Source organism: Nocardia sp. NPDC055002 (assembly GCF_053608825.1).
Genome location: NZ_JBSGWE010000001.1, coordinates 1 through 114360, shown reverse-complemented (window position 1 = coordinate 114360; position 114360 = coordinate 1). Strand labels below are relative to the sequence as shown.

General features: G+C 64.6%; 111 protein-coding genes, 1 tRNA gene, 1 pseudogene and 1 riboswitch (1 of these 114 only partly in view). Of the genes and pseudogenes, 62 read left to right on the top strand and 51 right to left on the bottom strand.

Annotated features, from left to right (window positions below):
• On the top strand, positions 1 to 2094 hold the 3' portion of the coding sequence (gene katG / locus ACWF99_RS00565; RefSeq protein ID WP_452533751.1) for a catalase/peroxidase HPI. It extends 138 nt beyond the left edge of the window; the window shows 2094 of its 2232 coding nt (coding positions 139-2232); its start codon lies off the left edge, out of view; its stop codon occupies positions 2092 to 2094.
• 84 nt (positions 2095 to 2178) lie between these two features.
• Here the strand turns inward: katG and ACWF99_RS00560 are convergent, their stop codons facing one another.
• Complete coding sequence (locus ACWF99_RS00560) at positions 2179 to 2364, bottom strand: CsbD family protein (RefSeq protein WP_452533749.1); 186 nt, start codon at positions 2362 to 2364, stop codon at positions 2179 to 2181.
• 63 nt (positions 2365 to 2427) lie between these two features.
• On the opposite strand from ACWF99_RS00560, the gene ACWF99_RS00555 reads away from it, so the two are divergent.
• The 10 genes from ACWF99_RS00555 to ACWF99_RS00510 all read left to right on the top strand — a co-directional run bounded on the left by ACWF99_RS00555 (position 2428) and on the right by ACWF99_RS00510 (position 7369).
• Positions 2428 to 2994 carry an RNA polymerase sigma factor gene (locus tag ACWF99_RS00555; RefSeq protein WP_378628550.1) on the top strand — a complete coding sequence of 189 codons (567 nt, stop codon included), beginning with the start codon at positions 2428 to 2430 and terminating at the stop codon, positions 2992 to 2994.
• Entirely contained in the window at positions 2985 to 3560 is a 576-nt protein-coding gene (locus ACWF99_RS00550) for an Asp23/Gls24 family envelope stress response protein (protein ID WP_378628549.1), read from the top strand. Before ACWF99_RS00555 ends, ACWF99_RS00550 begins: the two co-directional genes overlap by 10 nt.
• The gene (locus ACWF99_RS00545; protein WP_378628547.1) at positions 3557 to 3934 is read left to right on the top strand and encodes an Asp23/Gls24 family envelope stress response protein; all 378 of its coding nucleotides are present in this window, start codon (positions 3557 to 3559) and stop codon (positions 3932 to 3934) included. Before ACWF99_RS00550 ends, ACWF99_RS00545 begins: the two co-directional genes overlap by 4 nt.
• The gene (locus ACWF99_RS00540; RefSeq protein WP_378628545.1) at positions 3931 to 4266 is read left to right on the top strand and encodes a hypothetical protein; all 336 of its coding nucleotides are present in this window, start codon (positions 3931 to 3933) and stop codon (positions 4264 to 4266) included. Before ACWF99_RS00545 ends, ACWF99_RS00540 begins: the two co-directional genes overlap by 4 nt.
• A gap of 74 nt (positions 4267 to 4340) precedes the next feature.
• Positions 4341 to 4814, top strand: a complete 474-nt coding sequence (locus ACWF99_RS00535) for an Asp23/Gls24 family envelope stress response protein (protein WP_378628544.1) — start codon at positions 4341 to 4343, stop codon at positions 4812 to 4814.
• 1 nt (position 4815) lies between these two features.
• Positions 4816 to 5004: a hypothetical protein gene (locus ACWF99_RS00530; RefSeq protein ID WP_358114335.1), complete on the top strand. Its 189-nt coding sequence runs from the start codon at positions 4816 to 4818 to the stop codon at positions 5002 to 5004.
• Positions 5001 to 5315, top strand: a complete 315-nt coding sequence (locus ACWF99_RS00525) for an Asp23/Gls24 family envelope stress response protein (RefSeq protein ID WP_378628541.1) — start codon at positions 5001 to 5003, stop codon at positions 5313 to 5315. Before ACWF99_RS00530 ends, ACWF99_RS00525 begins: the two co-directional genes overlap by 4 nt.
• Positions 5312 to 5848, top strand: coding sequence for a DUF6286 domain-containing protein (locus tag ACWF99_RS00520; RefSeq protein ID WP_378628539.1), 537 nt, complete (start codon positions 5312 to 5314; stop codon positions 5846 to 5848). Before ACWF99_RS00525 ends, ACWF99_RS00520 begins: the two co-directional genes overlap by 4 nt.
• Positions 5845 to 6420, top strand: a complete 576-nt coding sequence (locus ACWF99_RS00515) for an alkaline shock response membrane anchor protein AmaP (protein ID WP_452533745.1) — start codon at positions 5845 to 5847, stop codon at positions 6418 to 6420. Before ACWF99_RS00520 ends, ACWF99_RS00515 begins: the two co-directional genes overlap by 4 nt.
• A gap of 463 nt (positions 6421 to 6883) precedes the next feature.
• On the top strand, positions 6884 to 7369 hold the full coding sequence (locus tag ACWF99_RS00510) for a hypothetical protein (RefSeq protein ID WP_452533744.1): 486 nt from the start codon (positions 6884 to 6886) through the stop codon (positions 7367 to 7369).
• Between the two features lie 46 nt (positions 7370 to 7415).
• On the opposite strand, the gene ACWF99_RS00505 is transcribed toward ACWF99_RS00510, so the two are convergent.
• The 7 genes from ACWF99_RS00505 to ACWF99_RS00475 all read right to left on the bottom strand — a co-directional run bounded on the left by ACWF99_RS00505 (position 7416) and on the right by ACWF99_RS00475 (position 11501).
• Complete coding sequence (locus tag ACWF99_RS00505; protein WP_378653219.1) at positions 7416 to 7568, bottom strand: hypothetical protein; 153 nt, start codon at positions 7566 to 7568, stop codon at positions 7416 to 7418.
• A 108-nt stretch (positions 7569 to 7676) separates the two neighbouring features.
• Complete coding sequence (locus ACWF99_RS00500) at positions 7677 to 7865, bottom strand: hypothetical protein (protein ID WP_452533743.1); 189 nt, start codon at positions 7863 to 7865, stop codon at positions 7677 to 7679.
• A gap of 127 nt (positions 7866 to 7992) precedes the next feature.
• Positions 7993 to 8529: a hypothetical protein gene (locus tag ACWF99_RS00495; protein WP_452533741.1), complete on the bottom strand. Its 537-nt coding sequence runs from the start codon at positions 8527 to 8529 to the stop codon at positions 7993 to 7995.
• Between the two features lie 135 nt (positions 8530 to 8664).
• A complete protein-coding gene (locus tag ACWF99_RS00490) occupies positions 8665 to 8991 on the bottom strand; it encodes a hypothetical protein (RefSeq protein ID WP_452533739.1) in 327 nt (108 codons plus the stop codon).
• Positions 8992 to 9536: 545 nt separating this feature from the next.
• Positions 9537 to 10496: a non-homologous end-joining DNA ligase gene (gene ligD, locus ACWF99_RS00485; protein ID WP_452533737.1), complete on the bottom strand. Its 960-nt coding sequence runs from the start codon at positions 10494 to 10496 to the stop codon at positions 9537 to 9539.
• A gap of 166 nt (positions 10497 to 10662) precedes the next feature.
• Complete coding sequence (locus tag ACWF99_RS00480) at positions 10663 to 10815, bottom strand: hypothetical protein (protein ID WP_378628523.1); 153 nt, start codon at positions 10813 to 10815, stop codon at positions 10663 to 10665.
• Positions 10816 to 11075: 260 nt separating this feature from the next.
• Positions 11076 to 11501 carry an Hsp20/alpha crystallin family protein gene (locus ACWF99_RS00475; RefSeq protein ID WP_452533736.1) on the bottom strand — a complete coding sequence of 142 codons (426 nt, stop codon included), beginning with the start codon at positions 11499 to 11501 and terminating at the stop codon, positions 11076 to 11078.
• Positions 11502 to 11659: 158 nt separating this feature from the next.
• Between ACWF99_RS00475 and ACWF99_RS00470 the strand changes: the two genes are divergently transcribed.
• On the top strand, positions 11660 to 11968 hold the full coding sequence (locus ACWF99_RS00470) for a MerR family transcriptional regulator (protein ID WP_378628518.1): 309 nt from the start codon (positions 11660 to 11662) through the stop codon (positions 11966 to 11968).
• 32 nt (positions 11969 to 12000) lie between these two features.
• Here ACWF99_RS00470 and ACWF99_RS00465 read toward each other — a convergent pair whose 3' ends face one another.
• Both ACWF99_RS00465 and ACWF99_RS00460 read right to left on the bottom strand, forming a co-directional pair.
• Positions 12001 to 12288 (bottom strand): DUF1905 domain-containing protein, encoded by a 288-nt coding sequence (locus ACWF99_RS00465; RefSeq protein WP_378653232.1) that lies wholly within the window; start codon positions 12286 to 12288, stop codon positions 12001 to 12003.
• 25 nt (positions 12289 to 12313) lie between these two features.
• Entirely contained in the window at positions 12314 to 12694 is a 381-nt protein-coding gene (locus tag ACWF99_RS00460; protein WP_378628513.1) for a DUF1761 family protein, read from the bottom strand.
• Between the two features lie 76 nt (positions 12695 to 12770).
• Here ACWF99_RS00460 and ACWF99_RS00455 point away from each other — a divergent pair, with 76 nt between their 5' ends.
• Positions 12771 to 13418, top strand: coding sequence for a TetR/AcrR family transcriptional regulator (locus tag ACWF99_RS00455; protein ID WP_452533734.1), 648 nt, complete (start codon positions 12771 to 12773; stop codon positions 13416 to 13418).
• Positions 13419 to 13431: 13 nt separating this feature from the next.
• Here the strand turns inward: ACWF99_RS00455 and ACWF99_RS00450 are convergent, their stop codons facing one another.
• Together ACWF99_RS00450 and gndA are read right to left on the bottom strand one after the other, a co-directional pair.
• Positions 13432 to 14640, bottom strand: coding sequence for an alpha/beta fold hydrolase (locus tag ACWF99_RS00450; protein ID WP_452533732.1), 1209 nt, complete (start codon positions 14638 to 14640; stop codon positions 13432 to 13434).
• 320 nt (positions 14641 to 14960) lie between these two features.
• On the bottom strand, positions 14961 to 16406 hold the full coding sequence (gene gndA, locus ACWF99_RS00445; RefSeq protein WP_452533731.1) for an NADP-dependent phosphogluconate dehydrogenase: 1446 nt from the start codon (positions 16404 to 16406) through the stop codon (positions 14961 to 14963).
• A 165-nt stretch (positions 16407 to 16571) separates the two neighbouring features.
• Positions 16572 to 16668, top strand: a riboswitch (TPP riboswitch).
• Between gndA and ACWF99_RS00440 the strand changes: the two genes are divergently transcribed.
• The 4 genes from ACWF99_RS00440 (at position 16659) to ACWF99_RS00425 (ending at position 20034) form a co-directional block, all read left to right on the top strand.
• Positions 16659 to 17366, top strand: coding sequence for a TenA family protein (locus ACWF99_RS00440; protein WP_452533729.1), 708 nt, complete (start codon positions 16659 to 16661; stop codon positions 17364 to 17366). (Overlaps the previous riboswitch by 10 nt.)
• Positions 17363 to 18385 (top strand): ABC transporter substrate-binding protein, encoded by a 1023-nt coding sequence (locus ACWF99_RS00435; RefSeq protein WP_452533727.1) that lies wholly within the window; start codon positions 17363 to 17365, stop codon positions 18383 to 18385. Before ACWF99_RS00440 ends, ACWF99_RS00435 begins: the two co-directional genes overlap by 4 nt.
• Positions 18363 to 19202, top strand: coding sequence for an ABC transporter permease (locus tag ACWF99_RS00430; RefSeq protein WP_378628501.1), 840 nt, complete (start codon positions 18363 to 18365; stop codon positions 19200 to 19202). The genes ACWF99_RS00435 and ACWF99_RS00430 overlap by 23 nt, the downstream gene beginning before the upstream one ends.
• Positions 19195 to 20034, top strand: a complete 840-nt coding sequence (locus ACWF99_RS00425; RefSeq protein ID WP_452533725.1) for an ABC transporter ATP-binding protein — start codon at positions 19195 to 19197, stop codon at positions 20032 to 20034. The genes ACWF99_RS00430 and ACWF99_RS00425 overlap by 8 nt, the downstream gene beginning before the upstream one ends.
• Here the strand turns inward: ACWF99_RS00425 and ACWF99_RS00420 are convergent.
• Both ACWF99_RS00420 and ACWF99_RS00415 read right to left on the bottom strand, forming a co-directional pair.
• Positions 19981 to 20640: a DUF3159 domain-containing protein gene (locus ACWF99_RS00420; protein WP_452533724.1), complete on the bottom strand. Its 660-nt coding sequence runs from the start codon at positions 20638 to 20640 to the stop codon at positions 19981 to 19983. The genes ACWF99_RS00425 and ACWF99_RS00420 overlap by 54 nt on opposite strands.
• 165 nt (positions 20641 to 20805) lie before the next feature.
• Complete coding sequence (locus tag ACWF99_RS00415) at positions 20806 to 21381, bottom strand: hypothetical protein (protein WP_378653250.1); 576 nt, start codon at positions 21379 to 21381, stop codon at positions 20806 to 20808.
• A gap of 92 nt (positions 21382 to 21473) precedes the next feature.
• On the opposite strand from ACWF99_RS00415, the gene ACWF99_RS00410 reads away from it, so the two are divergent.
• Both ACWF99_RS00410 and ACWF99_RS00405 read left to right on the top strand, forming a co-directional pair.
• Positions 21474 to 21656 (top strand): hypothetical protein, encoded by a 183-nt coding sequence (locus tag ACWF99_RS00410; protein WP_452533722.1) that lies wholly within the window; start codon positions 21474 to 21476, stop codon positions 21654 to 21656.
• Positions 21657 to 21669: 13 nt separating this feature from the next.
• Positions 21670 to 22503, top strand: a complete 834-nt coding sequence (locus ACWF99_RS00405) for an alpha/beta fold hydrolase (protein WP_378628489.1) — start codon at positions 21670 to 21672, stop codon at positions 22501 to 22503.
• A 33-nt stretch (positions 22504 to 22536) separates the two neighbouring features.
• Here the strand turns inward: ACWF99_RS00405 and ACWF99_RS00400 are convergent, their stop codons facing one another.
• The 4 genes from ACWF99_RS00400 to ACWF99_RS00385 form a co-directional block, all read right to left on the bottom strand.
• Positions 22537 to 22767: a hypothetical protein gene (locus ACWF99_RS00400; RefSeq protein WP_452533721.1), complete on the bottom strand. Its 231-nt coding sequence runs from the start codon at positions 22765 to 22767 to the stop codon at positions 22537 to 22539.
• Between the two features lie 28 nt (positions 22768 to 22795).
• Complete coding sequence (locus ACWF99_RS00395) at positions 22796 to 24385, bottom strand: alpha/beta hydrolase (protein ID WP_452533720.1); 1590 nt, start codon at positions 24383 to 24385, stop codon at positions 22796 to 22798.
• Between the two features lie 375 nt (positions 24386 to 24760).
• Complete coding sequence (locus ACWF99_RS00390) at positions 24761 to 25561, bottom strand: MmyB family transcriptional regulator (protein WP_452533718.1); 801 nt, start codon at positions 25559 to 25561, stop codon at positions 24761 to 24763.
• A gap of 124 nt (positions 25562 to 25685) precedes the next feature.
• Positions 25686 to 26354 (bottom strand): TetR/AcrR family transcriptional regulator, encoded by a 669-nt coding sequence (locus ACWF99_RS00385; protein WP_378653262.1) that lies wholly within the window; start codon positions 26352 to 26354, stop codon positions 25686 to 25688.
• A gap of 63 nt (positions 26355 to 26417) precedes the next feature.
• Between ACWF99_RS00385 and ACWF99_RS00380 the strand changes: the two genes are divergently transcribed.
• Together ACWF99_RS00380 and ACWF99_RS00375 are read left to right on the top strand one after the other, a co-directional pair.
• Complete coding sequence (locus tag ACWF99_RS00380; RefSeq protein WP_378628476.1) at positions 26418 to 26720, top strand: hypothetical protein; 303 nt, start codon at positions 26418 to 26420, stop codon at positions 26718 to 26720.
• A gap of 118 nt (positions 26721 to 26838) precedes the next feature.
• Entirely contained in the window at positions 26839 to 27189 is a 351-nt protein-coding gene (locus ACWF99_RS00375; RefSeq protein WP_378653267.1) for a histone-like nucleoid-structuring protein Lsr2, read from the top strand.
• Positions 27190 to 27278: 89 nt separating this feature from the next.
• Here ACWF99_RS00375 and ACWF99_RS00370 read toward each other — a convergent pair whose 3' ends face one another.
• Together ACWF99_RS00370 and ACWF99_RS00365 are read right to left on the bottom strand one after the other, a co-directional pair.
• Positions 27279 to 27920, bottom strand: coding sequence for a hypothetical protein (locus tag ACWF99_RS00370; protein WP_452533716.1), 642 nt, complete (start codon positions 27918 to 27920; stop codon positions 27279 to 27281).
• A gap of 89 nt (positions 27921 to 28009) precedes the next feature.
• The gene (locus ACWF99_RS00365; protein WP_452533714.1) at positions 28010 to 28993 is read right to left on the bottom strand and encodes a helix-turn-helix transcriptional regulator; all 984 of its coding nucleotides are present in this window, start codon (positions 28991 to 28993) and stop codon (positions 28010 to 28012) included.
• A 132-nt stretch (positions 28994 to 29125) separates the two neighbouring features.
• Between ACWF99_RS00365 and ACWF99_RS00360 the strand changes: the two genes are divergently transcribed.
• Entirely contained in the window at positions 29126 to 29569 is a 444-nt protein-coding gene (locus tag ACWF99_RS00360) for a VOC family protein (protein WP_452535285.1), read from the top strand.
• On the opposite strand, the gene ACWF99_RS00355 is transcribed toward ACWF99_RS00360, so the two are convergent.
• Positions 29526 to 30002: a winged helix-turn-helix transcriptional regulator gene (locus ACWF99_RS00355; RefSeq protein ID WP_452533713.1), complete on the bottom strand. Its 477-nt coding sequence runs from the start codon at positions 30000 to 30002 to the stop codon at positions 29526 to 29528. The genes ACWF99_RS00360 and ACWF99_RS00355 overlap by 44 nt on opposite strands.
• A gap of 64 nt (positions 30003 to 30066) precedes the next feature.
• Between ACWF99_RS00355 and ACWF99_RS00350 the strand changes: the two genes are divergently transcribed.
• The 4 genes from ACWF99_RS00350 to ACWF99_RS00335 all read left to right on the top strand — a co-directional run bounded on the left by ACWF99_RS00350 (position 30067) and on the right by ACWF99_RS00335 (position 42824).
• Positions 30067 to 30441 carry a VOC family protein gene (locus ACWF99_RS00350; protein ID WP_378628463.1) on the top strand — a complete coding sequence of 125 codons (375 nt, stop codon included), beginning with the start codon at positions 30067 to 30069 and terminating at the stop codon, positions 30439 to 30441.
• 258 nt (positions 30442 to 30699) lie between these two features.
• Positions 30700 to 32826 (top strand): MMPL family transporter, encoded by a 2127-nt coding sequence (locus ACWF99_RS00345; RefSeq protein WP_452533711.1) that lies wholly within the window; start codon positions 30700 to 30702, stop codon positions 32824 to 32826.
• A gap of 309 nt (positions 32827 to 33135) precedes the next feature.
• On the top strand, positions 33136 to 40299 hold the full coding sequence (locus tag ACWF99_RS00340) for an amino acid adenylation domain-containing protein (protein ID WP_452533709.1): 7164 nt from the start codon (positions 33136 to 33138) through the stop codon (positions 40297 to 40299).
• A gap of 35 nt (positions 40300 to 40334) precedes the next feature.
• The gene (locus ACWF99_RS00335) at positions 40335 to 42824 is read left to right on the top strand and encodes an FAD-dependent monooxygenase (RefSeq protein ID WP_452533707.1); all 2490 of its coding nucleotides are present in this window, start codon (positions 40335 to 40337) and stop codon (positions 42822 to 42824) included.
• A gap of 87 nt (positions 42825 to 42911) precedes the next feature.
• Here the strand turns inward: ACWF99_RS00335 and ACWF99_RS00330 are convergent, their stop codons facing one another.
• Both ACWF99_RS00330 and ACWF99_RS00325 read right to left on the bottom strand, forming a co-directional pair.
• Positions 42912 to 43769, bottom strand: a complete 858-nt coding sequence (locus ACWF99_RS00330) for an alpha/beta fold hydrolase (protein ID WP_378628453.1) — start codon at positions 43767 to 43769, stop codon at positions 42912 to 42914.
• Between the two features lie 47 nt (positions 43770 to 43816).
• Positions 43817 to 45286 carry a long-chain-fatty-acid--CoA ligase gene (locus ACWF99_RS00325; protein ID WP_452533705.1) on the bottom strand — a complete coding sequence of 490 codons (1470 nt, stop codon included), beginning with the start codon at positions 45284 to 45286 and terminating at the stop codon, positions 43817 to 43819.
• Positions 45287 to 45426: 140 nt separating this feature from the next.
• Here ACWF99_RS00325 and ACWF99_RS00320 point away from each other — a divergent pair, with 140 nt between their 5' ends.
• The gene (locus ACWF99_RS00320; protein ID WP_378653292.1) at positions 45427 to 46632 is read left to right on the top strand and encodes a PucR family transcriptional regulator; all 1206 of its coding nucleotides are present in this window, start codon (positions 45427 to 45429) and stop codon (positions 46630 to 46632) included.
• 93 nt (positions 46633 to 46725) lie between these two features.
• On the opposite strand, the gene ACWF99_RS00315 is transcribed toward ACWF99_RS00320, so the two are convergent.
• Positions 46726 to 47295 (bottom strand): TetR/AcrR family transcriptional regulator, encoded by a 570-nt coding sequence (locus ACWF99_RS00315; RefSeq protein WP_452533703.1) that lies wholly within the window; start codon positions 47293 to 47295, stop codon positions 46726 to 46728.
• A gap of 103 nt (positions 47296 to 47398) precedes the next feature.
• Here ACWF99_RS00315 and ACWF99_RS00310 point away from each other — a divergent pair, with 103 nt between their 5' ends.
• Positions 47399 to 48379 carry a zinc-dependent alcohol dehydrogenase family protein gene (locus tag ACWF99_RS00310; RefSeq protein WP_452533701.1) on the top strand — a complete coding sequence of 327 codons (981 nt, stop codon included), beginning with the start codon at positions 47399 to 47401 and terminating at the stop codon, positions 48377 to 48379.
• Between the two features lie 81 nt (positions 48380 to 48460).
• On the opposite strand, the gene ACWF99_RS00305 is transcribed toward ACWF99_RS00310, so the two are convergent.
• The 3 genes from ACWF99_RS00305 to ACWF99_RS00295 all read right to left on the bottom strand — a co-directional run bounded on the left by ACWF99_RS00305 (position 48461) and on the right by ACWF99_RS00295 (position 50533).
• Positions 48461 to 49255 (bottom strand): SAM-dependent methyltransferase, encoded by a 795-nt coding sequence (locus tag ACWF99_RS00305; RefSeq protein WP_452533700.1) that lies wholly within the window; start codon positions 49253 to 49255, stop codon positions 48461 to 48463.
• A 676-nt stretch (positions 49256 to 49931) separates the two neighbouring features.
• Positions 49932 to 50306, bottom strand: a complete 375-nt coding sequence (locus ACWF99_RS00300; protein ID WP_452533698.1) for a DNA-directed RNA polymerase subunit beta — start codon at positions 50304 to 50306, stop codon at positions 49932 to 49934.
• A complete protein-coding gene (locus ACWF99_RS00295; protein ID WP_452533697.1) occupies positions 50303 to 50533 on the bottom strand; it encodes a hypothetical protein in 231 nt (76 codons plus the stop codon). Before ACWF99_RS00295 ends, ACWF99_RS00300 begins: the two co-directional genes overlap by 4 nt.
• A 612-nt stretch (positions 50534 to 51145) precedes the next feature.
• On the opposite strand from ACWF99_RS00295, the gene ACWF99_RS00290 reads away from it, so the two are divergent.
• Positions 51146 to 52168 (top strand): hypothetical protein, encoded by a 1023-nt coding sequence (locus ACWF99_RS00290; protein WP_378628436.1) that lies wholly within the window; start codon positions 51146 to 51148, stop codon positions 52166 to 52168.
• A 23-nt stretch (positions 52169 to 52191) separates the two neighbouring features.
• The gene (locus ACWF99_RS00285; protein WP_452533695.1) at positions 52192 to 53115 is read left to right on the top strand and encodes an inositol monophosphatase family protein; all 924 of its coding nucleotides are present in this window, start codon (positions 52192 to 52194) and stop codon (positions 53113 to 53115) included.
• Positions 53116 to 53238: 123 nt separating this feature from the next.
• On the opposite strand, the gene ACWF99_RS00280 is transcribed toward ACWF99_RS00285, so the two are convergent.
• Both ACWF99_RS00280 and ACWF99_RS00275 read right to left on the bottom strand, forming a co-directional pair.
• Positions 53239 to 53574, bottom strand: a complete 336-nt coding sequence (locus ACWF99_RS00280) for a YnfA family protein (protein ID WP_378628433.1) — start codon at positions 53572 to 53574, stop codon at positions 53239 to 53241.
• Positions 53575 to 53718: 144 nt separating this feature from the next.
• Entirely contained in the window at positions 53719 to 54558 is an 840-nt protein-coding gene (locus tag ACWF99_RS00275) for a S8 family serine peptidase (RefSeq protein ID WP_452533693.1), read from the bottom strand.
• A gap of 200 nt (positions 54559 to 54758) precedes the next feature.
• Between ACWF99_RS00275 and ACWF99_RS00270 the strand changes: the two genes are divergently transcribed.
• Complete coding sequence (locus ACWF99_RS00270; RefSeq protein ID WP_378653316.1) at positions 54759 to 55853, top strand: hypothetical protein; 1095 nt, start codon at positions 54759 to 54761, stop codon at positions 55851 to 55853.
• Positions 55854 to 55860: 7 nt separating this feature from the next.
• Here the strand turns inward: ACWF99_RS00270 and ACWF99_RS00265 are convergent, their stop codons facing one another.
• The 5 genes from ACWF99_RS00265 to ACWF99_RS00245 form a co-directional block, all read right to left on the bottom strand.
• Positions 55861 to 56232, bottom strand: coding sequence for a hypothetical protein (locus ACWF99_RS00265; protein WP_452533691.1), 372 nt, complete (start codon positions 56230 to 56232; stop codon positions 55861 to 55863).
• A 414-nt stretch (positions 56233 to 56646) separates the two neighbouring features.
• Positions 56647 to 57579: an SDR family oxidoreductase gene (locus ACWF99_RS00260; RefSeq protein WP_452533689.1), complete on the bottom strand. Its 933-nt coding sequence runs from the start codon at positions 57577 to 57579 to the stop codon at positions 56647 to 56649.
• Positions 57580 to 57631: 52 nt separating this feature from the next.
• Positions 57632 to 58255: an NADPH-dependent F420 reductase gene (locus tag ACWF99_RS00255; protein ID WP_452533687.1), complete on the bottom strand. Its 624-nt coding sequence runs from the start codon at positions 58253 to 58255 to the stop codon at positions 57632 to 57634.
• A 52-nt stretch (positions 58256 to 58307) separates the two neighbouring features.
• Positions 58308 to 58931 carry an NADPH-dependent F420 reductase gene (locus tag ACWF99_RS00250; RefSeq protein ID WP_452533686.1) on the bottom strand — a complete coding sequence of 208 codons (624 nt, stop codon included), beginning with the start codon at positions 58929 to 58931 and terminating at the stop codon, positions 58308 to 58310.
• A 112-nt stretch (positions 58932 to 59043) separates the two neighbouring features.
• Positions 59044 to 59778 carry an SDR family NAD(P)-dependent oxidoreductase gene (locus ACWF99_RS00245; protein WP_378653328.1) on the bottom strand — a complete coding sequence of 245 codons (735 nt, stop codon included), beginning with the start codon at positions 59776 to 59778 and terminating at the stop codon, positions 59044 to 59046.
• Between the two features lie 226 nt (positions 59779 to 60004).
• Here ACWF99_RS00245 and ACWF99_RS00240 point away from each other — a divergent pair, with 226 nt between their 5' ends.
• The 3 genes from ACWF99_RS00240 to ACWF99_RS00230 all read left to right on the top strand — a co-directional run bounded on the left by ACWF99_RS00240 (position 60005) and on the right by ACWF99_RS00230 (position 61602).
• Complete coding sequence (locus ACWF99_RS00240) at positions 60005 to 60916, top strand: LysR family transcriptional regulator (protein ID WP_452533684.1); 912 nt, start codon at positions 60005 to 60007, stop codon at positions 60914 to 60916.
• 66 nt (positions 60917 to 60982) lie between these two features.
• Positions 60983 to 61123: a hypothetical protein gene (locus ACWF99_RS00235; protein ID WP_452533682.1), complete on the top strand. Its 141-nt coding sequence runs from the start codon at positions 60983 to 60985 to the stop codon at positions 61121 to 61123.
• 86 nt (positions 61124 to 61209) lie between these two features.
• Positions 61210 to 61602: a hypothetical protein gene (locus tag ACWF99_RS00230; protein ID WP_378628419.1), complete on the top strand. Its 393-nt coding sequence runs from the start codon at positions 61210 to 61212 to the stop codon at positions 61600 to 61602.
• 99 nt (positions 61603 to 61701) lie between these two features.
• Here the strand turns inward: ACWF99_RS00230 and ACWF99_RS00225 are convergent, their stop codons facing one another.
• Entirely contained in the window at positions 61702 to 62673 is a 972-nt protein-coding gene (locus ACWF99_RS00225) for a DUF6670 family protein (RefSeq protein ID WP_452533680.1), read from the bottom strand.
• Positions 62674 to 63197: 524 nt separating this feature from the next.
• Here ACWF99_RS00225 and ACWF99_RS00220 point away from each other — a divergent pair.
• Positions 63198 to 63285, top strand: a tRNA-Leu gene (locus ACWF99_RS00220).
• Here the strand turns inward: ACWF99_RS00220 and ACWF99_RS00215 are convergent.
• Positions 63264 to 65003, bottom strand: coding sequence for a recombinase family protein (locus tag ACWF99_RS00215; RefSeq protein WP_452533679.1), 1740 nt, complete (start codon positions 65001 to 65003; stop codon positions 63264 to 63266). The genes ACWF99_RS00220 and ACWF99_RS00215 overlap by 22 nt on opposite strands.
• 982 nt (positions 65004 to 65985) lie before the next feature.
• Here ACWF99_RS00215 and ACWF99_RS00210 point away from each other — a divergent pair.
• The 5 genes from ACWF99_RS00210 (at position 65986) to ACWF99_RS00190 (ending at position 70691) form a co-directional block, all read left to right on the top strand.
• Positions 65986 to 66417: a hypothetical protein gene (locus tag ACWF99_RS00210; protein WP_452533677.1), complete on the top strand. Its 432-nt coding sequence runs from the start codon at positions 65986 to 65988 to the stop codon at positions 66415 to 66417.
• Entirely contained in the window at positions 66414 to 67484 is a 1071-nt protein-coding gene (locus tag ACWF99_RS00205) for a tyrosine-type recombinase/integrase (protein ID WP_452533675.1), read from the top strand. The genes ACWF99_RS00210 and ACWF99_RS00205 overlap by 4 nt, the downstream gene beginning before the upstream one ends.
• 354 nt (positions 67485 to 67838) lie before the next feature.
• Positions 67839 to 68345, top strand: a complete 507-nt coding sequence (locus tag ACWF99_RS00200) for a DUF4365 domain-containing protein (protein WP_452533674.1) — start codon at positions 67839 to 67841, stop codon at positions 68343 to 68345.
• A complete protein-coding gene (locus tag ACWF99_RS00195) occupies positions 68345 to 69490 on the top strand; it encodes a hypothetical protein (RefSeq protein WP_452533672.1) in 1146 nt (381 codons plus the stop codon). The genes ACWF99_RS00200 and ACWF99_RS00195 overlap by 1 nt, the downstream gene beginning before the upstream one ends.
• 109 nt (positions 69491 to 69599) lie before the next feature.
• Complete coding sequence (locus ACWF99_RS00190) at positions 69600 to 70691, top strand: hypothetical protein (RefSeq protein ID WP_452533670.1); 1092 nt, start codon at positions 69600 to 69602, stop codon at positions 70689 to 70691.
• A 318-nt stretch (positions 70692 to 71009) separates the two neighbouring features.
• Here ACWF99_RS00190 and ACWF99_RS00185 read toward each other — a convergent pair whose 3' ends face one another.
• The 6 genes from ACWF99_RS00185 to ACWF99_RS00160 all read right to left on the bottom strand — a co-directional run bounded on the left by ACWF99_RS00185 (position 71010) and on the right by ACWF99_RS00160 (position 74033).
• The gene (locus ACWF99_RS00185) at positions 71010 to 71540 is read right to left on the bottom strand and encodes a class IV adenylate cyclase (protein ID WP_452533669.1); all 531 of its coding nucleotides are present in this window, start codon (positions 71538 to 71540) and stop codon (positions 71010 to 71012) included.
• 33 nt (positions 71541 to 71573) lie between these two features.
• Complete coding sequence (locus ACWF99_RS00180; RefSeq protein WP_452533667.1) at positions 71574 to 72656, bottom strand: radical SAM protein; 1083 nt, start codon at positions 72654 to 72656, stop codon at positions 71574 to 71576.
• A gap of 60 nt (positions 72657 to 72716) precedes the next feature.
• Complete coding sequence (locus tag ACWF99_RS00175; RefSeq protein ID WP_452533665.1) at positions 72717 to 72926, bottom strand: hypothetical protein; 210 nt, start codon at positions 72924 to 72926, stop codon at positions 72717 to 72719.
• Positions 72927 to 72962: 36 nt separating this feature from the next.
• Positions 72963 to 73214, bottom strand: a complete 252-nt coding sequence (locus tag ACWF99_RS00170) for a hypothetical protein (RefSeq protein ID WP_452533663.1) — start codon at positions 73212 to 73214, stop codon at positions 72963 to 72965.
• Positions 73178 to 73654 carry a DNA-directed RNA polymerase subunit beta gene (locus tag ACWF99_RS00165; protein WP_452533661.1) on the bottom strand — a complete coding sequence of 159 codons (477 nt, stop codon included), beginning with the start codon at positions 73652 to 73654 and terminating at the stop codon, positions 73178 to 73180. Before ACWF99_RS00165 ends, ACWF99_RS00170 begins: the two co-directional genes overlap by 37 nt.
• A gap of 151 nt (positions 73655 to 73805) precedes the next feature.
• The gene (locus ACWF99_RS00160) at positions 73806 to 74033 is read right to left on the bottom strand and encodes a hypothetical protein (RefSeq protein WP_452533660.1); all 228 of its coding nucleotides are present in this window, start codon (positions 74031 to 74033) and stop codon (positions 73806 to 73808) included.
• A 246-nt stretch (positions 74034 to 74279) separates the two neighbouring features.
• Between ACWF99_RS00160 and ACWF99_RS00155 the strand changes: the two genes are divergently transcribed.
• Together ACWF99_RS00155 and ACWF99_RS00150 are read left to right on the top strand one after the other, a co-directional pair.
• On the top strand, positions 74280 to 75503 hold the full coding sequence (locus ACWF99_RS00155) for a hypothetical protein (RefSeq protein ID WP_452533658.1): 1224 nt from the start codon (positions 74280 to 74282) through the stop codon (positions 75501 to 75503).
• Between the two features lie 23 nt (positions 75504 to 75526).
• Positions 75527 to 76453, top strand: a complete 927-nt coding sequence (locus ACWF99_RS00150) for an inositol monophosphatase family protein (protein ID WP_452533656.1) — start codon at positions 75527 to 75529, stop codon at positions 76451 to 76453.
• A 60-nt stretch (positions 76454 to 76513) separates the two neighbouring features.
• Here the strand turns inward: ACWF99_RS00150 and ACWF99_RS00145 are convergent, their stop codons facing one another.
• Entirely contained in the window at positions 76514 to 76849 is a 336-nt protein-coding gene (locus tag ACWF99_RS00145; RefSeq protein WP_452533655.1) for a YnfA family protein, read from the bottom strand.
• A gap of 94 nt (positions 76850 to 76943) precedes the next feature.
• The gene (mobF, locus tag ACWF99_RS00140; protein WP_452533654.1) at positions 76944 to 81098 is read right to left on the bottom strand and encodes a MobF family relaxase; all 4155 of its coding nucleotides are present in this window, start codon (positions 81096 to 81098) and stop codon (positions 76944 to 76946) included.
• Between the two features lie 571 nt (positions 81099 to 81669).
• Between mobF and ACWF99_RS00135 the strand changes: the two genes are divergently transcribed.
• Positions 81670 to 82737, top strand: a complete 1068-nt coding sequence (locus tag ACWF99_RS00135; protein ID WP_452533652.1) for a tyrosine-type recombinase/integrase — start codon at positions 81670 to 81672, stop codon at positions 82735 to 82737.
• A 15-nt stretch (positions 82738 to 82752) separates the two neighbouring features.
• On the opposite strand, the pseudogene ACWF99_RS00130 reads toward ACWF99_RS00135, so the two are convergent.
• Positions 82753 to 82997: pseudogene (locus ACWF99_RS00130) on the bottom strand (low molecular weight phosphatase family protein); the annotation flags it as partial.
• Between the two features lie 138 nt (positions 82998 to 83135).
• Positions 83136 to 85286, bottom strand: a complete 2151-nt coding sequence (locus ACWF99_RS00125) for a hypothetical protein (RefSeq protein ID WP_452533651.1) — start codon at positions 85284 to 85286, stop codon at positions 83136 to 83138.
• A 571-nt stretch (positions 85287 to 85857) separates the two neighbouring features.
• Between ACWF99_RS00125 and ACWF99_RS00120 the strand changes: the two genes are divergently transcribed.
• The 4 genes from ACWF99_RS00120 to ACWF99_RS00105 all read left to right on the top strand — a co-directional run bounded on the left by ACWF99_RS00120 (position 85858) and on the right by ACWF99_RS00105 (position 91162).
• Positions 85858 to 86067 carry a hypothetical protein gene (locus ACWF99_RS00120; protein ID WP_452533649.1) on the top strand — a complete coding sequence of 70 codons (210 nt, stop codon included), beginning with the start codon at positions 85858 to 85860 and terminating at the stop codon, positions 86065 to 86067.
• 53 nt (positions 86068 to 86120) lie between these two features.
• Complete coding sequence (locus ACWF99_RS00115; RefSeq protein ID WP_452533647.1) at positions 86121 to 86666, top strand: hypothetical protein; 546 nt, start codon at positions 86121 to 86123, stop codon at positions 86664 to 86666.
• A 127-nt stretch (positions 86667 to 86793) separates the two neighbouring features.
• Positions 86794 to 87720: a hypothetical protein gene (locus ACWF99_RS00110; protein ID WP_452533645.1), complete on the top strand. Its 927-nt coding sequence runs from the start codon at positions 86794 to 86796 to the stop codon at positions 87718 to 87720.
• A gap of 2080 nt (positions 87721 to 89800) precedes the next feature.
• Positions 89801 to 91162, top strand: coding sequence for an MFS transporter (locus ACWF99_RS00105; RefSeq protein WP_452533643.1), 1362 nt, complete (start codon positions 89801 to 89803; stop codon positions 91160 to 91162).
• Here ACWF99_RS00105 and ACWF99_RS00100 read toward each other — a convergent pair.
• Positions 91132 to 92442: an MFS transporter gene (locus ACWF99_RS00100; RefSeq protein WP_452533641.1), complete on the bottom strand. Its 1311-nt coding sequence runs from the start codon at positions 92440 to 92442 to the stop codon at positions 91132 to 91134. The genes ACWF99_RS00105 and ACWF99_RS00100 overlap by 31 nt on opposite strands.
• A gap of 110 nt (positions 92443 to 92552) precedes the next feature.
• Here ACWF99_RS00100 and ACWF99_RS00095 point away from each other — a divergent pair, with 110 nt between their 5' ends.
• A complete protein-coding gene (locus ACWF99_RS00095) occupies positions 92553 to 93527 on the top strand; it encodes a LysR family transcriptional regulator (protein WP_452533639.1) in 975 nt (324 codons plus the stop codon).
• 694 nt (positions 93528 to 94221) lie between these two features.
• Here the strand turns inward: ACWF99_RS00095 and ACWF99_RS00090 are convergent.
• Both ACWF99_RS00090 and ACWF99_RS00085 read right to left on the bottom strand, forming a co-directional pair.
• The gene (locus tag ACWF99_RS00090; protein WP_452533638.1) at positions 94222 to 95109 is read right to left on the bottom strand and encodes a fumarylacetoacetate hydrolase family protein; all 888 of its coding nucleotides are present in this window, start codon (positions 95107 to 95109) and stop codon (positions 94222 to 94224) included.
• Between the two features lie 17 nt (positions 95110 to 95126).
• Positions 95127 to 96191: a DUF3068 domain-containing protein gene (locus ACWF99_RS00085; protein ID WP_452533637.1), complete on the bottom strand. Its 1065-nt coding sequence runs from the start codon at positions 96189 to 96191 to the stop codon at positions 95127 to 95129.
• A 488-nt stretch (positions 96192 to 96679) separates the two neighbouring features.
• Between ACWF99_RS00085 and ACWF99_RS00080 the strand changes: the two genes are divergently transcribed.
• The 3 genes from ACWF99_RS00080 to ACWF99_RS00070 are packed head-to-tail and all read left to right on the top strand — an operon-like array spanning position 96680 to position 99896.
• Positions 96680 to 97441 (top strand): alpha/beta fold hydrolase, encoded by a 762-nt coding sequence (locus ACWF99_RS00080; protein ID WP_452533635.1) that lies wholly within the window; start codon positions 96680 to 96682, stop codon positions 97439 to 97441.
• Positions 97438 to 98343 (top strand): alpha/beta fold hydrolase, encoded by a 906-nt coding sequence (locus tag ACWF99_RS00075; protein ID WP_452533633.1) that lies wholly within the window; start codon positions 97438 to 97440, stop codon positions 98341 to 98343. The genes ACWF99_RS00080 and ACWF99_RS00075 overlap by 4 nt, the downstream gene beginning before the upstream one ends.
• The gene (locus ACWF99_RS00070) at positions 98340 to 99896 is read left to right on the top strand and encodes an FAD-dependent monooxygenase (RefSeq protein ID WP_452533631.1); all 1557 of its coding nucleotides are present in this window, start codon (positions 98340 to 98342) and stop codon (positions 99894 to 99896) included. The genes ACWF99_RS00075 and ACWF99_RS00070 overlap by 4 nt, the downstream gene beginning before the upstream one ends.
• Positions 99897 to 100731: 835 nt before the next feature.
• On the opposite strand, the gene ACWF99_RS00065 is transcribed toward ACWF99_RS00070, so the two are convergent.
• Positions 100732 to 102150 (bottom strand): sensor histidine kinase, encoded by a 1419-nt coding sequence (locus ACWF99_RS00065; protein WP_452533629.1) that lies wholly within the window; start codon positions 102148 to 102150, stop codon positions 100732 to 100734.
• A 62-nt stretch (positions 102151 to 102212) separates the two neighbouring features.
• Entirely contained in the window at positions 102213 to 103157 is a 945-nt protein-coding gene (locus ACWF99_RS00060) for a response regulator transcription factor (protein WP_452533627.1), read from the bottom strand.
• Between the two features lie 104 nt (positions 103158 to 103261).
• Here ACWF99_RS00060 and ACWF99_RS00055 point away from each other — a divergent pair, with 104 nt between their 5' ends.
• From ACWF99_RS00055 to ACWF99_RS00005, 11 genes are all read left to right on the top strand, one after another.
• The gene (locus ACWF99_RS00055; RefSeq protein ID WP_452533626.1) at positions 103262 to 103744 is read left to right on the top strand and encodes an MspA family porin; all 483 of its coding nucleotides are present in this window, start codon (positions 103262 to 103264) and stop codon (positions 103742 to 103744) included.
• Positions 103741 to 104433, top strand: coding sequence for an MspA family porin (locus ACWF99_RS00050; RefSeq protein WP_452533624.1), 693 nt, complete (start codon positions 103741 to 103743; stop codon positions 104431 to 104433). The genes ACWF99_RS00055 and ACWF99_RS00050 overlap by 4 nt, the downstream gene beginning before the upstream one ends.
• A 145-nt stretch (positions 104434 to 104578) precedes the next feature.
• Positions 104579 to 105427: a VTC domain-containing protein gene (locus tag ACWF99_RS00045; protein WP_452535284.1), complete on the top strand. Its 849-nt coding sequence runs from the start codon at positions 104579 to 104581 to the stop codon at positions 105425 to 105427.
• Positions 105424 to 106101: a DUF4956 domain-containing protein gene (locus ACWF99_RS00040; RefSeq protein ID WP_452533622.1), complete on the top strand. Its 678-nt coding sequence runs from the start codon at positions 105424 to 105426 to the stop codon at positions 106099 to 106101. Before ACWF99_RS00045 ends, ACWF99_RS00040 begins: the two co-directional genes overlap by 4 nt.
• On the top strand, positions 106101 to 107681 hold the full coding sequence (locus ACWF99_RS00035) for a CotH kinase family protein (protein ID WP_452533621.1): 1581 nt from the start codon (positions 106101 to 106103) through the stop codon (positions 107679 to 107681). The genes ACWF99_RS00040 and ACWF99_RS00035 overlap by 1 nt, the downstream gene beginning before the upstream one ends.
• Before the next feature lie 3 nt (positions 107682 to 107684).
• A complete protein-coding gene (locus ACWF99_RS00030) occupies positions 107685 to 108962 on the top strand; it encodes an MFS transporter (protein WP_452533619.1) in 1278 nt (425 codons plus the stop codon).
• Positions 108963 to 109044: 82 nt separating this feature from the next.
• A complete protein-coding gene (locus tag ACWF99_RS00025) occupies positions 109045 to 109314 on the top strand; it encodes a hypothetical protein (RefSeq protein ID WP_452533617.1) in 270 nt (89 codons plus the stop codon).
• Positions 109315 to 109469: 155 nt separating this feature from the next.
• On the top strand, positions 109470 to 111404 hold the full coding sequence (locus ACWF99_RS00020) for an alpha/beta fold hydrolase (RefSeq protein ID WP_452533616.1): 1935 nt from the start codon (positions 109470 to 109472) through the stop codon (positions 111402 to 111404).
• A gap of 15 nt (positions 111405 to 111419) precedes the next feature.
• Complete coding sequence (locus ACWF99_RS00015; protein ID WP_452533615.1) at positions 111420 to 112106, top strand: VOC family protein; 687 nt, start codon at positions 111420 to 111422, stop codon at positions 112104 to 112106.
• A 33-nt stretch (positions 112107 to 112139) separates the two neighbouring features.
• Entirely contained in the window at positions 112140 to 113306 is a 1167-nt protein-coding gene (locus tag ACWF99_RS00010) for an alpha/beta fold hydrolase (protein ID WP_452533613.1), read from the top strand.
• A 5-nt stretch (positions 113307 to 113311) separates the two neighbouring features.
• Positions 113312 to 114226 carry an alpha/beta hydrolase gene (locus ACWF99_RS00005; RefSeq protein WP_452533612.1) on the top strand — a complete coding sequence of 305 codons (915 nt, stop codon included), beginning with the start codon at positions 113312 to 113314 and terminating at the stop codon, positions 114224 to 114226.
• The last annotated feature ends 134 nt before the right edge of the window (positions 114227 to 114360 follow it).

Here is a 114360-nt window from a genome sequence, read left to right as displayed (position 1 = left end):
ATCGACGTCTCGGTTCTGCACGCCCACTCGTCCAAGTCCAACCCGCTGGGCGAGGACTTCGACTACGCCGCAGCATTCGCCGAGCTCGACGTCGACGCCCTCAAAGCCGATATCGCCGCGGTCCTGACCGACTCCCAGGACTGGTGGCCCGCCGACTACGGCAACTACGGTGGCCTGTTCATCCGCATGAGCTGGCACGCGGCCGGCACCTACCGCATCGCCGACGGACGCGGCGGCGGCGGTCAGGGCGCCCAGCGTTTCGCCCCGCTCAACAGCTGGCCCGACAACGCCAACCTCGACAAGGCTCGTCGGCTGCTGTGGCCGGTCAAGCAGAAGTACGGCGACAGCATCTCCTGGGCCGACCTGCTCGTTTTCACCGGCAACGTCGCGCTCGAGTCCATGGGTTTCCAGACGTTCGGCTTCGGCTTCGGCCGACCCGATATCTGGGAGCCCGAGGAAGTGTTCTGGGGCCCGGAGGACACCTGGCTCGGCGACGAACGCTACAGCGGCGACCGTGAACTGTCGGGCCCGCTGGGCGCGGTCCAGATGGGCCTGATCTACGTGAACCCGGAAGGGCCCAACGGCAGGCCCGATCCGGTGGCCGCGGCACGCGATATCCGCGAGACCTTCGCTCGGATGGCGATGAACGATGAGGAGACCGCCGCCCTGATCGTCGGTGGTCACAGCTTCGGCAAAACCCACGGTGCGGGCGATCCGAGTCTGGTGGGCGCCGAGCCCGAGGCCGCGCCGCTCGAGCAGCAGGGTCTGGGCTGGAAGAGCACGCACGGCACGGGCAAGGGCAAAGACGCCATCACCAGCGGCCTGGAGGTCGTGTGGACGGCCACCCCGACCCAGTGGAGCAACGGATTCTTACAGAACCTCTACGGGTTCGACTGGGAACTCACCAAGAGCCCCGCCGGGGCCTGGCAGTGGAAGCCGAAAGACGGTGCGGGCGAAGGCCTTATCCCTGATCCGTTCGGTGGGCCCGCGCGCACCCCGACGATGCTGACCACCGATCTGGCCCTGCGCGAAGACCCGATCTACGGGGAGATCACCCGGCGGTGGCTCGAGCACCCCGAGGAGCTGTCCGAGGCGTTCGCGAAGGCCTGGTACAAACTCCTGCACCGCGATATGGGTCCGCTCAGCCGCTATCTCGGCCCGTGGGTGCCCGAGGCGCAGCTGTGGCAGGACCCGGTTCCCGCTGTCGACCACGCACTCATCGACGAACAGGACATCGCCGCGCTGAAGAACACGGTGCTCGCGTCCGGTCTGTCGGTCGCGCAACTGGTCAAGACGGCGTGGGCCTCGGCCGCGAGTTTCCGCAGCACCGACAAGCGCGGCGGCGCGAACGGCGCCCGGATCCGGCTCGAACCACAGCGCGACTGGGACGTCAACGAACCCGCCGAGCTGGCGAAGGTGTTGCCGGTTCTCGAGCAGATCCAGCGAGATTTCAACGCCGCTGCCACCGGTGGCAAGGCGGTGTCGCTGGCCGACCTGATCATCCTGGGCGGTTCGGCGGCGATCGAGAAGGCAGCCGGCGACGCCGGTCATCAGATCACCGTGCCGTTCTCGCCGGGGCGCACCGACGCCACGCAGGAGAACACCGATGTCGACACCTTCGATGTGCTCGAGCCGCGGGCAGACGGGTTCCGCAACTACGTGCGTCCCGGCGAGAAGGCTCCGCTCGAGCGTCTGCTCCTGGACCGCGCCTACATGCTCGACGTGACAGCGCCGCAGCTGACGGTGCTGATCGGCGGCCTGCGCGCGCTCGGCGCCAACTACGGGGGCAGCGCACACGGCGTCTTCACCGACCGGCCGGGCGTGCTGTCGAACGACTTCTTCGTGAATCTGCTCGATCAGAGCACGGAGTGGAAGCCCTCGGAGTCGGCGGAGAACGTCTATGACGTTGTCGACCGGCGGACCGGCGAGAAGCGATGGACGGCCACCGCCAACGATCTCGTCTTCGGCTCGCACTCGGTGCTTCGCGCGGTGGCCGAGGTGTATGCGCAGAACACAGCGGGAGCGAAGTTCGTGAACGATTTCGTCGACGCCTGGGTCAAGGTGGTCGACAACGATCGGTTCGATCTGCGCTGACCTGTCGACCCGCCGACGATCGCACGTCGGCGTCCACGATCGAGCCGACCGGGTGTCCCGGTCGGCTCGATTCGTATCGAGCGCCTACTTGCCGAATTTCTGCTTCACCACGTCTACGGCATCGCCGACGGTCGACTTCACCTCGTGGACCGCACGCTTGACGCCCGCCTCGAGCTGGTCGGCCTTGCCCTCGGCACGCAGCTCCTCGTCGCCGACCGCGCGACACCCCGAAAGCGGCACGGGACCGAGAACGAGACGACGATCACCCATAATTCGCCGTGACGATGTCCTGCGCGTCGGTGTCCATCACAGGAACAGCGGAGGAGGTGCCGTGTGACTACGACGTCACCCGCGACCGAGGCGGAGCTGGATGACGCGACCCTGGCAGGTCGGGCGCGTGACGGCGATGTCCGCGCATACGAGCAGCTGGTGCTGCGCTACCAAGGACCGATGTTTCGCCTCGCCGCCAAGATGCTCGCCGATCGCGCCGAGGCCGAGGACGTCACCCAGGAGGTTTTCCTCAAAGCCTGGCGAACGATCGCTCGGCTACAGGACGACGGCGCCTTCGCGGGATGGCTGTATCGGATGACGACCAACCGGTGTCTCAACGTCATCCGGGCCCGTCGCCCCGCCGCCGAGGTCGACCCCGAAACGACGGCCTCGACTCATCCTGACACCCGCCCCGACCACGCGACCGAGGTGAGCAGTCAGATGGCAGCGCTGACCGACGCGCTGCAACTGCTCACGCCCGAACAGCGGGCCTGCTGGCTGTTGCGTGAAGTGCACGGCCGCTCCTATGACGAAATCGCCGAGATCGTCGGCGCCAACAGCACAGCGGTGCGCGGGCGGATCGCCCGAGCCCGAGCCCAACTGGCAGAGGTGATGAAGCCATGGCGGTGACCCCCAGCACCGACAACGACTACCTGCTCCCGTGCGGACGCGGGCTCGAACAGGTGTGGGAGCGGCTCGACGACGGTGATATCGACCGGCACGAGTCGTCGTGCCCACACTGCGCCGCGGCCAGGGAAAGCCTGCTGACGTTGCGGACCGCCACCCGAGAACTCATCGAAGAACCCGACCCGCCGCCGCCGGATCTGTTCGGGCGCATCATGTCCGCCGTGCGCGCCGACGTGCGCCGCGGACGAACCCTCACCCTCGACACTCCGCACCCTGGTGCGGTCCTGGTGAGCGAACAGGCTGTCGCGGTGGTGTTGCGGTTCGCCGCCGACACCGTAGACGGAGTGCGGGCGCGCGGTTGCCGCGTGCAGAGCACCGACATCGACGAGGACGGCGACCAAGTGATCGCGGTGAGCATGACCCTCGCCGTCCGCCACGGCGGGCCGAGCATCGACGAACTGGTCTCGGTGGTGCGCGCGCGAGTGCGCGCCGCGGCGACCGCCCGCGTCGGCGTCGCGCTGAGCGCACTCGACATCACCGTGGTCGACATCTATGAGGAGAACCGGTGACCGGCACCCTGCCCGAGACCGAGCTGGTCGTCGGCGACGCCGTGATCGCCGGTGTCGCCGCCCGGGCGGCGCTGCTGGTGCCGGGCGTGGCGCGGCTCGAGCCCGGGGTGCTCGGCTTGGTCGGGCACCTGGCACGCACCGGCCGCCACCTGTGGATGGGCCAGGAACCGATCCCGTCCGCCGGTGTCCGGATCCGGCGCTCCGGTGGGCTTCTCGGCATCCAGGTCGACCTGGCTCTGACCGCGTCCGGGCAGGTCGGCGACGTGGGCCGGGCGGTGCAGCGAGCAGTCACCCGGGCGGTTGCCGAACACACCGGTGCCGACGTCGACGAGGTGACGGTCTGTGTCCTCGATATCGAACCGGGGCGATCGTGATCAGTGAGTCCGCGTTGATCGACCGGATCGTGGCGGCGATCGACTCCGTTGCCGGGGTGTACCCCGCGGTCCCGATGGTTTTGCAGAACAGCCGGTGGTTGCCGTGGAACGCGGGCAGTGCCGCCGTCGACCTCGATGACACTGTGGTTCAGATCCGGGTCGTCGCCGCGACTCTGCCGCTGCGGCCGCTGCTGCACGAGTTGGACGCCGCGATTCGGCCGTTGCTCGACCAGACCCCGTGGGCCGCTGCGCGATTGCGGGTCCATGTCGTCGATCTGCATACCGACGTGTTCATTTCCGAGAGCGACCCAGATCACGATCCTGGCCCGTGACGAAACGGGGGCCAGGTGTGTCCTACCAGTGTTAGTTCGACAAATGTTGCAGCACAACACAAGCGGGAGTAGCCATGACCAGCACGAGCACCGACACCAGCAAAACCGTCGAGAAGGCGGCCGAGTCGTCCAACCGTAACGGCGCCCTGGTGACCGATCAGGGCACGACCAGCATCGCCGACACTGTGGTCCAGAAGATCGCGGGACTGGCTGCGCGCGAGGTGCGCGGCGTCTATGACCTCGGTGGTGGCACCGCCCGCGCGATCGGCGCGCTGCGCGATCGCATTCCGGGTGCGTCCTCCAGCATCGGCCAGGGTGTGTCGGTCGAGGTGGGCGAGAAGCAGGCCGCCGTCGATCTGGAACTCGTCGTCGACTACGGGGTGGCCATCGCTGAATTGGCGCGCGCGGTACGCCGCAACGTGATCACCGCCATCGAGCAGATGACCGGACTCGAGGTCGTCGAGGTCAACATCAACGTCAACGACGTCTACATCGAGGACGACGCCGATCAGCAGCCGCAGCAGCCGACTCGCGACCGGGTGCAGTGATATGAACGCCACCATGATCTGCCTCGTCATGGGGCTGTCCCTCGGCTTCGCCGCCGCCTTCGGCGGGCTCGGCGCATTCGCGGTCGTGCTGATCTTCGGTGGCCTCGGCCTGCTGATCGGGCGCTGGCTCGACGGTGAGGTCGATCTGTCCGGCCTGCTGCGCTCTGCGCAGGATCGGAGCCGGCGGTGACCGACACCGCCGAGTTGCCCGGCACGACGACGATCGACGAGCGGGTCGTGCGGCGCATCGCCGCACGAGCCGCGACCGAGGTGGACGGAGTGCAGTCGCAGGTGCAGGTGAGCGCCCAGGTGATCGGTACCGGCGCCACTTTGCACGTCCGGTTGCCCATCCGCTACCCACTGCCGATCTCCCGCGTCACCGAGCAGTGTCGCGCGCATCTGATCGCCCGGACCGAGGAGCTGACCGGCATGACAGTGCCGCGAGTCGACATCGAGGTCTCGGCCATGGTGCCGGCACCGCCCGAGAGGAGAGTTCGATGACACGCCGCCCCCGCCGGGTCGTACCGGCCGTCATCGTCGCGCTCCTGCTCGCCGGCGCCGCCGTGCTCGTCGCGGTATCGCTGATCCAGCGGCTGACCGGCACACGGGAGTGGGTGTCCTATGACAGTGTCGCCGCCCGGCTCCACGACACATCGTGGGGCAGCGTGTGGGTGCTCAGCGCGGGCATCGTCGTCGTGGTGCTCGGGCTGGCGCTGCTGGCCGCGGCGGCGTTGCCGGGCAAGCCGGTACTGCTCGCGTTGGAACCCGGTGACGGTGTCGACGCCGGCATCGCGCGCCGTAGTCTGCGGGACGCGCTCGCCGACGCCGCGGACGGTGTCGACGGTCTCGACAAGGCTCGGGTCCGATTGCGCCGCAGCAAGATCCATGTCACCGGGCACACCCACCACACCGTGGAGCGGACGGCACAGGAAGTCGGCCAAGCCGTCGCGACACGGTTGGATCGCATCAAGCCCGCCCATGTCCCCCGCCTGCGCACCAGTCTGCGCACGCTCGGTCACGGAGGTGAGCGATGACCAGCGCCAACCGGCCCGCCCGCCTGAATCGGGGTCTGCTCGGACTACTCGGCATCGTGCTCGTCGCGGCGGGCGGACTGCTGATCACCGCGCATTTCGGGGCCTTCGGGCAGGGCTCACGTGAGGCGGCGGTGGTACCCGGTACCGAGGAACCGCCGCGCCTGGTCCTCTACCTCGTGATCGCCGGCGCCGTGGTGCTCGTGCTGGCCGCCTTGCGCTGGCTGGCCGCCCAGTTCACGCGACTACCCAAGAGTGCTGTGTGGCAGGTCGGGGCGGCGGACGACCTGGGACGCACACAGCTGGTGTCGAGCACAGCCGCCGAACCGGTGGCCGTCGATGTCGAGACCTATGCCGGAGTCCGCTCGGCCACCGCCCGACTCTCCGGCAATGCGCTCGCACCCGAACTGCACCTGCTGGTCACCACCGACCCCACGGCAGATCTGACCGCATTGCGGCGCCGGATCCTCGAGCACGCTGTCGCACGGCTGCGCACGGCATTGGACCTCAGCGCCATTCCCGTAACGGTCGAATTCCGGATCGCCGATCGCGGGCGTGCGGTACGCGCGCGATAACGCCCGTCAGCTGTCGAGACCCGCATCCAGCGGGTGCGCGAAGGCGTGCGGTTGGCCCGGAGTACCCGCCCCCTCGGCCGCGCGCGTCGTAGGTGAGGCGGCTCCGGAGAACCCCCTTCAGCGAAATGCCTTGTGCAGCCGGGAGTTACCGCCCGGCCGCCGAATCTGCCGCAGATTCGCTGGTCGGGGCACGTTATTAAATGTTTCTTGAGAGAGTGCACCGGCTGCGACGACCACGTCTGCCGCCTGATAGCTTGACGGATACGAATATCGGATTCTGCAAAGACCCTCGCGGCGCCGGTGCGGGACCGTGCGCAGGATCAGAACCTTGCTTGTCCGCTGGGTCGACCCGTTCACGCGGATGTGTGCTTGATCAGGAGTTTGCTTTGTCCGGTGCTAGAAATCTGAATTCCGCAATTTCGCAGCAGCGTCAACTCGGGGCAGGCCTGTCCGGTGAGCGCAGGTGAGCGCACCGGATTCGTGGTACCCGGCGCCGGCTCAGCACGGTCCGTTCCTTTCGCCGCAGGAATTGCTCGCCGCGATCAACGGGGGCGCCGATTGTGATCAGCCGCTCGCCCGCTGGGCTCGCACCCTCGGGTCGTTGTATCGGGACTGGCTGGCCGAACCGTCCGCCGTATGGGTCGGTCGCCAGATCGCGGAGGTCGCGCACACCATCGATGTGTGGATCACCGCGCAGCTTCCGCGGCCACGCCCCGGCGCTCCGCGTGGAATCGACACGGTGGGCGGGGTGATCGGCCGAGTCGCCGAAGCCGCCACCTATGCCCACTGGGCGCTCCACAACGCCGAGGACGCCCAGCGACATCGAGCCTGGCACCATCTGGCCGAGATGCGCGAGGGCTACGAGGACCTGGTGCGGGCGGTCCTGGACGGTTCGGTCAACCTGCCGAAGTCGTGGCCCACTATCAGCTGGCCGGCCGCGGCGACATAGAAATCCGCTCGGTCTCCCCGTTTCGAAGCGACGCGCCAGGGTCGGATCAGTCCGGCGGTTCCTGCGCGTGCTCGGTCTCGGCGATTTCCGGTGCACGTTCGCGGGTAGCCATCCCACCGTTCTTGCCCTGATCGGTGGGGCCGGGCCGGCCGCCTTCAGGTTCGGTGTCTTCGTCGTCGTGGTCTTTCGGTCGGGACATGCCTTGCTCCTTCGACTGCGGTTCGCTGTACTCACTTCCGCGCAACGCCGACCAGGGCGTTACCCGATGTCGCGGTGACGGCGGGAACTCAGCTCACTGTCGAGCGAATCACTCGGGTGCGCCGGGTCCCTGTTCGACTGCGTCCGCCGCGTCGACCGAATTTCCTGATTCTTTGTCGGCGCCGATGCCGGGCGCCGACCCCGCCGCTTGCGGCGCCGAACCGGGGACGACGTCGTGCCGTGGCTCGTCCGTGCCCGCATCTCGCGAGGCGTCGGAGGTATCGCCGGATGCTGTCATTGCCCTTCCTTCCTCATCGGGGCGTCGTCGCTTCGAACTACCCCGAAGCCATACGGGCAAACCGGCGCGGTCGGCACCGAAGAGCGGTGAGCCCGACGATGATGGTGAACCCACAGAACCCGCGTGCCTAGATCGCCGTTGGAGCACCCGTGGCGACGACGGTCGCCACCCCTGGCGCGAATCCACCTCCGGCCGGCGACAACGGCCAATCCGTGGCGAGACGAAACCTTGCGCCGATCATCGCGACCGCATTCAGCACCGCGTCTACGCCGTCCCAACCTCTCGCGATCGCGCAGGTTTCGCCGTCGACCCGAAACAGACACAGCATGCCGTCCCCGCCGACAGCCGGGACAGGTCGGCAGATGGCAATCGTGTGCCGGTCGCCGGCATGGGTGATCGTCTGCGTCGCCACAACATCGGCGCCGTCCACTGCATCGGGGCGATCACCAGCGGGTGGTACCGGAAAGCCGAGATTCGCCGGGACGACAAACCGCGCCGACGCGCCGCGATTCGCCTGCGCCAGCAAGTCACCGATCTCGAGTAAAGCCCGGTAGAGCGCCGCCAGCGAATCGGGGCCTTCGGTGGTGCGCCGCGTGTCCGCCAGCCGATAGGCGCACTCCACCTTTCCGCCAACCGGTCGCGGCCGACCGACCTCGATGGCCACGATCTGGCCGCCTTCGGTGACGCGCCGGGACAAGATCGGTACTTCGACGGTCTTTCTCACAACGCCTCCCACTCATGGCATCCACGCGGGCTGCCGCGGATTTTCCTAGCGCAGTAGTACTGAGGCGGATATGACTCAGCCGCGCAGAGATCGGTGCTCGAACCGACGCCAGATCCGGGTGGGCTGCAGCCACATGCGAAGCCCCCACGAGCCCAACAGAGCCGAAAGGAACATGTGCAGGCAAAAGGCGATGACGACGAGCTCTGCCCCGTAGTCGCGGGTCCACTCCCCCATTGCCGAGGACGCGATGCATCCCGCCGCCACGAGCACGAACGACACAATGACGGCCAGCGGCGCCAACGGCGCCAACTCGTCGCCGCGTTCCTCCGAGATGGCGCGCGGACCGTCGCGATGCTCCTGTAGCGCGAACCGATTATCGAAGTGAGCTCTGGTGTAGACCATGAATCCTCCCACCCGGCTACCCCAGCCGGACCATTTCTCTTATGCGCCCGTTCATTCCCCCTATAACGACGATGAGCTCACCCGAGATTTGCGGTCGCCGCAATCGGTGCCGCGATCTCGATGACCCATAGAGTGCCAGATGGTGGAAGTCGATGGAAGCAGAAACCGAAATTCCCTCGCCTCGCGAATGGCCGTTATTTATCGGTGACAATTGGCCGTTCTCCCTGATACGAGGTCACACGCGGCAAGCAGGCGCTTCACGGATCGGGCAGGCAAGAATTTCACCGGCGTAGTTTATGCAATCGTGACAAATGTCGGCACGACACGACTTCGAGCAGCTTGTCATGCTATTTGCTTCCCGATGGAATCCCGAGTCCGAATCACACTCGGCACTCCCAGCATGAATTGCCATTCACTTGCGTTGCCACTTGCACACCGGCACACCTCGAACGCAATCCACCGACCCGAGGCAGTGATAGCGGCCAGGCATCGACATCCGCGCCGACCCCGAGAGAACAGCACCGAACAAATGCGTGCACGGACAGTCAATTGCGCCCGGTCGGGGTTTCGACCTCGTCGACATCCTTGTCGAAACGTAGACCTCGCCAACTCGGATGCCGCAACCGGCCGTCGCCGGTCCATTCCGTGAACGCCACTTCCCCGACCAGTTTCGGCTGCACCCACGAGACCCCGTCCGGGGTACGGCCGATGCCCGATATCGGCGGATCGGTGCGGTGCAGCGGTGCGAGCTGTTCGAAGAGGTCGGCGAGCATCGCGGTCGTGAATCCGGTGCCCACACTGCCGGCGTATTCCAGGCTGCCGCGATCATCGGGCACGGCGACCAGCAAGGATCCGATCTGCCCGGCACGGCGACCGGCGCCCTTCTTCCAGCCGATCAGCACGACCTCTTGGTGAGTGACATTCTTGACCTTTGTCCAGGCGGGGCTGCGCTGCCCGGGCAGGTACCAGCTGTTGCGACGCTTACAGATGATGCCTTCCAGCCCGAGTTCCCGCGAGACCGCCAGGGCGTCGGCGGCGGGACCGGGGAGCAAGTGCGGGACCCGCCAATGCGAGCGGGTCAACCTGAGATGTTCGAGGAGCTCGCGTCGCTGGGCATAGGGCAATTCGATCAGCGACCGGTCGCCGATGTGGAGAAGGTCGAAGATCATGTAAGTCGCCGGAGTCGATTGCGCGAGGGCGCGGATAGTGGCTGGATTGCGCTGATGCATCCGCGGCGCCAATGCCTGGAACGAGGATCGGCCCGCGTGTTCGATCACGATCTCGCCGTCGACCACGAACCCGGGCTCGGCCGGGGCGAGCCCGGACAGCTCGGGCCAGGCGACGGTGATGTCGTTGCCGTTGCGCGACTCGAGCCGCAATTCGTCGTCGATATAGGCAATGGCCCGGACGCCGTCGTATTTCACTTCGTATGCCCAGCGGTCATCGTCGGCAGGTAGATGGCCCGCCGTGGCCAGCATCGCGGCATAGTGCGGCAATCGGGTCATACAGGCCTCGCCATCACCTGATCAATCCCCTGGACACCGTCAGCAAACATTCAGCATAGCTCTGGTGCGTTACGCGCCGATGTCACGACGACCAGCTCGACCACCGTGCGGCCGTCCCGAATCCACTGCCATTGGGGGCAGCGACAGGAGGGCCGCTCGGAGCGGGTCAGCGATCAGGTCGCGGCAGGTGCAGCGGTGATACACCGTCCATGATCTCGGTCCACCACGGCTCGAGCGGGCTGGGCTCGGGCCACCGGATCGTGGTCGGATCGGTCGGTTCGGCTTGTTCTTGTCGTTCGATGGCGTAGTCGATCGGCATCGGTGATCCAGTCGGTGCGCTCAGGGTGGCCGGGTCCGTGACCCGGCCACCGGATTGCAGGGAGGTCGAATTCAGCTCATTCGAAAGGGCTTCGGGGATCGTTCGATACGGATCACCTCACTTTCGGGACAGCACCGGTGACGAACCGGCAAAACGGCTGCTACGAGGTTGCGTGCGCGGCGGAGGGCTGCGCTGAGTGGGCGCGACCGAACCAGCCGCCCCGGTGATCGAGGCAGTCATCGCCGACCTCTTTCACGGGCTCAGGCGTTGATCGCCTGGCGTTCGCGGTCGTGGTCGCGGGCGATCTCGATCTTGCGGGGTTTGGCCTTCTCCGCGACCGGGATCGACAGGCGCAGAACTCCGTCGCGGTAGTCGGCGCGGATCTGGTCGGTGTCGAGGCTTTCGCCGAGGAACAGCTGTCGGCTGAACACTCCGCGCGGACGCTCCGCGGCGATCATCGACCGATTCACGTCGAGGCCGGGCCGGGACGCGCGCACGGTCACCACATTGCGCTCGACGTCCAGATCCAGCGAGTCCGGGTCGATTCCGGGCAGATCGAGCTCGACGACGAACTCGTCCCCGTCGCGCCAGGCATCCATCGGCATCGCCGCCGGTTGCGCTGCTGTGCCGAACATCTGCTGGGTCCACCGGTCCAGATCACGGAAGGGATCGGTGCGCATCAACATGGTCGCCACCTCCAACTCACTCCATTCTCACTAGGATGATGATCAGATAACCTATGTCATCTGGCATAGATATTTTCTAGCACTCTACCCAGGTGAGTGCAAGTACTGGAGACAGGTAATCTGAGAATGAATGACACCGAATCGAGGTGAGGACACAGATGATCTCCCGGCACGGCTCAGGGCCGCCACCAGCACAGGCGGTGTATGCGATCTCGGTTGCCGCGGAGTTGGCCGGCATCGGGGTCCAGACCCTGCGCCTGTACGAGCAGCACGGCTTGCTCATTCCCGCACGCAGTGCCGGTGGCACCCGTCGTTACAGCGGTGACGATCTGACGCGCCTGCACCGGATTACCACCCTCACCGGCGAGGGGGTCAATCTGACCGCGGTGGCTCGCATCCTCGAACTCGAAGACACTGTCGCGCGCCTGCGCGCGGAACGCGATCGACTACGCGCCAAGCCGAAGTAGACGCCCCTGAGCAGGGCAACTCGCCACGTCCGTCAGCTCAATCGTTCAGTCAGCTCGACGGTGACTTCGTCACCATCGGTCTTTCCGATGCGGCGGCGGATCTCGGCGGCGACAGGAAGCTTGTGGGTACCGTCGCCGAGTGCCATGAACGACGATGTGAACGGGACACCGTCCACCGTTCCCTTCACCTTGACCAGCCCCCGGGTGCCGAAGATCCGCGCGGAGTCGGGCAGTTGCACGCACGTCCACGTGTCACCCTCCCTGACCTTTCCGAGGACAGCGGTGAACGTGATGTCGATCGGTCCCGGTGCGGTGTTCATGAGAGCTCCTGTCGAGGTTCGGGATTCAGACGAACATGCCGAGCACGACACCGCTGACGACCAGCTTGAGAACCCAGTCGGTCATATGCACCAGGGCGGTCGGTATCGGCACGTTCTCGTGGACGACGGCACCGGCGAGGATGGTCACCGGGAGTACCGCCACGATCGCACCTACCGCCGCCCCGGCGGCGATGCCATGCCGATCGCCGGCGACGAGCAGTGTCGCCAGCACCGCCGCGGCCAGCAGCCCACGCAGCACCACGAACAGCATCTGGACCGGCATGCCGATTCCGGGACGCGGGGTACTCGTCCTCGACACCAGCGCGGCGATCGGCGGTGTCGCGTACAGCAGTGCGCTGATGACGAACGAGACGACCGCCGCAACGACGACACCTGCAACTATCATGGCCAGCTCCTTGAGTACGATGCAGTACTCAATTTAGGAGGATGAATAAGTACTGTCAAGTACTAATATGGGGAGCATGACCTCTTCTGCTCGACGCCGCGGCCGACCACCCGGGAAGTCCGGCGCCGAATTACTCACCGTCGCCCGCGAGGTGTTTCTCGAGCGCGGGTTCGCGGGGTCGACGATGGACGAGATCGCCGCACGCGCCGGGATCTCCAAAACATCGCTGTATCGCGAACATCCGTCGAAAGAGGGCCTGTTCGCCGCGGTCGTGGAGCACTGGACCGCCGCCGGGCGTGATGCGATGCGCCCCGCCCTGTCCGAACTCGAGACCGCCGAGGATGTGCGCGAGGGCCTACTCGTCTGGGCACGAACCCTGCTGGCCGGCGTCCTCTCGCCGACCGTGGTGGAGATGCGCCGGCTGGTCACCGCCGAGGCGGCCCGTCTGCCCGAGGTCGGAGCAACGTATCTGCACCAGAGCTGGGTCCGCAATATCGGCGCTCTCGCCACCACACTGCAGGTGCTCGACGCACGCGACATGCTCGCGATCCCCGACCCCCAGACCGCTGCCGAACAGCTCACCTGGCTGGTCGTGGGCGCACCGCTGAACGCCCGAATACTCGATGCCACAGCAGCATCGGCGAACACGCCCGACGCAGCGATAGATCTTTTCCTGGACGCTTACCGACCAGCCCTGACCGCATCCGAACCCGGCGGTCCGTGATGCGGCCACACGTTCAGGCGAGCGCCTCGTCCGCGAGTGCTCGTGCCGCCTCGTCGGGCGCGTAATTCGCCAGCGCGAGGACAAGGCTTCGGATCCCGGTCCGCGCGGATGGCGGCAAGTGCGCGTGGCGTGCGACATCGAGCTCGTTGGCGATCGTCAGCACCGCGAAATCATGCAGTTCAGCACCCTGGACCAGCGTGCAAGTGCCGGTGAAGCGGTCGATCACCGACAGCGGCTCTCGCCCGAGGTCGCGGTATGTCCGTTCGCGGTCGCACTTGCCGTAGAGATAGACCAGATCCTCGGCGTCGTGCCCGATCACGTTCGCGAGCCGCGGCCGATCGGTCGTCGGCAGGAGCTCGACAGCGAATCCGTCCGTGCCATAGGACGCGTGGCAGATCGCGGCCAGACGGGTTCGCGGCGTGGCGTTCCATTCGACCACGAGGGCATGGACCCGGCGCAGGTGAGCGTGCAGAGTTCCTCCGGGGTGTTCGATCTCTTCGGCACCGAGAACCCGCTGTAGGTCGAATGCGCTCTGAACAGCGTGGGCGGTAGCGAGCCAGGTGCCGGCGTGCTCCGAGACGATGCGCGCGAGCTCGTCGGGAGCCTCCCGGGCGACGAGATGTCCGGCATCCGGCACACAGGTAACCGTGACACGACGATCGGCGAGAAACCGATCCACTTCGGCGTCGGTGAGCGGCGACCGTCCGCCGCGCACGAGCAGCATCGGGACCGCGGATCCGACGGCCGTCGCATGCAGCGCAGGCCCCGCCGCGAGGCTGTCTTCCACCAGTTCCGTGCGTTGATCGCGAAGACCTATTTCACCGAGCCAGGCGCGTACCCGATCCGGATCGGAATTCGGCACCACATCGACAAGGATCAGACCGGCCACACGACGCGCAATATCCGGTTCGCCGAGGGCGGCGACGGCAGCGAGCCCGCCGACGGAGGCGCCCACCACAACGAGCGGTGCCGGCTCGCGCCGCACCATTTCGGCCACGTCATCGGCAACCGCCCGGAGGACTCTCGCCTCGCCGGTGCTGTCGCCGTGTCCTCGCAGATCGAAGGCGACCGTCCGGAATCCGGCCGCGGCGATCTGCGACGCGACCGGAGCCCACACGCCGCGATGCTCGCCTCCCGCGTGGAGCAGGAGCACCGTCGGGCCCGCGCCGATCACGGTGCCGCGCAAGGTGACATCTCCCAGGCTGATGCTCACGTCGGTCATGAGCGGACCGATCGCCGGCAACCGAGGCCACCGCTGTCCGTGAGCACACCGTTCGGTCGCGGATCGTCCTTGCGCACAGCAGGATCGGTCGTATTCATGACGCTCCTCGGCGAACTTCGGGAACGACGTGGTTCCGTCGCAGACTGCGGAATTCGGGTCGACACCCGCCCCGCGTCCTGCGTCCCGATCCGGGACGTATCAGTGATGCGGGGCGGGTTGCCGCCCTGGTTCCACGACCATCATCAGCGACAAACCATCAGCGGGTCAATCCTCGGTTTCCCTTGGCCGACCCCGAGATTCACCACACCGGCAGCCAGAGCTCAGTCCGCGACGACCTCGCTGCGGTCACCGCTCCACAGAGTGTGGAACTTGCCGTCGGCGTCGATGCGCTCGTAGGTGTGTGCGCCGAAGAAGTCACGCTGGCCCTGGGTCAGCGCGGCGGGCAGGCGCTCTGCGCGCAGTGCGTCGTAGTACGACAGCGAGGACGCGAACGCCGGGACCGGGATACCGAGCAGGGTGGCGGTGGACACCACGCGCCGCCAGCTGTCGATCGCGGTCTCGATGGCCTCGCGGAAGTACGGCGCGAGGATCAGGCTCGGCAGGGCGGGGTCCTGCTCGTAGGCTTCCTTGATCCGGTTCAGGAACCGGGCCCGGATGATGCAGCCGCCGCGCCAGATCGTCGCCAGATCGCCGGGGTGCAGATCCCAGCCGTACTCGGCGCTGCCCGCGGCGATCTGGTCGAAGCCCTGTGCGTAGGCGACGACCTTGGACGCGTACAGCGCCTGCCGGATGTCCTCGGTGAACTGCTCGACATCGGTGGGCTTGTCGGCGAGCGTGCCCGAGGCGAGACCCACCGCGGCTTTGCGCTGGGCACGCGAACCCGACAGCGCCCTGGCGAAGACCGCCTCCGCGATGCCGGTCACCGGCACACCGAGATCGAGCGCGGACTTGACCGTCCAGCGGCCGGTGCCCTTCTGCTCGGCGGCGTCGACGATCACGTCGACCAGCGGCTTGCCGGTCTTCGCGTCGACCTGCGCGAGCACCTGCGCGGTGATCTCGACCAGGTAGCTCTCCAGGTCCCCGGAATTCCACTGTGTGAACACGTCCGCGATCTGCCCGGCGCCGAAACCGAGCGCGTCACGGAACAGGTTGTAAGCCTCACCGATCAGCTGCATATCGGCGTATTCGATGCCGTTGTGCACCATCTTGACGAAGTGTCCGGAACCGTCGGGGCCGATGTGGGTACAGCACGGCGTGCCGTCGACCTGCGCCGCGATCGACTCGAGCAGCGGGCCGAGCGATTCGTAGGATTCCTTGGGCCCGCCCGGCATGATCGCGGGACCGTTGAGCGCGCCTTCCTCACCACCCGAGATGCCTGCCCCGACGAAGTTGAGGCCACGTTCGGCCATGGCGGCCTCGCGGCGAATCGTGTCGGTGTAGAGGGCGTTGCCGCCGTCGATGATGATGTCGCCCGGCTCCATCACGGCAGCCAGCTCCTCGATGACGGTGTCGGTGGCCTCGCCCGCCTTGACCATGATCAGCACCCGTCGCGGCTTCTCGAGCGCCGCGACGAACTCCTCCACGGTCTCGGTGCGGACGAAGTCGCCGTCACCGCCGTGTTCGGCGAGCAGCGCGTCGGTCTTGGCCACGGAGCGGTTGTGCAGCGCGACGGTGTAGCCGTGCTTGGCGAAGTTGCGGGCGATGTTGCTGCCCATCACTGCCAGGCCGGTGACACCGATGTGCGCACGCGCGGTAGAGGTCGACATTGATCAGCTCTCTTCGTTCGGCGATTCGATGGGTGCGGAAGACGAACTCCTTTGCAGGCAAGTTACTGGGTGCCGGTTCGCCGCCGAACACCTACCACCGTGACCGGGGCTACACGGCGAACCGGGCCCGGCCCGCGTGTCGGCGGTCGCTGCTAGTGTCGGTCGAGTTCTGACACGGGGTGTCTCGCGACCGCGAGGCTGAGAACAGACCCGCTGAACCTGTTCAGGTAATGCTGACGAAGGGATGTCACGGTGTTGCACGCCCACACCACAAATACCGGCCTGTTCACCGATCACCTCTGGGACCGCACCAAGGTCCTGCGGAGCGCGATCGATGAGCTGGAATTCCTGCGGCACCTCGGCGAGGGCACCTTGCCGCTCGAGGTGTTCCGGACCTACATCGAACAGGATTCGCTGTATCTGACCGGGTACTCGAAGGCGCTGGCGATTCTCGCCGCCAAGTCGCCGAACCCGCAGACCGCGGCTTTCTGGGCGACCTCGTCCGCGAACGCCGCCGCTGTCGAGTCGGCCATGCACGACCAGATGCTCACCGGCGGAGCCCTGCCCCCGCGGCAGGGCGAGCCGGAGCATTCCCAGACCTGCCTGGCCTATGTCTCCTACTTGATCGCGGCCGCGGCGACCGAGTCCTACGCGGTCGCGGCGGCGGCCGCGCTGCCCTGTTTCTGGATCTATGCCGACGTGGGACGCGGCCTGGCCGAGAGTGCCGCGAAGGTGATCGCCGCCGACGCCGCCCACCCGTACGCGCAGTGGGTCACCACCTACGGCGCGGAAGAGTTCCAGCAGGCCGCGGCCACGGCGCGATCGCTGGTCGACGCCGCTGCCGAGTCGGCGACCGAGCGTGAGCGGGCGGCGATGGAGAAGGCATTCATCCTCGCCGTGCGCTATGAGCTGATGTTCTGGGACACCGCCCTGCACCCGCAGCCCTGGCCTGCCGCATGAGCGGGCGGCTGCGCCGCGCACTCGCGGTCATGGCAACCACCGTCGCGACCCTGTCGCTGGTCACCGCCTGCGGTTCGGGGGGCGGCTCCGATCAGACCATCCGCTTCGCGCTGGACTGGACGCCCAACACCAATCACTCCGGACTGTACGTCGCATTGCAGCGCGGCTACTTCGCCGACGCCGGCCTGGATGTGCAGGTGCTGCCCTACAACAACACCTCGGTCGACACGGTGGTCGATGCCGGGAACGCCGAATTCGGGATCAGTACCCACAATTCGTCGACGTTCGCCCGCGCCTCGGGTGCGCGCATCCAGTCGGTGCTCGCGCCCCTGCAGCACTGGGCGACCGGGATCGGTGTGCGCGCCGACCGTGCCGACCTCGCGAGCCCGAAGAATCTGGACGGCAAGACCTACGCCGGTTTCGGTGACCCGGGTGAGAAGGAGTCACTCGCGCAGGTCATCCGCAACGACGGCGGCACCGGCGAATTCACCTCCGTCATGCTGGGATCGTCGGCGTACGAGGCCGTCTACTCCGGGAAAGCGGACTTCACCGTCTCGTATCTGGCGTGGGAGGGCATCGAGGCCGAACACTACGGCACTCCGATGAAGTACTTCCGCTACACCGATTTCGGATTCCCCGACTCCTACGCCATCGTGATCGACGCCAACGAAGGCTGGCTCGCCCAGAACCCCGACCGCGCGAAGAAGTTCGTCCAGGCCCTGCAACGCGGCTACCAGTTCGCCGCGGACAACCCGGACGCCGCCGCCCAGGACCTCATCGACGCCAACCCGGGCGCGTTCAACGACGAGAAGCTGGTCTTCGACAGTCAGCGAATGCTGGCCGACCAGTTCATGAAGGACCCGAACGGCCGAGTCGGTACCCAGACCGTGGAGCAGTGGTCAGCGAATTCCCGATTCCTGTATCGCAGCGGCCTGCTCAACGGGCCCGACGGTAAACCACTGACCACCGAGCCCGACTGGTCGACGTATTTCACCGATGACTACCTTGCCAACCCGTGACCGGTCCGTAGACGCGCAAGCCCTGTCCAGCGACCGGGCCGGTCGCTGGACAGGGATCCGGTGGGCGGTGCCATCGATCGTCACGGTGGCGGTCCTCGTGGCCGTGTGGCAGATCTATGTCATCACCAGCGGTGTGCGTCCGCAGGTGCTGCCCTCGCCGGTGCGTGTGGTCGAGCAGGGCTGGGCGCATCGCGACGAGATCGCTACCCACGCGGCCGCCACCTTGCAGGTGACGCTGATCGGTTTCGCGGTCTCGCTGAGCGCGGCATGGATACTGGCGGTGGTCGTCGACTTCTCGCCCTGGCTGCGACGCGCGCTGGTGCCGTTGTTCGTGGCGTCGCAGACCGTGCCGATCGTCGCGATCGCACCGTTGATGATCATCTGGTTCGGGTTCGGTCTCCTGCCGAAGATCCTGGTGGTCGCACTGGTCACCTTCTTCCCGATGGCCATCGGCCTGATCGAAGGGTTCGCCGCGGCAGACCGTGACGCGGGCGCGCTGCTACGCAGTATGGGCGCGTCCCGCGTGCAGGAGTTCCGGTATGTGCGGCTGCCCTCCGCGCTGCCGCGATTCTTCACCTCGTTGCGGATCGCGATCACCTACGCGGTCGTCGGTGCGGTGTTCGCCGAATATGTCGGCGCCAGTGTCGGTCTCGGCATCTACATGAGCCTGCAGAAGAATTCGTTCCGCACCGATCTGGTACTGGCGGCGGTCTTGGTGACCGCGTTGCTGAGTATCGCGCTCTACCTGACGACGTTCGCGGTCGAGCGCCTGGTCGCGCCGTGGGCGCGCGCGGAGAACAGGAGCCGGCGTGACTGACGCAGCAGGCGACCGGATCGTCGTCGACCAAATCACCAAGTCGTTCCCCCAGCCCGGTCGTGGCAGCCCTGGTCTCGAGGTGTTGGGCGGGGTGTCGTTCACGGTCCGATCGGGCGAGTTCGTCACGGTCATCGGCCCCAGCGGCTGCGGCAAGAGCACGGTGTTCAACATGCTGGCCGGACTCGAATCCCCCGACTCCGGCAACGTCGGCTTCCGTGCGGCCGACGGCGAGGACACCGCGTCGCACTGCGCCTACATGCCGCAGAAAGACCTGCTGTTCCCGTGGCGAACCATCCTCGACAACACCATCCTCGGTTTGCGCGTGCAGGGTGTCCCGAAATCAGAGGCCAGGCGCCGCGCTCGCGAACTGTTCCCGGTATTCGGCCTGTCCGGTTTCGAGGATGCCCGCCCGTCCCAGCTGTCGGGCGGGATGCGGCAGCGGGCCGCACTGCTGCGCACCGTCGTCCAGGAGCGCGAGTTGCTGTTGCTCGACGAACCCTTCGGCGCACTCGACTCACTGACTCGCACCGAGATGCAGGCGTGGTTGCAAGAGGTCTGGCAGCGCTACCGGTGGATGGTCCTGATGATCACCCACGATGTCCGTGAGGCGGTGTACCTGTCGGACCGGGTGATCGTGCTGTCGGCGCGTCCGGCCACCGTGCGCCGCGAACTGCGTATCGATCTGCCGCGCCCGCGCGGGTTGTCCATGATCACCGCCCCTGAATTCGTCGCACTGGAGGAAGAACTTCTCGCGATCCTGCACGAGGAGTCGCGGCGCTCACTCGAGCAGTCGCTGGGTCGAGCGACGAAACGCCCAGACGACGACCACTAACGCCAGCGCCAGCAGCGGGGTTCCCATGACGATCTTGGCGGTGGCCAGCCAACCGGCGGCATCGATGTCGTAGAGCCAGTCCTGGACGAAGTAGCGTGCCGTGAACACCGCGGCGAGGGCGAGGGTGGCGATATCGTGCCCGCGCAGTGACGGGCGGTCCTGCCGCCAGGCGAACTCGTTTCCGTGCAGCATGTTCCACAGCACCCCGGTCAGTGGTCGGCGTGCCAGCAGCGAGACGAGTGCGACAACGGCGCCGGCCAGACTGGCCCAGATGCCGACCAGGAAGAATCCGCCTGCCGACCCGGTCCACGCGGCGACACCACCGGCGACGACGACTCCGACGAGCCCGCCGCTCGCCGGGACGGCCGGCTCACCGCGGACGATCCGACATCCCATGAGCGCCACCGCGACGGTGACGGCGGACCCGATGGCAATCGGTAGTGCCACCAGCGCATTCGCCACGACGAACGCGATGATCGGTATCGCCGTGTAGATCATTCCTGTGGTGCCGCCGAGTTGGTCGACCAGCCGCTGCGTAGGGTCGGCCGTCGATACCCGCGAGGCGGCGGACTCGTCGACGTCGCGGTGGGATTCGGGCTGAATCATCGTGCTCTCCAAGCGGTTGCGCGAAAAGGTGTGTGCTAGGCACAGCTCCAACGTTCGTCGCCGCGAACGTCGGAAACCAGTGCGCGCCACCACCTTTTCCGATGACACCCTCATGGATGCGACATGACATCTGTCACGACAGCCGGCCCGGGATCGCCCGCGTGCTCAGCGCATGGGTTCCATCAGGCTCAGCAACCCGAGATCCTCGGCGAGCGCGCCGTCCTGGCCGAGCGCGGCGAAGTCGGCCTCGACCTCCGACAGGGCGAGCTTGCCCGCACGCACCGCGCGGTAGCGCACATACGACCAGAGGAAGACGTCGAGGTTGTCGAAGCGGGTCCCGCCCTCGAGGACCTCTTCCTCGTGAAACCACACCGCGACCTGACCGGTGGTGAGCACGACGTAGAGGTTGCCGCCGCCGTCTGCCCCGAGGGAGAACACGTCCTCGTCGGTCAGTTCGGTCGTGTAGTCCGCATCGAGAATCCCGCAGCCGTTGCCGGCGAAGTCGAAAGCGTAGGACCAGTCGAAGATGTCGAGGAACTGCGGCAGCCGACCGGAACGAACCCGGCGGTCGAAGGCCGCGAGTGCGGCAGCGCCGACCGGAGGCAGACGTTCGAGAAACGGTTCCACCGAACGAGTTCCGGCGGAGACGACGACAGGTTCGCCGTCACCGAACCAGTGGGCGAGATCGGCATCGAGGCCACGATCGGTATAGCCGACGAGGTCGGCGAGGGTGAGCGTCACGCCGAAATTGTAGAAAACGACATCCGACAGGCGCGATCGCATGTCGCGGTCCGGATGTCGGGTCACTCAGTGTATTTTCGGGACTCGAGCAAGTGGCCCGCCGACTCGTCATCGACGTCGCGCCGCTGCATCTGAGTGCGGCCCGGTTCGGTCTCACCGAACCGGTGAAATACACGATGGGCGCCCGCGATGCCGCCAGGGTCATCCGGGTGCTGCACCCGCGCATCACGGTGCCGGTGAACTACGAAGGCTGGACCCCATTTCAGCGAAAGTAAGGGTGAACTGATCATGTCCTTGTCGACCAACGTTCCGAATCCGCGCCGACGCCGGATGCTGAGCGTCGTGGCAGCCACGATTGTCGCGCTCGGCCCGTTCGTCCCCGCACTCGCGACCGCCGATCCCGGCGAACCCACCCTGGTTCTGGTGCACGGCGCCTTCGCCGACGCCACCAGCTGGGATGGAGTCGCCGCCGAGCTGCGCGGACGCGGCTATCGTGTTGTCACAGTGGACAACCCGCTGCGCGGGCCCCGCAACGACGCGCAGGCGCTGCAGGGCGTGCTCGACTCCATCGACGGCCCGGTTGTGCTCGTCGGGCACTCCTACGGCGGGTCGGTCATCACCAACACCCACGACTCCAAGGTCAAAGCCAACGTCTATATCGCGGCATTCGCCCCGGCACAGGGTGAGTTCGTGCTGGGGCTGATCGACCCGATCCGGTTCCCCGGCAGCCGACTGTTCCCACCCGCACTGCAGGTACGGGTCGTGGACGACGCCACCGGGATCGCGGGCAAGAATGTCGACGGCTACATCGAGGAACCGTACTTCCGCGATATCTTCGCCCAGGACGTCAGCGCCGAGACCGCCGCGAACATGTACGCCCATCAGCACTCGGCGGCATTGAACGCCAATCTGGAACCCTCCGGCGCACCCTCGTGGGCGAGCACACCCAACTGGTACCTGATCTCGGGTGAGGACCGTGTCATCCCCGCAGCCGCGCAACGATTCATGGCTGGGCGTGCCGGTGCCACCACTCGCGAGATCAGCTCCTCGCATGCCTCGTTGGTCTCCCAGCCGATCGCCGTCGCCGACACCATCGCAGACGCCGCGGACTCGGTTCGATAGCCGAGTCCGCGGCACCGGCGACCAGCCGGACACTTATTTGCGGGCGCGCCGGGTGGTGAGAACTCCAGCGATCCAGCCGACGACGAACATCGCCAGCAGGATCAGCCACATCGGGGAACTGACCGTGATCAAGAGGATCTCGACAGAGACCTTTCCTCTGTTCTCCAACACGAACACGACGGCGAAGATGCTCAACCCGATGGCGACCCATTGGGTTGGTGACACGCGACTCAGCAGGGACCGCTTACCGGCGGCGTCGTTCATCGGAGTCCTCCTTTCGACGGGGTGGCGTTCACTCGGCGCCACGCAGGATCTCTCGTAAACGCTCGGTGTCGGCGACGGTCCAGTCGGCCGGTGACAGGATCGCGGCCCAGGCATCGGCGATGTCGGCCTGGAAGGTGTGGCCGTGCCCGTCCGGCACATCGACCGCGACTGCCATGTCCGCCGACACCTGCAGAAACGTCACCACCGGGATCCAGCGGGTGCTAGGCAGGACATCGCGACCGCGTTCCTCGGTGAGCCAGTCAGGTTTCTGGAACAGCAGTCGCGGGGTCCACCAGGTGATCGGGTCCGAGGCGTGCTGGAGATAGACGACCTTGGGTGCGATCCACACGGCGTCGGGGCGGGCGAGATCCGGTGTGTCAGCGACGAATCGCACAGTGTGCCCGTCCCGGTAGATCGGCAGCCACTGCGGGGAACCCGGGTCTCGTCGTGCGGTGGCATCGCGCCACACCGGATTGGTGGCGGTGGGACCGACGAACAGGACGCCGTCGGTACGGGCCGCCATGTCCTGGATGCCGGAGAACGCCGCCTCACCACCGAAGGACCCGAGGCTCTCCCCGAAAACCACCAGCTTCGGCCGGCGATCGACCGGTAAGAGGTCCCACTCGGTGTGCACCGCCTCGAACAGCGCTTGACCGGCCTGTCGAGCGCGTTCCTGGTCGACGACAAAGGAGAGCCAACTCGGCAGGTAGGAGTACTGCATACTCACCAACGCACTGTCACCGTTGGCCAGATACTCCAACGCCGAGGCAGTCGACTCGTTGATCCACCCTGTTCCGGTGGTGGTCGCGACCCCGAGGACCGCTCGTTCGAATCCACCTGCCCGACGCAACTCGGCAACCGCGAGATCTGCTTCGGCTCTGATGGTCTCCGCGGAATCGAGGCCGGTGTAGACGCGAATCGGCTCGCGCGCGGGCTTTCCGCTGAATGCGGCCAGTTCACTCGCGGCGGGACCGTTGGACACGAAGATTCGCCCCTGCCTGCCCAGCGAGTCCCAGCTCACCAGCGAGCCGGGACCACCGGAACGCTCCGCGAGAACGGGCTCCTCGGTATCGGGCGAGCTCTCGTCGTTCACGGCCTTGAACGTCTGGTTGAGCATCGACATCGCCACGTCCGCGACCACGCCGTTGACCGCGGCGACAGCCACCGCGGCCACCACCACACCGCCGAGCACCGCCGCGACGCGCGGCGGCATCACCCGTGCCAAGAGCCCACCGACCCATCGCGACAGCGACCAGCACAGCCGCGCTATCGCGATCAATACCCCGAACACGACTGCGGCGATCACCACGATGATCGGATAGGCGTGCCAGGCAAGTCCGCTCACCCCCATGAGCGAACGCAGATCGCTTTGCCAGTCGGCATACCAGGCCAGCACCGCGACCGATCCGAGGCAGGCCACGAGGCCCAACCCCCACCGCGCCACCGATGGCGCGGGCCCACGCTGTCGTTGCAACATCCACCGCATCAGGGCGGCGACCGCGATGCCGAGTCCGTATCCGAAGGCAGCGGCGGCACCGGTGACGATTCCCTGGAACAACGGACCTCTGGGCAGCAGGGACGGCGTCAGCGACAACCACACCAATACCAACGCTCCCACGGCTCCACCGAAATAGAATCTCCGACCGGTCGGCATCACGGCATCGGATCTGGAATTCATTTGTTCCCCTGTGATTCGACCAACGATCCACCGGCGCACAGAATTCACTGCCGAGCCCGGCGCAGCTCTGTCGCGCAATCAGTCCGACACGAGGACTGGTCCGGGATTCGTTCAGTGGTGTGAACTATACGACCCGGTGATGCCACGACGCGGAATTCGGGCAATCGACACCGATATGTGAGCTGAACACAGGTCACACGTGGTAGCCCCGTCCGGTACAACCACTCGACAGTGCACAATCCTGAGAATGCGCCGCGCGTCGAGGTCGACTACCGGAGCATCGGGCCGCGACGATGGTCGCCGAAGATCGGTCCTCTACACGATCGATACCCGCGCCATCGGAAGGTCGCGGCGAATCCCCACAAAGGCGCGCAACCAGCCCGGATAATCCACGACGTCGACATCGAACACCTGCACAGTGAGACTGACCGGTCGTCCCGCCCCTGATTGGCGGAGTCGGATCGGCGGCAGCTCCGAAGTGAACGTCACTTCTCCGGCGTTCCATATCGAACAGAACTCCGGGTACGCACCGAGCTCGTCGAGAAGCTGCTCTGGCCAGTCGGCGTGGCCGAAGGTCCCTATTCGGCCGCGTAATCCGCTCACCGTCGCCTGTGCGACAGTGTCCCAGTCGACGAAGACCTGCCGGGCGATCTCGTTCCCGAACAACCAATGCAGCCCGTTCTCGCCGACGCGCAGCCCGGGCAATATCGACTGCGCGGCGTTGTTGAGCGCCAGGATATTGCCGCGGGCGTCGAAATATCCGGCCACTCCGCCGCGCTGCGCATCGAGTATGCGAAGCGCGTCGTCGCTGATTCGGGCGCGCAGTTGCTCGACCGTGGGGGTCGACGTGATCGGCAGCCCTGCCAGGTCGAACAGGTGCCGTCGCTCGGTCATCGTCAACGCCCGGGCTCGACCCAGGCAGTCGACCAAGGATTCGACGACCGCACGCGCTGGATGATCCCGGTCGCCCCACTCCAGGTGGGTGACATAGCTGGCGCTGACTCCTGCCGAGACGGCCAGTCGCTCGCGTGACATTCGGCGATCGTCACGCAACCACCGCAAAAAGCTGCCGAATGTCGGCAGCGTCAGCAGTTCCGGATCGTGCGACCTGGTCATTTGGTTCACGGCACTCACTCCCGTTCGAGCCTTGCCTACGCCCTGCACGATAGCGACCACAGCACGCTACCGGCCCGGAACACGCAGGTTCGGACCGGTGACAAGGGTGCTTTCCTTTGCCGCACTACCGCGCGTTATGCCGATCACGCAGGAGCAGCCGGATCCAGGCGTCGGCCAGCCAGTCACGGAAACGCTCTGCCGTCCAATGGCGTTCGCCTACGAGCAGTACCCAGTATTCGGTGGCGTTCATACTCCAGATCACGTCGGCGACCTCGTCGTCGGACAGATCGTCGCGCAGCTGCCCCGTACTGCGCAGGTCTGCTGCGAACTCACGCATATTGACGGCGCGGCGCTCGCTGATCTCAGCCCATATGCGCGCGCACGACGCGTCGGTCGTCGCTGCCTCGCGCAGCGCCAGGAAGATCGGCGCGAGGCGTTGCTGAATGGCGACCAGCGCGTCGGCATAGATCGCGATCTTGTCCTCGGCTGCGTTCGCCTCTCGGATCGCACGAACGTACTCGCGCTGCCGAGCCGGAATCGCATGATCGGTCCCGGAGAGCGCTGTCTCGACCAGTTCTCGGAGCAGTACCGGCTTACGTCCGATCGATGCGTAGACCGTGTCGACGGAGACGCCTGCGTGCGTGGCGATCTCGGCCACCGTGGTGGCGGCATAGCCCCGCTCCACGAACAGCGCTCGCGCCGCCGCGAGGATCGCGTGACGCGTATCCGCGGCCTGCGCGGCGCGCCGAGGGGCGTGGTATCGACGCTTGTCTGCCTTGACGTTCTCGTTCATCGGCGCCTATTCTACCAATATTCATCCGATACTGATTCGGGTGAATTCAGAAGGGATCCGGCCATGGTCTACGCCTACATTCAAGATGTCCCTATCGGTGAGGAGCTCTACAACCGGATCATCGAAGGACTGGGTCCGGAACCACTCGACGGCTCGCTGCTACACCTGTGCGTGCGTCGCGACGACGGCGGACTGCGCTATATCGACGTGTGGGAGTCCGAGGCGCATTGCGCTCGCGCCTTCGACGAACGCATCCACCCCGCGGTCGATGCCGCTTTCGCGGGCGTCCGTCCCGGCGAGCCGACGATTCGACACCTCGATATCGTCCACGCGACAGGCTCGCTGCTGGTCGCGAAGGACACGTGACCATCGACTCTGCGCTTTGCGCCCTTCTGCTGCCTGTGCGCTGGCACTAGGCGCGCTCGACCCGCATTCGGCTACTACGATCCGTGGACACCTCCGCACCCGAATGAGAAGGATTCCCATGGCGCGCAAAATCATTGTCAGCCTTATCGACGACTTCGACGGCACATCCGAAGCCGACGAGACCGTCACTTTCGGAATCGACGGAGTCGCCTACGAAATCGACCTGTCCGAGACCAACGCCACCAAACTGCGCGAAACGTTCGACCAGTGGCTTCCCTACGCCCGCCGAATCGGCCGCACCAAGACTTCCACCGGTCGACTCTCCGCGAAAACCCCTGCCAGCACACCGATTCGACGCAACGATCTCACCGCGATTCGTGCATGGGCCGGCAGCAACGGCCACACGGTATCGACTCGCGGACGGATCTCCGCAGACGTTATCGCCGCATATGACGCAGCGTCTGCATAAAGCAAGACTGTTTGTCGTGCTGGGCGTTCGCCGGCTGCGACGGGTGACCCGGGCATAGTCGAACGTCCGGGTCCAACACCGTTTCCCGCTCAGATCTCGGCGAGCACCGCAGCATCCACATACCGTGGATCACGAGCGATCGCGGCGAAACTCGACTCACCCTCGCCGCCAACCGATTCCTCCACCCCGGCCAACCGGACGAGTAGATCGAAGTAGCTCGCCTCAGCCGGCCGCAACTCCGCGATCGTCGCCGTGAGATCGAAATCGGCGGCGAACCGCGCCCGGTCGGGACCCACCAACAGCGTCGCCAGCCACCCACCCGAATCCGCCGCGAACATCGACCCGCTGGTTTCGGCCCAGAACAACACCGCGCTCGGTGTGACCTCGGAGCTCGAGCGCCCCGCCGCGGCGAGCATCACCAGCGCGGTATAGATGTTCGACTCGCAGAATCCGAAGTGCATCAAATACGCCTCGAGCGCTCCCGCCCGATACCTCAGCACGTAGGTCAGCCCACCGGTGTCCTCCCCGAAGCAGTCGGCGAAGTACTCCCGAGGCGTTATCCCCTCCTCGGCCTGCCGCCAATCCGGTGTCTTGCCGTCCCAGAACCGCCCGTCATACATCGCGCCGTGATTCTCGATAGTCTCCGGCCCCGGCGCCGGTGTCTTCAACCACTGCTCGAATGCCTGTCGCTCCATGGGAATTCGAGCAGCAACGACAAACGTGTCCGACACAACCGGCTCCTCATCGATCTCGATCGCACCCACCATCGCGGGCCCACGCGCCATCCTAAGATCTCGCACCCGCTACTTCGGCGGCGTGATCACGCCGAGGGCGCCCGCGCAGCCCGGGCTGCGCGACGGGACAGCGCCGCGAACGCATCGCGTAGCGCTGGGGGGCCGACGACCTCGATGTCGGTGTCGAAACGCGCCAGTGCCGCGGCGAGCGCCGCCCATGACCACGAACCGATCGACAGCCTCGTGCGCCCATCGCCCAGCGCCTCCACGATTGCGTCACCGGCGAACGGGGCGACCCGGGTGGCGGGAAGATCGAGGACTACCTCGCCGTTGCACGGCCAGACATCGGCACTCTCAGAGCCTTTGAACCGCGCGGCGAGAAACGCGACGACATCTCCACCTGGCAATTCCCGAGCTGCGAAGCGCGGGCCGTTCGGGATGCGCAAACTCATTCGATCGACGCGAAAGCTTCGCCAGTCCTCGCGCTCGGGATCCCAGCCGATCAGATACCAACGCCCGTTTCGAACCACGAGATGATGGGGTTGGACGCGGCGCGGCGCGCCCGATTCGGCCCCGTTCGCAGACCGCGGATAGTCGAAGCGAACCTCCTCCGCGGATCGAATCGCGGTGCTCAGTTCCACCAGAACCCGGGTGTCGACTTGGACTTCGGCACCGCTCGCGGCGGGCTCGAGCGAGTCGACTCGCGCCCGCAACCGCGCCGGTAGGGCTTGTCGCACAGTGGCGAGGGCTCGCGCGGCGCCTTCTTCGATGCCCGCCCCGGTCCCTGCCGCGATGCGCAACGCCACGGCGAGCGCGACAGCTTGCTCGTCGTCGAACAACAGCGGCGGTAGTTCACTGCCTGCCTCCAGCCGGTAACCGCCCTCGGGGCCCTTGATCGCCTGGATGGGATAGCCGAGCTCGCGCAGGCGATCGACGTCGCGGCGCACCGTGCGTCCGCTGACGTCGAGCCGCTCGGCCAGTAGACCTCCTGGCCAGTCCCTGCGGACCTGCAGCAAAGACAGCAGCGAGAGCAGGCGGCGGGAAGTCGCCGTCGAAGACGATGTCGGCATGGTTCCAGATTGCCAGCAGTAGAGGACATTCCCTGTCCGCTACCGGTGACAGGGTGGAATTCGTCGCCCCCCGGCGGCACACACCACGCGAAGGGACACTGATCAGACACGACGGTCAACACTGTTGCCCACCTGAACTTCCACGGCCAGGCCCGTGCGGCCCTGGAGTTCTACCAGTCGGTTTTCGAGGGCCGGCTGACCCTCGCCACCTACGCCGACTTCGGCATGCCGACCGAACTGCCCGACGCCGCCAAGGTCGTCTTCGGTGAAATCGTTGCCGACAACGGGTTCCGAGTCATGGCCTATGACGTGCCCGGCCAGGACTCCCCTGCCGCAGCGGCCGCGCCCACCACCCGCCGCGAGAACGGCACGACCATCACCGAGGAGCGGTTCTTCCTTTCGGTGCGCGGCGAGACCGTCGAGGAGGTCGGCGCGCTGTGGGAACGCCTCGCCGAGGGCGCGACGGTGATCGAGGCATTCGGCCCCGCTCAGTGGGCGCCCGCTTTCGGGATGCTCAGTGATCGCTTCGGTGTCACCTGGATTCTCGACGTGGCGGCCGAGTACGTCCCGGCGTGAGCCGTGGTTCGGGGTGCGACCCGGTCCAGTCGTACCCCGAGTCCGCGGACGAGACCGTGGTGCACAGTGATAGGTCCGCGGTGGGATGCGCGGCGAGCAGTGATTCCAGGTGCGTGCGCGACCAGCCACACAGTTCGTGCACGGTCGTGAGCAGGTCGATCCCGGCCGCGGTGAGCGAATAGTCGACGCGGAGGCTGGCGGAGTGGTGGTCGTAGCGGGCGACGATTCCGTCGGCTTCCAACCCACGCAGGGTCTGGGTGAGCATCTTGTAGCTGATGCCTTCGACCGACCGATGCAGCTCGGCGAAACGTCGCTCGCGAGTTCCGATCGCTTCGATGACCGTCAATGCCCACTTCGTCGACAGCGTCGCGAAGATTCGGCGAGCGACAGCGGCCGCCTGCGCTTGCCGCACGGATTCACTGACGACAGCCATGTAGAGCCTCTCACCTCGAAGTGCGTACTTACCCACGACAAACATCGACCGTACCGTCGTGGCGGTGAAGATCCTCAAGACCTACGCCCGACTCTTTGTCACCGACCTCGAGCAAGCGCTTCCCGTCTACGAAAAGCTCGTCGGAACCGCGGCGGATCTGCGCTTCCGCTTCGAACAAGCCGATATCGCGGCGGTCGGGGACTTCCTTGTCATTGCCGGGCCGCACGACGCGGTCAGCGCATACCGCGACACCATCGGACCGGTGATCGTGGACGACCTCGACGCGGCGAGGCAGTTCGTCACCGACATCGGCGGCGAAATCACCAGCGGTCCGATTGTTTCGGCGACAGGTCGGGTGGTGTACGCGCGCCACCCGGACGGCACGAACGTCGAATACGTGCAGTGGGCAGCCGACATCCGCTCGCACGTGCTCGACTGACAGCGGCGGACCGGTCGACTCCAGCGCAGAATCCTGTCGCCGCGACAAGTTCTGCGGCGGAAATTCTCCGGAGGATGCAGTGACAGTGGCTGTTCGCCGCATCGATACTTGCTTCGACCCGGGTCGCGGGATGGCACCGGCGCCGCCCCCTCCATGCCCGAGCCGCGGCGGTGGTGATGGCCGTCGCGATGAAGACGGCGCCGGAGTGCACGTGCGGTGCCCGCGATGAGATGAGGGACGGTGCGAGTACTCGCGCGGATGGCTGTTGGTCGACCGAAGACCGTGATCGCGGTGATCGCGGTGTTACTCGTTCTCGCAGGTGCGGGTGGCGCTTCGCTGCAGCAGCGATTGTCCGGCGGCGGGTTCTGGAACGCGGATGCCGAATCCGCGCGCGCCGCTCGGGTCTTGGCGGACAAGTACACCACCGGGACACCGAATGTCATTGTGCTGGTCGATGTTCCGACCGCAGCAGGAAACGTCGACACACCCGCGGTCGCCGCCACCGGTCTACGGCTGACCACCGAGCTCGCCGCGGTGTCCGGTGTGCGTTCGGTGAGCTCGTACTGGTCCACCGGATCAGCGGAATTCCTCCGCACTCCCGATCGCGGCAAGGCGCTGGTCGCCGTGGATATTCCCGGTGACGAGATCGTGGTGGACACCGTGGTGTCCCGGCTGATCGACAGCTACCGGGATCGAGACTACGGCGAGCTCCACCTGCGGTTGGGTGGCGCCGCGGTGAGCTATCACGATGTCACCGAACAACTGTCGCATGACATGAAAGTCAGTGAAGCGGTGACGATTCCGATCCTGCTGGTGCTGTTGGTGCTGATCTTCGGCAGTCTGGTCGCCGCGGGGCTGCCGCTGGTACTCGGCGTGGTGTCGATCATCGGCACGTTCGGAATCCTCCGCCTGCTCACCGAGGTCACCCAGGTTTCCAGCTATGCGCTGAATCTGACCACGGTGCTCGGACTCGGTCTCGGCATCGACTACAGCCTGTTCCTCGTCAGCCGATTCAGAGAAGAACGCCACGGCGGCCGCGACGTACCGACCGCGGTGCGGGTGACCGTGCTGACCGCCGGGCGCACAGTGCTGTTCTCCGCCGCCACGATCGTCATCGCGATGCTGGCGATGCTGCTGTTCCCGATGCCGTTCCTGCGTTCCCTGGCCGCGGCCTGCCTGTCGGTGACGCTCTTGGCCGCGCTCGCCACCGTGACGTTGCTGCCTGCTCTGCTCATGTTGTTCGGGCACCGCATCGACTCACTCGACCTGCGTCGCGGCATCCGCCGGCTGCGCGGGCGAGCCGCCCGCGCACCCATGCTGCCCGAGAACGGCTTCTGGTATCGCACCGCGCGGCGAGTCACCGCGCGCCCCTGGGTGTTCGGTGGTGCGGCGTTGCTGGTGGTGGTCTTGCTCGGCGTCCCGTTCGCGGGGCTGCGATTGGGTCTGACCGACGATCGAGCATTGCCGGTGACGGTGGAGAGCCGTCAGGTCGGTGACGTGCTCCGCGCCGAATTCCCGGCGACCTCGGCGGGACGGTTCGATGTGGTCGTCGACGGGCAGATCAGCACGACCGAACTGGCCGAGCTGACACAGCGCATACAGCATCTCTCGCATGTGCTACTGGTTCGTAGCCAGCCCGGGCCCGAGGGTGCTCACCTGACAGTGATCCCCGACATCGACCCGTATTCGCAGGCCGCCGAAACCCTGCTCGATGACATCCGGCGGACCGACTCGCCCGCGCCGCTGCTGGTCGGCGGCGCCACGGCCGAGAACACCGATACCAAATCCGGATTGGCAGGGCGCCTGCCCGTGGTCGTCGCACTCATCGTGGTCGCGATGCTGGTGTTGCTGTTCGCGTTCACCGGCAGCGTGGTGATCCCGTTGAAGGCGGTGCTGCTCAACACATTGAGCTTGTCGGCGACCTTCGGCGCGATGGTCTACATCTTCCAGGACGGGCACCTGAAATGGCTGGTCGGCGATTTCACCGAGATCGGCTATCTGGCCGCGCCCGTGCCGGTGCTCGTCTTCTGCTTGGCCTTCGGGTTGTCGATGGACTACGAGGTGTTCCTGCTGTCACGGATCACCGAGGAGTACCGGACGCGCGGTGTGACGGCCGACGCGGTCGCGTACGGGCTGGAGCGCACCGGCCGCATCGTCACCGCGGCCGCCGCGCTGATGGCGATTGTCTGTGTGGGGCTTGCCTTTTCACAGGTCGCGTTCACCAAGCTGATGGGCGTGGGCTTGACACTGGCGGTACTGATGGACGCGACCGTTGTCCGGGGCGTGTTGGTACCCGCCTTCATGCGCCTGCTGGGCGCCGCGAACTGGTGGGCACCGCCGTTCCTGCGAAGAGTCCACCGTCACATCGCCGTACGTGAGGACTGACCGATCCCTTGCGCGGCGGTTTGGCTCCGGGTGCAATTCTTCGGCTCCGTATTCGTCTCGCAGGACCAAATATCCGGACAATCCGGCGTTTCGCCGGTCGATTTCCGCGATAAGTGACTTCCGTTACCGCACAACAACATTGGCTATCGACCAGCCCGAATGACACAGTGAAACGAGCGCCGTTTGGGCGCACGGACCACTCGTGAATCGCCCGATCAGCCGGGCGAAGACCGCCACCGGACGGAATTCGGATCGCTGCAGCGCCGCGCGATCGAGCACATTTCAGCTCTTCACCTCAGGGGTATATCCATGTCCGTTTCCATGCGCCATCCACTGACTGCCTATCAGCGCGACATCTGGACGATCGTGGAACATTTTCCCGGTCTGCCCAGCTACCTGTCCACTGTGGTCGGCCGCTTCTCCCTCGCCGTCGACGTCGACGTGATGGTCGCCGCGATCGAGCGGACCTGGGCGCGCAACGACGGTCTGCGGTTGCGGTACCGCGTCCTCGACGGTGTTCCCTACCAGGAGCTCTCGTCCGATCCGATGCCGGAGGTCCAGGTCATCGATGTCGGCGCTGCCCCCGATCCGCATGCCGAGGCGCAGCGCCGGATCGAGGTGCTCACCGGTTCGGCGATCGACCTCACCGGGGCGGTGCCCTTCCGGGCGCACATCATCCGCGCCGGCGCGGAATCGTCCTACCTGGTCTTGACCACCCACCACGTCGCCGCCGACGCGACCGGGCTGTTCCATATCGGCGCTCAGATCCTCACCGACTACGCCACGACGGCGGCGGGGAATCCGATCGAGCTGCCGGGGTCCTCGTTTCTGGGGTGCCTGCCGTTCGAGCGTGATTACCGGGCGAGCGATCAGTACCTCCTCGACCGCGACGCTCTGGTCTCCGCGCTGACCACCACCACCCCCGCGCTGTTCGACCGGCCCCGCGCCACCGAGGGACTGGCACCGGTCACGGCATACGAGTTCACGCTGGATCGCTTGCTGGTCAACCGGATTCGCGAATCAGGGCTGTCGCTGTACCCGTATTTCTGTGCGATGCTCGGCCTCTACCTGTCGCGGGTCCTGCGCGCCGACGAGGTCACCATCGGCATTCCGTTCGGCAATCGTGCCAACCCCACCGAGCAGGCCACCATCGGCCACTTCGCCAACACGCTTCCACTGTCCATCCGGACGGCGGGCCCGCGCACCGTGCGCGAACTGGTATCGACGGTGAAAGCCGATGTGCGCCGGATGAAGCAGCACGAGCGTTATCCGCTCGGCGATCTCATGGGTGAGCTGCGCCGCCTCGGCAACCCGGCGAGACAGCTGTTCGACGTGACGGTCGCCTACCCCCGCCTGCCCTCGGCCGCGGGCTTGATCGACGGACTCGAGGAGGTACAGCAACCCTCCCAGGGGTACAGCCCGCTGGCGATGGCCTGGACGATCTCCGAGATCGACGACGACGGGCCGCTGCTGATCCGCCTCGATCACGCCGCCGACATCTTCGATGCCGACTACCCGATCGAGTCCGTCGCCGATCACCTGATCGCGTTGCTGCACGCCGGGATCGACGCCGTCGACACCGAACCGTCACTGCTGCCGATGTTGTCGGCGGCCGAGCACGACCTGCTGGTCGACCGCGCTCGCGCGACAGCACGTCCCTACGAGGACCAGACCACCGTCATCGCCCGCATCATGGCTCAGGCCGAGCGCACGCCGGACGCGGTCGCGGTCCACACCGCGACCGGCGACTCGATCACCTACCGCGAGCTCACCGACCGTGCCGCCGCCCTGTCCGGCGTGCTCCGCGATTCCGGGGTCGAGGCGGGCGATCTGGTCGCGGTGCTGCTCGAACGCGGTCCGGACATGCTCGTCGCGATCCTGGGCGCTCTGCACGCCGGAGCCGCCTATGTCCCGATCGACCCCGGCTATCCTGCCGACCGAATCGCCTACCTGCTGGCCGACAGTGCCGCCAAGGTGGTGCTGACCGACACCGAGATATCCGGCGGGCTCGCGCTGTCGCCGGAGAACTGGTCGACGGACACCCCGGCGCGGACTCCGGTCCCGACCGGCACCGACCCGGCCTACGTGATCTACACATCCGGTTCCACCGGTCGCCCCAAAGGTGTGGTGGTCGAGCATCATTCGGTGCTCAACCGGATCGGCTGGATGCAGCGCCAGTATCCGCTGGCCCCCACCGATGTGATCCTGCAGAAGACGCCGTCCTCGTTCGACGTGTCGGTGTGGGAGCTGTTCTGGTGGGCGCTCGAGGGTGCCCAGGTGGCACTGCTGCGGCCGGGCGGTGAGAAGGATCCGCGTGAACTGCTCGCCGCCGTCGCCGACGTCGGTGTCACGGTCATGCATTTCGTGCCGTCGATGCTGACGCCCTTCCTGGATCTGCTCGAGTCCGACCCGACCGCGGTGGACACCGCCGCCGGTCTGCGGACGGTGTTCTGCAGTGGCGAGGCGCTGCTCCCCCATCAGGTCAACCGGTGGAATCAGACTTTCGCCGGGCTCGGTGCCCGCGCGCCACGTCTGGTCAACCTGTACGGCCCGACCGAGGCCACGGTGGACGTGTCCTATTACGACTGCCCGGTCGATCCGGCCCAGACGGTGACCCGGGTGCCGATCGGCCGACCGATCGACAACACCCGCCTGTACGTGCTCGGCCCGTCCGACCAGCCCCAACCGGTCGGCGTCGCGGGCGAATTGTGCATCGCCGGAGCTGGTCTGGCACGCGGCTACCGCGATCGCCCGGAACTGACGGAGGAGAAATTCGTCGCCGACCCGTTCCATCCGGGCGAGCGGATGTATCGCACCGGCGATCTGGCTCGCCGCCTCGCCGACGGTGAACTGGAGTACCTGGGACGCATCGACCGGCAGGTGAAGATCCGGGGCAACCGGGTCGAGCTGGGCGAGGTCGAGAACGCGCTGGCCGCGCTGCCCGGCATCACCGCCGCCACGGTCATCGACCGGGCCGCACCCGATCGCGCCACCTATCTGGCCGCCTACTGCGTGGCGGCATCCGCACCGGAGCCCGCCGCACTGCGTGCTGCCTTGTCGAAGACATTGCCGGAGTTCATGATTCCGTCGCTGTTCGTTCGCGTCGACGCGATCCCGCTGACCCCGAGCGGCAAGGCCGACCGCGCCGCGCTCGCGGCGATCACCGCCGAGAACTCGACCGTCGAGCACACCGCACCGCGCACACCGGTCGAGGAACAGTTGGCGCTCATCTGGCGCGAGGTGCTCGACCGCGAGTCGGTGTCGGTGTTCGACAATTTCTACGACCTCGGTGGCGACTCGATTCTGCTGCTGCGCGTGCGAGCCAGGGCCGAGGCCAGGGGGCTGGTGATCAGTGCTCGTGACATCGCCGAATGCCCCACCATCGCCGAACTGGCCGAGCGGGCGGGCACCGGTGCCGTCGCCGCGGTCGCCCTCGCCCCGTTCGAGCTCGTGGCCGGGATCGACCGGGCCCGCCTGCGGCATGTGGTGGACGCGTACCCGTTGACCAGGTTGCAGCTGGGTATGCTGTTCCACAGCCGCGAACGTGCCGAATCATCGCTTTACCACGATGTTTTCCGGTATTCGCTGCGGATGCCGTGGGACGAGGCGGCACTGCGTGCCGCGACGTCGCGATCGATCGCCCGGCACCCGATGCTGCGCACCTCCTTCGAGCTCGCCGGCTATTCCGAGCCGCTGCAACTCGTGCACGCCCACCTCGATCCCCCGTTGACGATCGTCGATCTGCGCGCGACCGAAGCCGACGAGGCCGAGGCATTGGTTCGTGACCATATCGAGCGACGACGCCTGCGCCGGTATGCCTTCGAGCAGCCGGGCCTGTTCGATCTCACGGTGTTCCGGCTCGCCGACCGGATCGAGCTGGTGCTGTCGTTCCACCACGCCATTCTCGACGGCTGGAGTGTGGCGACGCTGATCTCGGAGCTGCTGGCGGACTATCGGGGCGCGGGCGAGTTCCCCACCGAGCTTCCGTCCTTCGCCGAATATGTTCGTGCCGAGCGCGATTCACTCGATGATCCGGCCGATCGGGAGTACTGGGCGAGGGAGTTGGACGGTGCGGAGACGATCCGCGTTCCCGGGCTGCGCCCCCATGTTCCCGTGGACGCCACACCGGCCGCGGGTCCGCCGCAGGCGCGTGTTTCGGTGCCGGTTCCGGTCGGCGCCGAGTTGCTGGCACGTGCCGACGAGGTGGCCGCCGCCGCGCATATCCCGGTCAAGGCGGTCCTGCTGGCCGCACACCTGTGCACCGTCGGCCTGTTGTCCGGTCGCACGGATGTGACCACCGGCGTCGTCACCCACGGGCGGCCCGAGCGCATCGATGCCGAGCGCATGGCCGGGCTGTTCCTGAACACGATGCCACTGCGGTTGAACTTCAGCGGCCGCAGTGGGCGTGAGGTGCTCACCGGTGTCTTCGAGCGGGAGCGCAACAGCGCACAGCACAAGCGGTTCCCGCTCACCGACATCCAGCGCGAAGCAGGCGTGGTCCTCGACACCGCGTTCAACTATGTGCACTTCCATGCCGCGGGCGCGGCCATGGACGCGCTGGATGTGACTCTGCTCGGCATCGACATTCGCGAGGACACCAACTTCGCGCTGCTGGTCAACGCGATCCGCAACCCTCTCGACGGAACGCTGGCACTGCGCGTCGACGGCGACCCCGCGACCTACACCCGTGACCAGCTGATCGGCATCGGTGAAACCTACCTGCGGGTCCTCGACCTGCTCACCGGCGATCCCTCGGCCACAGTGGACTTCGGCTCGCTGGCTCCCTCCCCGGAGACGCTGGCTGCCGCACCGGCCGCTGGCACGGTGATCGACCTCTTCGATGCCCGCGCGGCCCGCACACCCGATGCGGTTGCCGTCGAATTCGGCAGTCGGGCAATGACATACGTGGAGCTGCTCGCCCTGTCCAACCGGGTCGCGGCAACACTGGTGGCGCGCGGGGCACGCCAGGGCGACCGCATCGCGGTGGCCCTGGACCGATCACCCGAGCAGATCGCGACAGTTCTGGGAATCGCCAAGGCGGGCGCGGCCTGCGTGCCGCTCGATGTCAGCTATCCGACCTCGCGCCTGCACGCGATGCTGGACCAGGCACAGCCGTTCGCGGTGATCACCGGCGCCGGCCACGAGACTCTGGTACCACCCCGGTATTCGCGACTCACCCTCGACGAACTGCTCGCACCCGGAATCACCGCCGAACTGCCGGCGAGCGATCCCGAGGCCACCGCGTACGTGTTGTTCACGTCGGGTTCCACCGGGACGCCGAAGGGTGTGGCCATGCCGCATCGCGCGCTGGCCAACCTGATCCGCTGGCAGCTCTCGGCCACCAGCGGGGTACTGCCCGGTGTCGAACGGGCCCCGGCGACAACACAATTCGCCCCCTTGTCGTTCGATGTGTCATTCCAGGAGATCTATTCGACGCTGTGCGGCGGGGGTCGCCTCATCTTGCTGAGCGAGGAGCAGCGCCGCGATCTACCCGCCCTTGCCCGCGTGCTCACGAGCACCGGCGCCGAACGGATCTTCCTGCCCTATGTGGCCTTGCAGCAACTGGCCGAGGCCGCGATCCGGCTCGGCACGGCACCGGCCGGGCTGCGGGTGATCACCTCCTCCGGCGAGCAACTCCGCGTCACCGACGAGATCCGGGCGCTGTGCGCGGCAGGTACCGACGTGCTGCTGGAGAACCAGTACGGTCCCACCGAAACCCATGTCGCCACCCGATACACGATGACCGGCGACCCGGCGCTGTTCCCGGCGCTGCCACCGATCGGCACCGCCATCGACGGCGTGGAGATCCTCGTCCTCGACGACCGGCTGCGCCCGGTCGCCGACCACGTGCCCGGCGAGATCTACCTCGGCGGCGCCGCGCTCGCCGACGGCTACGAGCACCGGCCCGATCTCACCGAGGCCGCCTTCGTTCCGCACCCGTTCGCACCGCCGCGTCGGCTGTACCGGACCGGCGATATCGGACGCCGACTGCCCGGCGGTGAGGTGATCAGTGACGGCCGCCGCGGTGGACAGGTCAAGATCCGTGGTCACCGGGTGGAACCGATGGAAGTCGAGCTGGCACTGCACCGTGTCACCGCGGAATTGCCCGGCGTCAGCGAAGTCGCCGTGGTGGCGCACACCACCGCCGCAGCGGCCTCCAGCGCCCACACCGCCCTGGTGGCGTTCCTGGTCGGCTCCCGTGCCGATGTCGACGAGCCGGAGATCGGCGCCGCACTGCGGGAATGGTTGCCGGACTACATGATTCCCAGTCGGCTGGTCTGGCTCGACGCCATGCCGCTGACCCCGAGCGGCAAGCGGGCCGACGCCGTCCTGGCCGCAATGGCACTGCCCGCCGCCACCTCCGCGGCCCGGGTTCGCCCACGCACGCCCGCGGAATCAGGGCTGGCGGCACTGATGGCCGAAGCACTCGGCCTGCCCGAAATCGGCGTGTACGACGACTTCTTCGCTCTCGGCGGTACTTCCCTGACCGCGATGCGCCTGATCGTGTCCATCGAACAGCGCTACGGGGTGTCGCTGCCGGTCTCCACCCTGGCCACCGGCCCCACAGTCGCCGCCCTGGCCGCGCAGCTCGACGAACGTGCCGAGTCGGGTTTCGATCCGCTGGTGCTGCTGCGACCGGGTACCGGGACACCGCTGTTCCTCGTGCACCCGATCGGCGGAAATGTGCTGTGCTACATCGAATTGAGCAAACACCTACCCGAGGGGCTGCCGTTGTACGGCCTGCAGGCCGCGGGCCTCGAGACGGGCAGTACCCCGGCCGAGTCCATCGCGGAGATGGCGGGCAACTACATCGCCGCGCTGCGCCGCGTCCAACCGGCGGGGCCCTACCATTTGGGCGGCTGGTCGCTGGGTGGGATGGTCGCCTTCGAAATGGCGCGCCAGCTGGCCGAGGCCGGTCACGAGGTGGGCACCCTAGCCCTGATCGACACCATGACGGTGCGCCACGGCGACGGCATGCCGGTGCCCGAACACGCGCTCTACGAGTTCTTCCTGTGGGAACTGCTGTGGCTGGCGCGCGGCGCCGACACCGCGGTGATCGAGATCCCGCAGGAGCTCGACACCGACGACGCCGTCTTCGACTTCATCCTCGCCACTGCCGTCGAAGCGGGCGTGCTGCCGCCGACCGGATCCCGTGCGCTGGTCCGGCGGTTGTTCGAGGTGTTCGTGGCGGGGTGGCGCGCGATCGACGCCTACCGGCCGCAGGCCTACGATGGCGACATCACCTTGTTGCGCGCCGCGCTGCCATTGCCGCAGGTGCTTCGTCCCGCCCATGACCGGGCGGGCACCCTGCACCGTGACCCGACCAACGGCTGGGATGCCTACGCGGCAGGACACCTCGAGGTCGTCGAGGTACCAGGTGACCATCTGACGTTGATCCAATCCCCGCACGTCGCCGAGGTGGCCGCACGACTGGCTCGATTGCTCGAACAAGCGGCGGCGACCGCATCATGACTCTGACGAATCCCGCTACACAGCAAGGAAATCCAGTGAACTCTCCCGTGAAGTCGGCACTAGTGGTCGGCGCAGGCATCGGCGGTCTCACCACCGCCGCGGCCCTGCGCCGGGCCGGAATCGATGTCGTGCTGTGCGAGCGCGGCCCGGAACTGCGCGCGGCCGGATTCGGTCTGTCGGTGCAGTCGAACGCGATGAACGCCCTGCGCACGCTCGATCTCGGCATCGACGAGGAACTGCTCCGAGCGGGCGCACAGGCGCGGTCGTTCACCTTCCGCCGGCCCGACGGTTCGGACATGCGACGCGTCGACGTGTCCGGCATCGACGCCGAATTGGGTGCTCCCGCAGTCGCACTCGCCCGTAAAGACCTCCACGACGTGCTGCTGGCAGCCTGCGGCGACGACCTGCGGGTGGAGCTCGGCGCCGAGGCGGTCGCGTTCACCGAGACCGCCGACGCGGTGCAGGTCGAGTTCGCCGACGGCCGCACCCTGAGCGCCGACGTGCTGATCGGCGCGGACGGAATCAACTCCGCGATCCGCGCCCAGCTGCACGGCGCCGAGGCTCCGCGACCGGGCAAGTTCGTGTGCTGGCTGGCGCTGGTGCCGTTCGCGCACCCGGCGATCGAGCCCGGCGCCTCGATCCACTACTGGGGCAGGGGCATGCGCTTCGGCATCCACGACATCGGACACGGCAATGTCTACTGGTGGGCCACCCTGACCACCACCGCCGAGCAGGCCGCAGACTGGCCGCACGGCAAAGACGATCTGCTCACCCGATTCGCGGGCTGGGCACCCGAGATCACCGAGATCATCACCGCCACACCGGAATCGGACATTCTCGCGTTGCCCGCTCAGGACCGTCCGCCACTGACCGCGTGGGGCAGCGGCCGGGTCACCTTGCTCGGCGACGCCGCCCACCCGATGTTGCCCAGCCTGGGCCAGGGCGCGAACTCTGCCATCGAGGACGCGGTGGTGCTCGCGCACGCGCTCGCCACCCACGACAACGCCGTAACCGCGTTGCGGGTCTACGAACAGCGGCGGATTCCGCGCACCACGATGCTCGTCGACGGATCCCGCAAGCTGGGCCGGCTCGAACAGACCCGCAATCGGGCGCTGATCGTCGTTCGCGACGGCTTCATCGCCAAGGGCAACGAGGCGAAACTGCAGGCCAGTCTCGCCGAACCGATGACGTGGCCCGGTCTGGGCGATCTCGAACCGGTCGCCGCACTGCCACGGCCGTTGTCCACGCTCGAACGCTGGCACTGGACGGTGGATCAGGTTGCGCCGCTGCACATCGTGTCGCGTGTGCGCGTCACCGGCGATCTCGACGCCGATACGGTCCGTGCCGGTCTGGCCGCACTGACTCGACGGCATCCGATGCTGCATGCCGAGGTGCGCAGCGATGACGGCCGCAATCCACGCTTCGTCCCGGTGGCGATTGAGCCGATTCCGTTGCGCGAGGTGACTTCCGAGGACTGGGCCGCCGAGGTCGACGCCGAATTGCGGACACGATTCGAGGCCGGGGCACCGCTGCTGCGCGCCACCTTGATCACCGCCGCACCGGGCGTCCACGACCTCGTGCTGACCTCCACCTACACCATCGCCGACGCGGTGACCGTGCTGTCGTTCGCCCGGCAAGTGCTCGAGCTCGCCGCTGAAACCGTCGGCTGGGTTGCCGAGGTGCCCGCGCCCCCCGCGCCGGAAGCGTTGTTCCCCCGGCCTTTCCAAGGCTGGCGAGGCAAGCGCAAGGCCATCGCCCGTCTGGCGGCCGATGGGTTGCGCGATCTGCGGGTCAAACCGGTGCGAGTCAGCGCGGGCACCGAAGTCGCGCCCACGCGGCGTTTCACCAAGCTGACGCGGCGGGTGGTGGACGGGACCCAGTACCAGGCGCTCCTCGCCGCCTGCGCTGAACACGACGTACCACTGTCGAGTCTGGTCGCCGCCGCACTCGCGCGCGCGGCCGGAAACGATGCCGGTGCACCGCAAGCCCACTTCCCGGTCGGTGTCTCGGTACTGTTCCGCGAGCAGCTCGAGCGACCGCTCGACGCCACCCACACCGGCGCCTACCAGGCGATGATCGCCCTGCCCACACCGGCGGGACAGCCGCTGTGGCAGACGGCCACCGCGTTCGCCACCGACTTCGCGAGTCGTATCGAACAGCGCCAGCACCTGGCCAACCTGGGTGGAATCGGCTTCATGCTGCCCAAGACACCGGCGCGACCGGACAAGGTGGTCGGCCTGCTGGACGCCCGCGGACCTGGCAATCTGTGCCTGACCTTCGTCGACACTCGCGATTTCCCTGCCCGTATCGGGAACTGGGTTGTCTCCGGCGCCGAGGTAGTCTCCGGCATGTCGATCAGCGGTCTGATGATGCTGACAGTCGGTCACGGCACCGACGCGTTGTCGTTGAATCTCGGCTACATCGACGGGCTCCTGTCGCCCGAACGCGCCGACGCGTTGATCGACACCCTCGTCGACGCTCTGCTCAGCGTGGTTTCCGCGCCGGAAGTCGCTGCTGTGCACTGAGTTCCGCCCCCGACCGACCACCACGGCCCTTCGGTATCGCTCTCGATACCGAAGGGCCGTGGTCGTTCGGTATCGACGCGACGGCACCTAGATCGCCGGAATACGGTCCCGCGAGATCCACGCGAGGAGTTCGTTCTCCACCTCGTCGCGGTTGATCTCGTTGAGGATTTCGTGGCGGGCGTTCGGGTAGACGCGGTAGGTGATGTCGGTGAGCCCGGCGTCACGGTAGCGCTGCACCTGCAGATCACTCAGTCGCGCACCGTCATTGAGCGGGTCGCTGCCACCGACCATGACATACAGCGGCAGGTCTGCCCGGATGCCGCGGGGCCGGGCGAGCCGTTCGTTGCCCAGCTTCGCCAGCGATGCCATATTCACCGCGTCGATCTCGAACCCGCACCATGGGTGGGCCAGGTAGGCATCGACCTGGGCCTCGTCGCGGCTGAGCCAGTCGGCGGGCGTGCGGGTCGGCTGGAACTCCCGGTTGAACAGGGCGAGCAGGTCGCCGTCGGCGGCGGCGATCTCGACGAACAGTTCATCCACCGCGGTGGTACCGCACAGGACCGCGGCATCGACCAGCGCGTCGTGATCGAGCAGGTACTGCTGGACCGCGAACGAGCCGAGGCTGTGCCCGAACAACACCACCCGCCGATCGGGATGGATCTCGCGCAGGATCGTGGTGAGCGCCGTCATGTCCTCGACGAGCAGATTCCAGCCATTGGCGCCGAGGTCACCGGGTGCGCCGGCCATGCTGTGTCCGTGTCCGCGATGGTCGGCGGCGTATACGGCGTAGCCGAGCGCCACGAGACGTTCGGCGAGATGGCTGTAGCGCGCGGCATGTTCGCCCATGCCGTGCGCGATCTGGACAACGCCGGTGACGTCGTCGCCGACGGGCAGCCAGGACCGGACGTGAATGGTGGTGCCGTCACTGCTGGGGTAGCTGAACATGGATCACTCCTGTGTGATGTGCGGACAGTGTTGTGCGACGGTGGCTTTCACGGACCGGTGATGGCGCGTTTGAGGATCTTGCCGGTCGGCCCGGTCGGCAGGGCGTCGAGTAACCACACCTGCCGCGGGTATTTGTAGGCCGCGACCCGATCCCGGACGAATTCCTGGATCTGCTCGCCGGTCGTGGTCGCGCCGGCGCGCAGGGCGACGGCGGCCACGATCTCCTCGCCCAGATGCGCGTCGGCGATCCCGATAACCGCGGCCTGGGTGATCTCGGGATGCTCGTAGAGCACCTCTTCGATCTCGCGCGGATACACGTTGTAGCCACCGCGGATGATCATGTCCTTCTTGCGGTCGACGATGTAGAGGTAGCCGTCTTCGTCGCGGCGGGCGAGGTCACCGGTGCGAAACCAGCCGTCGGGGATCGCCGTGGCGGTGTCGGCAGGTCGGCGCCAGTACCCCAGCATCACGTTGGGGCCGCGCACCGCGATCTCGCCGATTCCGTCGATGCTGTCGACGAGTTCGACCTCGACGTCGCGGATCGGCGTACCGATCGAGCCCGGTTTGCGTGGCTGTCCCGCATGGTTGAACGCGACCACCGGACTGGTCTCCGACAACCCGTAACCTTCGAGAATCACACAGCTGAAACGCTTTTCGAAGCCGTGCAACAGCTCCACCGGCAGCGAGGCGCCGCCGGAGACGCAGCGCCGCAAGGTCGAGACATCGGCCTCGGCGGCGCCCGGGTCGTGCAGCAGCGCCGAATACATCGTCGGCACACCGGCGAACACGGTGACACCATCGCGCGCGATCGCCTCGAAGACCGCCGCGGGCTCGAAGCGCGGCACCAGGGTCAGGCAGGCGCCGCTGCGGATCGCCGCGTTCATCGCGCAGGTCTGCCCGAAGGTGTGGAACAGCGGCAGGCAGCCGAGGATCACGTCGTCGGTGCCGATATCGAGCACGGTTGTGGAATAGACGTCGGCGTTGTGCACCAACCCGGAATGCGACAGCGCGGCGCCTTTGGGCGTGCCGGTGGTGCCGGAGGTATAGAGGATCACGGCCGGTTCCTCGGCGGTGATCGAGCGATCGCCGCGGCAGGGGTCGTGCCCGGCGAGCAATTCAGCCAAGAGGTCGGCATCGATCGTGAGTGCCGTGGTCCCGGCTTCCCGCGCGCCATGCGGACCCTCACCCGGTCCGTCGACCCAGCCGAACAACAGCGCAGCCTCGGAATCCCGCAGGTAATAGGCAACTTCGCGCGATTTGAGCAAGGGGTTCATCGGCACGACCACCGCGCCGGATCGCAGGATGCCGTAGTACAGCACGACGAATTCCGGCACGTTCGGCAGCATCAGCGCCACCCGGTCCCCCGGCTCGATACCGCGCTCGCGCAGAAAGGCGGCGACCCGAGCGGTGCGCTCCTCGAGCTCGTCGTAGGTCAGCACGGTCGTACCCGAGCGCAGCGCCGGCCGGTTCGGGTGGCGCAGCGCGGAGTGGAGCAGGTTCTCGCTCAGAGCGGGCATCGGCAGATCCTCGGGGACGAAAGCGGTCGACAACGCGAAAATCGTCGCACCGCTGTGACCGCGATCCCATGGATCGCCGGACAACATCGCCGCGAAAGCATTGTCCGCGGGAACAACCGCACCCCCGGTAAGCTGCGGAAATGGTCCGAACATCGCCACCGAGCCCGATCGTCGACGTCGCCGCGGCACTGCTCGCGCGCATCGACGACCTCGGACTACAGCTGGCCCGGCGATTCGTCGACGAACTCGAGACCTACCGCAACGAGAACCAGGTTCCGTTCGACACGATCCACACCTCCTGCACCCGCAATCTGACGCTGATGGTGCAGCACTTCACCACCGCCGAACCGGTGGATCCCGAGCCGCCGAAGGAAACCGGCAGGCTGCGCGCCCAGCAGGGTGTGCCGCTGGCCGAGACCCTGCACGCCTTCCGGATCGGATTCGAATTCCTGTGGTCGGAGTTGGTCGCCGAGGCCAGACGTCACCCGGCGGTCACCGACGCCGTCCTCGTCGATCTGGCGGCCGAGGTGTGGGCGCTGGCAGGCGAGTACTCCGTCGCCGTCGCGGCCGCCTACCGGGAGATGAGCTCAGAACTCGTGCTGCAGCGTGAGCACGAGCGGTCGGTGCTGGTCGAGGCGTTGTTCACCGGCGTCATCGCCGACCCGGCCACCCTCGGCGAGGCCACGCGTGTTCTCGGGCTGCCGCCGCGGGGGCGCTATGTGGTGGTCGCCGCGGAGGTCAGCGCCGCGGGCCGGGAGGCGCTGCCCGGCATCGAGACCGAGTTGCGCCGTGCGCAGATCATCTCCGCCTGGCGACTGCGCCCCGATCAGCAGATCGGCGTTCTCGCGCTCCCGGCCAATCAGGAGTCCACCACGCTGGCCACGCTGCGCAAATTCCGAGCGCGCGTCGGCATGAGCCCACCCTACGAGTCACTCACCGACACCCCGCAGGCCCTGCATTTCGCCCGGCTCGCGGTGGTCGGCCTCGGCGATCACACCTCCGGCGTCGCCCGATTCGACGACAATCCGCTGGGCATGGTGGTCGCCGCCGCACCGCTGGAGGCAGCGCGCATGGTCGACCTGCGCCTACACGAGGTACTCGCCCTCCCCCACGACGACCGCCACCGCCTCCTGGAAACCCTCGAAACCTGGTTCGCCGCAGGCGGTTCCGCGGCCACCACCGGCGAACGCCTCTACCTGCACGCCAACACGGTGCGCTACCGCCTCCGCCACATCGAGAAACTCACCGGCCGCTCCCTCACCGACCCCGCCGCAGTCCGCGATCTCGGTGCGGCACTACAGGCTTGGAAGGTACTGGCCACAGTGCGCGCGGATCAACGCCTGTGACCTGTGGACCCGGAGTTCGCCCTTACCCGTGCTGGCGATCCATTCCAACCTTCGCGCTACCTGCTGCCCTGCCTCACAAGGGGTTGGCGAGGATTAGGGTCGGCGTTCGAGGGCGCTCAGGAAGCTTTCGGCGGCATCCTGGACCCGGTTCCGGTCGCCGGTGGTGAGAAGGTCGAGCAGCAGTCCGCGAATCGTCGCGATCACCAATGTGGCTGTGCGGGTCGCGGTCTCAACATCGGTGTCCGGTATTTGTGCCTCGCGCAATGAGGTCATCCAATCGGTTACTACGTGGTCGAGGAAGTCCGCGAACTGCTGGGGAGCTTGCAGGGCGCGTCCGTAGGCGGCGAAGAACAACCGGAACTCCGCCTGCATGCGTGGGTCGGAGGTTCGCGTCCAGACCGCACGCGCTGCCGTTGCCAGGTCGGGATGCGGACCCGCGGCGTCACTGGTCGCGGCGAACATGCGCCGTCGTAACCGCTCGAGGACGACCTGGAGCATCTGCTCCTTGGTGCCGAAGTGGTGCACCAGCGTGGTCGGCGAGACGCCGAGGCCGGCGGCGACGGGCCGCCACGACAACTCGGAGAGCCCGTGCTCGACCATGTAATCCACTACCGCGTCGAGCAATTCGTCCCTGCGCTGATAGTCGACCGGACGTCCTGCCATCACTTGCCTCCCGATCCACCACGATTGACATTCCTAGAACGACTGTACTATCTATATTTATAGAACGAATGTACGAGAAATAGATGAGCGATCAGGAGCCCCCATGTCACGAGTCGTCGTCTTCGATGAGACCGGCACCCCCGAAGTCCTGCAGATCGTCGACGAACCGGTCGGGAACCCCGGCCCCGGCGAGGTGCGGATCGGCGTCGAAGCCATCGGTATCAATCGGCTCGACCAGATGATCCGCGCGGGCATGTCACCGCGACCGATCCGCCTGCCACACGCCCGCCTCGGCATCGAAGCGACCGGCACGATCGACGCCCTCGGCTCGGGCGTCGAAGGATGGGCCACCGGTGATGCGGTCGTCGTCACGGCCGTGCCCGACATGGACACCAACGGCACCTACACCGAACACCTCATCCTTCCCGCCGACCGGGTCGTCGCCAGGCCCGCCGGACTGGATGCCACCAGTGCAGCAGCGTTGTGGGTGGCGTACTCCACCGCCTACGGCGCGCTTGTAGAGAAGGCCGGGATGCAACCCGGCGACCATGTCCTGATCACCGCAGCCTCCAGCGGTGTCGGCCTGGCCGCCATCCAGATCGCCAACCAGATCGGCGCGATCCCCCTCGCCGTCACCCGGAGCGCCGCAAAAGAACGCACCCTGCTGGCGGCCGGTGCCGCTGCCGTCATCGTCACCGACCGCGACGATGTCGTCGAGGCCACCCACCGTCACACCAACGGCATCGGCGCCGACATCGTTTTGGACTCGGTCATGGGTCCCGGCCTCGCCGAACTTGCCGACGCGGCCAAGCGATTCAGCGGCAGGCTGATTTCGGTCGGCTGGCTGGATCCCCGGCCGGCACCGTATCCGGCCAGCCCGATCACCATGATCCGGTACATGAGCTTCGAACACACCCTCGACCCGGCGGTCGTGCACCGCATCACCGCGTTCCTGACCGCCGGCATCCGCACCGGCGCACTGCGCCCCATCGTCGACACCGTGTTCACCCTCGACGACATCGTCGCCGCCCACCGCTACCTGGAACAGGGCCACCACACCGGCAAAGTCGTTGTCACCATTTGACGCCGACCCGGCGGACGTCCTCGTGCCCACTGTCGTCCAGATCGCGTTGGGAGCGAGGCAGAGACAGTGAACGCAGTGCGGTCATCGGTGGAGTCGGCCCACTGCGGCGTAAGCACTCAGATCCGACGCCGCGCGGTGTCGCGGCGTGGTGGCGAGTGCGCGCACCCCGCCGCTGGGGATGGGTCGCCACCGGTGTGGGGCGATGAGGCCGGGCGTGACGAGCCGATACCCGGTGAGCATGTCCGTGATCTCGTCGCGCCCGCGTGAGTGGAAGGCGATGCCCGCACTGCGGAAAGTTTCGGCGGCTGAGTGGATCTGGTGACTGTGGACGTCGTCGGTGATGTGGGTGAACACCATCCATGTCCCGGAAGCAAGGCGGTCGGTCAACGCCGTGACCATCGCTGGAGCGTCACTGATCAGTTCCGCGGTCCCCGACACAAACACCGCGATCGGCCTGGCTGTGTCCATCACCGCAATGATGTCGCCGAGGACCGCCGAAGTGTCGGTCAGATCAGTATCGGTAAAGAAGCGGTTCGGTCCGGTCAGCAGGGCACGGCCGTAGGCGGCGACAACGGGATCGTTGTCGATGTAGAGGATTCGGGTGAGGTCGTCGTTCCGGCCTCCTGCGATCTCGTGGATGTTCGGGGCGTGCGGGTAGCCGCAGCCCAGTTCGACGAACTGGGAAACCCCGTGCTGGTCGATCAAGTACTCGACCGCGCGCAGGATGAACCGGCGTGATTTGGTGATCGCGGGCGTGATGTTGTTCGTCGCCAGGCTGGTAGCCAGCGCGTGGTCAGGCGCGTAGTAGTCCTTCCCACCGAGGATCGCATTGTGCAGGCGCGCGGGGGTGGGCCGGTACGGGTCGGCGGTGGTCATTGCGGGCTCCTGCCGCTTAGGCATCGCAAGTTGTGCCTGTTGTTGCGGTGCAACAGAATTGGATGGGCAAGCTAACGAGGCCTTGCGGATAGGTCATCGCGACGTCGCTTCCGCGTCGTAGGTCATCAGCACGAGTCGACTCCTTCGAGTTGTTGCCGTTGGAGTTCTTCGACGCCTTCGGCGTGGGAGCCCCTTCAACGACTTAGACGCCGCAAAGGTGAATCCGGTTCCCTTGCAATGGATATCGGTCCCGATCGGCTCCTCCGACATTGGGTCGCCGGTCGGCCTGATGACATTCAGGTGGTTTGGAAGCGCATGCGGCAAGGCCGAGGTGCAACGACATCGCCAGGCCGAAGGTCAGGGCAGCAGATACAAGCGTTCATTCGGCAGTCTCGGAAGCCCCGCACAGTGCTGGGAGTCGACAGCGACTACGCCGGGGCGACGAGCTGTCACATCACAGACGAACACCAATGCCGCAGTCAGACAGGCGACGAACTCCATTCGAACACAACAGAGCTGGACTGCGATGCGGATGTCAGGTTCGTCGGGGCGCGGTGAGCTACCGCCGTAGTTCATTGTGGACTCGGCCGCAGTAGGCACTCACGGGCGCATTCGAGGACGACAGACCCCGACGGTCGGAACTTGCTGATGGCCGGAGATACCCAGGTGCGAACCATCAGCGCGTCCGGCGCCGGGACGGTAGGGCGATGTCGCCGTCTCCGATCACGACGACCCGCGCCTTCCACAACCGCGCTTTGTCGGCGGGGTCACCGATCGGCCGGATATCGGAGCGCACCAGAAACGTCCACATATGCGCGCGGGGGTGGCCGATGATCGGCAACGGCGCGACGCCACGAAGATCGAGCCTGATCTTGACCCGCTGGGCGAGGTCGGTGGGCATCATCACCGCACCGACGAACCCGGCCCGCATCGTGATTCGGCCCGTCGCCGGGTCGATCACGGTCGGCAGCGAACACACGCGGCGGTAGAACTCACAGCGTGACCGCGGGGTTTCCGCGTAGGCCGAGGCGAGCGGGCTGGTTTGGGTCATCGGAATTCCTTGAGCGACCCGGCGCCGGAAACAGCGCGCATCGAGGCACCCCCGACTGCTGTCCGGGAGTCCAGCTGCACACTCGTGACCCAACCGGCCACTGTCATAGCCTCGAGCAGGTCGATCAGATCGGTGAGCGATCGGCTGAAAGCGCATGCGCCCTCGCCGGGGTTGATGTTCTCGTTGGCCATCATGAGGCGGCCCACTGTCCGCGACGATTCGCCCATGCAAGGTTCTTCATCCGCAACGAGTTGGCCGCCCGGCGCACTTCCCACACCCGCCTGCCGGTACGGCTGGCGAGGGTATCGAGGGTGAGCAGGCCACCCGGTGTAAGGACATCAAGCACCATTTGCTCGACATCGGTCAGGTTTGCCGCACCCATCGCTCCCCCTGATAGATTCGGCCACAATGGTTTCCAGCGCGGTTTCGGCGATGGTTGGGCGGTCGGCAACATGTCGTCTCTCGCCGGGCGCTGATGGTGCGCGAAGCCCGTCATGGCTGTTTGCTCCTATGGGCGTGGTTGTTGCCAATCAGAGTCGCAGTCGACCAGGGGTGCTCACACCTGATGATCAGGACGAACCCCACCGGGTTTGTAGGTGGTTTGACCTGCGCAGATAGCACGAAGGGCAGTAGTTGCCCATTTCGATGGGTAACCTCCCTGACAAATTGGTGCTCCTGGAGTGAAGGGCTGTCGGTTTGGGAAACTCATCGCGGTCACCGGACGTAACCACACGCACGACCCCCAACTGAGCCCACAAGCGCGTGGCCGTGAGCTCGCAGCACGGGGCAAGAAACTGTGGACGGAGCTGGGGTCGGTAAAGAGCGCGGCGGCTGAGCTGATGGCCCAGTACCCGGACGTGCCGAGTTTGCAGGCACACCGCTACGCGGCTGGGCTATCCCAAGATCAGGCGGCCGCGCGCTACAACGACGTGACCGGCAACCAGACCAGCCTGGGCGGCACATCTGTCAATGCCTGGGAATCATGGGCGCGCCGCCGGGGGCAGGGTTCCCCGCCCCCGATGTCAGGTTTGCTGATCTTGTGTGCGGCTTACGGACGAGGGCCGCTGGGCGTCGCCGAGGAGCACATCAGCCCAACGGAACTGGTCGCCGAAGCCTACGAGCGGCTGCCTATCGAAGATCAACTGGCACTAAAACAATATTCAGTGGGAAAGGTTTCAAGCGAGAAACCAGCACTTGCGACATCGCACGAGCATGACACGATCCGCAACGAGTTCACCACCCAGCACGATCGGGTGAGCCAAATCGGCCCAGCGTTCGCATTGACGGTTCCTACTGTCGAATACGGGAACCCTGAGATAGACGTGTTCGCCCTGCCCAATCCTCAACCTGGACGATTGATAGATCTGACTTGGGAAACATTTGGACACGGCGTCGAACAATTGTCCCAGCAGATCAAGAACCTGGGAAGACGTCTGGATATGGATATTTGTTTCGGAGTCAATGAGGCGGGCCTGGTGATGGCCACGTTTCTTGCCTCATCCCGGTTTTCTCGATGTCGAATCGGATATTTGCGATGCAACAAGTCGCGCGACGGCATAGCTTTGGATGATGCTTCTTTCTATCCGGAAGCAAAACGCGCCCCTACGATCATCATCTGCGACTTCGAGGTCAAGCACGCTGATGTAATCGGCTACCTCGTTCGACAACTACGTGAGCGCTACCCCAAGGCTGAACTGTATTTCGCCGTCTTCGGCGCAATGACCAAAGACCGCCGACTGGACGTCGAGAATTTCGATGACTTGACCGGCGCCTCTATTATGCGCGCTGCCGAATTCGAAGCCATTTTTATTGCCGCAACGATGAGCCCTCCCGGCATTGAACCTCCATTGGAACTGCGCTAGATCCGAGCAAAGGTGACTTTTCCATGAGTGACGAGAACACAATTCAGCTGGCGCAACAGATCACCAACATGGTAACGACCATGATGGGCGAGATACGGCCTCGCCTTGTACGAGCCGCACTGAGCGGGCATCGTTCGGAAACCGAGAATGTCCGACACGACGACAACTTCTTGTCGGACTACGACTTGTGGATGCACGACCGCTACAAAGAACTTCTAGCCAAGCAGATCCCGTCATTCATATACGCATCAGAAGAGGCTGACCCACTAGTCGTGGGAACCGACCCGGAACCAGACCTTTGCATCCTGGTCGATCCACTGGATACGAGCGAATTGGCTGTTCGATCCCTGCATGGCTACACCCATATTATGGTCTACTCACGGTCTCTGAAGCGGCCGATTATTGCGGTTGTCGGCGACATCTTTCATCATGTTCAGCTCTACGCAGCCGTACGCGAAGGTGGATCTGATCGTGCCTTCATGATCACCGCGAGCGGAGACCGCCACGTGCTGAACATGCACTCGGATACCCAGCTTTCCCGAGCGCTGGTGACGAACTACTCGATGCGCCCCGACGAGCGTTTCAAGCCCTTGGCTCGACAGCAACGATTTTTGGATGCGCTGAGCGCACCATCGGAGGATGGCAAGAGAAGAGGGCGTATCGGGGTTGATTTCGGCTCCATCAGCTTGTGTCATGTTGCTGCCGGGTTCACTGATGCGACCGTCGAATTCGCCAAAGGATTTGCCATTTGGGATCTGTCGCCCGGCCACTATATTTTGCATGCTGCGGGCGGAGTGATAATCGACCTCGACGGTAACCCGATCTCGATGGATTGCGGTCTCAACAGCCTGCCCGAAATAAACAAGGCAATGAGTACGCGCCGCAAGTTCATCGCCGCCGGCAACCAGGTGCTGGCCGATCAGATCCGTGAGGCTATTCAGCAATAGGAGCGGCTCGCCCGCAACAGTTTTCGCGGTCTCGCCTACCCCGACGGTTTCCCCGGACCTGCCCAGCAAATCTGTCCATCTACCGATTGCCGCCGACGATGTGTCGTGCGACTGACTAGCCGATCAAGCGGCGCGCGGCGCGTACATGATGATCGCGACACCGACCAGGCAGATCACCGCGCCGACTACGTCCCACCGATCGGGACGGAAGCCGTCAAGCGCCATCCCCCACAACAGTGATCCGGCGACGAACACGCCACCATAGGCTGCGAGGATGCGTCCGAAGTTGGCGTCGGGCTGCAACGTTGCGACGAAACCGTAGATCCCCAGGGCGATGACCCCGGCGCCGATCCATGCCCAGCCACGATGCTCACGCACTCCCTGCCAGACCAGCCAAGCCCCGCCGATCTCCGCGATTGCAGCCAAGACGAACAGCAGGATCGAGCGCACCACGGTCATGGGCAGAGCCTAGATATCCGGTTCAGGATGGAGGGTGACAACCACCTGGAGTCCAACGCCCACATCTGATCCGGGAACGACGCCTTCACACGCCGGTTTCGGCCTGCTCGATGCGGCGCTTGTTGCGCATTCGCCTCGGCCACTTCAATCCCTAACTGATTTCCGCCGCCGCGCCATGTACTCGATCGCAGCTGTCCGGCCGTATTCGGTCATCAAAGTAGTCGCGAGCCCTCCGGCGAGTACACACGCGACCGAGGTCCCGCTGCGGGTTCGCAGCAACCGTCCGCGGACAGGTGCGCGGACCCTGTCGCCGCGCACGAACAGGTCCACCCGCGGTTCGCTCACACAACCAGGTAGCAGCACACCAGTCGCGGTGCATGCCCCGACGGCCAGGCACCGTGGGTCACTCGCCGGGAAGAGGATCGGCCCTGCTGCCGAGTTGCCCGCTGCCGCGATCACCGCGATCCCGGCGTGCGTCGCTGCCCGCAGCGCGGCGATCAGTCCGGCATGGGCGTCGGGCTGGCCCAACGGAATCACGATCACGGCTGCACCCACAGACGTCAGCCATCGAATGGCGGTGGCGACATCATCGGGCCGGATGACGCCGTCCGCCGACGCGGTGCAGGCAACGTTCAGGCGCGCACGTGGCACGATTCCGTGCAGTCGTACCACGCCCTGTCCGACCAACAGCGATGCGGAGAAGGCCCCGTGTTCGCGGAACCACAGTGGGGCGGTCCGTCCGCCACCGAACCACCGGACGGTGACGCCGGCGCCGTCCAGGTCGGCAACCGACTGATCGAAGCCGCCTTCGATCAGTCCGATCGTGAGGCGCGTCTCCCGTTCCTCGGCCATCGAGCTCGGCCACCACACGACGCGCGGATCGTGCGCGGCGGCTATCCGGGGCCGCAGATAGTCGACCGCATCGATGACGGCCGTGCGCTCGCGCTCCACCGCCGACCTCGAACTGTCGTTGATTCCGCACATCCGGAGCACTTCCTTCGATCTACGCACGGGCCACTGACTGCAGCCGTTCATCGCCTTCCACAGCAGCATGTGTCGCGAACGCGCCGACCACATCCGGGCTACCACGGTGCCCTTTTCGGTGTCAGCACCGAAGTGCGCCAAAGAATTCATACATAGTGTCGAGTTCTCATCGAAGTGATGAAACACGAAAGGAAATCGACATGGCCATCAACAGCATTGATTCGCAGCTCGGCGATATCATCGATCCGAAACTGCGTAAAATTGGCGAGCGAGTAGTCCGCCAGCTCGAACTGGCGGCAGACAAAGTCGCCGCACACGCTGCCGACGCAGCGCGGTTCCCGCTGCCCACCCAACGAGATTCCGCGGAGAACATTCTGGCGGCCTGGTTCGACACCATGCCAGAAAGGAAGCGGGCCGCCGCCGGAGTCGCCGCTATCCGGCGGGTGAATACCACTGCGATCCGCACGGCGCATCTCGGGGAACTGGCCGGGGTCGATCTGCAGACACGGACTCCGATCGCCTCGCAAGGCTCCGCTTTCGCCATCCCCAACCTGAAGTTCTCCGCTGCGGACCTCGCGAAACTGCAAAATTCGGCGTTCCTCGGCACATTGGGCGGGATGATCCCGCAGCATGCGCCCGCTCGAGCGACGCGGTCGGACAGCCTCCTGCTGCGGGTGACCCAGATCCGCTGCGCCAACGAGACCAACAGCCCGTTCGGCGGTCATATCGGCGAAGACGACATGTGGCTCGGTGGCACATCCGTCGATGAAAGTGGTGACACAAAAACCATCAAGCCGATCAAACTCGGAAGTTTCGACAATAAGGACGTCAAGCACTACAATCCCCCGCGGACCTTCACGAACTTCAATATCACCGAGCGCGGAAATTCCTTCCCCAAGGCCTATCTCGTGACACTCGTGCTAGTCGAACGGGACAATGGTAAGGCCATGCAAACATTTCTGGACCGGGTCACGAAGGAGATCAAGAAGCAGGTTCAGGACGCTCTTGTCAAGGTGGGCAAGACCACCGGAGGGTCGTTTGGGCTGGTGGTTGGAACCATTGCCGCCTGGGTATTCGGTGAGCTGATCGACTACATTTCCTCGGGATGGCGGGACACTGTATTCCGGCCCCTCACTGTAACTGCCCACATCGGCTCGTACGACAGCGTATGGGTCAGCTCCGGCCGCAAGGACAGCACGGATCGAATGCTGGAGACCAAGGCGCCGCAGGCGCGGTATCAGCTCTGGTACGACTGGTTGCTGTACAACTCCGCAGCCGGGTTGGGAATCATCTAGTGCCGCGTCAGGCGACCTTGGTTGGGTAATTCGACCGCCGGATCTTCGCACCGACAGTGAAGTTCGGGTCGGGGGCTCGCTGGTTGTGCCAGCGGGTGTTACCGCCGATCGCCGCAGCCTGCACGACATGGCTGCGGCGATCGGTGCCGTTGAGCGCGAAGCAACGGAACGCCGCGAACTCGCACTCGATCAGGTTCAACCACGACGAATGGTTCGGCACGAATAACTCGACCTCAATGCCCACACACCATTTCCGCACCTCACCGCGCTTGTTGACCGAGTAGTTGTCCAGAGCCAGATGCAAGCACCCACCCAGCCAGCGAGCCCGCAGCAGCTTTGCGAGCGCCAAGTGCCCTTCCATGTTTCGTGGCCAGAACACCCCACCAGCTTGGATGAACTGCCTCGGCGTTTTCGGGGCGGTGTCCGCCGCAGCCGGGCACTCATGGCCGGGTGACAGCGCAACAATTTCTGATCAAGGTGGGAGGCAACATTCACCTCGCCCTCGAGCTGCGCGCCATTGCCAGACGGCACTCGACGCCGCGGCTCCGGCCATCGGGGGTGTTGAGGTGGTACCACTCGCTGGGGTGAGACGTTTGCTACGCACCCCTACTCACTCGGTCGGGTTGGAGCAAAATGGCGGGTGGAACGGGTTTTCTTGTTCTCTCACAACAGATTTCGATTTCCATGGATGTGTCGGCGCAGTGGGTTGAAAGTCCGCTTCGCCACAGCGAACTCACGATTGAGCGTGGGTGGTGCCACCCGATCGTGCAGCAGTCCCTTGTGATCAGGCTCCCTACCCGGGGAAGTAATGGCCGTTGTCCAAATCGGCGAGCAGGCCGGGCTGAGTGGGTTCCCAGCCGAGGGCTCGGCGGGTGATGTGGTTGGACGCCGGGTAGCTCTGCGTGACTATGTTCGCGAGGAACCCGAAGTATCCCGGCACCATCAGTACGTCCGAGGGAATGCTCACGACGGGCAGGCCCAGTCGGCTGCCGATGGCCTCAGCGATCTCGCGGAGCGGGATGGCCCCCTCCCCTACCGCGTGCCAGTACCTGCCGGCCGGCCCCTTCTCCAGCGCCAGGCGGAACACGGGGGCGATATCGCGGACGTGCACGGCGTTCCACAGGTTCGCGCCGTCTCCGGGGTAGCCGACGAAACCCTTCTCCTTCGCGAGCGCGATCAGCTGCACGAGGAACCCGCCACGATCGGTCGTGCTGTGCGAGATGTTGGCAAACCGCACGACCGAAGACCGCACTCCCTGCTCAGCGAGGTCGACTACGGCGGTTTCCACGACGTTGCGAGCCCGCAGGGTGCCCTTGTACTCCTCGCTGCTCGGAAGGGCCGGGTCCTCCTCGGTGGCCGGCCGGCCGAGGTTCCCTGCTGAGCCGATGCTCCCCGCGGCAACCAACGGCTTTCCGGTTCCCGCGAGTGCCTCGCCGTAGGCGAGGATGATCGGGAGTTCCGCGGCGGCCACGGCGTCGAGCCCGCCGGAGGGAAGCAGGTCTTGCCTGTGCGCGACGTGAATGACGCCCTCGGAATCCGCGGCCGCGTCTTTGAGCCCGTCGAGATCCTCGAGATCGCCGCGACGTACCTTCGCGCCGAGCGCGTACAGGGCCGCCGCGGCCGTGTCCGACCGGGCCAGGCCGGTGACCTCGTGCCCGGCGGTGACGAGTTCGGGGATGATGTGCGAACCGGAATGGCCGGTCCCGCCAGTGACGAAAACACGCAATTTACTGCTCCTTATCGGTGATGCGGCGGAAGAGATGGCGCTGCGCGCCCACTCAGTCGGCGACGTCGACGCTGAGGGCGACGTCGAAGCTCCCCACGCCGTGGCGAGCCAGGCCCATCAGCAGCGGACCGACTCCTTCCAGCCAGCGAGCCATCTCGAGTCCGCCGACATCGAGGGGACGCAGTCCGAGGCTCTCGACAAACGCCGACACGCCGGCCTTGGCCCGCGCGTCATCTCCGGCGAGGAACACGTCCAACAGACGGCCCTGGGCCATGAGGTGCCCGAACACGGTGTTGAACGCCTTGACGACGTGCGCGCTCGCGGGGGCGACCTTGGCGATCTCCTGCGCACCGGACGTGCCGTCCGGGGTGACAAGCCCGGTGGCGTCGGCGTTGAAGGTATTGGTGATGTCGATGATGACCTTGCCGGCCAGCGCATCCCCGTATTGGGCGACGACCGACACCGCGCTGGTGTAAGGCACGGCGAGGACGACGACGTCGCCGGCAGGGACGGTGCCGAATGTCTTGGCCGTGGCACCACCGCCGAGCGCGGCAGCCAAGCCCTCGGCCTTAGCGGAGTCGCGGCCGAGGATCTCGACAGTATTGCCACCAGCGACCGCGCGAGTGGCGATAGCGCGGGCCATGGTTCCCGAGCCGATGAAACTGATGCTGCTCATGGGGTATGTCCTTCCTTCTCAGGTCCGAATCGAACTACAGGGGCCCGGGGGCTCAGCCGGTGAATTCGTTGACGCCGACGGCGAAGTCCCAGTGGCCGACCCCGTTGTTTGCCAGGCCCACCGTGACCACGCCCATTCCTTCCAGCCAGTGCGCCATTTTCAGGCCGCCGACGTCCATCGGGCGTAGTCCGAGGCTCTCGATGAATGCCGCCACGCCCGCCTTGGCCTGCGCATCGTCGCCGGCGATGAAGATATTGGGCCGGCCGTTCTCCAGGACATTGCGAAAGACGGTGTTGAACGCCTTCACCACGCTGACGTCGGACGGAGCCACCTTGGCGACTTCCTGCGCGATCGAGGTTTCCTCGCTGTGGGCCAGTCCGTCGAACGCGGCGTTGAAGGGGTTGCTGATGTCGACGATGACTTTGCCCGCGAGTGCGTTTCCGTACTCGGCGACGACCGGAACGACACCGTCGTACAACAGGGCCGTGATGACGATGTCCCCGGCCGGGACGGCGCCCCACTTTCCCACCGTCGCACCGCCGCCGAGAGCCTCGGCCAGGTCATCGGCCTTGGCCTGGTCGCGGCCCATGACCTCGACGATATTGCCGCCCGCTACCGCGAGCGTGCCGATGGTACGAGCCATGTTCCCCGTACCGATGAGGGTGATGCTGCTCATGAGATGTGCCCTCTCGCTGTTCTATTGGTGTCGCTCTGTCTCGTTCGTGCCGGTCGAGCGCAGGGGCACCGGCCACTACGTTCTCGAGCCGACGGCATTGCTGGGGTGTGGTTCAGATGGCGGTGGTGCCGCCGTCGGAGACCAGCTCCAGACCGTTGACATAGCTGGAGTCGTCGGACGCGAGAAATAGGGCGACGGTAGCGATTTCTTCTGGGCGGCCCATTTTCCCGCGGGGGATGAGCGACTCGAATTCGGCTCTGGTGGCCTCGTCGAACAATTCTTCTTGTTTGGCGGTGGCGACCTGGCCGGGAGTCAGGACGTTGACCCGGATCTTGCGGTCACGCAATTCGTTGAGCCAGACGCGGGCCCAGGCCTGTTGGACGGCTTTGCTTCCGGCGTAGAGGCTCCAGCCGGGGAAGGCGCCGAGGGAGGCGTTCGATCCGGTCATGAAGATCGATCCGTTGTCGTTGATCAGCGGCAGCGCCTTCTGCACCGTGAACAGGGTGCCGCGCGCATTGAGCCAGAAGGAGCGGTGGAACTGTTCCTCGGTGATCTCGCCGAGGACCGCGGGTTCGCCCATCCCTGCGCTGGCCCACAGCACGTCGATCGAGCCCTTTTCCCGCTTGACGGTGTCGTACAGGCGGTCCAGGTCGTCCAGATCGGACGCATCACCTTGGACGGCGGTGACGCCGCGGCCGATCAGCTCGACGGCGGCATCCAGTGCTTCCTGCCGCCGGGCCTGGATGAAGACGTGCGCTCCTTCCTCGACGAACAGTTTGGCGCCGGCCAGTGCCATGCCGGTGGATCCGCCGGTGATTACCGCTACCTTGCCATCGAGCTTTCCCACGATAACTCCCTTGAATTGTTGGGTATCCGAAACAGTTCGGCTGTTTGTCGCGCTCGTCAATGCCGTCGTATGACGCGATGGAGGGAACCGATTACTGACGTGCGAATTCTGGTTCAATTCCGAATTCGCTTGCGCCCCATGAACGATGCCACTGGGTCGAGTTAGCGTCCAAGACCCATTTCAGCCGTGGTGATACCTTGGAGGCATCACCGGACCAGGAGGCGCCATGGATCTGGATCTGCGCAAGTTGCGCTACTTCGCCGCCGTCGCCGACAGTCTGCATTTCGGCCGCGCCGCCGATGAGCTGCACATCGCGCAGCCGGCGCTCAGTCGGCAGATCCGTGCGCTGGAACACGATCTCGGCGCAGCGCTGTTCACCAGAGATCGCCACGGCGTAGCGCTGACCGACGCGGGCCGACAACTGCTGGCCGACGCCGGTCCGCTGCTCGCCTCGGCGCACGCGGTCCGGCGCCGGGTGGCCGTCGCCGCCCGCGGCAGCCATCGGCTGGTGGTCGGCTTTCGGGCCGGCATCCCGGTCATCCCAGCGGCGCGGGCGTTCGAGGCTCAGCATCCCGACGTGATTGTGGACGTGCAGCGAATGGAATGGGACGACCAGGCCCCGATGCTGCTCGACGGCCGCGTCGACGTCGGCTATGTGCGGCTGCCCATCGACGAGACCGGCCTGCGCCTGACTCAGCTCTACACCGAGCCGCTCATGGTGGTGCTGCCCGCCGATCACCGGTTGGCAGGCAAGGAGGAGGTCTCCGAGGCCGACCTGGCCGGTGAGCCGCTGATCTGGCATGCCGACGCGAGCACGCAGCCCACCACGCGCCCGCTCCCCGACTCCGGGCTCCGGGTGCGCGGCGTGGAGGAGAAGCTCGAGCACGTCGCCGCCGGCCGCGGAATCTCGTTCGTGGGGCGTTCGGAGACCCTGTTCTACTCACGTCCGGACATCAGCTACGTGCCCGTGCCGGATCTGGCGCCCGACCAGGTGTACCTCGCGATGGCGGCATCGCGCACCTCGCCGCTGGCCGACGACTTCTTCACCGCAGCCCAGGCGACGGCTGAGATCACGGCGGAATGCGGGAACTATGAAATGTGGCGGCTTCAAAGCGATGCGGTTTCACAGCACGGCTGAGGGTCACATTGCATCGGCCAGTTCGCCGAGGTTCGCGAATCTCTTGCCCGGCAAGGCCATTCGACCATGGCCCAATTCCTCACGAGCGTCGGCGCAGCCTGGTACGCGATCGCGTTGGACGAGATCATGGGGTGGGAGCAGGAGCGGGTGGCCATCGCCTATGACGAGGTGATTATCGAAACGGCCCGCCAGACACCGACGCCATGAGCTCGGAAGCGTCGTCGTGGCGAAGTCGTCGTTTCGCGAGGACACTGAGGGACGGAGCACCCAACTCGTCCCCAGGAGCAGATGCGATGGCTACCAATGAACCTTTCGGCATCGATCCGCAAGATTTCGAACGTGCGCTGCGCGAGGCAGGAACCGAACTGCGCGACCTGCTCGGAAAAGCTGGTGACTATCTGAGCCGCGTAGATCGTGCCGACGTCAGTTCACTGACGTCGCTGTTCGGTCCGTTGTTCCAGCCGGAGCAACCACGCCCACCGATGCCCGAGGGCGAGACCACCGGTGACACCGGCAGCGGGGTGTGGGCGATCTTCAGCATCGACGACACCGGCCAGGCCGGCGTCGACCAGGTATTTCCGACCGAGCTCGAGGCCTTACGCGCACATCGCGACAACACCGACGATCGCCGACGGGTGCGGTTTCTGCCCTACGGGGTTCCGGCAAGCGTGTTGGACGAGCCCTGAGGGACCGGACAGCTCCACGGCGTCGCGCGACGCCGTGGATGCCGAATCGCGGTGAACATTTCGGGTCGAGACAACGACGCTCGCGTGCTCGTGCCGGGGTCACTGCCCCGGTTCGCAGTCGATCCACTCCAGGTAGCCGCTTCCCGTGACCGGACGTCGGCCCTGCCACGTTCCTCGGTAGGTGTAGGCGCCGACATAGCCGCGGCCATGACCGTAGCGGAGCGGGCTGTCGACTTCGGCGTCGAATGCCAGGATCTCCGCACCCGCCGCATCGCGCACCCGCCAGCGCAGTTGTCGCGGGACGCGCATCGGGCGGCCGCGAGGATCGACCAGGGGTTTCGGCTGATAGGACAGGACCGTCATGGCGACATCGTCGTAGACCCGCGTTGTCCCGTCGAGACACCGCACATATGCGAGCCGGCACGCGACCGCGCCGGCGGCGCGAACCTCGGTCAGCAGGACCTGCGTCGAACTGTCGAGGTTGATGATCTGGTAGGTGAAGAAGTCGACGGGGAGCTTGCGTTGTGTCGGAAGCGCCTGTGCCGTAACCGATTGCGGCGACATACAACGGGCGTATTCGAACGTGCACAACGTCTGTTCGATGGCGACCGTGCCGGTCTTGTCGGTCAGGGTTCCGGTGGCGGTCGCGAACAGGCTGAGGTGGTCGTAGACGGGGGTGCGGACGAACCACGAAACCTGGTCCGTCGCTCGAATATCGAGACTCACGTCGAAATCGTCATACTGGCCGCGGACGTGGAAGTAGGGATACGCCCCGGTGATGCTGAGGTCGCGGCCCCAATCGAGACGGGAGCCGTCGTCGGCGAAAGAGCAGTCGCGTCCGGTGTCGTAGGCGCGGTAATGGTGGTGTCCCTCGGCGGCAGTGGACGACAGGACAGTGGCCGTGTCGCGGGCGTCATCGGCGGCGAGGTAGTCGTTGTCGAAAGCCAGTGCACCGGTCGCGCCGATCAAGGTCATCGTGTTCAGGTAGCGGTGGGGACCGGGTAGCTCGGGGAGGAACACTCCGTAGTGCGTCCATGCCCACCGCCGCGACTCGGCGTGCGGTCGCATCATCTCCGGTGCTCTGAACGGCCTGGTCGAATCCAGGATGCGCGAGTCGATACGCGGCAGGACTGCGTCCAATATCGGGCGTGCGAGGCGATCGAGTACGCGCGATCGACGGTCGGGTGCGGGGGGCTGAGAGAGTGCCGTGGGGTGTTCCATGAGCGCCATTGCTCCTTTGCTGGACGGCTGGGTCCGCGCCTGCCGAGTGCGAGCCACATGTGTGTGTTACCGATAGTCACGGGTAGAATTGACTGATTGGTAAATTACGCTCGGCACTCCAGCCCGTCAAGTGCGGCCGCATGTTATCCATCGGCCGCCCGACCTGGGTTACGCGACGGAGTGGCCGCTCCACGGCAGCCAACCGGCACATGGACGGTCCCGATCGCAGACCAACGCCGAACCGCAGCGCGAAGCATCGATATCCCGCGTCGGACCGATCTCAGCGATGGAGTGCAGAACCCGAACAAACAGCAGGTCAGCTAGGCGATTTGGTTTCCGACGGCGCGTCGGATAATCTTTTGGCACACCAGCAAGTCCGGGTGGCGGAATGGCAGACGCGCTAGCTTGAGGTGCTAGTGCCCGTATTAGGGCGTGGGGGTTCAAGTCCCCCTCCGGACACCAGTGCTATCCCCACACAGGGATGCACTAACAGTTGCACGATGCTCCAGGTGCGCAAAGCGCACCTGGAGCTCAAACGCGTTATAGAGCTCTAACTTGTGATCTGGTGCACCCGCAGCGAGGATCGCGCGGACATCACCCAAGGACTCGATCAGTTTGCGGAGTTCAGTGTCAGTCAGCCTCTCAACCTTCGGAAGGTTGTTCAGCTCAACCTCCGCAGCCGCCTTTTCCGCCTGAGCCGAATTCAGCGCCTCAACGACAGCCTGAGGATCGACCCCGGCTTCGATCGCCGCGAGATGACGCCCGATCTTCATCTGCGCCTGTCCTATACGTTGGCGCAACGCCTGACGGCGAGAATCGATGCCGTCGTCGTTCTGGGCATCCACGAATGCCGCAACGGTGCTGTCCAGATTCTTCCGATCGAACAGGGTCGCGAGCCAGCTGTCGACAGGTCCGATGAGATGCGACTCACGCAGATTCACCGTCCGGGGATGCTCGTGCTGAGTCGCACTGCCAGGAGCTAAACTCCGTGCGCGGCAACGATAGTAGACGGCTCCCCGCAGCACTTCGCCCTGCATCTTGCGGCCGCAGGCACTGCAGTAGACCCGCCCGCGCAACAGGTAGGTATCACCGGAGCGAATTCGCCTGGTCCGCTCGAGCTGGCTGCGGGCACGATTACTCATCCCGGCCCGCTTGCGGCGCAGAAGCGTTGCCTCAGTGAAGGTCTCGACCGAGACGATCGCCGGATGAGCGGGTCGACGGGACCTGACGATGCGTTCGGAGGGCGAACGCTTGAACCGGACGACATGCCCTGCGGCGACGTCGTCGGGATCCAACAACTCTTCGCGTTTGCTCCAACGCCCGAAGATCGCATAGCCCGTGTAGCGCGGGTTCTGCAGAATCGCTGCAACCGTAGAGCCCTGCCAGCCGTCACCGGCACGATGCTTGTTCTGCTCGGGACGATGCGCGGACGGGCACGGAATCATCAACCGGTTCAGTTCTGTAGCGATGGCCCGGTCGCCGTAGCCGGCGAGATAGGAACGAAAGATCTGCTGAACGACCGGAGCGGTCGCAGCGTCGATCGACAGGATCCGAAGTTTCAGGTTGTCCGCCGCGCGGTTCGGGTTGGGATGCGGCGGTCCGTCCACGACGAGATAGCCGTAGGGCGGCCTGCCGCCTTGATGGCGGCCCTCGTTGAGGACCTGGGCATCCATGCTGGCTCGAGTTCGCTGCTGAACATGCTGGCGTTCGGATTCACTGAGCCCGCCGAGCATGCTCATCATCATCGAGTGCGTGACGTTGTTCGGATCGAACCGGCCACCCAACTCGGGCACCCAGATCTCGACCCCGTAGGCATGGATGCGTGGTGCAACAAGGCTGAACTGGTTGCCGAACCAGCATCGGGTGCCTTCTCCGACAACGATCCCGGTCCAGCCTCGCTGAGGATCTCGGAGGTCTTCCAGGAGTTGAGCGGCGTGGGTACGTCGATGCCAGGGCACCGAACGTGATTGCCCGACATCGAAATAGCTCTTGACGATCTTCCCGCTGATGAACTTCTCGGCATTTCCAAGCTGCCACCGATAGGAAGTCTCGGGATCTTGATTATCCTCGGTGGAGCAGCGCCCGTAGAAGCACAGATCGATTTCAGCCACGTCCACTCGCTCAGTCTCCAATCCCAGGAGATCGTCGAGCACGGCCCACTCATTTTCTATGGCAGACATCAGCATTCCTCAGCGTTGGGTTTGATTGGCTTTTCCTTGCCCCGGGCGGCATCCCGCAGCAGGCGAAGTAGAGCTCGTGCTGCACGTCCAGAGAGCGGCGGTGGTTCAGCGGGGCAATCGACTTCAATTCTGAGGGGTTCGCCGCTTGCCGACCCCTCAGGTCGGCTATCGCTCGCCATCGCGATTATGTACTGCAAAAGAACTCTGTCGCAAGATCTTTCCCTGCGGCAACCTGGCTAGCCAACGCGCGGTGACACTCCCGCTCAACCGGCCATGGTTACGCAAGCCGCTGACGGACAGAGCGTTTCGAGCACGAGGGACGATATCCGGGACGGCTTCGTCAGAGCTGTGCGACAGCGCAGGAGTATGTTTGCGTTTGTGGAACATCAGGCACCTTGTCAGTGATGCCCTGGTCCGCGGCTCTTCCAAGATCGAGTCTACATGCCACTCTGGGCGGTGACTTTTGCCTTTCGGACCTACGCTGAGCAACCGCAAGGGGTCCACCACCGTCGACGTCACCTACGAAGGTTCCGGACCCGCGGCCCGCCAGGTCGGCAACGCCCATGCGATACCCAACGCATTACATCAACCACTCCGAGAACATCCTGACAACCGCGAAGGTTTGGCGAATGGGCACTTGGAGAACCCGCCACTTCGAAACAGACGGGAGGTAGGTGTCGGATATTTTCGGCGCGGCCAGTGCAGTACACGGGCACCCAGCGACATCTCTAGTGGCGGGATGGAGTGACGCGATGGTCAGAAATGCCCCACAAAACCCCAGGTGGCGACGGTTGAAGTCCCCTCTCGCGCACAGATTTGTGGCATATGTGCCACTTTCGGGGCTCCAGCGTGTTCGAGTGCACTCGCACACGAAGGAGAACACCTTGCACGTCTCTGACCTGCATGTACGCAAAACACAGGTGGCAGCTATGCCACTTTTCAGCCTGTTCGGCGCCCTCGGCGCCGGGTGCGGTGAACGCCGGTGATCGAGCCCGTCGTTCCGCCGCAGACCCCTCTTCAGGAACGCATCCACGGCCCGCTGCCGGTGCGTTTCATCCCACGCACAACCGACCCGGAGATCATCTACGGCTTCGCTGTCGTGGGTGATGCGGGCCGTGTCACCGACCGCGCGGTGCTCACGGCGCTGGGCTGGCGACCGGGCACCCGGCTGACGGTGTCGTGTCCGGAGGACCGACTGATTCTCGTGCGCGAGGCGACCGATGGCTCTGTCCAGGTGACTCGTGCCGGGTTCTTCCGCGTTCCGGTCCGCAAACGTCGCCGGGTCGGTCTGCTCGAAGGTGACCGGGTGCTGCTGGTGGCGCACTTCGGGAAGAAGCGCCTTCTGATCCATCCCCCGGCCGTGCTCGACGGGCTGACCAGTCAGAGCCGACGAATCCTGGAGGAATCGCTGTGACTATCCAAAGCGCTGCTCAGACTGCGGTCACCGCAGATACCTTGGCTGCGGCCCGGTTCCTGTTGGCCCAGATGGGCATCACCGCCGCCGACCTCGTCGACACCGCACCAGCAGCCCCGACGTTCGCCGAGGTGATCCCGCGTGTGAGGGCACGTCTGTCGGCGGGTACCGCGCGCACTTACGGGACCCATTTTGACCTTCTCGAATCGCGTTGGCCGGACCGGTCGTTGACCGAGCCCACCCGCCACGAACTCGAAGAACTCGCGTACACGGTGCAGACAACCGCCCGCACCAATCGAGCATCTCGGGGCGGGACCAGCGCGGTCGAGCATTTCGTGTCCGCGGTGCGCTGCCTCTACCGCTATGCCGAAGAAGCCGGATGGGTTCGGCCACAGGACAATCCGGCACGGCGGTTGCCGATCCCGTCCCGTCGGTCATCGCATCGGTATGCGATCCCGTCGGGCCAGGTCGCCGAGATCTGCCAGGTTGCCGCCACTTCCGGCGACGATCCCGAACTCGACTCCCTGATCCTGCGGTTCCACCTCGAGACCGCATGCCGTCGCGGCGGTGCGCTGGCGTTGCGACCACAGGATCTCGATCGCGACCAGTGCTTGGTGTTCCTGCGGGAGAAGGGCGGTTCGGATCGCTGGCAGCCGGTGTCGCCAACACTGATGCGGCACCTTAACGACCATGCCACCGATCGCGGGGCTTCTTTCACCGGCCAGTTGCTGCGCTACCGTCACGGTCGACCGATCACCACACGCCGGTACGACTACATATGGGGACGGATCAGCGAGTCACTGCCTTGGGTAGCCACGCAAGGTGTCACCGCCCACTGGCTGCGTCACACCACACTGACCTGGGTCGAACGAACTTTCAGTTATGCCGTGGCCCGGGCCTTCGCAGGACACCGTGGTAAGAGTTCCGGCACTACCGACACCTACGTCAAGTCGCACTTGCACGAAGTCGCTGCCGCGCTCGCGGTACTCACCGGCGAGCCGCACCCGCTTGCGCGCGGTGTCGGGCACCCCGCAGCAACTGGCGCAATCGACCACCGGACCATCTGAAAGGCATTGCTACGCCTGAGACGTACTAGCAACACGGCCCGGCGGGTCATGCCCGCCGGACCGTGTTGCTAGGTTGGGTGCGCCAGCCACGCACGCAATACGGCCAAACAGGATATCTGCCACCAATCCCCGTGCGCCTCGGAGCTTCTGGTCAGTGTTGAGAATCAACCGATCTTCGACACCGCCAATAGATGAATGGAGTTGGAGGTAAGCTCGCGGAAATCGCCTGTGAGGCTTGCAATCCGGCGACAATCGTGTGGTGACGAAGAGCGACGGTGGGAAGATTCCGCACGACCTATGGCCCGAACACCTAGTCCGAGGCAACTGCGTGCGGACTGTCGATGAGGTAGAAGCATGACCGTACTGGCGATCCCGCATCCCCACTACGGGCTGGAGATCAACGGCGCTAAGTCGCGGTACAGCCTGTCCTACCTGTACGCGGTGTGCTCTCAGGCCGGATGCACCGTGCTGGAGACCCCACAGGATTCCGACGTCCACGCCGTCGATGCCACCGTTCGGTTCGAGGAAGGCGACGTTCGCGTCCAGATGAAGTGCTCCAGCGCTGAGCGAATGACCGGGTCCCACATTCGGTTTCAGCTCAAACCGCACTGGATCGAAAAGTGGAAGAAGTACCACGGGGCCACATTCGTCGTCCTTGTCCTTGTTCCCGAGGACAAAGCTGACTGGGTGGAGTACGGCGCCGAGACCCTGCATCGAACGCAGGCCTACTGGGCTAAGTTCGACAGAAACTCGACGGAGAAATCGATCGTGATCCCACGCGTCAACCGATTCGATATCTCCACGCTCGCCGAGTGGCACTCTGAGTTCGCAGTCGACTTCGGAGAGGAGGCAGCATCCTGATGTCCAACGACGAACTGCTCACACACACCAAGGCGTGGATGCTGCAACACGGCTGGAACCAAGTCTCCGAAGGCGCTGCGGGATGGATGTGGAAACGCACGACCCCCGGGGACGATGCTCGAAAGATCGCGATTGTCCGAGACCTCGCCAACGACAGCGTCGCGTTTGCCGGCGTGGTCCAACGTCTCGCGGCAGCACACGGAACGCCCACGGCTGAAGTCGAGCGCACACTACGGATGTGGGACACAGACGTCACGATGCTCCGCGCTGCAAACGACATCGTGATCGCCGAAACGATCCCGCTGTCTGCCGGTGCAGTCATGGTCGAGTCCGCCCGGCTGATGTACCGATGCTCCGCTACCGCAGCCATCCGGCTTCGGCCTGAGATCAGCGGTGGGTACTCGAAGGTCGGCGACCAGATCAGCGATACCGTGAGGATGGGTCACACTGAGCGGGGCTCGTATGTCATCCCCGTCTACGTGAAACTTGGCGACCCAGGGGAAGTTGTAGAGGACAAGCAACCCCCGTTTGAAGGGCTGGAGCGCAAGTCGGTCGAGGCGGTGGAATCGGCTGAACGTCGCATGACCCGTACTTTCGCCGAAGCAATGCAATCCATCCACGATCATGTCGTGACACCAGAACACCTGCCGAAAACGGACCAGGTGATCGGGCTGGTATCCGCCGGGGTCACACGCGAATTCGTGTCGGCGATCAGCCGTGTTCTCGCGGAAGATGCAGTAGCGGAATTCGAGACTCGTTTCGAATGGGCATCGTCGCAACCTGCGCCCACCCGCATTGTGAAGTCAGTCAGTGTCCCCGCAGCTGCCCAGGAGAAGCTGACCGAAACGGTCAAGATCCTGAAGCGATCGAAGCAGCGAGAGTTCAACGTCATGACTGGTCCGATTGTCACTGTAAGCAAGTTCCCAGCCGATCCGACCGTTTACGCAACGATCAAGACAGTCCGAGGTGGCCACCCCTGCAATGTCACCGCCTTCCTCCCCGGCATCCCGCTGAAGACGGTCACAGAGTGGATGAACAGCGGTGAGACAGTCCAACTGCAGGGAGTGGTCGATCGTCATGGCGGGAGCGGCTTGGTCGTTCGACAGCCCCAAGGGTTCGGACCTCTCACACTGCCAACAGTGTGACCGCGAAGTTGTAAGCGGGCGACTACTGAAACTCCGACCGGGTCGCCAGACTTCACGTGGACGCCAGAACCGCATCCTTGTCGGTCCCTCGGCCTACGGTGCAGCGACTATGAGGGAGCAGGGTGTTCCGCTGGACGTGCCGATCTTCACCAAGCGGGGTTGGGTCATGTACGACCAGATAATTTCCGGCGACGAAACACCCGGTCTCAACGTCGATAGGGGCCACACCGAATGGACCCGTATCACCGATATCAACACCTACGACAACGCGGAGGTCGTGGAGTGCACCAGCATGTCCTGGTCGGTTCGTAGCACCTGTGGTCACCGCTGGATTCGTTGGAATCACGCCAGCGAGAGATACTCGAAAGTCACCACCGCGGACACCACAAGGGCCGTGTCGTGGCAGGTAGCTACGCAGATGGCCGACGGGCCCGGGCTGGAGCTCGCCGAGGACGAGGCTGAACTGATGGGCTGGCTGCTCACAGACGGCAGCCAGTGGGAAAGCTTAGCCATCTGCGCGTTCGAGGGTTGCACCAATCCGGCGCGCGCCAGAGGGTTGTGCGGGTCTCACTCACGCCAACTCAAGCGGGGCCAGGAATTGCACCCGTTGCGGCCGCACTACCCGCGTGGCGCGGTGTCCGACTTTTCCTTCTTCGTCTGGCAAACCAAGCCAGATGGAGTCCAGCGGCTAGCCGAGATCCTGGGCGAGCGGGGGCGTTGGAACGGCAAGGGTTATCGGCTCGTCGATTCCTATGCCCGGGACCTGCTCCGTCGCGCCCAGATCGAGCAAGTCAAGAGTGCGCCTCAACTCCTGGCGATGATCAATGAGATGAATGCGGTGCAGCGCCACGCCACGTTGCGAGGCGTGATCGACGGCGATGGAACGCGGATAGTCAGTGGTCGCTCGGAACACTTGCGTATCTATCAGGATGATGGCCCGCTGGTCGACGTCATTTCAATCCTTGGCTACTTCTGTGGTTACCGGCCAAGCATCCTCGAACGGCAGGTGGAGGGGTTTCCTGGGTACGAAAGCAAAGGCGTGCATCTGAAGATCACTCTTTGCCGCCCAAGGGCGTCCCCTGGTCGTAAATCCAAGCGTTCCCTCGGGGCGATGCCGGTGTGGTGCCCGGCGACCGAATTAGGGAGCTGGACAGCACGATTCGGAAAGAATCCGGTCCTCTCTGCCTCCAGCGACCCGTAGGGGATGCGGCTGGTCCAGTCCATGTACCTCGTAGCAGACGAAGCCACCGCCGACGCCCTCGACAACATCGCGGGCAGACACACTCGAGCACTGCGAGCGATCTCAAACTGAACCCCGCGACGGCCCGGCGGGCACGGCCGGTGGCAAGCCCGAAGGGGTGCGGCAGTAGCTCGCATGTCATCGCTTCACCCCGATCCGGCGGCACTGCCCTCGGCCGATGCGCGACGAAGGCCCCGGGCGCTCTCGCAGTGATGAGCAACCGGGACTTTTCGGGGTTACGCGGTTCGTGTGCTCCGCAGCGCGATGCGAGAGCCGTAACTAAAAGCGCAGCTCTCGTATCATGTTGAGGTCGATTCCGTGGCGTGCGTAGATCTTGATCGTGTTCTCGCCGGTGAGGTCTGCTTCGGTATAGCCGAGCAATTCGGCGACACGGATCACGTCAGCTTTGGTGGCGGCCTCGATCTCGAGATACGGCGGGATCCCGGGCCAGGAATCGAGTTCCAGCTCTGCCCCGTCGAGGGTGTAGCTGGTCCGCTTGGTTTCCTGGTACGACTTCGCAGAGAATCCCATCATCTCGAGCAGGGCGTTGGTAGCGGCGAAGTCATCGACACTCACCTCCACCTCGTGCGTGCCGTCGATGGCGTCGCTGGTGATCTCTTTGACCGCGAGCGTCGTTCGTTTCCCGTCGTCGCGCAACCTGATCCACTTGCCATCGACACCGGGAGTGACGTCGTAGACGTAGCGGCGCATGAATCGCTCGCCGAACTTGTGGCCGCCTTTGTCCAGGATGTGACGCTCGATGGTGTCGGGGTCGATGTCGAGAATCTTCGCTTCGTGCTCGATGGGCACGGGGACTCCTTCTGAGTTGCCGTTGGGGCGAGGTTATCCGACGCGGCGGGTCGTGAGTCGGGTGTATTCGGCCTGGCGAAGCCCGAGGATTTCGGTGCGTAAGGGACTGGTCAGGAACTCGTCCAGGGGTAAGCAGAGATCCATGCGTTGGATGCACACTCCGACTTGGAAAGTGCCGGTGCGGTCGTAGTAGAGCCGCACGCCGTAGAAGCCTTCCTTGCAATCGGTGCCGTTGTTGAACCGGCATCCTGCACAAGTTTGCGGTAATCGGACGGGGCGGATGTGCTTGAAGAGGATGCGCCGTCCATCGGGCAGTCGGTATGCGGTGCGCGAGTTGGAACCTCCGGCCGTGATGTAGTGGGCTTCGGCAACAGCGCCCCGCTCGGCGAGGATGCGTTCGATCACGGTGATCGAGGTGTCGCCGTCGTCGAGTGACATCAGCAACCGCACTGTCAGGTTCGGGGAGAACTCATCGAGCAGCCGGTGCACTCGTGGGGCGTGCGTGTGGTCGGGGACGACGATGTTGGCGCTGGCTTTGACTCCATGGGTCTCGCACGCCACGATCGAGTGTTCGAGTGCGTCGATTCTGCGTTGGGCCAGAACAGGATTGCGGTATCGGGGGTGCTGCACGTCGGCGAGTTCGGATGCGGTGGTCCCGAAAATCGAGAAATTCACCCGGTCCAACCCGGCAGCGGCACAGTCACCGATCACGCGCTCGCCGCGTTCTCCGTTGGAGGTCATGCCGACTCGAAACCCGGCATCCACGGCGATCTTCGTCAGCGTGGCGACTGCCGGATGCAAGGTCGGTTCGCCGCCGGTCAGGTGCACTTCGGTTAGCTCCAGCGCGTCACCGAGCACCGTGAGCGCATGGGCGAATTCATCGTTGTCAGGAACCGGGGCCGGGAGGAAGGCCGCGCCGTTGCTTTGGGCGTAAATCGACATCCGCCCGCTCGCTCCAGCAGAGAGGAACTCGCCAGGCGCGCGGTGTCGGTTGTCGACTGCTACCGGAGTGCCTTCGTTGTGGCAGAACGTGCAAGTCAGGCCGCATGCGTCAATGATCTTGACGCGCAAGGTGGTGTCTTTGTCGACATGGACGGGGATCGCAGCACGGGGCATAGCCGTGCTCCCTTCGTTCAGTGGTGAGTGATGGCTAGGGGTGGAGCTATCCGGGCTTCCCTACTGCTGTCGTTGGCTGATGGCGGCGTAGGCGCTCAGGTCCCATGCGGCGGGGTGGAGTGGTTCGGTGGCGCGGTCGTAGCGGTCTGAGCCGCGGGGTTCGGGTCGCCACCGGTGCGGGGCGATCAGACCTGGGGTAGGCGGGTGGTAGCCGGTGAGCATCGCGGCGATGTCGTCGTACGCGCGCGGGTGGTAGGCGATCCTGGCCACGCGCAGGGTTCTGCGTGGCGGTATTGGTCGGCCAGGTCAGGGCTGTAGGTACAGCCGCTCGTTGGGCAGGCGAGGCAATCCGGTGCAGTGGCTGGGGTAGACGGCGACGGCGCAGGTACGGCGGGCGGCCACATCACAGACGAACACCAGCGCAGCGGTCAGACATGCTGCGAATTCCATTCGCACGCTGGGGAACTGGATCGTGAGATGGATGTCGGGCTCGTCGGGGCACGGTGATCGGCCGCCGTTGTTCATCGCGGAGCCCGCCTCACGATCGATTGCGCGCATTCGATCACGACCGCACCCGACGGGCGGAACACGCTGGTAGCTGGAGACACCCACGTGCGGACCATCAGCGGGTCCGGCACCGGGGACGGCAACGCGATGTCGCCGTCGCGGATCACCACCACCCGTGCCTCCCATAGCCGCGCCACTTCGGCGGGGTCACCGATTGGTCGGATATCGGCCCTGACCAGAAAGGTCCACATGTCGGCACGTGGGTGACCGATGATCGACAGCGGAGCAACCCCGCGAACGTCGAGGCTGGTTTTGACCCGATGAGCCAAAGCGGTCGGCATCATCACCGCCCCGATCAACCCGGCCCCCATGACAATCCGTCCTGTGCGTGGGTCGACCACGGCCGGAAGGCAGCACACGCTCCTGTAGAACTCACAGCGCGACAGCGGGGTTTCGGTGAAGGCCGAGGCAGGTTGGCTGGTCTGGGTCATCGGGACTCCTCGGGCAATCCAGCCGCAGGGGCGCGTGGCCCGCTGACTTCGTCCGTTGGTGTGGCGGGCGCGCTCGTGAGCCAGCCGGCCTCACGCATCGCTTCGAGCGCTCGGCACAGTTCTGGCAGAGACAGCTGTGGGGCGAGGTTCCTCATCGCGAGCTCTGCCGTTCCGGGAGACGCTGCCCGACGGTTACCCGCCACTGGGCATGCCGGTTCCGGAAGGCATCACCGTTGCGGCGCAACGAGTTCAGGGCACGCGCGACGCGCCACGGCGACATGTTCAGGTTGCGGGCGATTGTGTCAGCGGTGAGCAGACCACCCGGGGCAAGGACATCGAGCACCTGTTGCTCAACATCTGTCAGGCTCTCCTTGCTCATCGGTCCCCCTTGTTGGCCGTAGCGGCAAAGTTGCGTGTCGCGTCGGTTGGGCGGTCGGCAACATGTCGCCGCTTGTCGGGCGCTGATGAGTGCGTGAAGACCGTCATGGCTGCTAGCTCCTGTGGGGCGGTGGTTGCTGCTAATCACCCTCCCAGCCGGTCAGAGGCCTTCACACCTGCTGAGCGGTACGAGCTCCAACGGGTTTTTGGGTGGCTTGACCTGCTCAAATGACGTGAAATACAGAAGTTGCCCATTGTGATGGGTAACCTTCCCGACAACTACTGCTCATGGGGTGAAGGGCTGCCGGTCATGGGAACGTCGTCGAGGTCACCGGGCGCGAACGCACGCACGAGCCATCAGATGAGTCCGCAGGCGCGCGGCAGGGAGCTGGCCGCGCAGGGTAAGAAACTGTGGACCGAGTTGGGATCGGTAAAAGGTGCGGCGGCTGAGCTGATGGCCCGATACCCGGACGTGCCGAGTTTGCAGGCGTACCGATACGCGGCGGGCCTGTCCCAAGATCAGGCGGCAGCGCGATACAACGACGTGACCGGAAACCAGACCAGCCTTGGCGGCACATCTGTCAACGCCTGGGAGTCGTGGGCGCGCCGCAGGGGGCAGGGTTCCCCGCCTCCGATGTCAGGTTTGCTCATCTTGTGCGCGGCCTACGGACGGGGGCCGCTGGGGGTCGCGGAGGAGACCATCGGCCCAACAGAGCTCATAGCCGAAGCCTACGAGCGGCTGCCTATCGAAGATCAGCTAGCGCTGAAAAGCTTTACAGAGGACAAGGTTCCAGCCGGTGGACCAACATCGGCACCCGAGCATGGCGCGATACGGAGTCAGTCCCCCGCCCTACACATTCGAGGAGGTCAAGTCGGCCCGGAGTTCGTATTGACGGTTCCAACTGTCGAATACGGGAACCCCGAGGTAGATGTGTTCACCCTGCCCAATCCTCAGCCAGGCAGATTGATCGATCTCACTTGGGAGACCTTCGGATATGGGGTGGAACGGTTGTCGCAACAGATCAAGAACCTGGGCAAACGCCTGGACATGGATATCTGCTTCGGGGTCAACGAGGCCGGCTTGGTAATGGCCACGTTCCTTGCTTCATCCCGATTTTCCCGATGCGGAATAGGGTACTTGCGGTGTAACAAAATGCGCGACGGCATAGAACTGGATAGTGCATCTTTCTACCCAGAGGCCAAAGAAGCTCCTACGATTCTCGTCTGCGATTTCGAGGTCAAGCACGCTGACGTAATCGGCTATCTCGCGAGGCAACTGCGCGACCGCTACCCCAAGGCCGAGCTGTACTTCGCCGTCTTTGGCGCAATGACCAAAGACCGACAATTGGACGTTGACAGCTTCGACGACCTAACCGGCGCTAGGATTATGCGTGCAGCAGAATTTGAAGCAATTTTCATTGCCGCAACAATGGGCCCTCCCGGAATTGAACCTCCATTGGAGTTGCGCTAGATTCGAGCAAAGGTGACCTTCGCATGAGCGATCAGAACACGACCGAGCTGGCGCAGTACATCACCGACATGGTGACAACCATGATGGCCGAGATACGGCCCCGCCTGGTAGAAGCCGCGCTGACCGGACGTCGATCGGAGACTGAGAATGTCCGCCACGAGGACAATTTCTTGTCGGAGTACGACTTGTGGATGCACGGACGCTACAAAGAACTTCTGTCCGAGCATTTGCCGTCATTCATATACGCATCAGAAGAGGCCGATCCGCAAGTCGTTGGAAGTGACCCGGAACCGGACTTGTGCATCCTCGTCGATCCGCTGGATACCAGCGAATTGGCCGTTCGATCCTTGCACGGCTACACCCACATCATGGTCTACTCACGGTCGCTGAGGCGGCCCATCATTGCCGTAGTCGGCGATATTTTTCATCATGTTCAGCTATACGTGGCCATGCGAGAACCGGATGGCGCCGATCGCGCCTTGATGATCACTGCAAGCGGCGACAGCCATATGCTGAACCAGCCTTCGAGCGCCCGGCTTCCCCAAGCGCTGGTGACGAACTACTTGATGCGTCCAGATGAGCGATTTCGCCCCTTGGCAAAGCAGCAACGATTTTTCGATGCACTGAGCGCAGCATCGGAGGATGGTAAAAGAAGAGGGCGAATCGGGGTTGATTTCGGCTCTGTCAGTTTGTGTCACGTCGCTGCCGGGTTCACTGATGCAACGGTGGAATTCGCCAAGGGATTTGCCGTTTGGGATCTGTCGCCCGGACACTATATTTTGCATGCAGCTGGGGGCGTGACGATTGATCTTGATGGTGATCCGATCCCGCTGGACTGCGGACTCAACAGCACACCCGAGATCAACCAGACGATGGGTACGCGCCGAAAGTTCATTGCGGCTGGCAATCGAGCCCTCGCAGAGGAGATACGCGAAGCCATACAGCGGTGACAGTGGGCGCGCCGCACGACTGACTTTCGTGGCGCGCTACGTCGCGTCCGCGATGCCCGGTCAAGCGGGACGTGGCGCGTACATAATGACCGCGACGCCAACCAAGCAGATCACCGCGCCGATCACATCCCATCGGTCGGGGCGGAACCCGTCCAAAGCCATTCCCCATAACAGTGATCCGGCGACGAACACTCCGCCGTAGGCGGCGAGGATACGTCCGAAGTTGGCGTCGGGCTGCAACGTCGCGACGAACCCGTAGATGCCAAGGGCGACGACTCCAGCACCGATCCACGCCCAGCCGCGATGTTCACGCACCCCTTGCCAGACCAGCCAAGCCCCGCCGATCTCGGCGATAGCGGCCAGAACGAACAGCAGGATCGAGCGCACCACGGTCATGGTCAGAGCCTAAATGTCCAGTTCACGGTGTCGCGATCGTGGTGGAGCACCCGCACCCGGATCCCGCACACGATGGCCCCGCCTGGAGCGTCAGCTACCAGTCGACTTCGTAGCCGGTGTCAGGTTCCCAACCGGTGGGTTCGAACTTGTCGGCGGTGGTGTCGGTTTCGGAACCGTCGGAGTGGGTGTCGCCGAGCGCGGCATCTACGGCGTTGGTGATGGTTTGCGCGTGTGGGTCCGGTTCGTGGGTGTGTTCGATCGGGTCGGGCCCGGGATGGGCGGTGGTGTCGTCGAGGTCGTGTGCGGCGGCGGCAAGGTCGGCGTCTGCGATTTCCAGGCGTGCCCAGAGCGCTGCAGCGGACATCTCGTCGGGTAGTGGGCGGACGTTGGCGGCGCCGGTGAGCTGGCGTTCTATGTCGATGCCGGCGCGGGCGGCGGCGTCGATATTGGTAGCGATGATCGGCCAGGTCGGGTCGGTACTGATGCGGGGATCGATGCGGTCGACGGCGGCGGCCCACCGATGTTGAGGTAGTCGGGCGTTGCCGCCTACCTCAACGATGCGGCGGCGCAACTGTTGTTGATGAGCGCGTTCGACAGCGGTGTGCCGGGTGGGTCCGGTCGGGCGGTGATCAGCCTCCGGGATATGCAGTCCTGCGCGCCAGACAGCGAGGTCGGCCATGAGTTCAGGATCTGTTCCGAGCAGGGGTCGCGCCCATCGCGGGGCCGTGGCAGTAGTCCAGGCGTGGGCGGTATCGCTGATCTGTCTGGCGAGTTCGGCCACGATCCGTTCCCGTGCTCGCACGGGCGCGGTGTCGGCGTCGGTGGTGGGGGTGTCGGTGGGTAGTCCTGGTGTCCACGCCAGTGGTCCGGGTCCGGCTGAGTGGTTGCCGGTGGAGTCCAGTCGCCAGTCCAGTACGGCGGCGGGATCGGTGACAGTGTCGAGTTCGCGGGCGGCGATCGCGGTGCGTAGTTCAGTGACCGGGTCGGCGCCCGACAGGGTGAGCATCGCTAGGTGTTGGCGAAGGACCGAGTAGGCGGGGCTGTCGGTCAGTCCCGGTACGAGTCGTTCGGCAATACGGTCGATCGTGTCGAGTCGTGCTGTGCCGATGGCATTTTCGGCCGTCATGCCCAGTGTGTCGAGATAGACGTCGACCGCGGGGCCGATCCGGCGTGCGGGGTCGAGCGCGTCTCGCAGTTCGGTATGGGCTGATTTGTGGGCTCCGTCGCGGTCGAGAACATGGTGGAGGTGTTCGACAGCGGTACGCGGGTAGTGGGCAGGCATGGTGTAAATGTCACCCTCGTCGCCGTCGAGCGCGGTCGCGATATAGGCGTGGTTGGCCTGGCGTCCTCGTGTCATCGCAACGTAGAACTGTTGGCGCGACTCACGTCCCGACAGTGCGACATGGCAGGAATCCGCGGTGATGCCCTGCGCGGAATCGATGGTCGCGGCATAGCCCATGTGCAGGTGGTTGTGCACGTAGTCCCCCGGCAACCGCACCACGGCATCGGTCTCGCGGCCGCGCACACGCCGGACGACAGTGACCGAGTCGTCGGAATGCACTTGCCGGATGGTCCAGGAGTAGCCGTTGCGGACCCAATCGCGCGCGCCGACCCGCAAGCGCGGGTCGTTGCGGCGCGTGCGCACGGTGTCACCGGCTGAGGCCACCAACCCATCAGCGAGGAACACATGGGGATCGCCTGCTGTGCCCGTAAGCGGGTCACTGCGGGCGACACGGTGGGCGCGGGCGCGAGCATTCAGCGCGGTCACGATGTCGCGAGTGGGGGCCAGCATCACCGCATCCGATCCGTTGGTGATGTCGGCGGCCCACGCTTGGTAGGTGTCTTCGTAGATGGTGCCGAGGTGTCCGGAGTGGATGCGGCCGTTGTCCAGATACCAGGCCAACGCGAGCGGATCACCCTCACGTATCCCGGTCGACGCCAACGCTTCGCCACGATGGACGAACCGCACCACCTCTGTGAGCGTCGGTGCCTGGTCGGGTGAGGCGTGGGTCATGTCGGCATGGACGCCCCCGGCATCGATCGCCGGTAGCTGTCGGTCGTCACCGATGCATCGCACGGTCGCTCCGCGCCCGGTCAGATACCGCAGTAACTGGAGACGTTTGGTGGTTGGCAAGGTGACGTGTTCATCGACGATCACCAACGTGGTCTCGTCGATGTCGAGGACCCATTGCGGCAGCAACGGCGGGTATTCATCGGTTGTCGCGGCCTGATGGTGGGTGTCGATGACGTGTAACAGCTTGTCCACGGTTTCGGCGCGTGTGCCGATCGACTCGCCCAGGACGGACGCGGCGGCGGCTGTGGGTGCCATACCGAGCACTGTTCCGCCACCGGATTCCCACGCGGTGGCGAGCACGTGCATGGCGGTGGTCTTGCCCGTTCCGGCGGGGGCGTTGGCGGTGTGGACACGCATTCCGGCGCTGGCGAACGATTCGATGACCCGAATCTGACCAGGGTTCAAGGGTTGGTCGGGGTGGGCGGTGTTGTAGTCGTGCACCGCGCGCGAGACCAATCCAGCGTTCAAGATGACTCCACCGGGCTCGACAGAGAGCGCGATCAGCTCGGCCTCGGCACCAAGAGTGGATTCGGTGGTGTAGATCTGCGAGTTCGTCCGGGTATGCATCGGGGTGCCGTCGCGGCGACGCAACCACGCCGGGACCGCACGTAGGTCCGGTTCCTCGGTGACATCGGGGTCAACACGTGCGACCGCCGACGATGGCGACAAAGCTTGCGCGACGACTTCTTCGGTGAGTCGTGACCAGTCCGCGGGAGCGACGTTCCCTCGGACTTGGCGTTCGACTTCGGCCCGGAGGTTGAATTCACGCCAAGTCGCGCGCTTCTCCGACACTGCCGCTAACGCTTGGTCGGCGAGATGAACGACGAACGCCCGATCTGGTGCCGGACGCGGCACGCGTGGCACGGCCACGACACGGGCCTCGATTTTGTCCACAACATCCATGCCGCCGAGCACTGCGGCGGCCTCGGCGCGCCAGCTCGCGCGTTGCTCGGTACGTGAGCCCGGAGCGTGTTTGCGGGGGCGGGTTTCCAGGGTCGCGCGTTGGCCGAGGTCGTGGACTTCGCCGGGGGTTGGTTCGCGCCCGAACGTAGTCGCAAACGCGGCAGTGAGGGTGTCGAGTCGGTCAGAGATCACGGCGGTGCGCCGGGACCAATGGTGGATCAACGGCAGCGGAAAGCCGACGATTTCGCGGACCCTCACTTGATCGGGCGTGCGGTCGGGGCGGGTTTCGAACTGCACGTCCAGCGCGGTTTCCAGGTGGTGTTCGAGGCGGGTGTCATAGATTTCTGACACTGTGACCACCGCTTCATGGATGAGCGAACCGTAAACGGTGCGCCACTTGCCATCCGGTGTACGGACCCGGTTCGCGATCAGAACGTGGGTGTGCAGGTCCGGGTCACCCGCACGCGAATCACGATGATCGAATGTCGCCGCGATCGCGCCTTGCACGTCGACTTGCCGAATCCCGTTGCGACCCAACCGGGTGAACAACGCGTTGTTCTCCAACCACGACAGTGCGTCGGTGATCGCGGCCCGGTGCGCGGTCTCGATCGTGTGTGCCAGCTCGGGTGTCGCAACCGCCCAAAGTCCTGAGATGCTCTTGACGGGGCTGAACGTGAAATCGAAACCGGCCACCGCTGTGCGGTCCGCGCGCGAGTTCTTCACGACCCACCCTGACAGTTCGCGGGCGTCCAACGGGGCACGCTCGTACTCGGTGGTGAACATTTCGGTGGCGACTTCGGTACGGATCTGAGCGCGGACCGGGTCCGGGATATGTGCGGTGACGCACTCGCCCTGGCCGGTGTTGTAGTCGCGGTATGCCTGAGCCGTGGCCGCGGAGAACCCCGAGGTCGAGGTGTAGATGGCGTAGCGGTTGCCGAGTTTCGTTGCTTTGTCGGCCAATCGGGCCGCATAAGCGGGCCGCACACCTGCATTGCGGTGATCCGCCTGGACGCGTACGCGGACCTGGTCGGCGTTGGGATGCATCCCGGCACCGAACAGAAACTTCATCTGTTCTTCGGTGACTTCGTCGCCGGGGGTGATCTCGAGGTCGGAAAGTCCGCTCCCGTGCCAGGTTCCGGGTGCTTCGCCGTGTTCGTTGTAGTACTCCGACAGCGAGGCTCGCCCGCGCGCTGTGGTGTCGTTGGCGGCGGTGTTGCGCAGGTAGTACTGGTAGCCGTTGCCTGCGGCGACCTTGTGCATGGTCGCGACCATGCCTCCATGAGGCACCCACAACCGGGCCATTTCAAGCCAAATAGTCTGTGAATCCTTGCCGCAGACCACGTTTGCGCAGGACGGTATCAAATCGTTACCCCGAGGTGAAAGATGTCTGATCGTTGTAGGGGGGGGGGGGAAGAGAGTGGATGTCGGGGGGTGGGGCGGCGTGATCGCGGCTGCGGAGGTGGGGGTGGATGTTTGGTCGGCGTGGGAGTGACGGTGCTGCGGGATGGATTGCGGAGGTGTCGGTTCAGCGGAGTGGTTCATTTCCGGTGATATCGAGGCCGATCAGAATCGGCGCCAGAACCAGCACCGGCGAGACGGCCGAGTATCAGTGACGGCAATCGCGTAGTGCGCCCGCGTGTTACGGGGATGCTCGACTGCGGCCCCATCGGTGGATTGGTGGCGTGGGCGGTCGAGTTCAGGTCTACTGGAATGTGGAAGAGCCGTTGATCGGGCAGAAAGGTTGTCCGATGATTTGTCATGGCTTTTCTCGATCTCCGTTAGCCGGAGTGGGATGGCGACCTCAGCGGAATCTTCGTGTGGTCGAGATTGTCCGGGGTCGGCGATGACCGAGTCTCCGCACGAGATCGCGCGACGGCTTCTCGAACAACTCGGAGTTCAGGCCGAAGACCTTGTGTCCAGATCCAATCCCGGCCCGGTCCCGACTTTCGACGAGTACATCGCGCGCATCATCCCGACGGTCCGGGTGGGAACGTTGCGGACCTACCGGCCGTACTGGCAACGGCTGCGCGATGACTGGGGTTCGCGGCGCATCGATGACCCGACGACGCTGGAGATGCAGGCGTTGGTCGAGCAGACCCGCGCCCGGGCGGTGTACCGCCGCAACTCCCGCGACGGCCGGTCGGCTGCCGAGCATATGGTTGGTGCGCTGCGGTACCTGTATCGCTATGCCGCCAGCGATGGCTATGTCCGAACGGTCAACGCTGCCACCGAGTTGGCCAAGCCCCGCCGGCTACCGAGTCCACGCGGCGCCATCGCGGCCGATCGCCTCGGCGCGATCATCGACACGGTGACCACGACCGGCGATGACAAGGACCTCGACACACTGTTGCTGCGGCTGCATCTCGAGACGGCGTGCCGCACCGGCAGCGCGCTCGCGCTGCGGCCCTCGGACTTGGACGTCGCGCAGCGGCTGGTGAAGCTTCGCGGGAAAGGCGGCACGGTTCACTGGCAGCCCGTCTCGTCGATCTTGCTGGGCATGCTCACCGCCCACTGTGATCGGGGTGCGGCGTCGGGTGAGCAGTTGTTGCGCTACCGGCGCGGTCGTCCGATCACCCGCCGTAGGTATGACCACTTGTGGATGCGCGCGAGTCGTGAACTGCCGTGGGTGGCGACCCAGCAGATCAGTACGCATTGGCTCCGGCACACCGTGTTGACTTGGGTGGAGCGGAACTTCGGCTTCGCTGTCGCGCGGGCGTTTGCCGCCCATGCGATCCAGTACACCCCTGGTGGGGCCACGTTGACCTATGTTCGGGCCAGCGTCCACGAGGTCGCGGGTGCGCTGTCGGCGCTCACCGGTGAGGTTCATCCGCTGGCCGGGGACCAGTCGGCTATTCCACCGGTGTTGCCGCCGTTGCCACTTCCGCACTGGCCCAGTGATCGGCGCCGCTGAGCACGGCCGCTGTCTTTAGGCCGAGACGGTCAGCCCGGTTCGGATCTGCTCGGCGAGGTGCGTGATGCGGGTGGTGATGTCGTCGCGGACGAGCCGCATGCGGTCGATGCCGTCGATGCCTCGTCCGGAGGGCTCGTCGGTGATCCAGGTCTGGACGGGAAGTCCCTCGGGGTTTCGACTTTCGCCTCGCCGCCGAGCACGACGACGAGGTCGATGCCGGAGTAGAGGTTCGGGTCGATCGGTTTGGGGTGTTCGCCGTCGGTGTGTAGCTCGGGTCGAATACGCCTGAGCTACACCCCGAGACGAACTCTGGTTGAGCGCCGAGGTGGTGCAGTAGGCAAAAGGTCGAATAGGCGCAGGTGGTGGACACTGCCGCGGTCTGCACCAACAAGCTCTATCTAGGTCGCGCTGTCGGTGTCTTGGGAATTCCAAACCGACTGGTACAGACGCAATTCATCCTCGGTGAGCTCGAGATCGCCGTGTACTGCACTCATTGTGGTGTCCCACTCGCGGTAGCCGTCGGCACGCGGCGTGAGCAGGACGCCGATTGAGATCAGCTCGTAGGTGCTGAGTCGCTTGCATCGCTCGTGATGACGAAGCTCCAGCCAGGCGATGAATCTGGCGCGTGTTTCCTCGGTCAGTTCGGAACAAACTGCGAAACCGAGTTGAGCCTCGTCGGGCATGCCTGCGAAGATCCGAGATCTCCAGCTGATCGCGCCGTCAGCAACAGCTCGGGCGGCTGCCAGTTCATCGCGCAGAAGCTGGCCTAGTTCCGTGCGGTAGCCGACCGGCAGGCTATCGATCGAGGCGAGGACGTCTTGTAGAACGTCGACGCGGTCCGCGTCGAATGCGCTGGTGGCGATGTCCTCCAGCATGATGCGCACCATGCCGTGCGCTTCGTCGTCGTCGCTGCCCGCAGGAGCTGTCGGCAGCAATGGGAGCGACTGCCGTACTCCAGGTCCGACCAGCTGTGGATCGACGCAGGTCGGTGCCGCGTCTCGATCTGCCCGCGCGAATTCGTAGTACCTTTCGGGCTCGGTTCCGAGGATCTCGGCCGACTCACCTACACGATGCAGGTAGCTGACCACCGCGTAGGTCGAACGGAGCTGGTCGAACAGAAACTCCCAGTCGCGCCGCAGCAACACGATCACGGGAACCGTGCAGTCGACGGCAGGTACGGGATGATCTGACGGCGGAGCCGGGTGTTCGATAACGACGACACCGACCCAGTCGATGACAGGACCGTCGATTCGAACGGCACGCCCGCGACCGTTCTTCATCTGGGTCGCTTCACGCGACAGCCGCCGGGCGGTGCCCTTGACTTGGCCAGTGGCTTCCCGAATCTTCTTGTCGATCCATGACTTTTCTCGCTCACGCGAACCCGGCTCGGTCTCGCGGGCTTTGGACTGGACGATTACCCCGCGTTTGCCGACGACGAGCAGGCCGTCACTGATTTCGCGGACGCCCTTGCCTTTGCGTTCCACGCTGGGCACCGTCACGAAGTCGGGTAGTCCCCAGGTGGCTGCGGCATCGCGTATGGCTGCTTCGGCGGCGATTCCGATCTGTGGATGGTCACGCACCGGTGAAACCCGCGGGATGACGCGCTCGAAAGTTCCATCGCCCGTGTCGACTACAAGGATTAGGTCCTCGGTTTCGTTGGCGACTCGTCCCACACCGAAGTCTGATTCCGCGACCGACGTCAGCTCTTCGGCACTCCACTGTCGGGGTGACCGTGTTGCGTCGTACCAGCTTGCTCGTGTTCGCGCGTTTGATCCAAGCAGGACTTGTCGGGGGCGTTGGACCTCGTCGGACAGATGCGCAAAGTAGGCGCAGATATACTTGACGACGTCGAAGACCTCGTTGAGCCGCTGGTGGAAGCTGTCGTCGCGGTCGGCCGGTGAGAATTCCTCTGGCAGGCACAGGTCGATGATCGTTCGGGACCGGGCCGCCACGCTGTCGACCGAGTCGTAGTTCTCGAGCCGGAAGGTAGCGACTACGCGTTCATCGACCAATTCGCCAGGTTCGGAAACAGTGAAATCGGCGACCCTCACCAGGTTTTGGGTCCGGAGTTCAGGCGAAACCGGCGTAGCCCAGGCGCTGAGTTGAAAACCCGCTTCCAAGTGGTGGTCCCATTCCAGAAGCTGACGCAGCGCTGTGCGAAACCTGCCGACTATCGCGTGTTCGGATGGCCCGAGAAAGGGTTGGCAATCACGTACCAGCTGGACCTGACGCATGGGAACGCCGTCGAGGCAGGACTCGGCCAGCAACGCCTCCAGTCCTTCGGCCGAGTCGGCAATGGGAAAGTACCGGGCCTGTTGTGGGTTTCGAGGACGATGTAGGACGCTGAACTGTTCGACCGACTCGGCCACCAGCGAATCCAGACATCCCCAAAGCTCGTCGACGCACTGGCGGAACAGCGCGGTCAGCCGCATTCGGCTATCAGTCGGCCAGTCTGCATAGATGACGATTCGCCCGGTGTGGTCGGGGTCGATGACGACCTCGTCGTCGAAGAATGGCCCATCGAGGAGCGACTTCCAGAGTGCGGCCATCTCCGAATCCCGCGCTCGCGCCGACTCGAGATGTTTGCATGCCCGCGGGTAGAACCGCCTGATCACAGCCGCAACGCTAGCAACCACCACCGACAAGCGTAATGCTCCTCACCGCCGCGGTATGCCTTGGTGCGGACCGGCGGGTGGTGCTGTGTACCGAATCGGCGAAGAGCCGGTCGAACTCGGAACCCGGATCGGTTGTTGCACTGTGGGCAGGGTGCACGCGTCCAGCACCCAGTTGCCCGGAGCTGGTTAGATCGTCATGAATCCACGGTAAGCCTGTACCTAGGTACAGGATACAAGGGCGGAAACCAGCCGATCGAAGACCTCAACACCACGCTGAATGAGCTGCATCCCGTGCGATTTCCCGAGGTAGGCCCCTGCGGCCAGCAGAGCACAGCGGTTCTCGGGAGCGGATCCCACAGGGGCGATCGGTCTTCAGAAGATGCCTTCGAACAGCAGACCGGCCCCTCCCCTTCGGGCCAGCGCGCACTCACCGTCACTGTCGGTCTCCCGGCGTAGCCTCCTGCATGGCCTGACCGTCAGGCCGACATCACCCACAGGAGATCCGGTGTCGCAGCCGCGCATGGAACAACACTCGTTCAAGCTCGAACTGCCTTCCTCGACCACTTTCGGCCAGGCCGAAAGGATCGCGCTCGACCAAGTCGTCATTCCTCACATGATCCGGACGGGGCGCAACAGCTATGCCGACCTCACGGTGACCGGCAGCCTCATGGGTACCGCCGGCAAGAGGGTCTTCAAGGGCACCTACAAGCTCTAAACGGCCCGACCACGGCTTTGCAAACCCGACACCCGACCAGAAGGTAGCCAACGGTGCCGACCTACTTCCATGTCGATCGAGCGAACCGGCTTCGCGAAGGATCCAGCATTGAGCTCTCGCCCCATTCGTCGCCGAGGTGGTTCGCCGGTGGGTTGTCCGGGCACGGCCAGACGTACCTCAACGGCGAGTTTCAGTTCAAGTTTGTGAATTTGCAGGGGGAGGATCGCTACGCGATCAACCAGGACACAAGCCTCGAGCTGCTGTGGGAGTTGCTTCGTCTCAACGAGTACCCGCAAGCTCCTTCCCGCCTTCAGTCCGTGTTCGGATGGGAGCGTCTCGAAGATGCACGCCAATTTGCCGAGGCAGGACAGCAGGGGACGATCTGGGAGATCGAGGCCGAGCAGCCAGGTTTCCGTGCCGACATGTCGCTCCTGAAGAGCCTTCCTCGAACTGGGGACGCACTCCAGCTGGCCCGGATCTACTGGGCGCAACTCGACGCCTACGACCGGTCACAGCTTCCGCCGGAGTTCGGCCCGCCGGTATGGGAACATCTCCTGACACCGCCGGTACGCGTAGTGCGCGCGGTGCCCACCACCTAGCGCCCACGTCGGCAGACCCCGCATCAACACAGGAAACTGCATGTGCCGCACCGAGGATGCGGGCAGTGCAGGCACTACATCGCGGCGTAGATCCCTTGCGCCGAGGGCTGCGTCCTAGAGTTGCCCCATGGCTCGTACGTACTTGGAGAAGACGATCAAGCTGTTGTTTGGCGGGGCCCGCAGATGCGCGTTTCCAGGCTGCGACACAGCGTTAATCTTCGAGGACCGAGGCGCGATTTCCGTCGTCGCCGAGATCGCGCACATCCGTTCGGAGAAGCGCAACGGGCCGCGATTCGACCCCACGTATCCGCTAGAGGCGATCAATCTACCCGAGAATCTCTTGCTCCTCTGCGGCGTCCACCACAAGCCGGTCGACGAACACGCTTCACGCTATCCAGTACCAGAGTTGCTGCGCTGGAAGGCTCGCCAAATCTCCGATGGAACGATGCGAGATCTGTCCGAGCGACAGGTGGCGCAGATCTTCCAGCACTACGAGCTGAATGCACTTGGCCCCGAGGGATTTTACAAGACCTGCCAAGCCCTGGCGGTCCACGTCCTCGGGCCTGAGACTGATGTCAGCCCCAGCATGTGGGGGCCCGGTCGATACGACGCCACCCTAAATGGACGCGCTATCGGATACCCCAGCGCCGAGGTGCCATGGGACGGGTTCATCGTCCTTGATGCCCTGTACTTCATCCACACCGATCAGACGCGACGCGCGCTGCTCATGTTGCGGAGAAGGATCGAAGACCGCTTCAGTCGCTGGTTTCAGAATGACGGAAAATACAAGCGCCCCGAGTATGTCATCGTTGCCACCAACCTCTCACTTGCTTCGGCGTCCGATCAACGCAGACGAGGATTGGCCGAGTTGCACTACATGCTCGAAGTATCCTCTGAACGATTTGGTTTGAAGGGCATCGCGATCTGGGACGAAGCCGATATCGCCGATCTTCTCGAAACCTACGCAGAGGTTCGACATGCTGTCAGCACTCTGACCGCCTCGAATGAGCTGCTGAATAGCGTTCTTGGGCGGACAACTACGACGGGTACGTAGTGCAGCGACCGCCAACCGTATCCGTCCTCAACGGCGGCCTCGGCGCGTCGACGCTAGAAACAAGAGTCGCGCCAGGAAGCCGCGACAGGACACCGCAGTACCGAAGCAGCAGCTCGTATATGATTGGTGCGCACCAGCTTCGCAATATGTATTCGATCGCTCTCGATCACAGATTTCCGAAGCCCTGATCCGGAATCTGTATGCGAGTCCCCTCCTGCGCCCAGATTTGTGGCCTTCGCGTCAGATTCGTACCCCCGAGGAGTTCGAGTGCGCTCGCGCACATAGGTTCCGCATCACCTAGAGCCGCGCAGCCACCAACCATCGAGTGGCAACTGAACTACCTCGCACCTGGCCGATACTCGATGCAAGGCGAGGTGATCGCCATACGACGACTCCCACGGGCGCGGGCCGACCGGCACCGGGTGTGCCGAATCACCGTCCCCGCGCCGACCAGCTGGACCGGCAGCCCGCCTGAAGTTCCCGATGAAGACAGTCGCGGCTTGGGCGGCAGGCAGGTCCCACTCAACGACCAAAGTAGGCCGGACTAGAACTCTCGATCTTCTCGATCAGGGCACACGATTGTCCCGATCCATCCGCCCGCACCGCCGGGCTTCACTGTCGATACGCGGGGCTACCGATTCTCTGGCCGCGGAGCGATTCGGCTCGCCTCGACCGGTCTCCGGTCGAGGCGAGCCCTTCCCCGTGCACCCACGCGCCGCCGCCACGTCGCGGGGCGGTATCCGCCCTAGGCGCATCAGATCTCGTCCCATGGAGCCACGCCCAGACGCAAGCAGATAGACGAAGCCTCCTGACCGCATTAGCAAGTTACACAAGCAGCCTCGTGCCGGCGACAGGAAGAGTGTGTGCCGCCCGCTTGCGCTAATCCACATCTCGCAGGGAAGGTGCGGTCGTGCCTGCACAACTGACCACCGAAGAGGCCCAGCATCGACGTGACAGACATTCGGGAGGGGCTCCGTCGCCCAACGTGTCACACTCTCCCGCGTGTACGGTGCCGCCAGACCCACGTTGTCACCTCCGGGCGACCTTATCGCCCTTCGAAGGGGGTCGTCGCCAGGCATCACTCGGCATCTGCGCGGAGCTGCCGACAGAGCGCCCTAGCCCCGCGTCACCGTCGGTGCATGAACCCCGCCGATGATGTGTACGTCCAACGACGGAGGTCGGCGCCACGCGGGGCCGTAAGAGAGCCATCGATGCCGTACTGGACGAGCGATCAGAATCGAAGCTGTGGGGTTTCTGTGAGAAATCGGCAAACCACGTCAAATCTCGGACACAACAAAACCCCTCCGACCCAGGTCAGAGAGGGTTTTCACTGTCGGGCTGACAGGATTTGAACCTGCGACCACCTGGCGCGCGTTCCAGTTGTCCAGATCGCACCCATTGCTGCCCAATAGCGCTCAGCATCAACATGTTTCGAGAATCGAAATTTCTCAACGATACCCATGAATTCCAACTGATTCCGTCAAAACTGTGCTGTTTCTGTGGGGCGCAATCAACAGCTTCCAGCGTCCGGCTATTGGTCAACCGTCCGGGCGCCGTGGGCGATCAGCCACTCATCCTTGGCGCGCGAGCAAGCCCTGATGCCGCCATAACCAGTCGATATCTAGCGCCATCGCAGACCCCGCTTTGGCGCGCGCCGCAGAGCGCCTTCCACTGACAGAAGGTCCGACGCGATCCATCGCCGTTGGCGAGGCAGCGACCGTCCTCAGTGGTCAAACTTGCCGTTGTGTTTGCGGGCCAGTTCGACCAGGGCTGCGGTGATCCGCACCAGTAGCTCGGCATCCCGCCCTTGGCACCGCTTCCAAACTTGACACCATTCATATTTTCGGCGACGCTGTAGCCATTAATAAATTTGGTACTAGTCCCGATCTCCCTGACGGTAATGCGCGCTGCGGCGCGAGGCCGTAGCCGCAACCCGGCGAAAAGGCCGAGATCCCGGCGCCGCAGAAGTGGCACGCGCCGGCCACCGCCACTGTCGAGCGACGACTAAGCGTCGTCCGAGACGTGGCGACCACGACGAGCGGCGAGCGATCACCATTGAGAGCCGCAAGAAGGGCAGACCGTGACGCTGACCGCTGTCAACCCCGGCCCAGAGTTCGCACTGTCGACTCCCGACCGTATGACTTACGGCCTCGGATCACTAGCGACAGCAACATATGCCATGGTCCCCGGCCTAGTCCTCGTGTACTACCTGACCAACATTGTTGGCGTCACCGCCGCGGTCGCAGGATTCGTCGTGCTTATACCCAAGTTGCTCGACCTGGTCTACAACCCGATCATCGGGAGACTGTCCGACTCGACGGTATCCCTTTTGGGACCTCGGCGACCTTGGATGATCGCGGGAATGGTGTTGCTTCCACTGGGGTTCGTGTCCATCTTTTTCTCTCCGGTCAGCGGTAACGGCGCTGCTTGGTGGGTAGGCGCTGCGCTGGCCGTTTCCGGACTCGGTTTTTCTGCCTTCGTTATCCCCTATAGCACTCTGCCCGCCGAGCTCGGGGCGAGTTCGCTGGAACGCACGTCGATGATGGTGTGGCGCACGGCATGGCTGGGCGTGGCGATGATTGCCGTGGCAGCAATGGCGTCATCGATGGCCACGGCCGATGGCGGCGGACGTCAGGAGTACCGAGAGATGGCTGTCGTCATGGGCTGCCTGATTTTTGTGGGCACGTGCGGCGCGATGTACAGCGCGCGTCGTTCTACGCACGCGGCCGCAGTGACTTCAGCACTACAGGCTGGATCGCTGCGCGGTGCGCTGAACACGGCCCGCCGGAACCGTCCGTTTCGCACCCTACTGGGGGTCTTCATACTTATCGAAGTGGTCATTTCCGTCACGCTGGCAGGACTACCCTTCTTGTCCGAGCAGATCCTTGGATCGGATAGTGCGCTCGCACCGCTGTTCGTCTGTGCGATAGGGCCGATGCTGCTGACAATGCCGGCGTGGCGTCGTGCCGCCGCGGCCTACGGCAAGAAGAACTGTCTGACCGTGGCGCTGTCTATCTTCGGTGGAGGCGCACTCACAGTCGCCGCGCTACCCGGCGTGGCACACACGATCCAATTCGAGATCGCCTGCACAGCTGTCCTGGTAGCTGGGGTCGGTTTCGCCGGGGCGCAGATCCTGCCGCAAGCCATGCTCGCCGACACGTTGGCCGCCGACGCATACGAGTCCGGTCATCGCCGGGCCGGGGTCCTCACCGGGATGTGGTCGGCCGGCGAAACCATCGGAGGCGCCGCCGGCGCGAGCCTCTACGGATTCGTCCTTGCTGCAAGCGGATTCGTCTCATCGACAGCAGGCGAAGCAGTCAGCCAGCCACGCAGCGCACAATGGGGCATCGCGCTCGGTTACTCAATCATCTCTTTGGTGAGCGTCCTCGCGGCACTGAGCTTGCTCAGACGTTATGCACCTGCCAAGGAATCGCGCGCCTGAGGTTCACCCCCCGGACTTGCACCCACGGAGTGGAGCGAGCTACGCCGTGCTGCGGCGGCGAGCGCCCCGCATGTACCCATAACGGCCAAGATCGCGACGGTAAACCACCACATTGCGACGGGTGCGGTGAGGAGTTTCGTGGCGATGCCCAGGCCGATAGAGGGGACGATGAGGCCCAGGTAGGCGACCAAGAACAGCCCCGCCAACGCCCCGCCGCGTTGAGCCGGTTGCGCCATCGCGGCTACTGCACCGATCGCCGACTTGAACAACATCCCGGCCCCGCCGCCTGCGATCACACCGCCGATCAGGAAAGCAATCAGGTTCGTATTCTGCATGCCAAGCGCCAGCACGATCAGCCCCGTTGCCTCGGTTGCAAGGCCGATAGCCCTGCGTCCCGGAGTGCCGAGGCGGTTCGTCGCCATCTGCGCTACTGCCGCAGCCCCGAAGACTGCGAAGACGATCAGGCCCGCCAACGCGCGACTGGTGTGGTGCAGGGTACCGGCGACGAAGCCGGGTGCCAGCGACGTGAACAATCCGAAGATGCTGAACGCGGCGAATGCGGCGACAGCCGCAGCAAGGTAACCCGCTCGGTCTCCGTGGTTTACGGAGATAACCTGCGGGCTCCACGCTGGTGATTGCGAGGGTCGAAGCACAGTCTCCGGAGTGGCCGCGACGGCGGCGATAGCGAGCAGAAGCAGCAGCACGAAGATCAGATAGGGAGTGCGCAGGGGGCCGCTCACATACTCGGCGAGTAGGCCCGCAACCAGTGTTCCGACGCCCAAGCCGCCGATATTCGCCACGGTCGAGACAATCTCGAAGCGCCCACGCCCGGAGTCCGGCCGACCGACGGCGTGCAGCTCATGCAGGAAGGCTGTGGCGGTCGCGGTGATCATGCCGACGCCGAGCCCGGTGATAAGTCGGGCAACGAGCAGCCCGGGCAGCGACGACCACACCAGAAATAGTGCTGCCGCGACGACTTCCAAGGCCAACGCCGGAATCAGGATCCTTTTGCGTCCGACCCAGTCCGAGACATGGCCGACCAGGATCAGGCTGGCGACAACCCCGACGGCATAGACGGCGAAGACGAGCGTCACCATGGGGGTCGAGAAACCATCGCGCAGCTGATACAGCGGGTACAGCGGAGTGGGGACCGTTGAAAACGCCATCGCGATGAGAAAGCTCGCCGCGATCAACCAGAAGCCGATGTTGTGACGCGCCCGCGCCGAGGGCGCGTTGATCAGCCCACTCGGGTCGTTGCGGCCAGATGCATGGATGCTCACACTTCTCGTCTCCTCGATAGATCAGTTCGGTCCCCACTCTCTCTCGTATCGATCATCAAGTCGAACGAATCTTGGAGCTACGTAGCATCTCCCTATGAGATAGTTAGAGCGTGGATTTGAGGCAGTTGGAGCATTTTGTCGCTGTCGCCGAGGAGCGCAACTTCACCCGCGCGGCCCTGCGCCTGCATGTCGTGCAGTCGGCGGTGTCCGCCACGATCAAAAATCTCGAACGCGAGTTGGGGGTGCAGCTGCTCGAACGCAACTCCAAGCGCGTCGAACTCACCGACGCAGGGCGGGCGCTGCTCCCTGAAGCACGAAGTGCTCTGGCAGCCGTACAGCAGGCTCACGATGCCGTCGGCGAGGTCAAAGGCGGGCTGCGCGGCACCCTGCGCATCGGCACCGTCACCGCGCTAGCACTGCTCGATCTACCCGAGGTGCTCGGCCGATACCACCGCACCCATCCCGGGGTCGCGCTGCGCCTGTCCACCAGTCCGGCTGGGTCGGCAGGCCTGGCGGCAGCAGTTCTCGAGGGATCGCTCGACCTTGCCTTCGTCTCCCTTCCCGGGCACATTCCCGCGGGTATCCACCTACACCGGTTGGCCGCTGCGACGCTAGAACTCATAGTGCCGTCGGCACATTGGCTCGCCGACCGGGTAGAGGTAAACCTCTTCGAGCTGGCAGGGGAATCGTTTGTCGACACTCTCGTCGGCTACGGCAATCGAACCGTCGTCGACCAGGCCTTCGCCACCGCCGGGCTGACCCGTCAGGTCAGCATCGAGGTCGCCGATATGGCAACGGTCGCCGCCTTTGTGCAAGAAGGTCTAGGCGTCGCTCTGCTACCCGATTTCGCGATTCCGGATCGCGCAGATCTGAGGCGACTGACCATCACCAGCGCAGAACTCAACTGGCCGCTGTCTCTGGCCTTCAGCAGTTCACGCCGACTCGGCGCAGCCGCCCGCGCGCTTGTCACCATGCTCGCCAGCGAGCGAGCATCCAGCAGTATCGGCGCCTGCGCCGAATGCTCGTCTGGCCGAAGCGATGGACTGACAGCCATTGAACGAACCACTGGCCACGAGCCTGCGTAGGACCGGCCTACCAGGCTCGGCGCAATCCGGCGCGTCGACAACACGGCGCCTTCCAACGTCCGGTGACGTGCGCCGAGAACACAGGGAGCCGCTGCATTGATCCGGCGAGTGGCGGTTGCGATCACGAAGCCTCCGGCACCCGACATATGTGGGTTTCCCGGCCTCGTCTAGCTCGTAGCCGCGCAGGATCCCAGCTGGCCCGCAGGCCCGAGCTCTTCGACGTCGGTGACCGGCATCCGGCTCGGCCGCAGTTACTGATCGTTGGTTCGGACACCGTGCGCACCCTCTCCCGGTCGATCAGTTGTTGTTCGATGACCTCGCGGCTCCGCTGGAGCGCGGCAGCCCGCGGGCGGCCGCCAGCACACACGATTTCGTAGTCAGTCGCCGCAGTACTCCGGATTCCCGCAAGCGGCATCTGAGCCCGGCACTCGACACCCAGAAGAACCGCCGTTCCCGGCCTCACCGCGCCCGTCCTGCCCGCCGATTCATGGTCAGGATCAGCGAAGCTGGTCAGACACGCCAGTCGGCAGCTGGGCCGAATGCGTGGGCCGACATCCGCTGATCGAGCCGCCCATCGGCACCATGAACCCCGCTCGGCGGACACCTCGAGCCTGTTCCTTTCCGAAGACCTAATCGAGAAGACTCGGCCGACCGCCGCAGGATTTGCGCGGCCGACCAACTGCAGCCAATTTCCTCAGCGCGTCGTGTGGGCTTCGGCAGGTGGGGCAGCGATGCACGGGTTGCGCATCTCGCCAAGGCCCTCGATTGTCGAGGACAAGGTACTGCCCGGGACGAGGTAGCGCGCGGGGCTGCGAGAGTGGCCCACTCCCGCAGGTGTGCCGGTGAAGATGAGGTCTCCGGCGAACAGTTCGCAGATCGTCGACAGGTGAGCGACCAGGGCCGCCACGTCGAACACCAACTCCTTGGTACGCGAGGCCTGCACCAGCTCGTCATCGACCGCGGCTTCGATTGCCAAATCGTTAGGGTCATCGAGTTCGTCGAGGGTGGTCAACCAGGGTCCGGTCGGCGCAAATCCGGCGTGACTTTTGGCCAGGCTGAATTGCGGTCGCGTCCCCCGCATCTGGGATCGGCGTTCGGAGATATCCTGGCCGATGCAGAATCCGGCGACGTGTTCTAGCGCGTCGGCGGTGGCGATGTTGCGACCGCCGACTCCAATGATGACGACGAGTTCGACTTCCCAATCACACGTTGATGTCGGCAGTGGAATCGAACTACCCGGGCCTGTGATTGCCGATCCGAATTTGGTGAAGACCAGCGGCTCGTCGGGTATTGACCGTCCGGTCTCGGCGCCGTGATCGGCATAGTTCAAGCCGATCGCGAAGATCTGCCGCGGCGTGGGCACAGGAGCCCCCAATTGTGACAGGTCCGACATCAGACTCGCAATGGTCCGGCTCGTATCAAGGGAGGGGTCGTGGCTGGCGTACCAGGACTTGACCTGGCGCAACGCGGCGATGGCTTGATCCGGGTCGCTGGGTAGCGCGCCACCGGAAGCGGACGCAAGATCCACGATCCCTGTGTCGGTGACTATCGTGGCTCGTCCATCGAGGTTGGCGAGTCTCATGAGCGAGGACATCCTTTCTATTGGGCTGTGTGCCAGTCGGCGCACAGCATTGGGGGCCTGGGCCGCAGGTCATCGAGGTAGTACCCGCGGCGTGCGCTCCTCTGTCTCATCCGATGCGCCGAGCAGACTTGGCGTCGGACCACCAGCCATAGTCCGCCCGCTGCCGCTGTTGCTGCTGTTACAGCAAGTATTTGAGGTGCCACCGTGAACAAGCGGTCGAAGTTCACCTTCGCCGACCGGGCCATCGCCATTTGACGTTTCCGGCTGTTGCTGTCGAAGCGGAGCGTGGCAGCCATGACGGAGACAACGGGCCGGTCAGAATTTTCGGCGTAGTAGATGTGCGGAGATTCTCGCGCGTCAACGATCATTCCGGTCACCGGCTCGACCCACAGCTCACGGAAAGTGCTGTACCAGCGATGCAAAGTGAGCGGTTGTTGATCAGTGCTCAAACCCCATTTCGACCGCGGCAGGGTCAGCACGGAGCCAGTAACGTTCGGGGCGGCCGTTGCCAGGTCGATGGGATCGATCTGCTGGCGAAAACGGAGCACGGCCAACCCGTCGATTTTCGATTCGTCGACGTATTCCAGGGGCGCGCTTCGTCGCGCAATGGTGTCGAAGTAGGGATAGGACTTCTTCAGCGTGCCCATCGACAATTTCGACGTCATTCCGGTGAAGTCCACTTCGTCGGCCACTCCCGATGAGCTGGTCTGGATGCTGCCGCGACCGTTGGGTGTAGGACTGGCCGACACTCGGTCGACGGTCACGGTGGTGATCGTCGCGCTCAGAAGCCCGGCGCCGTCTTCAATGTCCAAACGGCGTATCTCGGCTCCGCTTTGCGCTGTCATCGTCTCGGAGTCGCTGGGCTCGACGACGGTTACGTACCGCTGCGACATCAGGGGGACATCGTCGAGAACCCGCAGGGCTTGCTCGCCAGACATCGAGGTGGGATCGAGAATCTGCCCGCCGCGTGTCCCGGCGGCCGCTGTGGTGGACACGACGGTGACGGCAAGGTCCAACGGTGTTTTCGCCAGGCGATCGGGGACGTGGGTGGTCAATAGCACTGCTGAGGTCATTACCGACATACGAGCTCCTTTGCTCAGTGGAGCGACACGCGGGCAACATTTATCGGCAACATCGTAGCCGATATTGTAACCAGGGTTAACCCGGAAAGGGGCAAACAGGGCGCCCACCGATCAACGCGACGGCTCGAACCCTCGCCACTGGGCGACATCGCGGCTCCGACTTCTCGACCTTCATCGACTCGATCCGCCACCGCGTGTTCACCCTGCCCGATGACACACATATCTTCCCCGGCCACGGCGACTGCACCCACGGTAGGCACCGAAGCACCACAACTAGCCGGATGGATCGAACAGGGCTTCTGAACTGCGCGTGCACAACATGCTCTTGTCGGCTTGGCTGCAGGAGCCGCAGCTACCTGCACCCCAGGCCAGTACGGCTTCGCGGCGCGGCAGCCTTGACACCCCCAACAATAACGGCAACACTGTTACCAGTATGACCGAGAGAAAAGGCATCGCCCGCGGGTCCGCTTCACACTTCGTCACCGTCGATGGCATGCATGCGGTACAGGCGCGCAGGCGCGGGACCGACGGTAGTCCTGTTGCGCGGCAGCGCGTCCTCGCTACACGGCGTGGAGGCTGTCGCGCGACGACTGCAGAGCGACTTCGACGTCATCAGCCTGGATCTGCCAGGATTCGGCGAGACAGGCCCTCGGCCGGACCGGGACTATCGAACTCAGACCGCTGGCACCGTTCCTCGATGCTGTTCAGGTGCCCACGTGCGCAGTGGTAGGAAACTCGTCGAGTGGGAACGTCGTAGTGGATGCCCCTGGACGGGCCTTGGCGTTTGCGTTGATCAACGCGACCGGCTGCCCAGACAAGACACTGTCGGCAGGGATGGCGTTGGCGCGCAATCCCGTGGTCGGACAACTGCTATGCCGATTGATGCCCAGGCGAGCGGTCGAACCAGGCCTGCGCCAGGCCGTCGGCCCCAACTCGATGATCGTCGACAAGGCGATGACCGATCGAACAGATCGATTGTGGAATCTTCCCGGCAACCCCGCAGCATTCCTCGACTTCGTCAGCACGGATCAGTCCAGCCGGAGTGCGACAATCCTCAGATCTCGGTCGCCCCCTGGTGCTGCGAAGCGCCGAGATCGACGGGACCAGCACTTCGCTCGAGACATCGCCGGCGCTGTCAAAAAATCCACTGCGATGGCGGCCACCTTCTTCCTGAGGAGGACCCCCAGTGGGTCGCCAAGGCGGTCCGCGATTTCATTCACACGCTACGACTCGACGGACAGAACACATGAAGTACTTCGTGGCCGACACCGAAGACGGCCCAATGAACGTTTTGACCCGCATCCGCAGCCGACTCCGCGGCAGCTTTGTCAAACTGTCCGATGGCGTTACGCACTACGAGCTCACAGGCCCTGACGACGGCGAAATCGTCATGCTCGCCGGAGGTCTCACCATCCCGTTGTTCTACTGGGACCGGATGGCAGCCGAGCTACACGAGCGCGGACTACGGACACTGACCTACAGCGCCTACGGCCGCGGCTATTCCGACCGAGTCCGGGGTCCCTACGACGAGGCGCTGTTCGTTCGCCAACTCTCCGAACTGATCGAGAGTCTGAGTGTGCCCAAGCCTTACCATCTCGTGGGCACCTCGATGGGCGCGTTGGTCGCTATGGCCTATGCTCGCGAAAACTCCGTCAACCTGGTCACTTTGTCCTTGATAGGACCGGCGGGACTGAGTCCTCAGCCGTTCGCGCAGAAGATCGCACTGGGCAACGACTGGACAGCCGGACTGATCGCTCGACATCTGGGTAGCCGGGTACTGAAACAACATCTGGGCCACAACCTGAGCGACCAGAAGCTCACCGCCGAACTGTCCGCCATGGTGCTCGACTCCTTCAGGTACGACGGCTCGCTCTACGCCTTCTTCGATACCCTGCAGCACTTTCCGCTCTTCGATCGCAGCGATGCCTACCATTACACCGGCACTCTGCAGCTGCCCGTCTCGCTCGTGTGGGGGACCGAAGATCGTGTGACACCGATCAGCAGTCTCGAAACCGTCCGTGGCCTTCTGCGACCTTCTCACTGTCACGTCATCGAGAACTGCGGACACATGGCCCCCTTTGAAAAGCCCTCCATCGTCGCCAATTCGGTGGCCTCACATATCGACTCGTACTCAGATCGGCGGCCAAGATGACAAAAGAAAACACTACCGATGTCTTGATCGTGGGTGCCGGTCCCACCGGCACCGCGCTTGCGATCGACCTAGTTCGGCGCGGTGTATCCGTGCGGCTGATCGATCGAGCCTCGCACGCCTTCGACGGCTCACGCGCCAAAGGAGTGCAGCCTCGTACCCTCGAGATCTTGCACGATCTCGAGGCCCTGACCGAGGTCATCAATCAGGGCGAGCTCTACCCCCCGATGGGCATTCACGTCGGGCCGGTGACAGTCCCCTGGCGCATGATGGCCAAAGGTAAGCAGAGCTCAGCGGTACCCCACCCCGATACGTGGCTGATTCCCCAGTTCAGCACCGACCGCGCTTTGCACCACAGGCTCGAAGCCTTGCGCACACCCATCGAATTCGACACCGAACTCGTCGATTTCACCGTCGAGTCCACTGGCGTCAATGCCCACCTGGCCACCCCCCGGGGAGAAGAAACCGTTGTCGCGCGATACATTGTGGGCGCTGACGGAGGCGGCAGCAGTGTGCGTAAACAGGCAGGGATCGAATTCACCGGTTCCACCGACGACGGTGACCGAATCCTGCTCGTCGACGCCACTGTCACCGGGTTGTCTCGCAAGTACTGGCACGTGTGGCCGGGTCTGGGTGGGAAATTCGTCGGCGCCTGCCCACTCCCCCACAGCGAAATGTTCCAGTGGATGATCCGGCTCTCGGCCGACGAATCACCGCCTCAAGGACTGGACAACATCACCCACCGAATCCGCTCTCACACCCACAACAAAGACATCACTCTGCGAAAAATCCGATGGCAGTCGGTCTTTCGTCCCAACATTCGTCTAGCCGAGTCCTACCGCCGCGGACCGGTTCTGCTGGCGGGCGACGCGGCCCACGTGCATACCCCCGCCGGGGCCCAAGGCCTCAATACCGGTATCGGCGATGCATACAACCTGGGATGGAAACTCGGTCTGGTCCTGCAAGGCGCCAACGAGCAGCTGCTCGATACCTACGAAGCCGAACGACGTCCTGTCGCTGCCGCTGTGCTCGGGCTCTCGACCAAAAAGTACGAAGGCCTGGGGAAAATGGGCCCCTCCAGCATCCGGCGAGGCAAAGACGAGAAGCAACTGACTCTGACCTATCATGGCGGGCCCCTTGCCGATTCTGCCGCTGAGCGCACCGCCACACTGCGCGTTGGCGACCGGGCCCCTGATGCCGATCTCGTCACCGAGGATGGAACCAGAGCACGCCTGTTCGATCTGATTCGCGGCCCGCATTTCACCCTGATCGTGTACGGCTCGCGTGCCGCGAGCGACCTCGATCAGCTCACGGAGCCGACGAAGAACCCGCACCTCGAGCGCATCTTCGTAGACACCGAACCTAACGCCGAAACCACAGTTTTGACAGATCCCACTGGAGACTTCGCTCGTAACTACGGGTTGAGCCGCGACGCACTGATTCTTGTCCGTCCGGACGGCTACGTCGGCCACATCGCAATCCAGGACATCGCCAACACCACCCCGCTCGATTTTCTCGGCCTGGTTCCCACCTCCGAACAACGGCCGCCGCAGTAGTGGTCGCATGGTCTCTGGCAGTACACCCGCTGCCCGCCATACGGGACGCATAGGTTTGGGTCCTCGTAGCAGCCAGTCCCGGATGCGCGAGTCCGTCAGCACGCCCGCAGCATCAGGGCGGCGGCTGTGCAGACAAAGGTCACCGGTGAGCACGCGTTGCAGCGACCGACCGGTGTAGCAGCCCCGCTCAGCAGCCCTTGAAGACGACCTTCCACGTCGAATAGGGCTGGCGACACCCGAACGAAGATCCGATACGCCTGCCGGAGAACTCGAGCTCCCGAACCCGAACCCCTCATCGGAGCTCGTCGTCAACCTTCGATCGCTTCACCCCGCGAAAACGACGTCCGGCGCGAGCCCAGTCAGCTTCCCAGGCTGCGGACATTTCCGGCACAAAGCGGGCAAGATCGAGTGCCCGTCATTGCGGTGCCGAACGCCAGCACCACCAGCGAGCGCGAATCCCCCACGTCATTGCAACGAATCACTCTCACACAGCCGGAGTGGCGCTCCGACCACCAGCACGATGCAGCTCCGTTCTATCGTCAGCAGCGGAACGCACCCTCGGTTCGTGCACGGGCTGAGGTCAGAGGCAACTGTCGACCACCCTGTGTACTCGACATCCAAATCCGACTTCTCCACGAGCACTGGAAAAAACCAGACCTGGCAACCATGATCGACTGACCACTCGCCATCGCCTGAACTGCGCACTGGGGATGTGAAGCGCGCCCCGCGCGGTACCCCGGGCGCAATGACCGCCTTACGTGGCGACAGCTACTACGCGATGGGTAGCACCTGACGGAGCATCCGGTCCGCCCACATCGGGCCGGACTTCTGATCATCACACCGCTGGAAAAAGTATCCGGAAGGTTGCGCCCCGGTTTTGGTTGGCAAGCAACTCGATTCGGGCGCCGTGGGCGTTGAGAATGGATGCGACGATCGACAGGCCGAGTCCGGAACCTGTGCTGATAGATCGCGATCGATCTGTTTGAAAGAAGCGATCGAAAATGTAAGGGGCGTCTGCTTGGGAGATACCTGGCCCATCGTCAGAAACACCCAGAACGATGACTCGCTCGGTCTGCGGGTTTGTAGCTCCTGCCGCTGCCATTGCTCCGATCGTCGGCTGTGCTGGGGTGTAAGAGATGGCGATGGTGATTGCCGCGGTCGGTGGCGTGTGCACCAGCGCGTTGTTCACCAGGTTGTTGACGACCTGACGGATTCGCCGTTCGTCGGCAAGAATTAGAGCCTGATCGACTGAACTCACGAGTTCGATGTGACGCTGCGGGAACTGGGCCCGGATAGTGTCAGAAATTTCGCGGATAAGAGTAGCCAGGTCGACCTCTGCCAGGTCCAGCGGCCGTTCTTGATCAAGGTTCGCGAGGAGCAGTAGATCGTCTACGAGCGCGCTCATCCGCAGAGACTCACCTTCGATTCGACGCATCATCTCCGCAGCCCCACCCGCAGCCTGTTCACCCCCTACACGGAACAGCTCGGAGTAGCCCCGAATCGTTGTCAGCGGTGTGCGCAATTCGTGGGATGCGTCGGAGACGAACATTCGCATCCGATGCTCGGAGTTTGCGAGCTGGCGCATCACTTCCGATATCTGGGACAGCATCACGTTGAAGGCCGAGCCGAGTCTGCCGACTTCGGTATGAGGGTCGGTGTCGACAACTCGGCGATCCAGGTTTCCCGCCGTGATTGCGTCAGCGGTGTCTTCGATGCGAGACAAGGGAATCAGTCCGAGACGGACCAGCCAGATCGCTGCGAGCACCGCAGCTCCGAGCAGCACGGTGCCTGCCACGATTTCGATCGTATGCAGTTGCTTCGTCGTCGCTGATACACCCTCGAGCGACATCGCGACCGCGACGGTGCCGCCATCGGGCTGAGATTCATTGGGGAGCTGCACTCCCGCGCGGACCCGCCATTCAGCGTCGGATCTGCGGTTACTGACGGTAAATGAACCGTCGCCTAGTTTGCGGACCGAATCGGCGTTCATCGGGGGAAGTTCAGGTTTCGCGCTGTTGTCGGAGTTGTCGCCGAGCTGTCCGACTTGGTGACCGTTGTTGTCGAAGAACAGGATCCGAAAAGCTGAGGGCAGCTCTGCGGCGGCAGGGTCGGGCATCGGAGGCGGGGGCGGCCGATCTGCGCTCACCAGCTGTGTGGTGAGAGCGTCGAGTTGCGCGTCCACCCGATCCAGCTGTCCACGATCCAACAATGTCGCGGTGAGCGCACCGAATGTCACCAACCCCGCAGCGGTCATCGCGAAAACTATCAGTATCAGCCGTGTTCGCAGCGTCCAGTGCCGAAGCGGGCGCACCCTTTTCATATGCCAGACCGGTCGCGCCGCAGGGTATAGCCGACCCCACGCAAGGTGTGGATCAGCGGAGGACCCGCGGTGTCGATCTTTCGGCGCAGTTGGCTGATGAACGTGTCAACGATCCGACCGTCGCGGCCGTCGGAATTCCACACTCGGTCGATGATCTGGGTTTTGCTCACGACCGTGTCAGCGTTGGACAGCAGGTAGTGCAGCAGGCTGAATTCGGTTGCTGACAATCCGATCTCGATGCCGCCGCGCATGACCTGGTGCGCGTCGAGGTCCATGGTCAGATCGGCGTACCGAAGGACCCGGTCCCGAACGCTGGTGGTGCCGGTGCGGCGCAGAATCGCCTCCACCCGCAACAGCACTTCTTCGATACTGAACGGCTTGCTGACATAGTCGTCGCCGCCGACAGCCAGCCCGGCGATGCGGTCCCCGACCGCGTCGCGCGCGGTCAAGAACAAAACCGGCACATCGTTTCCTCGAGCCCGCAGTCCACGCGCGATCGCATACCCATCGATGTCGGGAAGCATGACATCGAGCACCAATATGTCCGGGACTTGCGCTTCGATCAGATCCAGTGCGGATCGACCGTCAGCTGCCGCGCGGACATCGTATCCACGCATACGCAACGCCGCGGAGAGCAGGTCTCGGACGTTGAGTTCGTCGTCGACGACGACGACCGAGTACGGGTGGGATTGATCGGTCATCGCATCAGGGTAGGTGCCCTCGACACCGGCCTGATAGACCGACTCCGCGTTCACAGAAAGCTGCCAGGTTCCCCGCACATTCACCAGATGTTCATCGAGTGTGCTGGTAGATGACCGAAGCATGAACGAACAGCGGGCCCCGATAAACCTGGCACCCGCTTTGCTGCTCGGCTCCGATTCAGCAACAAGACCGCAGATTGGGCAGGTACGTGACACGCACCACGGATTCGAAGACACCACCGGCGAAGGCGAAACGCCAACGCAGATACCTTGCAGCAGTAGGTGGAAGCGCGGCGTTAGCCGCAGCAACCCTGCTCGCCGGGGCTGCTCATGCCGATGCGCGGGTGAATCTGCCAGATGGTGAACGCACGGCCGGACCATACTCCTTCAGCAAGTCCGGTGAAACAGCGCTGATCTCCTCGGCTCTCAACGCGAACGGCACCGGCCGAACCGCGTGGGTCAGTGGGGTCGTAACAGCCGAAGCACCCGCCGACTCGGTGATGGAGCTCGAGGTCGGCTATCTCGTCGGCTGCCAGGTAGACCTCGAAGGCCTCGAGGCGGATCTGGGCGCCGACATCGACCTCAAGTCACCCTCGATCTCCGCCGGACTGTCGATTCCGCTGAACGCCGGCGAGGTCAAGTACTACAAGATCACCGATATCGACCTGGTCGACGGGCATGGCGCCATCAACTATCGCGACCAAGGCATCGAGATCACCGGGTGCGGTGGCTACGCCCAAGCTCGGTCGATGGTCAGTTTGATCAGCGACGACGGACCGAACCGCTACGCGGGATACCTCTACGGCCGGCCCTTCAGCATCGGATGAACACCATGATCAGCACACCTCGAGGACCTCGAATGAATGCGCCCTACCGCGCCCGTACCTTCCGCGCCGCAGGATTCGGAGCCGGCGCCGTCGCGGCGTGCCTGCTCTCGACCGGCACCGCCAGCGCCGACCAGTTCATCGAACTACCAGCAGTTTCGGCGACCGAACCGCTGCTCGGCGGCGGAGAAGTCACCGTCACCGGCGACGACTTCGCGACCGTATCGCCCTCGGTGGGCGCGACACCGCTGCACCGCAATGTCTGGGTCTCGGGCAACGTACAGGTCAACGCGTCCGGCATGACCAATGGCCGATTGGAAGTGGGCTACATCATCGGCTGCCAGGTCGCATTCGGAGCCGGCGCCGACGTGGACGGCGGTGCCGAGCCCAAAGACGGCGAGGTCGCCGTTCAAGCATCGGCGGGCGCTGAAATGACGTTGGGCCCTGGTGAGGTGAAGCGGTATTCGATCCTGCAAATCAAGCAGAAGGACGAGCAGGGCGACAGCGAGACCGTCGGCTATTACACCTTCGACGGCGACAGTGCGAGCTTCACCTACAGCGACAAGACCTTCGGGCTGACCGGCTGTGCGGGCGCTGCGCAGGCGCGGATGTACGTCAACCTCACGGCCTATCAAAAGGACAAGGGCACCAAGTCCAAGATCACCGTCTACGGCCAGCCCTTCGGCATCTGAGCATGAACAGCTCACTGCCACTACCGCACTCGATGTCGCGTGCCCGATTACGGGAGGTAAGCGGGTGACGATCTTCGCCAGGAAACCCCCGCGCAGAATTCCCGCCGGGGACCCACCAGCAGCTCGCCCTGATACACCGATTGCGATGACTGAAGCCGACAACGAGGAACGCATCGTGGTCACTCAGACCGCGAGTGCCCTACACGCGTTCAATCGGTATGAGATCAAGTACCTCGCCGACGAACGCGATGTCCCGGAACTGCGGCGCGCCTTACGCGACCGGATGGACGCCGACGGCCACAGCACCAACGGCGGCTATCCGGTGACCAGTCTCTATTACGACACCAGCAACCTGCGGTTCTACTGGGAAAAGATCGAAGGCTTGAAGTTCCGGCGCAAGCTTCGCCAGCGAATCTACGGCGATCCCGGCGAGGTCACCGACGAAACACCGGTCTTCATCGAAATCAAACAGCGGGTCAACCGGGTGACGCAGAAGCGCCGGATCCGACTGCCTTATCACCAAGCGCGCGAGCTGTGCGCAGGCTCGCTCGACATCGACGTCGACGGCCGGGAGAAAGCTTTCCTCAACGAGGTATCGGAGCTGGTGACCAAGCTCGATCTACGGCCGATCGTCACTACCGGCTATCTGCGGGAAGCCTATGTCGGCACGGATGCCGACCTCGGCCTGCGTGCCACGATCGATCACCGGGTGCACGGTCGAGACCGTGACTTCCACTTCGGGGCACAGTCGGAGAATCGGTTCATCATCCCCCCGCACCTGTGCATCGTTGAGGTCAAGGCCAATGAGCGCATCCCCTACTGGATCTCGGACCTGACCGCTCGGCTGAACATGTCGGTGGTTCGCGTCTCCAAGTACTGCCAGAGCGTGGAGGCCTTCGACCTCGCACCGCGTTCTCGTTATCAATCCCTCGACGATATCGCTGCTCTCACGGCTGATACTGCGTCGTCCCTGCCCAAGAAAGTGCTCTCGTGAACTTCGACATCCAAGACCTCAGCGGGACGTTCACCACGTTCGACATCGTTGTGTCGCTGTCTTTGTCGTTCGTGTTGTCGGCGATCATCGGCTATGTCTACCGACGAACACATAAGAACGTCTCATACAGCCAGTCCTACGTGCAGACATTGATCGTTGTCGGCATGGTCATCAGCCTGATCATGCTCGTCGTTGGATCCAATATCGCGCGCGCGTTCGCTCTGGTCGGCGCGCTGTCGGTGATCCGGTTCCGCAACGCCATCAAGGAGACACGCGATGTCGGGTTCATCTTCTTGGTGATGGCGATCGGCATGACCACTGGTACCCGGTTCTACCTGCTGGCCATTGCCGCCACTGTCGCTATCTGCCTGGTTCTTCTGGTGATGCACCGATTCAACTGGTATAAGCTCGATGTCCAGCGCCAGGTCATCAAGATCCAGGTTCCGCCTGAGCCTGCCTACACCGCGGTCGTCGAAGACGTGCTGATCCAGAAATGCAAGGAGTTCGAGCTGGTCAGTACCGAATCCGTCCGGTCGGGTGCGTTGACCGAGTTGTACTTCACCGCCCAACTCAAATCCGGGATCAAACCGGCCGAGGTGATCGAGGCCCTCAGCATGGTCAACACCGGACAACGGGTCACGGTCCTGACCGGCTACGACCAAACCGACATCTGATGCCCTCGGACACCGTGAAGCCTTCCGTCTCCCCGGCAGGCATACCGAGAAGACGCCTGCGCCACTGGCTGCCCAAGTCGGTGCGCCAGCACTGGAAGCTCGCCGCAACGTTCGTGGCGTTCGTCGCGGTGATGGCGACGGTGTTCGGCTCGGTGCGGATCACCCCGGTCATCACCGGAGATGCTTCCGTGATCACCTCTGCGATCACCGAGAACATCGAAGGCCGGGCCGATTTGTTCGACGCCGAGGTCGGCCACGACCTCAACATCCTGATCAACCCGGCTGAGTACCAGGGGATGATCGAGACCTACCAGCGTGAAGGAGAGAAGGCGTGGATCAAAGCGCAGGTCGAGATCGACGGCACCCTGATCACCGACGTAGCGGTCCGGCTCAAAGGCAACTCGACCTTGATAAGTCTGCGCGGCGACAGCCGGATGCCCGGTATGGCTCCCAAAATGGGCGGGCAACCCGTCGATACCAATGCGGCACAGCCGAACCCAGCGCAGCCATCGGGCGACAGCACCACAGCACCACCGGGCGGCAACTCCGGTACGACTTCGCCAACTGCCGGCGAACTCCGGAGCCGGCTGACAATAATGCCCCAGCTCGATCCGGATGACCCGGCGTCGCTGCCGTTGTTGTTGAGTTTCAACGAATTCGCCGAGGGTCGCGCCTATCAGGGCATGACTGAACTGGCGGTGCGGCCAGGGTCACCGGTTCTCAACGAGGCGGTTTCCCTGGAGCTCACTGCCGAGTCGGGTCAACCGAGCCAGCGTCACGCCTACGTCGAGTACTCGGTCAATGACGAACCGACCCAGACCCGGCTCGTTCTCGAGCACCCGGACGAGAGCTATGCCGAAGCGATGACCGACAGCGACGGGGTGCTCTACAAGATTCGCGCCAAAGCCAACTTCGCCTATCAGGGCGGCGACCAGACCGCTTACACCGAACAGTTCACGCAGGTGAACGGGCTCGGTGGTCTGGACCTGCAGCCGATCATCAGCTTCTTGAAGTGGCTCGACAGCGCCGACGAGCACGCTTTCGCCGCCGAGCTCGGCGACTGGGTTGATCTCAACAGCCTGGCCGAATATATAGCCACGCAGAATCTCCTCGCCAATTTCGACGATATCGGCGGCCCAGGTCACAACGGCTACCTCTACTACGCCATCGGTACCGGCAAGTTCTCGATGGTCTCGTGGGATTTGAATTTCGCTCTCATCAGCGATGTCACCGCAGGGCCCCACGACCCCGTCACCATCTCGATTCCGAAAAGACTGGCCCCCCAGTCCGAGTCAGGGTCAGCAGGTCCGGGAGGAATGCGTATCGGCAACGCTCTCAAGGACAGGTTCCTCGCCTCGCCAGCCTTCACCGGACTCTATGAGGACACCTATCGCAGGCTCTACAACGAGATCTTCGCAAGTGGGCGAGCAGTGGAGATCACCGAGCGGATCGCCGCGTCGATTCCGACCTCCGACAGTCTCAGCCAAGAGCAGATCGACTCCGCTGCCCAACAGCTGGTGGGGCGCCTCATCCGCCGCTCCGAGCAACTCGCGACCAACGAGGTGATCGCCAGGCCGTGACCTGTGCGGCTGCGGGCCACGAGTCCGCAACAGCTGCTGTCACTCCGGCGAGCGTCCGGGGTTGACACGCCTGCTCGGGCACCGAGTTCGCCCTGCGTACTGCGTCTTGCAGCTTTATCGAAATTCGGCCGGGCTCGTCGCAGCAACCTCCGCACTGCGACCCGGTGCCGGTCCGACGTTTCCTGCACTTCATCTGGAGGCCCCGTCGTGTCGTCTGGCACTGTCCCACATTCGATAAGCAGGCTGGCTCTGCTCGGAGCGGTTCTCGTGGCCGCACAGAGTTTCCAGATCATCGTGTTCCCAAGCTTTCTCCAGGCCCTGCTCACCGAACCCCGCTGGCATTTGTCCCCGCGCGACGCCGGGTTGATCGGGAGCACAATATTCCTCGGCATGCTGGCAGGCGCCACCACCGCCGTGCCGCTGGCGCGGCGTCTCGGGCGTCGGCGGGCCACACTCGCCGCGGTCTTGTGGTTGACACTCTCGTCGGGGGCATGCGCGCTGGCCACCGTCCCCTGGCAGCTGGGGTTTCTCAGAATGCTCGCCGGAATCGGCATGGGTGCTGCAATTGTCTTGATACTGGGATTCGCCAAGGACGCCACCGCTGAAAACAAATGGGCGTTCGAAATCGCGCTGTTCGGGATGCCATTGGTAAGCATTGTTACCCCGCCCATCATGGGCGAACTCGCGGTCGACGGCGCTTGGCGTGTTATGACAGTTATCGGGGCAGGCGTGGGAAGCATCGCCTTCGCCCTGGCCGTGTGGTTGCTGCCCCACGACGCCGATATATCCATCGTCGCTCCTGATGGACGAAGCCGCGCCAGGTCGACCGGTCGCGTCATCGTCTGGACCAGCATCGGCCTTATCGGAGCGACCATGATCGCCTGGTCGAGCTTCCGGGAATTCGGCCCCGCCTACCTAGGCTTCGGCACGGTGCTCGACACCGGGGTGGTCATCACGCTCTTCGTTGTAGCGGGTACCGCGATCCACCGTCACGAAACGCCTGGTTCACTCGGGCGGACCGTTCGGACGACCGCGGCATTCGTCCTGATCAACCCACCTACCTTCATCACGCTCTTTGTCGTCGTGGTCGTCGGCGCCGCCAGCAAGGACATCACAGTCGTCATGACGTTGTTCGGTGCGTGGATCGCAGACAGCTACAGCAGGTCGCTGACCCTCAGCGTCACACCAGACGTGTTCGAAGCCCTTCACCGCCCAACAGCCCACAAGGTCGACCACACCACACCGGTGCCACACGATATCCGCCCCCGCTCCGACAGGTGACGACGAAATCCACGACCCCAACTTTCCGCGATCCCGTCAGAGCTCCGGTGCCCCGCCACAGACACCCGCAAAGGATCCGCCCATGACGGACATGATCGACCTCGTTGTCGCTGATCGCCGCCAAGAGGCCGCCGACGTCGTATCCCTGGTCCTGCGTGCCGCCGGGGACCATCCATCGCCTGGCTGGGAACCCGGTGCCCACATCGACATCGAGCTGGCATCTGGTCTCGAGCGCCAGTACTCCCTGTGCGGCGGCGACTCGCACCCTGGCGCATCGCCGTTCTGCGCGAACCGAACGGCCGCGGCGGATCCGAGTTCGTTCACACGACCCTCCTACCCGGAGTACGGGTAGGAGGCCGCGGTCCGCGGAATCACTTTTCCCTCGAAGTCGCGCCCGCCTACCGTTTCATAGCAGGCGGCATCGGCATAACCCCCATTCTCCCCAAGCTCGACTTTGCCGGCCCAGCACCGTGGACGCTGCTCTGCGGCGGGCGCTCTCACAGCACAATGGCCTTCCCCGAGGAGCTGACGTCCCGTCACGGTTCCGGTCGCATCTTCCTCCACGAGGACCTCCTCGATCTGCACGGTTACCTCGCGGATCTGCGCCCGGGCGAGCTCGTCTACGCCTGTGGCCCCGCAGAGCGCTTCACGGCACGCGTGGCATCCGACTCCGTCAACGCCGCCTTCGAGGTCGAACTCGCGCGCTCGCGCCGGATCTTGCCCGTTGCGGCAGACGAGTCGATCCTGTCTGCTCTGCTGGCCGCGGGCGTGGACGTCCCGTACTACTGCACCGAGGGTATCTGCGGCACCTGCGAAACCCGCGTCCTCGCCGGCGATGTCGACCATCGCGACAGCATCCTGACCCCGCAGGAGCAAGCCACCTGCGCGACCATGATGATCTGCGTCTCCCGGTCACAGACCCCGCGCATGACCGAAGACGAGTTCGACCTCGGCCCACACACCGACGAGAGCCTCGCGGCTGTACTGTGCTCGCGCAATGGCGCACATGGGCCCAGCGACGACACTCCGCGGAGGAACCGCCGCGCACGGGCGAGGACCAGAAGTCCACCGCCGCAAGTAATTCAGGTTGATCCCCGAGCGTCGCTAGCAGCAATATTGGCGACCGAGGGGGTCCAAATCGCTGACCGTGACGACGGCATCGGAGTGATACTCCACGATCTTGGCGGACAGCTTCCTTCGGCACGCGCCGAACTTGAGATGCGCGGCTCAGGTATGTCGGCGACGACCTGCAGGGCTACGCGCGAATTCTTCTCGTGGAGCTTGGTCAGCGTCCCCACCCGACCATACGCCCCGCGGATCGGCCTCCGTCTGCACCGCGTCGACGTTCACGCTCTCGGCGATGTCGCCGAAAGCGGCTACACACAGTCGCTGACTGCAGGCCATGCGTCGAACCGGAAAACGCTGGCGCGCGAACGGTTTCGGCGCACTCTCGCTGACACCTACGACCGTGCCCTTGCGGCACTTTACCGGTTCATGTCGAGCCAGATGTTGACGACCTCCAACTTCCATGCTTTATTGATAGTCATCAACTTAATTCTCACTGGAGGGTGCGTAATGAAGCGAGAGGAACACGTAGTCGGCGATACGTTCGTCTACCGCTATCCGGGATCGGCAGCCGACCACGTGCTGCTGGTACAGCACGGCACCGGCGGCCACGGCGGTGTTTATGACCGGTTCGCCGCGCACTACGCGACTCTCGGAGCAGAGGTGTGGTGCATGGACGCGCCTGGGCACGGGCGATCATGCACCGACCGGCCGGCCGGGCAGTTCACGCTCGAGGAGTGGGTGGACGCGGTGTTGGCGATGACCGACTACATCAAGACCGAGACCGGGCTCCCGGTATTCATCAAGGGTTCTTCGCTGGGTACGGCCGCAGCCTACGGCGCCTACGCGAGCTCCGATGCTTACACGGGCGCAGTCCTGATGGGCTTCGTAATTCCGTCCTCACCGCTGATCCCGTCCGACAATCCGTTCAGAACGCCGGCCTACGAGCAGATGATCGCTCACTTCGGTGACGCATTGCGGTTCGACATCGGCCGGTTGATCAACTTCGACGAGGATTACGGGTTCCGTGGCGCTGGCGAGCAGAAACATCGGGATCCGCTCAACACGTGGACCTATGACCTCGCGTCGTGGGCGTCGATCCTTCGCTACAACCCGGCAGTTCCGTTGGCAGAGAACACGAAACCGATTCTGTACGCGGTCGGTGAGAAGGATCCGATCTTCCCGGTGCCGTTGGCGCAGGCAGTCGTCGACGCGACGGCCGGACCGGTCGACTTCCACATTCAGACCGGCGGTGTCCACCAGCTGATGCTTTTCCACACCGTCGACTACTCGCGCGTCGTCGCCGACTGGTGCCGTGCACGCCTGCACAGCCCGGCCATCGCGAGCTCGCCCAGCCTTACCAAACCCCTGTCCTGATCCTAGGGAGCAATCATGGCCATCCACCCGCGCGCGATCAATCACTTGGCGATCGGCACTCGCAACATCAAAAACCAGATCGAGTTCTTCACCGAGGTGCTCGGCTGCGAACTCAAGGGCCTGTTCTGGATGCACGGCTTGCCGGGTGCATGGCACGGCTTCATTTCTCTCAGCCCCGAGTGCTACCTCGCGTTCGTCCAGCACGACGACAACCCGGACAAGATCGAGGTTGGTGTCACTCATGCGGGAACGCCCACCGGAAACGTTACGGTCGGGGCCACCCAGCACATCGCGATGCAGCTCGACACGTTCGAAGAACTGGAAGCCATGCGCGATCGAATCCGCAGCCACGGCGTGATGGTGTTCGGGCCGATTGACCACGGCTTCTGCCATTCGATCTACTTCGCGGGTCCCGAAGGCCTGGTGCTGGAGCTCACCGCAGGTGTCCCGTTGGATCCTGCGGCATGGATCGACCCGGAGGTGGTCGGCAGAGCTGGCATCAGCGAGGACGAGCTGGCCCGATACAAGTCAGCGGCCGACTACCAACCGCCTACCGAGGCTGTCCCGCAGCCCGCACTCGATCGCTCCAAGCCGCACCTGGCCTTCACCGATGACATCTACGCACTTCTCGCTACCGCCACCGACGAGCAGATCAGCGAACTGATGAGCGAGAGCGAGCCGCCGGTGAAGGTCGCCGACTGACCCAATCCACATTCGACAAGAACGGACACAATTATGGATCGAATCGCGCGCGGCGAGCTCGAGTACGAGGCATATATGGGCGTCACCCCGGAGACTGGACTCGTTCTGGCCCGGATGGGCATGCCCGAGATGTACGAAACCATCCTGGGCGCATTCGCCGGTCCCCTAGCCCGGCCCGAACTGTCCCGCGCCGATCGCGAGCTCGTAACGGTCGCAGTACTCGCCGCGATCGGCGACGCCCCAAGTCAGTTGGCAGTCCACGTCGCCGCAGCTATGCGGGCCGGTTACCAACCGGCCGAGTTGCGCGCGGTGTGCGAGCATGTGTCGCTGTACGCCGGAATACCTCGCGCCCTCAACGCATTAGAGGTAGTCACCCAGGTACTCGACCACTCCGGAATCGGTCTGCCCGCACGGCAGCAGCCGGTTGACCTGTTCGATCATCAAACCGTGGTCGAGCAGGTCGGTGACAGCGGGCCTGCAACGATTTTCGTGCACTCGCTGGGCGCGGATCGGCGAATGTGGGAACCAGTGCTCGCACCGCTCGCACGAGGTCGTCGGCTGTTCGCGTACGACCTGCGCGGTCACGGGACCGCAGCCGGCGCCCCAGAGGCAGACATGGAACAGCTCAGCGCGGACCTGATCGATGTCATCGATGCACTCGGCTTGGACACGGTGCATCTGGTCGGTCTATCGATAGGTGGGGCAGTCGCGCAGACCGCCGCAGTGCGACACCGGAACCGGTTCGCGTCGCTGGCGCTGCTGGCCACTATCGATGCACCGCTGCCCTCATTCGAGGACCGCGCTCGCGCAGCCGAGACCGAGGGTATGGAGGCACAGGTCGTTCCCACCCTGACTCGCTGGTTCACCAGCGCCGAACTGGCGACCAACGCATGGGGTGTGCGCTACGCGCGCGAACATCTGCGCCGGACCACGCCAGCAGACTGGGCCGCTGCCTGGCGCGCCTACGCCACTCTCGACGTGCAACAGCAACTCGAGGAAATTGCGCTGCCCACGCTGGTGCTGGCCGGTGAGGACGACGCATCGGCCACCGCTGACATCATGGCCGGTATCGCCAAGCGAATCCCCGGCGCCAGCTACCAGCAACTGCCTGGAACCTCCCATCAGCAGACCTTGAGCCAACCGACCCTCGTCGCCGACTCGCTCGCCGCATTCCTGCCCAAGGAGGACTCCGCACAATGACGCGAATGGACATCGCCTTCGATTCTCACGGCACCGAGTGCAGTGCCTGGCTATATCTCCCCCACCGCTCTGGCCCGCACCCTGTTCTCGTGATGGGGCACGGTCTCGGCGGCCTTCGCGAGCTCCGCCTCGACGCCTACGCCGAGCGGTTCCAAGCCGCCGGTTACGCCTGCTTGGTGTTCGACTACCGTCACTTCGGCGGCAGCGGTGGCCAGCCCCGACAGCTCGTCGACCCCACTCGGCAGATAGAAGACTTCGCCGCCGCCATCCGGTTTGCCCGTGCGCACCCGGATCTGGATCCCGACAGGGTCATCGTGTGGGGCAGCTCCTTCGGAGGTGCCCACGCCATCACCACCGCCGCGAGCGACCAGCGACTCGCGGCCGCGATCGCCCAGTGCCCATTCACTGACGGAATAGCCTCCGCACTGGCAATGAGTTCCGCGTCGTCGGTGAAAGTCACGGCACTGGCAATACGTGATGTGATCGCCGCGTGGCGTGGCCAACCACCCGTGGAGGTGCCGTTCTACGGCCCCGAAAACTCCGCCGCTCTGATGACCGCGCCCGACGCAATGCCCGGCTATGTGGCACTGGTACCGGACGGCCTGGATTTCCACAACCAGACTCCAGCCCGGATCGCACTGCAGATCATGGCCTACCGTCCCGCCGCAAAAATCAAGCACATCGGCTGTCCGATCCTGTTCGGCATTTGCGATCAGGACAGTGTCGCCCCGCCCGGCCCAACCAGGAAGGCAGCCACTCGCGCACCCCGCGGCGAAATAATCAACTACCCTGCCGGGCACTTCGATATCTACGTCGGCACCACTTTCGAACAGATTGTCGCAGACCAGCTCGAATTCCTGCACCGCCACGTCCCTGTCGGGGCAGCGGGAGCAACACCAAAAGCAGCGCGCCCCAGATGAAGCTCAGCGCGACCACCCGGTAATCGACCGACCCGTTCACCGCCGGTTTCGCTGTCCGGTGGTCGCCGACTTCTTCGTGGATCGATCATGGTTACAACGGTTCGGATGCCGCCATCGGTTCGTCTACTCATTGG

Excerpts from the sequence above, each read along its gene's own strand:
- ACWF99_RS00530 (WP_358114335.1), top strand. The coding sequence starts at position 4,816 with ATGAACGCCACCATGATCTGCCTCGTCATGGGGCTGTCCCTCGGCTTC.
- ACWF99_RS00470 (WP_378628518.1), top strand. The coding sequence starts at position 11,660 with ATGATCTCCCGGCACGGCTCAGGGCCGCCACCAGCACAGGCGGTGTAT.
- ACWF99_RS00090 (WP_452533638.1), bottom strand. The coding sequence starts at position 95,109 with ATGAGACTCGCCAACCTCGATGGACGAGCCACGATAGTCACCGACACA.
- ACWF99_RS00390 (WP_452533718.1), bottom strand. The coding sequence starts at position 25,561 with ATGACCAGGTCGCACGATCCGGAACTGCTGACGCTGCCGACATTCGGC.
- ACWF99_RS00080 (WP_452533635.1), top strand. The coding sequence starts at position 96,680 with ATGGCATGCATGCGGTACAGGCGCGCAGGCGCGGGACCGACGGTAGTC.
- ACWF99_RS00480 (WP_378628523.1), bottom strand. The coding sequence starts at position 10,815 with ATGCCGATCGACTACGCCATCGAACGACAAGAACAAGCCGAACCGACC.
- ACWF99_RS00020 (WP_452533616.1), top strand. The coding sequence starts at position 109,470 with ATGGCCTTCCCCGAGGAGCTGACGTCCCGTCACGGTTCCGGTCGCATC.
- ACWF99_RS00465 (WP_378653232.1), bottom strand. The coding sequence starts at position 12,288 with ATGAACACCGCACCGGGACCGATCGACATCACGTTCACCGCTGTCCTC.
- ACWF99_RS00270 (WP_378653316.1), top strand. The coding sequence starts at position 54,759 with ATGGCCATCAACAGCATTGATTCGCAGCTCGGCGATATCATCGATCCG.
- mobF (WP_452533654.1), bottom strand. The coding sequence starts at position 81,098 with ATGGTCGCGACCATGCACAAGGTCGCCGCAGGCAACGGCTACCAGTAC.
- ACWF99_RS00340 (WP_452533709.1), top strand. The coding sequence starts at position 33,136 with ATGTCCGTTTCCATGCGCCATCCACTGACTGCCTATCAGCGCGACATC.
- ACWF99_RS00280 (WP_378628433.1), bottom strand. The coding sequence starts at position 53,574 with ATGACCGTGGTGCGCTCGATCCTGCTGTTCGTCTTGGCTGCAATCGCG.
- ACWF99_RS00070 (WP_452533631.1), top strand. The coding sequence starts at position 98,340 with ATGACAAAAGAAAACACTACCGATGTCTTGATCGTGGGTGCCGGTCCC.
- ACWF99_RS00190 (WP_452533670.1), top strand. The coding sequence starts at position 69,600 with ATGAGGGAGCAGGGTGTTCCGCTGGACGTGCCGATCTTCACCAAGCGG.
- ACWF99_RS00290 (WP_378628436.1), top strand. The coding sequence starts at position 51,146 with ATGGCCCAGTACCCGGACGTGCCGAGTTTGCAGGCACACCGCTACGCG.
- ACWF99_RS00320 (WP_378653292.1), top strand. The coding sequence starts at position 45,427 with ATGGTCCGAACATCGCCACCGAGCCCGATCGTCGACGTCGCCGCGGCA.
- ACWF99_RS00490 (WP_452533739.1), bottom strand. The coding sequence starts at position 8,991 with ATGGTCTACACCAGAGCTCACTTCGATAATCGGTTCGCGCTACAGGAG.
- ACWF99_RS00450 (WP_452533732.1), bottom strand. The coding sequence starts at position 14,640 with ATGACCGACGTGAGCATCAGCCTGGGAGATGTCACCTTGCGCGGCACC.
- ACWF99_RS00215 (WP_452533679.1), bottom strand. The coding sequence starts at position 65,003 with ATGTCTGCCATAGAAAATGAGTGGGCCGTGCTCGACGATCTCCTGGGA.
- ACWF99_RS00250 (WP_452533686.1), bottom strand. The coding sequence starts at position 58,931 with ATGAGCAGCATCACCCTCATCGGTACGGGGAACATGGCTCGTACCATC.
- ACWF99_RS00345 (WP_452533711.1), top strand. The coding sequence starts at position 30,700 with ATGGCTGTTGGTCGACCGAAGACCGTGATCGCGGTGATCGCGGTGTTA.
- ACWF99_RS00010 (WP_452533613.1), top strand. The coding sequence starts at position 112,140 with ATGGATCGAATCGCGCGCGGCGAGCTCGAGTACGAGGCATATATGGGC.
- ACWF99_RS00295 (WP_452533697.1), bottom strand. The coding sequence starts at position 50,533 with ATGGGCGAATCGTCGCGGACAGTGGGCCGCCTCATGATGGCCAACGAG.
- ACWF99_RS00420 (WP_452533724.1), bottom strand. The coding sequence starts at position 20,640 with ATGATTCAGCCCGAATCCCACCGCGACGTCGACGAGTCCGCCGCCTCG.
- ACWF99_RS00145 (WP_452533655.1), bottom strand. The coding sequence starts at position 76,849 with ATGACCGTGGTGCGCTCGATCCTGCTGTTCGTTCTGGCCGCTATCGCC.
- ACWF99_RS00195 (WP_452533672.1), top strand. The coding sequence starts at position 68,345 with ATGTCCAACGACGAACTGCTCACACACACCAAGGCGTGGATGCTGCAA.
- ACWF99_RS00230 (WP_378628419.1), top strand. The coding sequence starts at position 61,210 with ATGGCTACCAATGAACCTTTCGGCATCGATCCGCAAGATTTCGAACGT.
- gndA (WP_452533731.1), bottom strand. The coding sequence starts at position 16,406 with ATGTCGACCTCTACCGCGCGTGCGCACATCGGTGTCACCGGCCTGGCA.
- ACWF99_RS00285 (WP_452533695.1), top strand. The coding sequence starts at position 52,192 with ATGAGTGACGAGAACACAATTCAGCTGGCGCAACAGATCACCAACATG.
- ACWF99_RS00535 (WP_378628544.1), top strand. The coding sequence starts at position 4,341 with ATGACCAGCACGAGCACCGACACCAGCAAAACCGTCGAGAAGGCGGCC.
- ACWF99_RS00050 (WP_452533624.1), top strand. The coding sequence starts at position 103,741 with ATGAACACCATGATCAGCACACCTCGAGGACCTCGAATGAATGCGCCC.
- ACWF99_RS00305 (WP_452533700.1), bottom strand. The coding sequence starts at position 49,255 with ATGACCACCGCCGACCCGTACCGGCCCACCCCCGCGCGCCTGCACAAT.
- ACWF99_RS00075 (WP_452533633.1), top strand. The coding sequence starts at position 97,438 with ATGAAGTACTTCGTGGCCGACACCGAAGACGGCCCAATGAACGTTTTG.
- ACWF99_RS00015 (WP_452533615.1), top strand. The coding sequence starts at position 111,420 with ATGGCCATCCACCCGCGCGCGATCAATCACTTGGCGATCGGCACTCGC.
- ACWF99_RS00025 (WP_452533617.1), top strand. The coding sequence starts at position 109,045 with ATGACGGACATGATCGACCTCGTTGTCGCTGATCGCCGCCAAGAGGCC.
- ACWF99_RS00435 (WP_452533727.1), top strand. The coding sequence starts at position 17,363 with ATGAGCGGGCGGCTGCGCCGCGCACTCGCGGTCATGGCAACCACCGTC.
- ACWF99_RS00005 (WP_452533612.1), top strand. The coding sequence starts at position 113,312 with ATGGACATCGCCTTCGATTCTCACGGCACCGAGTGCAGTGCCTGGCTA.
- ACWF99_RS00180 (WP_452533667.1), bottom strand. The coding sequence starts at position 72,656 with ATGCCCCGTGCTGCGATCCCCGTCCATGTCGACAAAGACACCACCTTG.
- ACWF99_RS00150 (WP_452533656.1), top strand. The coding sequence starts at position 75,527 with ATGAGCGATCAGAACACGACCGAGCTGGCGCAGTACATCACCGACATG.
- ACWF99_RS00035 (WP_452533621.1), top strand. The coding sequence starts at position 106,101 with ATGCCCTCGGACACCGTGAAGCCTTCCGTCTCCCCGGCAGGCATACCG.
- ligD (WP_452533737.1), bottom strand. The coding sequence starts at position 10,496 with ATGACCCGATTGCCGCACTATGCCGCGATGCTGGCCACGGCGGGCCAT.
- ACWF99_RS00475 (WP_452533736.1), bottom strand. The coding sequence starts at position 11,501 with ATGTTGATGCGCACCGATCCCTTCCGTGATCTGGACCGGTGGACCCAG.
- ACWF99_RS00045 (WP_452535284.1), top strand. The coding sequence starts at position 104,579 with ATGACTGAAGCCGACAACGAGGAACGCATCGTGGTCACTCAGACCGCG.
- ACWF99_RS00225 (WP_452533680.1), bottom strand. The coding sequence starts at position 62,673 with ATGATGCGACCGCACGCCGAGTCGCGGCGGTGGGCATGGACGCACTAC.
- ACWF99_RS00505 (WP_378653219.1), bottom strand. The coding sequence starts at position 7,568 with ATGTCCCGACCGAAAGACCACGACGACGAAGACACCGAACCTGAAGGC.
- ACWF99_RS00325 (WP_452533705.1), bottom strand. The coding sequence starts at position 45,286 with ATGCCCGCTCTGAGCGAGAACCTGCTCCACTCCGCGCTGCGCCACCCG.
- ACWF99_RS00065 (WP_452533629.1), bottom strand. The coding sequence starts at position 102,150 with ATGACCGCTGCGGGGTTGGTGACATTCGGTGCGCTCACCGCGACATTG.
- ACWF99_RS00200 (WP_452533674.1), top strand. The coding sequence starts at position 67,839 with ATGACCGTACTGGCGATCCCGCATCCCCACTACGGGCTGGAGATCAAC.
- ACWF99_RS00315 (WP_452533703.1), bottom strand. The coding sequence starts at position 47,295 with ATGGCAGGACGTCCGGTCGACTATCAGCGCAGGGACGAATTGCTCGAC.
- ACWF99_RS00385 (WP_378653262.1), bottom strand. The coding sequence starts at position 26,354 with ATGAACGAGAACGTCAAGGCAGACAAGCGTCGATACCACGCCCCTCGG.
- ACWF99_RS00160 (WP_452533660.1), bottom strand. The coding sequence starts at position 74,033 with ATGAGCAAGGAGAGCCTGACAGATGTTGAGCAACAGGTGCTCGATGTC.
- ACWF99_RS00240 (WP_452533684.1), top strand. The coding sequence starts at position 60,005 with ATGGATCTGGATCTGCGCAAGTTGCGCTACTTCGCCGCCGTCGCCGAC.
- ACWF99_RS00135 (WP_452533652.1), top strand. The coding sequence starts at position 81,670 with ATGACCGAGTCTCCGCACGAGATCGCGCGACGGCTTCTCGAACAACTC.
- ACWF99_RS00500 (WP_452533743.1), bottom strand. The coding sequence starts at position 7,865 with ATGACAGCATCCGGCGATACCTCCGACGCCTCGCGAGATGCGGGCACG.
- ACWF99_RS00430 (WP_378628501.1), top strand. The coding sequence starts at position 18,363 with ATGACTACCTTGCCAACCCGTGACCGGTCCGTAGACGCGCAAGCCCTG.
- ACWF99_RS00300 (WP_452533698.1), bottom strand. The coding sequence starts at position 50,306 with ATGACCCAAACCAGCCCGCTCGCCTCGGCCTACGCGGAAACCCCGCGG.
- ACWF99_RS00125 (WP_452533651.1), bottom strand. The coding sequence starts at position 85,286 with ATGGCCGCACTCTGGAAGTCGCTCCTCGATGGGCCATTCTTCGACGAC.
- ACWF99_RS00365 (WP_452533714.1), bottom strand. The coding sequence starts at position 28,993 with ATGCCGACATCGTCTTCGACGGCGACTTCCCGCCGCCTGCTCTCGCTG.
- ACWF99_RS00170 (WP_452533663.1), bottom strand. The coding sequence starts at position 73,214 with ATGCGCGCAATCGATCGTGAGGCGGGCTCCGCGATGAACAACGGCGGC.
- ACWF99_RS00330 (WP_378628453.1), bottom strand. The coding sequence starts at position 43,769 with ATGTTCAGCTACCCCAGCAGTGACGGCACCACCATTCACGTCCGGTCC.
- ACWF99_RS00400 (WP_452533721.1), bottom strand. The coding sequence starts at position 22,767 with ATGAACGACGCCGCCGGTAAGCGGTCCCTGCTGAGTCGCGTGTCACCA.
- ACWF99_RS00235 (WP_452533682.1), top strand. The coding sequence starts at position 60,983 with ATGGCCCAATTCCTCACGAGCGTCGGCGCAGCCTGGTACGCGATCGCG.
- ACWF99_RS00085 (WP_452533637.1), bottom strand. The coding sequence starts at position 96,191 with ATGTCGGTAATGACCTCAGCAGTGCTATTGACCACCCACGTCCCCGAT.
- ACWF99_RS00460 (WP_378628513.1), bottom strand. The coding sequence starts at position 12,694 with ATGATAGTTGCAGGTGTCGTCGTTGCGGCGGTCGTCTCGTTCGTCATC.
- ACWF99_RS00355 (WP_452533713.1), bottom strand. The coding sequence starts at position 30,002 with ATGGCTGTCGTCAGTGAATCCGTGCGGCAAGCGCAGGCGGCCGCTGTC.
- ACWF99_RS00255 (WP_452533687.1), bottom strand. The coding sequence starts at position 58,255 with ATGAGCAGCATCAGTTTCATCGGCTCGGGAACCATGGCCCGCGCTATC.
- ACWF99_RS00455 (WP_452533734.1), top strand. The coding sequence starts at position 12,771 with ATGACCTCTTCTGCTCGACGCCGCGGCCGACCACCCGGGAAGTCCGGC.
- ACWF99_RS00165 (WP_452533661.1), bottom strand. The coding sequence starts at position 73,654 with ATGACCCAGACCAGCCAACCTGCCTCGGCCTTCACCGAAACCCCGCTG.
- ACWF99_RS00515 (WP_452533745.1), top strand. The coding sequence starts at position 5,845 with ATGACCAGCGCCAACCGGCCCGCCCGCCTGAATCGGGGTCTGCTCGGA.
- ACWF99_RS00405 (WP_378628489.1), top strand. The coding sequence starts at position 21,670 with ATGTCCTTGTCGACCAACGTTCCGAATCCGCGCCGACGCCGGATGCTG.
- ACWF99_RS00375 (WP_378653267.1), top strand. The coding sequence starts at position 26,839 with ATGGCGCGCAAAATCATTGTCAGCCTTATCGACGACTTCGACGGCACA.
- ACWF99_RS00380 (WP_378628476.1), top strand. The coding sequence starts at position 26,418 with ATGGTCTACGCCTACATTCAAGATGTCCCTATCGGTGAGGAGCTCTAC.
- ACWF99_RS00520 (WP_378628539.1), top strand. The coding sequence starts at position 5,312 with ATGACACGCCGCCCCCGCCGGGTCGTACCGGCCGTCATCGTCGCGCTC.
- ACWF99_RS00275 (WP_452533693.1), bottom strand. The coding sequence starts at position 54,558 with ATGTGCGGAATCAACGACAGTTCGAGGTCGGCGGTGGAGCGCGAGCGC.
- ACWF99_RS00310 (WP_452533701.1), top strand. The coding sequence starts at position 47,399 with ATGTCACGAGTCGTCGTCTTCGATGAGACCGGCACCCCCGAAGTCCTG.
- ACWF99_RS00110 (WP_452533645.1), top strand. The coding sequence starts at position 86,794 with ATGGCTCGTACGTACTTGGAGAAGACGATCAAGCTGTTGTTTGGCGGG.
- ACWF99_RS00560 (WP_452533749.1), bottom strand. The coding sequence starts at position 2,364 with ATGGGTGATCGTCGTCTCGTTCTCGGTCCCGTGCCGCTTTCGGGGTGT.
- ACWF99_RS00550 (WP_378628549.1), top strand. The coding sequence starts at position 2,985 with ATGGCGGTGACCCCCAGCACCGACAACGACTACCTGCTCCCGTGCGGA.